Source organism: Streptomyces sp. NPDC006925, from assembly GCF_042869575.1.
Taxonomy (GTDB): Bacteria; Actinomycetota; Actinomycetes; order Streptomycetales; family Streptomycetaceae; genus Streptomyces.
In genome coordinates this window covers 454,349-556,816 of sequence record NZ_JBIAGB010000002.1, presented here as the reverse complement: position 1 = coordinate 556,816, position 102,468 = coordinate 454,349, and the positions used below count along the sequence as shown (strand labels likewise).

Annotated in this window: 89 protein-coding genes (1 of these 89 running past the window's edge); 28 read left to right on the top strand and 61 right to left on the bottom strand. The window is 72.7% G+C overall.

The features are described 5' to 3' along the window. Positions 1-596: 596 nt before the first annotated feature. Entirely contained in the window at positions 597-1,256 is a 660-nt protein-coding gene (locus ACFYNS_RS05120; RefSeq protein WP_360294850.1) for a hypothetical protein, read from the top strand. 44 nt (positions 1,257-1,300) lie between these two features. Beyond that, positions 1,301-2,353 (top strand): hypothetical protein, encoded by a 1,053-nt coding sequence (locus ACFYNS_RS05115; RefSeq protein WP_388600851.1) that lies wholly within the window; start codon positions 1,301-1,303, stop codon positions 2,351-2,353. A 112-nt stretch (positions 2,354-2,465) separates the two neighbouring features. Here ACFYNS_RS05115 and ACFYNS_RS05110 read toward each other — a convergent pair whose 3' ends face one another. From ACFYNS_RS05110 to hisI, 22 genes are all read right to left on the bottom strand, one after another. Next, positions 2,466-3,932 carry a glutamate synthase subunit beta gene (locus tag ACFYNS_RS05110; RefSeq protein ID WP_360294856.1) on the bottom strand — a complete coding sequence of 489 codons (1,467 nt, stop codon included), beginning with the start codon at positions 3,930-3,932 and terminating at the stop codon, positions 2,466-2,468. Then, the gene (gltB, locus tag ACFYNS_RS05105; protein WP_388600848.1) at positions 3,925-8,514 is read right to left on the bottom strand and encodes a glutamate synthase large subunit; all 4,590 of its coding nucleotides are present in this window, start codon (positions 8,512-8,514) and stop codon (positions 3,925-3,927) included. The genes ACFYNS_RS05110 and gltB overlap by 8 nt, the downstream gene beginning before the upstream one ends. Positions 8,515-9,440: 926 nt before the next feature. Then, positions 9,441-10,766 carry a cytochrome P450 gene (locus ACFYNS_RS05100; protein ID WP_388600845.1) on the bottom strand — a complete coding sequence of 442 codons (1,326 nt, stop codon included), beginning with the start codon at positions 10,764-10,766 and terminating at the stop codon, positions 9,441-9,443. After that, entirely contained in the window at positions 10,766-11,965 is a 1,200-nt protein-coding gene (locus ACFYNS_RS05095; protein ID WP_360302189.1) for a cytochrome P450, read from the bottom strand. Before ACFYNS_RS05095 ends, ACFYNS_RS05100 begins: the two co-directional genes overlap by 1 nt. Before the next feature lie 381 nt (positions 11,966-12,346). Then, on the bottom strand, positions 12,347-13,078 hold the full coding sequence (locus ACFYNS_RS05090) for a VIT1/CCC1 transporter family protein (protein WP_360302183.1): 732 nt from the start codon (positions 13,076-13,078) through the stop codon (positions 12,347-12,349). Positions 13,079-13,181: 103 nt separating this feature from the next. Then, complete coding sequence (gene mnhG, locus ACFYNS_RS05085) at positions 13,182-13,568, bottom strand: monovalent cation/H(+) antiporter subunit G (protein ID WP_360302180.1); 387 nt, start codon at positions 13,566-13,568, stop codon at positions 13,182-13,184. A gap of 25 nt (positions 13,569-13,593) precedes the next feature. Continuing rightward, positions 13,594-14,055 carry a monovalent cation/H+ antiporter complex subunit F gene (locus ACFYNS_RS05080; protein WP_360302177.1) on the bottom strand — a complete coding sequence of 154 codons (462 nt, stop codon included), beginning with the start codon at positions 14,053-14,055 and terminating at the stop codon, positions 13,594-13,596. After that, complete coding sequence (locus ACFYNS_RS05075) at positions 14,046-14,630, bottom strand: Na+/H+ antiporter subunit E (protein WP_360302174.1); 585 nt, start codon at positions 14,628-14,630, stop codon at positions 14,046-14,048. The genes ACFYNS_RS05080 and ACFYNS_RS05075 overlap by 10 nt, the downstream gene beginning before the upstream one ends. Then, complete coding sequence (locus ACFYNS_RS05070) at positions 14,627-16,378, bottom strand: Na+/H+ antiporter subunit D (protein WP_360302172.1); 1,752 nt, start codon at positions 16,376-16,378, stop codon at positions 14,627-14,629. The genes ACFYNS_RS05075 and ACFYNS_RS05070 overlap by 4 nt, the downstream gene beginning before the upstream one ends. Positions 16,379-16,532: 154 nt before the next feature. Next, a complete protein-coding gene (locus ACFYNS_RS05065; RefSeq protein WP_360302169.1) occupies positions 16,533-17,168 on the bottom strand; it encodes a Na(+)/H(+) antiporter subunit C in 636 nt (211 codons plus the stop codon). Then, positions 17,165-20,230, bottom strand: coding sequence for a Na+/H+ antiporter subunit A (locus ACFYNS_RS05060; RefSeq protein ID WP_388600840.1), 3,066 nt, complete (start codon positions 20,228-20,230; stop codon positions 17,165-17,167). Before ACFYNS_RS05060 ends, ACFYNS_RS05065 begins: the two co-directional genes overlap by 4 nt. A gap of 83 nt (positions 20,231-20,313) precedes the next feature. Beyond that, positions 20,314-21,408, bottom strand: a complete 1,095-nt coding sequence (lgt, locus tag ACFYNS_RS05055; RefSeq protein ID WP_360301926.1) for a prolipoprotein diacylglyceryl transferase — start codon at positions 21,406-21,408, stop codon at positions 20,314-20,316. Positions 21,409-21,626: 218 nt separating this feature from the next. Beyond that, positions 21,627-22,367, bottom strand: a complete 741-nt coding sequence (locus ACFYNS_RS05050; protein WP_360301928.1) for a thioredoxin domain-containing protein — start codon at positions 22,365-22,367, stop codon at positions 21,627-21,629. A 256-nt stretch (positions 22,368-22,623) separates the two neighbouring features. Continuing rightward, the gene (gene trpA / locus ACFYNS_RS05045) at positions 22,624-23,499 is read right to left on the bottom strand and encodes a tryptophan synthase subunit alpha (protein WP_360301931.1); all 876 of its coding nucleotides are present in this window, start codon (positions 23,497-23,499) and stop codon (positions 22,624-22,626) included. After that, positions 23,496-24,740: a tryptophan synthase subunit beta gene (gene trpB, locus ACFYNS_RS05040; protein ID WP_388600836.1), complete on the bottom strand. Its 1,245-nt coding sequence runs from the start codon at positions 24,738-24,740 to the stop codon at positions 23,496-23,498. The genes trpA and trpB overlap by 4 nt, the downstream gene beginning before the upstream one ends. Positions 24,741-24,891: 151 nt before the next feature. Beyond that, positions 24,892-25,044, bottom strand: coding sequence for a tryptophan biosynthesis modulator TrpM (gene trpM, locus ACFYNS_RS05035; RefSeq protein WP_372446494.1), 153 nt, complete (start codon positions 25,042-25,044; stop codon positions 24,892-24,894). A gap of 6 nt (positions 25,045-25,050) precedes the next feature. Then, positions 25,051-25,872 (bottom strand): indole-3-glycerol phosphate synthase TrpC, encoded by an 822-nt coding sequence (trpC, locus tag ACFYNS_RS05030; RefSeq protein WP_360301936.1) that lies wholly within the window; start codon positions 25,870-25,872, stop codon positions 25,051-25,053. A 219-nt stretch (positions 25,873-26,091) separates the two neighbouring features. Then, positions 26,092-26,472, bottom strand: a complete 381-nt coding sequence (locus tag ACFYNS_RS05025) for a DUF2752 domain-containing protein (protein WP_388600834.1) — start codon at positions 26,470-26,472, stop codon at positions 26,092-26,094. Between the two features lie 62 nt (positions 26,473-26,534). Further along, positions 26,535-26,813, bottom strand: coding sequence for an HGxxPAAW family protein (locus ACFYNS_RS05020; RefSeq protein ID WP_360301942.1), 279 nt, complete (start codon positions 26,811-26,813; stop codon positions 26,535-26,537). 160 nt (positions 26,814-26,973) lie between these two features. Beyond that, positions 26,974-27,687 carry a TIGR02234 family membrane protein gene (locus tag ACFYNS_RS05015; protein ID WP_388600832.1) on the bottom strand — a complete coding sequence of 238 codons (714 nt, stop codon included), beginning with the start codon at positions 27,685-27,687 and terminating at the stop codon, positions 26,974-26,976. Continuing rightward, the gene (locus ACFYNS_RS05010) at positions 27,684-29,201 is read right to left on the bottom strand and encodes an anthranilate synthase component I (protein WP_360301847.1); all 1,518 of its coding nucleotides are present in this window, start codon (positions 29,199-29,201) and stop codon (positions 27,684-27,686) included. Before ACFYNS_RS05010 ends, ACFYNS_RS05015 begins: the two co-directional genes overlap by 4 nt. Before the next feature lie 128 nt (positions 29,202-29,329). Then, positions 29,330-29,689 carry a phosphoribosyl-AMP cyclohydrolase gene (hisI, locus tag ACFYNS_RS05005; RefSeq protein WP_074998255.1) on the bottom strand — a complete coding sequence of 120 codons (360 nt, stop codon included), beginning with the start codon at positions 29,687-29,689 and terminating at the stop codon, positions 29,330-29,332. Positions 29,690-29,848: 159 nt separating this feature from the next. Here hisI and ACFYNS_RS05000 point away from each other — a divergent pair, with 159 nt between their 5' ends. Together ACFYNS_RS05000 and ACFYNS_RS04995 are read left to right on the top strand one after the other, a co-directional pair. Then, positions 29,849-30,481 carry a TIGR03085 family metal-binding protein gene (locus tag ACFYNS_RS05000; protein ID WP_360301844.1) on the top strand — a complete coding sequence of 211 codons (633 nt, stop codon included), beginning with the start codon at positions 29,849-29,851 and terminating at the stop codon, positions 30,479-30,481. 234 nt (positions 30,482-30,715) lie between these two features. After that, complete coding sequence (locus tag ACFYNS_RS04995; protein ID WP_388600829.1) at positions 30,716-31,978, top strand: serine hydrolase domain-containing protein; 1,263 nt, start codon at positions 30,716-30,718, stop codon at positions 31,976-31,978. Here the strand turns inward: ACFYNS_RS04995 and ACFYNS_RS04990 are convergent. Next, positions 31,975-32,892: a LysR substrate-binding domain-containing protein gene (locus ACFYNS_RS04990; protein WP_360301838.1), complete on the bottom strand. Its 918-nt coding sequence runs from the start codon at positions 32,890-32,892 to the stop codon at positions 31,975-31,977. The two genes, ACFYNS_RS04995 and ACFYNS_RS04990, sit on opposite strands and share 4 nt — an antisense overlap. Before the next feature lie 91 nt (positions 32,893-32,983). On the opposite strand from ACFYNS_RS04990, the gene ACFYNS_RS04985 reads away from it, so the two are divergent. The 4 genes from ACFYNS_RS04985 to ACFYNS_RS04970 all read left to right on the top strand — a co-directional run bounded on the left by ACFYNS_RS04985 (position 32,984) and on the right by ACFYNS_RS04970 (position 37,454). Then, a complete protein-coding gene (locus tag ACFYNS_RS04985; protein ID WP_388600826.1) occupies positions 32,984-33,742 on the top strand; it encodes a succinate dehydrogenase cytochrome b subunit in 759 nt (252 codons plus the stop codon). A 1-nt stretch (position 33,743) separates the two neighbouring features. Further along, positions 33,744-35,759, top strand: a complete 2,016-nt coding sequence (locus ACFYNS_RS04980; RefSeq protein WP_360301832.1) for a fumarate reductase/succinate dehydrogenase flavoprotein subunit — start codon at positions 33,744-33,746, stop codon at positions 35,757-35,759. Continuing rightward, on the top strand, positions 35,756-36,496 hold the full coding sequence (locus ACFYNS_RS04975; RefSeq protein WP_388600822.1) for a succinate dehydrogenase/fumarate reductase iron-sulfur subunit: 741 nt from the start codon (positions 35,756-35,758) through the stop codon (positions 36,494-36,496). Before ACFYNS_RS04980 ends, ACFYNS_RS04975 begins: the two co-directional genes overlap by 4 nt. A 217-nt stretch (positions 36,497-36,713) precedes the next feature. Continuing rightward, positions 36,714-37,454, top strand: coding sequence for a class I SAM-dependent methyltransferase (locus ACFYNS_RS04970; RefSeq protein ID WP_388600819.1), 741 nt, complete (start codon positions 36,714-36,716; stop codon positions 37,452-37,454). 4 nt (positions 37,455-37,458) lie between these two features. On the opposite strand, the gene ACFYNS_RS04965 is transcribed toward ACFYNS_RS04970, so the two are convergent. Further along, positions 37,459-37,821, bottom strand: a complete 363-nt coding sequence (locus ACFYNS_RS04965; RefSeq protein ID WP_388600817.1) for a DUF6463 family protein — start codon at positions 37,819-37,821, stop codon at positions 37,459-37,461. An 80-nt stretch (positions 37,822-37,901) separates the two neighbouring features. On the opposite strand from ACFYNS_RS04965, the gene ACFYNS_RS04960 reads away from it, so the two are divergent. Continuing rightward, on the top strand, positions 37,902-38,540 hold the full coding sequence (locus ACFYNS_RS04960; protein ID WP_276474875.1) for an SIMPL domain-containing protein: 639 nt from the start codon (positions 37,902-37,904) through the stop codon (positions 38,538-38,540). 68 nt (positions 38,541-38,608) lie between these two features. On the opposite strand, the gene ACFYNS_RS04955 is transcribed toward ACFYNS_RS04960, so the two are convergent. Both ACFYNS_RS04955 and ACFYNS_RS04950 read right to left on the bottom strand, forming a co-directional pair. Then, positions 38,609-38,782, bottom strand: a complete 174-nt coding sequence (locus tag ACFYNS_RS04955) for a hypothetical protein (RefSeq protein ID WP_360300713.1) — start codon at positions 38,780-38,782, stop codon at positions 38,609-38,611. A 274-nt stretch (positions 38,783-39,056) separates the two neighbouring features. After that, positions 39,057-39,251, bottom strand: coding sequence for a hypothetical protein (locus ACFYNS_RS04950; RefSeq protein ID WP_360300711.1), 195 nt, complete (start codon positions 39,249-39,251; stop codon positions 39,057-39,059). Between the two features lie 107 nt (positions 39,252-39,358). Between ACFYNS_RS04950 and ACFYNS_RS04945 the strand changes: the two genes are divergently transcribed. Both ACFYNS_RS04945 and ACFYNS_RS04940 read left to right on the top strand, forming a co-directional pair. After that, positions 39,359-40,195 (top strand): helix-turn-helix domain-containing protein, encoded by an 837-nt coding sequence (locus ACFYNS_RS04945; protein ID WP_388600814.1) that lies wholly within the window; start codon positions 39,359-39,361, stop codon positions 40,193-40,195. Next, positions 40,192-40,401, top strand: coding sequence for a DUF397 domain-containing protein (locus tag ACFYNS_RS04940; protein ID WP_388600812.1), 210 nt, complete (start codon positions 40,192-40,194; stop codon positions 40,399-40,401). The genes ACFYNS_RS04945 and ACFYNS_RS04940 overlap by 4 nt, the downstream gene beginning before the upstream one ends. Before the next feature lie 81 nt (positions 40,402-40,482). Here ACFYNS_RS04940 and ACFYNS_RS04935 read toward each other — a convergent pair whose 3' ends face one another. The 9 genes from ACFYNS_RS04935 to hisD form a co-directional block, all read right to left on the bottom strand. Beyond that, complete coding sequence (locus ACFYNS_RS04935) at positions 40,483-40,695, bottom strand: hypothetical protein (RefSeq protein WP_074998741.1); 213 nt, start codon at positions 40,693-40,695, stop codon at positions 40,483-40,485. A 103-nt stretch (positions 40,696-40,798) separates the two neighbouring features. Beyond that, on the bottom strand, positions 40,799-41,557 hold the full coding sequence (gene hisF, locus ACFYNS_RS04930; RefSeq protein WP_276474881.1) for an imidazole glycerol phosphate synthase subunit HisF: 759 nt from the start codon (positions 41,555-41,557) through the stop codon (positions 40,799-40,801). Then, on the bottom strand, positions 41,554-42,006 hold the full coding sequence (locus ACFYNS_RS04925; protein ID WP_360300702.1) for a RidA family protein: 453 nt from the start codon (positions 42,004-42,006) through the stop codon (positions 41,554-41,556). Before ACFYNS_RS04925 ends, hisF begins: the two co-directional genes overlap by 4 nt. Then, positions 42,006-42,734: a bifunctional 1-(5-phosphoribosyl)-5-((5-phosphoribosylamino)methylideneamino)imidazole-4-carboxamide isomerase/phosphoribosylanthranilate isomerase PriA gene (priA, locus tag ACFYNS_RS04920; RefSeq protein ID WP_360300725.1), complete on the bottom strand. Its 729-nt coding sequence runs from the start codon at positions 42,732-42,734 to the stop codon at positions 42,006-42,008. The genes ACFYNS_RS04925 and priA overlap by 1 nt, the downstream gene beginning before the upstream one ends. Before the next feature lie 26 nt (positions 42,735-42,760). Then, positions 42,761-43,420 carry an imidazole glycerol phosphate synthase subunit HisH gene (hisH, locus tag ACFYNS_RS04915; RefSeq protein ID WP_360300722.1) on the bottom strand — a complete coding sequence of 220 codons (660 nt, stop codon included), beginning with the start codon at positions 43,418-43,420 and terminating at the stop codon, positions 42,761-42,763. Positions 43,421-43,422: 2 nt separating this feature from the next. Beyond that, entirely contained in the window at positions 43,423-43,587 is a 165-nt protein-coding gene (locus ACFYNS_RS04910) for a hypothetical protein (protein ID WP_019358557.1), read from the bottom strand. After that, on the bottom strand, positions 43,584-44,174 hold the full coding sequence (gene hisB, locus ACFYNS_RS04905) for an imidazoleglycerol-phosphate dehydratase HisB (protein WP_019358558.1): 591 nt from the start codon (positions 44,172-44,174) through the stop codon (positions 43,584-43,586). Before hisB ends, ACFYNS_RS04910 begins: the two co-directional genes overlap by 4 nt. Further along, on the bottom strand, positions 44,174-45,307 hold the full coding sequence (locus ACFYNS_RS04900; protein WP_388600810.1) for a histidinol-phosphate transaminase: 1,134 nt from the start codon (positions 45,305-45,307) through the stop codon (positions 44,174-44,176). Before ACFYNS_RS04900 ends, hisB begins: the two co-directional genes overlap by 1 nt. Beyond that, positions 45,304-46,647, bottom strand: coding sequence for a histidinol dehydrogenase (gene hisD, locus ACFYNS_RS04895; protein WP_388600808.1), 1,344 nt, complete (start codon positions 46,645-46,647; stop codon positions 45,304-45,306). Before hisD ends, ACFYNS_RS04900 begins: the two co-directional genes overlap by 4 nt. Before the next feature lie 264 nt (positions 46,648-46,911). On the opposite strand from hisD, the gene ACFYNS_RS04890 reads away from it, so the two are divergent. The 3 genes from ACFYNS_RS04890 to ybaK all read left to right on the top strand — a co-directional run bounded on the left by ACFYNS_RS04890 (position 46,912) and on the right by ybaK (position 50,145). Next, on the top strand, positions 46,912-48,570 hold the full coding sequence (locus ACFYNS_RS04890) for an oxidoreductase (RefSeq protein WP_360300693.1): 1,659 nt from the start codon (positions 46,912-46,914) through the stop codon (positions 48,568-48,570). 240 nt (positions 48,571-48,810) lie between these two features. Beyond that, positions 48,811-49,626 carry an LON peptidase substrate-binding domain-containing protein gene (locus ACFYNS_RS04885; RefSeq protein ID WP_360303657.1) on the top strand — a complete coding sequence of 272 codons (816 nt, stop codon included), beginning with the start codon at positions 48,811-48,813 and terminating at the stop codon, positions 49,624-49,626. 21 nt (positions 49,627-49,647) lie between these two features. After that, a complete protein-coding gene (gene ybaK / locus ACFYNS_RS04880; protein WP_388600805.1) occupies positions 49,648-50,145 on the top strand; it encodes a Cys-tRNA(Pro) deacylase in 498 nt (165 codons plus the stop codon). A gap of 71 nt (positions 50,146-50,216) precedes the next feature. On the opposite strand, the gene ACFYNS_RS04875 is transcribed toward ybaK, so the two are convergent. The 4 genes from ACFYNS_RS04875 to ACFYNS_RS04860 all read right to left on the bottom strand — a co-directional run bounded on the left by ACFYNS_RS04875 (position 50,217) and on the right by ACFYNS_RS04860 (position 54,603). Then, entirely contained in the window at positions 50,217-50,903 is a 687-nt protein-coding gene (locus ACFYNS_RS04875; protein ID WP_388600803.1) for a hypothetical protein, read from the bottom strand. Positions 50,904-51,014: 111 nt separating this feature from the next. Beyond that, the gene (locus tag ACFYNS_RS04870; protein WP_078565511.1) at positions 51,015-51,767 is read right to left on the bottom strand and encodes an ABC transporter permease; all 753 of its coding nucleotides are present in this window, start codon (positions 51,765-51,767) and stop codon (positions 51,015-51,017) included. 307 nt (positions 51,768-52,074) lie between these two features. Next, on the bottom strand, positions 52,075-53,106 hold the full coding sequence (locus ACFYNS_RS04865; RefSeq protein WP_388600890.1) for an ABC transporter ATP-binding protein: 1,032 nt from the start codon (positions 53,104-53,106) through the stop codon (positions 52,075-52,077). Positions 53,107-53,289: 183 nt separating this feature from the next. Next, entirely contained in the window at positions 53,290-54,603 is a 1,314-nt protein-coding gene (locus ACFYNS_RS04860; protein ID WP_388600889.1) for an NYN domain-containing protein, read from the bottom strand. 235 nt (positions 54,604-54,838) lie between these two features. Between ACFYNS_RS04860 and ACFYNS_RS04855 the strand changes: the two genes are divergently transcribed. Continuing rightward, positions 54,839-54,994 carry a hypothetical protein gene (locus tag ACFYNS_RS04855; RefSeq protein WP_019358568.1) on the top strand — a complete coding sequence of 52 codons (156 nt, stop codon included), beginning with the start codon at positions 54,839-54,841 and terminating at the stop codon, positions 54,992-54,994. 528 nt (positions 54,995-55,522) lie between these two features. Here the strand turns inward: ACFYNS_RS04855 and dnaE are convergent. Then, positions 55,523-59,068, bottom strand: a complete 3,546-nt coding sequence (dnaE, locus tag ACFYNS_RS04850) for a DNA polymerase III subunit alpha (RefSeq protein WP_388600800.1) — start codon at positions 59,066-59,068, stop codon at positions 55,523-55,525. A gap of 255 nt (positions 59,069-59,323) precedes the next feature. Here dnaE and ACFYNS_RS04845 point away from each other — a divergent pair, with 255 nt between their 5' ends. The 6 genes from ACFYNS_RS04845 (at position 59,324) to ACFYNS_RS04820 (ending at position 66,679) form a co-directional block, all read left to right on the top strand. Continuing rightward, complete coding sequence (locus tag ACFYNS_RS04845) at positions 59,324-60,673, top strand: DUF2252 domain-containing protein (protein WP_388600798.1); 1,350 nt, start codon at positions 59,324-59,326, stop codon at positions 60,671-60,673. A 187-nt stretch (positions 60,674-60,860) separates the two neighbouring features. Further along, on the top strand, positions 60,861-61,562 hold the full coding sequence (locus ACFYNS_RS04840; RefSeq protein ID WP_388600796.1) for a hypothetical protein: 702 nt from the start codon (positions 60,861-60,863) through the stop codon (positions 61,560-61,562). A 44-nt stretch (positions 61,563-61,606) separates the two neighbouring features. Next, entirely contained in the window at positions 61,607-62,368 is a 762-nt protein-coding gene (locus ACFYNS_RS04835; RefSeq protein ID WP_388600794.1) for a thioredoxin domain-containing protein, read from the top strand. A gap of 80 nt (positions 62,369-62,448) precedes the next feature. Then, on the top strand, positions 62,449-64,119 hold the full coding sequence (locus ACFYNS_RS04830; RefSeq protein ID WP_388600792.1) for an alkaline phosphatase D family protein: 1,671 nt from the start codon (positions 62,449-62,451) through the stop codon (positions 64,117-64,119). A gap of 24 nt (positions 64,120-64,143) precedes the next feature. Next, positions 64,144-65,769 (top strand): protein kinase, encoded by a 1,626-nt coding sequence (locus ACFYNS_RS04825; RefSeq protein WP_388600790.1) that lies wholly within the window; start codon positions 64,144-64,146, stop codon positions 65,767-65,769. 181 nt (positions 65,770-65,950) lie between these two features. Next, positions 65,951-66,679, top strand: coding sequence for a hypothetical protein (locus ACFYNS_RS04820; protein WP_360297107.1), 729 nt, complete (start codon positions 65,951-65,953; stop codon positions 66,677-66,679). Between the two features lie 101 nt (positions 66,680-66,780). Here ACFYNS_RS04820 and ACFYNS_RS04815 read toward each other — a convergent pair whose 3' ends face one another. Further along, positions 66,781-67,368, bottom strand: coding sequence for a dienelactone hydrolase family protein (locus ACFYNS_RS04815; RefSeq protein WP_360297110.1), 588 nt, complete (start codon positions 67,366-67,368; stop codon positions 66,781-66,783). A 143-nt stretch (positions 67,369-67,511) separates the two neighbouring features. Here ACFYNS_RS04815 and ACFYNS_RS04810 point away from each other — a divergent pair, with 143 nt between their 5' ends. Beyond that, complete coding sequence (locus ACFYNS_RS04810) at positions 67,512-68,549, top strand: mechanosensitive ion channel domain-containing protein (protein ID WP_360297113.1); 1,038 nt, start codon at positions 67,512-67,514, stop codon at positions 68,547-68,549. A gap of 89 nt (positions 68,550-68,638) precedes the next feature. On the opposite strand, the gene ACFYNS_RS04805 is transcribed toward ACFYNS_RS04810, so the two are convergent. Beyond that, positions 68,639-70,243 (bottom strand): Na+/H+ antiporter, encoded by a 1,605-nt coding sequence (locus ACFYNS_RS04805; protein WP_360297117.1) that lies wholly within the window; start codon positions 70,241-70,243, stop codon positions 68,639-68,641. Between the two features lie 4 nt (positions 70,244-70,247). After that, positions 70,248-71,189: an RluA family pseudouridine synthase gene (locus ACFYNS_RS04800; RefSeq protein ID WP_019355496.1), complete on the bottom strand. Its 942-nt coding sequence runs from the start codon at positions 71,187-71,189 to the stop codon at positions 70,248-70,250. Positions 71,190-71,423: 234 nt separating this feature from the next. On the opposite strand from ACFYNS_RS04800, the gene ACFYNS_RS04795 reads away from it, so the two are divergent. After that, positions 71,424-72,689 carry a peptidase M6 gene (locus ACFYNS_RS04795; protein WP_388600786.1) on the top strand — a complete coding sequence of 422 codons (1,266 nt, stop codon included), beginning with the start codon at positions 71,424-71,426 and terminating at the stop codon, positions 72,687-72,689. Between the two features lie 122 nt (positions 72,690-72,811). Here ACFYNS_RS04795 and lspA read toward each other — a convergent pair whose 3' ends face one another. Continuing rightward, on the bottom strand, positions 72,812-73,396 hold the full coding sequence (gene lspA, locus ACFYNS_RS04790; protein ID WP_388600784.1) for a signal peptidase II: 585 nt from the start codon (positions 73,394-73,396) through the stop codon (positions 72,812-72,814). Positions 73,397-73,449: 53 nt separating this feature from the next. Next, positions 73,450-74,349 (bottom strand): TraR/DksA family transcriptional regulator, encoded by a 900-nt coding sequence (locus tag ACFYNS_RS04785; protein WP_388600781.1) that lies wholly within the window; start codon positions 74,347-74,349, stop codon positions 73,450-73,452. A 478-nt stretch (positions 74,350-74,827) separates the two neighbouring features. Here ACFYNS_RS04785 and ileS point away from each other — a divergent pair, with 478 nt between their 5' ends. Then, on the top strand, positions 74,828-77,956 hold the full coding sequence (gene ileS, locus ACFYNS_RS04780) for an isoleucine--tRNA ligase (RefSeq protein WP_360297126.1): 3,129 nt from the start codon (positions 74,828-74,830) through the stop codon (positions 77,954-77,956). Positions 77,957-78,191: 235 nt separating this feature from the next. On the opposite strand, the gene ACFYNS_RS04775 is transcribed toward ileS, so the two are convergent. The 16 genes from ACFYNS_RS04775 to rsmH form a co-directional block, all read right to left on the bottom strand. After that, on the bottom strand, positions 78,192-79,373 hold the full coding sequence (locus ACFYNS_RS04775) for a DivIVA domain-containing protein (RefSeq protein WP_388600778.1): 1,182 nt from the start codon (positions 79,371-79,373) through the stop codon (positions 78,192-78,194). A 52-nt stretch (positions 79,374-79,425) separates the two neighbouring features. Continuing rightward, complete coding sequence (locus ACFYNS_RS04770) at positions 79,426-79,710, bottom strand: YggT family protein (RefSeq protein WP_019355489.1); 285 nt, start codon at positions 79,708-79,710, stop codon at positions 79,426-79,428. Positions 79,711-79,774: 64 nt separating this feature from the next. Further along, positions 79,775-80,413: a cell division protein SepF gene (locus tag ACFYNS_RS04765; RefSeq protein WP_360303593.1), complete on the bottom strand. Its 639-nt coding sequence runs from the start codon at positions 80,411-80,413 to the stop codon at positions 79,775-79,777. Between the two features lie 150 nt (positions 80,414-80,563). Next, complete coding sequence (locus tag ACFYNS_RS04760) at positions 80,564-81,388, bottom strand: YggS family pyridoxal phosphate-dependent enzyme (protein ID WP_388600775.1); 825 nt, start codon at positions 81,386-81,388, stop codon at positions 80,564-80,566. Positions 81,389-81,391: 3 nt separating this feature from the next. Next, positions 81,392-82,123, bottom strand: a complete 732-nt coding sequence (pgeF, locus tag ACFYNS_RS04755; protein WP_388600773.1) for a peptidoglycan editing factor PgeF — start codon at positions 82,121-82,123, stop codon at positions 81,392-81,394. Beyond that, positions 82,120-83,358: a cell division protein FtsZ gene (ftsZ, locus tag ACFYNS_RS04750; RefSeq protein ID WP_360300342.1), complete on the bottom strand. Its 1,239-nt coding sequence runs from the start codon at positions 83,356-83,358 to the stop codon at positions 82,120-82,122. The genes pgeF and ftsZ overlap by 4 nt, the downstream gene beginning before the upstream one ends. A gap of 579 nt (positions 83,359-83,937) precedes the next feature. Continuing rightward, complete coding sequence (locus ACFYNS_RS04745; RefSeq protein WP_388600771.1) at positions 83,938-84,870, bottom strand: cell division protein FtsQ/DivIB; 933 nt, start codon at positions 84,868-84,870, stop codon at positions 83,938-83,940. Between the two features lie 50 nt (positions 84,871-84,920). Next, entirely contained in the window at positions 84,921-86,015 is a 1,095-nt protein-coding gene (gene murG / locus ACFYNS_RS04740) for an undecaprenyldiphospho-muramoylpentapeptide beta-N-acetylglucosaminyltransferase (RefSeq protein ID WP_360300347.1), read from the bottom strand. 6 nt (positions 86,016-86,021) lie between these two features. Beyond that, on the bottom strand, positions 86,022-87,419 hold the full coding sequence (gene ftsW / locus ACFYNS_RS04735) for a putative lipid II flippase FtsW (protein ID WP_360300350.1): 1,398 nt from the start codon (positions 87,417-87,419) through the stop codon (positions 86,022-86,024). A 51-nt stretch (positions 87,420-87,470) separates the two neighbouring features. Beyond that, a complete protein-coding gene (gene murD, locus ACFYNS_RS04730; RefSeq protein ID WP_388600887.1) occupies positions 87,471-88,898 on the bottom strand; it encodes a UDP-N-acetylmuramoyl-L-alanine--D-glutamate ligase in 1,428 nt (475 codons plus the stop codon). A gap of 83 nt (positions 88,899-88,981) precedes the next feature. Further along, positions 88,982-90,046 (bottom strand): phospho-N-acetylmuramoyl-pentapeptide-transferase, encoded by a 1,065-nt coding sequence (gene mraY / locus ACFYNS_RS04725; protein WP_026004439.1) that lies wholly within the window; start codon positions 90,044-90,046, stop codon positions 88,982-88,984. A 2-nt stretch (positions 90,047-90,048) separates the two neighbouring features. Continuing rightward, positions 90,049-91,482 carry a UDP-N-acetylmuramoyl-tripeptide--D-alanyl-D-alanine ligase gene (murF, locus tag ACFYNS_RS04720; protein WP_360300356.1) on the bottom strand — a complete coding sequence of 478 codons (1,434 nt, stop codon included), beginning with the start codon at positions 91,480-91,482 and terminating at the stop codon, positions 90,049-90,051. Continuing rightward, entirely contained in the window at positions 91,479-93,338 is a 1,860-nt protein-coding gene (locus ACFYNS_RS04715) for a UDP-N-acetylmuramoyl-L-alanyl-D-glutamate--2,6-diaminopimelate ligase (protein ID WP_388600767.1), read from the bottom strand. Before ACFYNS_RS04715 ends, murF begins: the two co-directional genes overlap by 4 nt. A gap of 12 nt (positions 93,339-93,350) precedes the next feature. Continuing rightward, positions 93,351-95,420 (bottom strand): peptidoglycan D,D-transpeptidase FtsI family protein, encoded by a 2,070-nt coding sequence (locus ACFYNS_RS04710; RefSeq protein ID WP_388600765.1) that lies wholly within the window; start codon positions 95,418-95,420, stop codon positions 93,351-93,353. Continuing rightward, the gene (locus tag ACFYNS_RS04705; RefSeq protein ID WP_366772329.1) at positions 95,417-95,788 is read right to left on the bottom strand and encodes a septum formation initiator family protein; all 372 of its coding nucleotides are present in this window, start codon (positions 95,786-95,788) and stop codon (positions 95,417-95,419) included. Before ACFYNS_RS04705 ends, ACFYNS_RS04710 begins: the two co-directional genes overlap by 4 nt. A 25-nt stretch (positions 95,789-95,813) precedes the next feature. Beyond that, positions 95,814-96,740: a 16S rRNA (cytosine(1402)-N(4))-methyltransferase RsmH gene (gene rsmH / locus ACFYNS_RS04700; protein WP_388600885.1), complete on the bottom strand. Its 927-nt coding sequence runs from the start codon at positions 96,738-96,740 to the stop codon at positions 95,814-95,816. Positions 96,741-97,203: 463 nt separating this feature from the next. On the opposite strand from rsmH, the gene ACFYNS_RS04695 reads away from it, so the two are divergent. The 4 genes from ACFYNS_RS04695 to ACFYNS_RS04680 all read left to right on the top strand — a co-directional run. Then, complete coding sequence (locus tag ACFYNS_RS04695; RefSeq protein ID WP_360302628.1) at positions 97,204-97,731, top strand: carbonic anhydrase; 528 nt, start codon at positions 97,204-97,206, stop codon at positions 97,729-97,731. 144 nt (positions 97,732-97,875) lie between these two features. Further along, positions 97,876-98,967, top strand: coding sequence for a MoxR family ATPase (locus tag ACFYNS_RS04690; protein WP_360302631.1), 1,092 nt, complete (start codon positions 97,876-97,878; stop codon positions 98,965-98,967). Further along, positions 98,967-100,376, top strand: coding sequence for a DUF58 domain-containing protein (locus tag ACFYNS_RS04685; protein ID WP_360302634.1), 1,410 nt, complete (start codon positions 98,967-98,969; stop codon positions 100,374-100,376). Before ACFYNS_RS04690 ends, ACFYNS_RS04685 begins: the two co-directional genes overlap by 1 nt. After that, positions 100,373-102,468, top strand: partial view of a DUF3488 and DUF4129 domain-containing transglutaminase family protein gene (locus ACFYNS_RS04680; RefSeq protein ID WP_388600762.1) — the 5' portion only. 313 nt of this gene lie beyond the right edge of the window; only the first 2,096 of its 2,409 coding nucleotides appear in the window; the start codon lies at positions 100,373-100,375; its stop codon lies beyond the right edge, outside the window. The genes ACFYNS_RS04685 and ACFYNS_RS04680 overlap by 4 nt, the downstream gene beginning before the upstream one ends.

Here is a 102,468-nt window from a genome sequence, read left to right as displayed (position 1 = left end):
AGCAGCAGCGCCGACCTGCGTAGCTTCGCGCTGCGGCCCGACTCCGGGCTAACCCCGCCCCGAAGGACGGGGCCTGCGCCCTTTACCTCCGGTCACCAGGCCAACTCCTCGGAGATCCAGGAAGCAGGTGTAGCACAGAAATGCTCAGGTCCTTCTCCAAACAGCACGTTCAGTACCACAGAGTGCCGATTCGCCGATCATTTTGTCAGGCGGGTATCGCGTGAGTCCGTCGACCCACGACACCGCCACGGTCGGCAGCTACACAGCGTTGTACGACCCTGACGGCGCATCGAGGTCCCGCTCCCAGCCTGTGACCGGGGCCTGACAGGAAGCCCGGCCGTCACGCAGGTCGAGCTGGTTGCCGGATCTCTGCCCACCTATCCGCCTGGAACGGGAACCCGCCGGACGACCTGCCGCGTGTTCTCCAACATGACGTGCAGCACCAGTTGAATGATCACCAGTTGACACAGACGGAAGAACCGCAGTGACCTCAGGGACTGTCGACACTCCTTTCACTGTAGTAACTTTAAGTGATCAAAACTGCGGGTGATTCGAACCGCCGTCGCCCACGGACAGAGAGCTGAGAGAACGTGCGCATGAACAAGCAGGCCAGCACGGCGATGTGGACCGCAGCGGCCCTCGCCGCGTCCCTCCTCCTGGGCGCGTGCGGGAGCGACGGCGGATCGGACGGCAAGATCGACGGCGCCGACGACGGCACCAAGAAGACGAGCAAGTCCCCCTCCCCGTCTCAGAGTTCGGATACCCCCGGCCACAAGGCACCGGAGGACATCAAACTGGCGAAGGACGCCAAGAACGTCTTCGAGGACACCAAGACGGGTGACCCGAAGAAGGACGAGGTCCTGGCGGACAACCAGGCACGGATCAACGCAATCGACCGGGTCATCACCACGGGCGAAGACACCGAGTTGGTCAAGGTCTACGCCAAGGGAGATTCGTTGCTTGCCGCGAACGAGTACATCCTGGACTTCGTCAAGGATAAGCAGAGCTGGGCAGGCGTAACCCGCTACTACGACCAGAAGGTCAAGATGGCGGGGGACGATCGAGCCCGTGTCACGTTCTGCACCGACGAGAGCAAGGCGAGGAACAAGTACCTCAAGACGGGGAAGCTGGAGCCGAACAACGGGGGTGACCAGAACTACGTGTTCAACTCGGTGAGCGTGCAACGGAATAAGAATGGCGTTTGGCAAGCAGTATCCGGAAATGCCGAGCGGGGAGCCAAGGAATGCATGGAATAAACCGAAAAGGGTCTGTTGCCGTACTGACGGCAGCAGCCCTTCTGGTGGCTTTCCCGGGAACTGCTGAGGCAAAGAAGGGCAAGAACCAAACTTCCACCGAGGGCAGTTCGGGGAACGGCAAGGTGGCCGCCAAGGTCTCGCACATCCGGATCGTCCAGGGCGACAGCAAGGGTGGCGGGAAGACGGTCAAGCTGGACCCGAAGGATCCCGACTGGGAAGCCCCGGCGTGCTGGTACGAGCCGAAGACGACGCCCAAGGAGCTCAAGAAGAAGATCGAGGACGCCAAACCGGAGAAGCGGGACGAGGACGAGAAGGACGAGAAGGACTCCGGCACGATCTTCGACGATCTCGAGAAGAGCAACCAGAAGGCGTCGGACGCACTCTCGGAGCAGGTCGTCCACCTCTACGAGAACTACTACCAGACCGACAAGTACGACGACTACAACATGGACCAGCAGGGCAAAGGCTACTTCTGGGAAGGCGTGCGCAACCCCGACCGGGCGGACGATCCCGAGGCGGACGCGTGCAGCGAACACGCCATCTGGGTGCCGAAGGGGGACCCGCCCGAGGACATGCCGCTGGCCGTCAGTCCGAAGATCCTCGCGCAATACGCCTACGAGCAGCTCCCCATCCCGGAAACGGAACTGTCGTTGAACCCCGACGGCAAGCAGACCGTCAACCTCGACACCTGGGTCTGGCTGGACAGGAGCAGGTTCAAGCCGGTGAAGGCGACCGCCGAACTCGGCCTCATCGACGGGACCAAGCTCTCCGCGACCACCACCGCCACGCCCGAATCGCTGACACTCGACCCCGGCACCGGCGACGCGAAGACCTACCCCGCCTCGGGAAAGTGCGAGTTCAAGAACGGCGCACTCGGCGAGAAGTACTCCGCCGGGAAGAAGGACCGGACACCGCCCTGCGGCATCCGGTACCTGAAGGCCACCGGCGAGAACAGCTCCTACACGCTGAAGGCCACGCTCACCTGGAAGGTGGGGTGGAAGAGCACCGAGGACCCAGGGGGCACTTTCCCGTCGGGCACCTTCAGCACCACGAAGAACCTCACGGTGAAGGAGATCCAGTCCATCGTGCGTGACTGAGCGGTCAGCGACGTGGACACAGTGCGGCGCCTGCCACAAACCCGGTCGGGGACTGGCAGGCGCCGCTTCGTCCGTACGCCCTTGTACGGAAGTTCGGGGGGGGCTCCCCGGGTCAGACCGCCAGGGAGCGGTCCGTGGGGCGGACGGGGGCGTGCAGGGTGCTGTGCTCGCCGGTGAGGTGGCGGTCGACGGCCTTGGCCGCCGAGCGGCCCTCGGCGATGGCCCAGACGATCAGCGACTGGCCCCGGCCGGCGTCCCCGGCGACGTAGACGCCGGGGACGTTGGTGGCGTAGTCGCCGTCCCGCGCGACGTTGCCGCGGGCGTCGAGCTCGACACCGAACTGCTCGACCAGCCCGTTCTCCCGGTCGACACCGGTGAAGCCCATGGCGAGAGTGACCAGCTGGGCGGGGATCTTCCGCTCCGTGCCGGGCTTCTGCTCCAGCTTGCCGTCCACCATCTCGACCTCCACCAGGTGGAGCCACTGGACGTTGCCGTCCTCATCGCCCTCGAAGTGGGTGGTGTTGACGGAGTAGACGCGCTCGCCGCCCTCCTCGTGGGCGCTGGTGACCTTGTAGAGCAGCGGGAACGTCGGCCACGGCTGGCGGCCCGGGTCCCGGTCCTCGCCCGGCTTGGGCATGATCTCCAGCTGGGTGACGGAGGCGGCGCCCTGGCGGTGTGCGGTGCCCACGCAGTCGGCACCGGTGTCGCCGCCGCCGATGACGACGACGTGCTTGCCCTCGGCGCTGATCGGGGAGACGGTCAGGTCGCCCTCCTGCACCTTGTTGGCCAGCGGCAGGTACTCCATCGCCTGGTGCACGCCGTTCAGCTCGCGGCCGGGGACGGGCAGGTCGCGGGCGGTGGTGGCGCCGGCCGCCACGACGACCGCGTCGTAGCGCTTGCGGAGCTTCTGCGCGTCGATGTCGCGGCCGATCTCCGTCTCGGTGCGGAACTTGGTGCCTTCCGCGCGCATCTGCTCGATACGGCGGTTGATGTGCCGCTTCTCCATCTTGAACTCGGGGATGCCGTAGCGCAGCAGTCCGCCGATGCGGTCGGCCCGCTCGTAGACCACGACGGTGTGTCCGGCCCGGGTGAGCTGCTGGGCGGCGGCCAGGCCCGAGGGGCCGGAGCCGATGACGGCGACGGTCTTGCCGGAGAGGCGCTCGGGCGGCTGCGGGGTCACGTCCCCGTTGTCCCACGCCTTGTCGATGATGGAGACCTCGACGTTCTTGATGGTGACGGCCGGCTGGTTGATGCCCAGCACGCACGCCGACTCGCACGGGGCGGGGCAGAGCCGCCCGGTGAACTCGGGGAAGTTGTTGGTCGCGTGCAGCCGCTCGGAGGCGGCTTCCCAGTCGCCGCGGTAGGCGTAGTCGTTCCACTCGGGGATGAGGTTTCCCAGCGGACAGCCGTTGTGGCAGAAGGGAATGCCGCAGTCCATGCAGCGCCCGGCCTGTTTGCTGACGATGGGCAGCAGGGAGCCGGGGACGTAGACCTCGTTCCAGTCCTTGACCCGCTCCTGGACGGGACGCGTCTTGGCGACCTCGCGGTCGGTGTGCAGGAAGCCCTTGGGGTCAGCCATTGGTCGCCGCCTCCATCATCTTCTCGTGGGTCTCGGACTCGCTGAGTCCCGCGCGCTCGGCGGCGTCCTTGGCGGTGAGCACAGCCTTGTACGTGGCGGGCAGCACCCGGCTGAAGCGGCTGAGCGCTCCGTCGGGGCCGTCCCAGTCGGCGAGGAGCTTGGCGGCCACGGTGGAGCCGGTCTCCTCCTGGTGGCGTCGCACGACCTCGTGCAGCCACGTCTTGTCCTCGTCGGTCAGTTCCTCCACGGCGCCGCGCAGTCCTGCGTTCACGTTCGCCAAGTCCAGGTCGATGACGTAGGCGGTGCCGCCGGACATCCCGGCGCCGAAGTTGCGGCCGGTGCCGCCGAGCACGACGGCCGCGCCGCCGGTCATGTACTCGCAGCCGTGGTCGCCCACGCCTTCGGAGACCACCAGGGCACCGGAGTTGCGGACGCAGAAGCGTTCGCCGACGCGGCCGCGCAGGAAGATCTCGCCGCCGGTGGCGCCGTAGGCGAGGGTGTTGCCGGCGATGGTGGAGTACTCGGCGAGGTGGTCGGCGCCCCGGTCGGGGCGGACGATCAGCCGGCCGCCGGAGAGGCCCTTGCCGACGTAGTCGTTGGCGTCGCCCTCCAGCCGCAGTGTGATGCCGCGCGGGACGAAGGCGCCGAAGGACTGGCCGGCGGAGCCGGTGAAGGTGAGGTCCACGGTGTCGTCGGGCAGCCCGGCTCCGCCGAACTTCTTGGTGACCTCGTGGCCGAGCATGGTGCCCACGGTGCGGTTGACGTTGCGGATCGCGACCTGGGCGCGGACCGGCTGGGCCTGCTCGGCGGTGTCGGCCTGCAGCGCGTCGGCCGCCAGCTTGACGAGCTGGTTGTCGAGCGCCTTCTCCAGACCGTGGTCCTGCGCGGTGGCCTGGTGCAGCACGGCGCCCTCGGGGAGCTCGGGGACGTGCAGCAGCGGCGCCAGGTCGAAGCCCTGGGCCTTCCAGTGGGTCACGGCGCGCGAGGTGTCGAGCAGCTCCGCGTGCCCGATGGCCTCGTCCAGGGTGCGGAAGCCCAGCTCGGCGAGGAGTTCGCGGACCTCTTGGGCGATGAACTCGAAGAAGTTGACGACGTACTCGGCCTTGCCGCTGTAGCGGTCGCGCAGCACCGGGTTCTGGGTGGCGATGCCGACCGGGCAGGTGTCCAGGTGGCAGACGCGCATCATCACGCAGCCGGAGACCACCAGCGGTGCGGTGGCGAACCCGAACTCCTCGGCGCCCAGCAGTGCGGCGATGACGACGTCGCGGCCGGTCTTGAGCTGGCCGTCGGTCTGCACGACGATCCGGTCGCGCAGCCCGTTGAGCAGCAGCGTCTGCTGGGTCTCGGCCAGGCCCAGCTCCCAGGGGCCGCCCGCGTGCTTGAGGGAGGTCAGCGGGGAGGCACCGGTGCCGCCGTCGTGGCCGGAGATGAGGACGACGTCGGCGTGGGCCTTGGAGACGCCCGCCGCGACCGTGCCGACGCCGACCTCGGAGACCAGCTTCACGTGCACGCGGGCGCGCGGGTTGGCGTTCTTGAGGTCGTGGATGAGCTGGGCGAGGTCCTCGATCGAGTAGATGTCGTGGTGCGGCGGCGGCGAGATGAGGCCGACGCCCGGGGTGGAGTGCCGGGTCCTGGCCACCCACGGGTAGACCTTGTGGCCGGGGAGCTGGCCGCCCTCGCCGGGCTTGGCGCCCTGGGCCATCTTGATCTGGATGTCGTCGGAGTTGACGAGGTACTCGGAGGTGACGCCGAACCTGCCGGAGGCGACCTGCTTGATCGCGGAGCGCCGGGCCGGGTCGTAGAGCCGCTCGGGGTCCTCGCCGCCCTCGCCGGTGTTGGACTTGCCGCCGAGCTGGTTCATGGCGACGGCCAGCGTCTCGTGGGCCTCCTGCGAGATGGAGCCGTAGGACATGGCGCCGGTGGAGAACCGCTTGACGATCTCACTCGCCGGCTCGACCTCCTCGACGGGAATCGAGGGCCGGTCGCTCTGGAAGCCGAACAGGCCGCGCAGGGTCATCAGCCGCTCGGATTGCTCGTCGACCCGCTGGGTGTACTGCTTGAAGATGTCGTAGCGGCGCTGGCTGGTGGAGTGCTGGAGGCGGAAGACGGTCTCCGGGTCGAACAGGTGCGGTTCGCCCTCGCGGCGCCACTGGTACTCGCCACCGATGTCCAGCAGCCGGTGCGCGGGGGCGATGCCGGAGGAGGGGTAGGCCTTGGCGTGCCGGGCGGCCACCTCCTTGGCGACGACGTCGATGCCGGCCCCGCCGATCTTGGTGGTGGTGCCGTGGAAGTACGCGTCGACGAACGAGCCGTCCAGGCCGACGGCCTCGAAGACCTGCGCGCCGCGGTAGGAGGCGACGGTGGAGATGCCCATCTTGGACATCACCTTCAGCACGCCCTTGCCCAGGGCGTAGATCAGGTTGCGGATGGCCTCCTCGGGCGGCAGCTCCTCGGCGCCGGGCAGGAAGGTGCCGGCCCGGACCAGGTCCTCGACGGACTCCATGGCCAGGTACGGGTTGACCGCGGCGGCACCGTACCCGATGAGCAGCGCGACGTGGTGCACCTCGCGGACGTCCCCGGCCTCGACCAGCAGCCCCACCTGGGTGCGCTGCTTGGTGCGGATGAGGTGGTGGTGCACCGCCGAGGTGAGCAGCAGGGACGGAATCGGCGCGTGCTCGGCGTCCGAGTGCCGGTCGGACAGCACGATGAGCCGGGCGCCGGACTCGATCGCCGTGTCGGCCTCCGCGCAGATCTGCTCGATGCGGGCCGCGAGGCCGTCCCCTCCTTCGGCGACGCGGTAGAGCCCGGAGAGCGTGGCGGACTTGAAGCCCGGCAGGTCGCCGTCGGCGTTGATGTGGATGAGCTTGGCCAGCTCGTCGTTGTCGATGACGGGGAACGGCAGGGTGACGCTGCGGCAGGAGGCGGCCGACGGCTCCAGCAGGTTGCCCTGCGGGCCCAGCGGCGAGTGCAGCGAGGTGACCAGTTCCTCGCGGATCGCGTCCAGCGGCGGGTTGGTGACCTGCGCGAACAGCTGCGTGAAGTAGTCGAAGATCAGCCGGGGCCGGTCCGAGAGCGCCGCGATCGGCGAGTCGGTGCCCATGGAACCGATCGGCTCGGCGCCGCTGCGGGCCATCGGGGCGAGCAGGACGCGCAGCTCCTCCTCGGTGTAGCCGAAGGTCTGCTGCCGGCGGGTGACCGAGGCGTGGGTGTGCACGATGTGCTCGCGCTCGGGCAGGTCGGCGAGTTCGATGAGCCCGGCGTCCAGCCACTCCTGGTAGGGGCGCTCGGCGGCGAGCTGGGCCTTGATCTCGTCGTCCTCGATGATGCGGCGCTCGGCGGTGTCGACCAGGAACATCCGCCCGGGCTGGAGGCGTCCCTTGCGCACGACCTTGCCCGGGTCGATGTCCAGGACACCGACCTCGGAGGCGAGGACGACGAGGCCGTCGTCGGTGACCCAGTACCGGCCCGGACGCAGCCCGTTGCGGTCCAGCACGGCGCCGACCTGGGTGCCGTCGGTGAAGGTGACGCAGGCGGGGCCGTCCCAGGGCTCCATCATCGTGGAGTGGTACTGGTAGAAGGCGCGCCGCGCGGGGTCCATCGAGTCCTGCGACTCGGCGCTCTCCCACGCCTCGGGGACCATCATCAGCACCGAGTGCGGCAGCGAGCGGCCGCCCAGATGCAGCAGCTCCAGCACCTCGTCGAAGGTGGCCGAGTCGGAGGCGCCCGGGGTGTTGATGGGGAAGATCCGCTCCAGGCTCCCCTGGTCCCCGCCGTCCTCACGGCCGACGGAGCCGAACAGCTCGGAACGGAGCTGGGACTCGCGGGCCCGCATCCAGTTGCGGTTGCCCTGCACGGTGTTGATCTCGCCGTTGTGCGCGACGAACCGGTAGGGGTGAGCCAGCGGCCAGCTCGGGAAGGTGTTGGTGGAGAAGCGGGAGTGCACCAGCGCGATGGCGGTGGCGAACCGGCGGTCCGACAGGTCGGGGAAGAACGGTTCGAGCTGCCCGGTGGTCAGCATGCCCTTGTAGACGAGGGTGCGCGAAGAGAGCGAGGGGAAGTAGACGCCCGCCTCGCGCTCGGCGCGCTTGCGCAGCACGAACGCGAGCCGGTCGAGGGCGACGCCGTCGGCCTCGCCCTGCGTGTCGGCGACGAAGAGCTGCCGGAACGTGGGCATCGTGGCGCGTGCACCCGGGCCGAGCAGTTCGGGGGCGACCGGCACCTCGCGCCAGCCGAGGACGGTCAGCCCCTCCTCGGCCGCGAGCGTCTCGATCTGCGAGACGGCCGCCGAGGTGGCCTGCGCCTCGCCGGTCTCCTCCTCGCCGGGCAGGAAGGCGGTGCCCACCGCGTAGCAGCCCTGCTCGGGCAGCGCGAAGGGGACGCTCTCGCGGAGGAAGGCGTCGGGGATCTGCAGCAGGATGCCGGCGCCGTCACCGGTGTCCGGGTCCGACCCGGTGGCGCCCCGGTGCTCGAGATTGCGGAGCACGGTCAGCGCCTGTTCGACCAGCTCATGGCTGGGCTCACCGGTCAGGGTCGCCACGAAGCCGACGCCGCAGGCGTCGTGCTCGTATCGGGGGTCGTACATCCCCTGCTTGGCAGGGTGGTGGGCGGCCCAATCCGCTGTCGGCACAGCACGCATCGGCACTCCCGTCGTCTCGTGGCATTGGTACGTACCGAGGGACGACGTTGGCCCTCATGTGGCAAAAATTTTCGTGCAGGTTACATGGTGGCGCACTTCCCGGAAAGTGGAAGACGCATCTCACCATACGAACGCCGGGCGCGACCGTGTCAGCGCGCCGACGCGGGCGGCCCTTATGGGGCCGGAATAGACCTGCACAGGGGGTTCGGGATAGGTCACCCTGAGTGACGAACAGCTCTCTCTCGCACGCAGGCGTCGTTGCCGGCGGCGTTACGGACTACTGCCCCGCCTCACGCAAGATGAAACCGCCGAGTAACACGTCTCCCTACGCGGGGGGCGTCTCCGCGGGGTCGGTTCCCCTCCACGGGCTGCGTTTGCGTTGTGGGGGCACGCCCCCTGGCTCCATCGGCTGCCGCCGAGAGGTCGTGTCGGGGGGCGCTGCCCCCCAACGGCCCCCCGCCAAGGGGGCTCCGCCCCCTTGGAAACCCCCAGGCACCAACACTTCTCCCTCCCTTTCCCCTGTCCGGCGACCGCCGGGGGACGTTCGTGTGCGGGAGCGCTCTTGTGCTGTGACGGACAGCATCTGGACACTTCCCGCAGACAACGGACCAGGACACAGCCCCGGAGCAAGGTCCGCAAGAGATCACATGGGTGCGGCTGGGGGTTCTAGGGGGCGGAGCCCACTAGCGGGGGGCTGTTGGGGGGCGGAGCCGCCCCAATGCCCGTCCGGCGAGGACAAAAGGGGGCTCGGGGGCGAAGCCCCCGACAACGGCGCCGCACCCGGCAAACAACGGGATGGGGGCCCGGGGCACAGCCCCGACAGGGGCGCGCCCCGCGAAGGGGAGGCGGCGCCCCCGCGAGGGGGGGCGCCGTCAGCGCACGCCCAGCCGCACCGGAAGGGACTCCAGCTCGTTCTGGGTGAGCACCGGCCGATTACGCGTCTCCGCGGCAGCGACCCCGCACAGCCCGGGGAACCGCTCGAAGAGCGCCGGCAGCGCGACGGACGCCTCCAGTCGGGAGAGCCCCGCGCCGGGGCAGATGTGCGGCCCGTGCCCGAAGGCGAGGTGCCGGATGGGTGCGGGGCGCCGCACGTCGAAGCGGTCGGCGTCCTGGCCGTGCTGCGTCCGGTCGCGGCCGATGGCCCGGTAGGACATGGCGACCCCTTCGCCCTCTCGGATGACGGCGCTGCCGGTGCCGACCTCGATGTCCGAGGTCGCGAACCGCAGCAGCAGATGGGTGGAGGGTGACTCCCAGCGCAGCGTCTCCTCGATGACGGCGTCCCATCCGATCTGGCCGTCGAGGACCAGCCGCAGCTGGTCCGGGTGGGTGAGCAGGGCCTGCACCGCGCACAGGATCAGGGTCACCGTGGTCTCGTGCCCGGCGGCGACCATGGCTTCCAGGTTGCCCCGTACCTCTTCGGCGGTGAGCGGCTCGCCGCCCTCGTCGGCGAGGATGAGGGCGCTGGTGAGGTCGTCGCCGGGGGATGCGGTCTTGTGCCGGACCATGTCGTGGTACAGCTCGTCCAGCTCCCGCAGGACGGCGAGCCGCTCCTGCTGCGGGGTCAGGGTGGAGAAGAACGCCTCGTACAGGTGATGCAGCCGCGGCTCCAGCGCGGGGTCGACGCCCATCAGCGAGCAGACCACCGACATGGGCAGCGGCTGTGCGAAGGCGGATTTCAGGTCGATCGGCTCGTCCGGCGCCTCGGCGGCGTGTGCGGCCATCGCGTCCAGCAGTCGGGTCGTGACGCGTTCGACGACGGGACGCAGGTCCTCCAGCCGCCGCGGGGTGAGCGCCTGGGCCGTCTTGACGCGCAGCCGCCGGTGCTCGGCCCCGTCGACGGTGAACATGGAGCGGCCCGCGTCGACCATGCCGATCAGCGGCCAGCTCTCGTCGATCTTCCCGTCGCGCCACAGGTTCCAGTGGGTGATGTCCTTGACGAGCCGGGTGTCGGTGAGGAGCCGGCGGGCTTCGGCGTGGGTGGTGACCGTCCACACCTCGGCGCCCATCAGGTCGATCCGGGCGAGCGGCCCGGCGGTCCGCAGTGCCTCGGTCTCGGCGGCGAGGCTGCCGACCAGCGGGTCGATGGTGAGCGGGCACCCCGGGGTGCCGGGTGCCGCACCTCCGTCCGCCGGGCAGCCGCCGGGGTCCGCACCGCCGGTCCGGGGTTCGCTTGCCAGGGACTGTGCGTCGCCGTTCATCAGCGTCCTCCGTACGGGGGTGTGGGCGCGAAGCGGACGGGCAGCACCGTCATGCCGCGCAGGAAGGGCGAGGGGCGGCGGGCCAGGGTGCGGGGCGCGACCGCCAGGTCGAGGTCGGGCAGCCGGTCGAGCAGCACCTCGATGCCCGTACGGGCGATGATTTCGGCGATCTCCTGGGCCGGGAAGGGGCACTGGTACTCGCCGTGGCTGAAGGCGAAGTGGGCGAAGTTGCGCTCGCGTGGTCGGTCCGCGCCGTGCGGCGCGTGTGCCGCCGGGTCGCGGTTGGCGCCGGCGAGTCCCAGCAGGAGCAGGTCGCCGCGGGCGATGGTGCGGCCCGCCAGCCGGGTGTCGCGCGCGGCCCAGCGGCCGGCCAGGATCTGGGTGGGGGTGTCCTCCCAGAGCACTTCGTTCATGGCTTCGGGGACGGTGTGGCGCCCTCCGGAGAGCGAGGCGGCGAAGCGGTCGTCGGTGAGCATGAGGCGTACCGAGTTGCCGATCCAGTCGGCGGTCGGCAGGAACCCGGCGGAGGTGAGGGCCATGAGGTCGAGGATGTACGCCTCGTCGGGGAATTCCGCGGGGTGGGCCAGCATGGCGGAGAGTACGTCGGCTCCGGGCTCCGCGTGTCTGCGGGCGACGAGCCGCCGCATGAGGGAGAGCGCGTGTTCGAACCCGGCGAGCGCGTCGGGGCCGCCGTCGGCCATGTCGGTGAGGGAGCGGATCAGTTCCGGGCCGTCGGAGTCGGGGAAGCCCAGGATGCGGGCCAGGGCGAGGAGGGGCAGCGGTTTGGCGTAGGCGGAGACGATCTCGGACTCGCCGACGCCGCAGAAGCTGTCGATGAGCCGGTCTGCGATCTCCTCGGTGGTGCGGCGGAGTTCGACGTGGTTCACGCCTTCCAGCGCGTGCTGGATCATGGCCAGGTGGCGGCGGTGCTCCTCGCCGACGGTGAAGTAGACGGAGGGCTGCGGGGTGCCGATCATGGGGCGCAGCGGCCAGTCCTCGGGGAGGTTCTCCCACTGGTTCCACAGGCCCTGGTCCCGGGGGAAGAGCACCGGGTCGCCGGTGACCTGGTGGAGTTCGCGGTAGCCGATGACGAGCCAGGCGGGTACGTCGCCGGGGAGGGTGACGGGGACGACGGGCCCGTGGTCGCGGCGCATGTCCCGGTAGACGGCCTCCAGGTCGGTGTGGAAGCGGGGTCCCATGAGCGGTACGGCGCCGGGTGCGGTCCGGGCGCCCGCCGCGGCGGGGCAGCCGCGGGGCTCCGCTGGAGGGGCGCCGGAGGCCGGTGGGCCGTGCCCGGGATCGTAGGGCTGGGGCTGACTGGTCAAGGGCGCAACTCCCCTGCGGACGGTGGCACTTGGTGGTCTCAGGTGTCACTTCGTGCACAGCCTAGGCAGTTTCCCGATCAGCGGGGACCGTTCCCGTTGATCGGTGACCGTTCGACGCCCTGATGCGCCCCGACACAGGTACGCCCCGACGCGCTGTGCGCCGGGGCGGCAGGGGCGGCACCGGGCCGGGCCCCGCTCGTTCCTGGGGCGCCGCACTCCGCCGCGCCCCGCAGGGTCAGCCCGCGCCCCGCGGGGTCAGCCGACCGCGACTCCGAACAGGGCGCCCAGGCCGTAGGTGACGGCCGCGGCGGCGGCGCCGAGGGTGAGTTGGCGCAGGCCGCTGAACCACCAGCTGCGGGCGGTGACCCGGGAGACGACCGCACCGCAGACGAACAGCCCCAGCAGGGCGCACAGCACCGCGGGCCACAGCATGGTGACCCCGAAGAGGTAGGGCAGCACCGGAAGCACGGCGCCCACCGCGAAGGAGAAGAAGGAGGAGACGGCGGCGACGGTCGGGGAGGGCAGGTCGCCGGGGTCGACGCCCAGTTCCTCCCGGGCGTGGATCTCCAGGGCCTGCTCCGGGTCGCGGTGCAGTTGCTCGGCGACCTTCCCGGCCAGCTCGGGGTCGACTCCGCGGGACTCGTACAGCGCGGCCAGTTCCTTGATCTCCGCGCGCGGGCTGCGCCGCAGCTCGCGCCGCTCGATCTCCAGTTCGGCCTGGACGAGTTCGCGCTGCGAGGCGACGGAGGTGTACTCGCCGGCGGCCATGGAGAAGGCACCGGCCGCCAGCCCGGCGAGGCCCGCGATGACGATGGTCTGGGAGGAGGCGGCACTGCCGGCGACGCCGGTCATCAGACCGAGGTTGGAGACCAGCCCGTCCATCGCTCCGAAGACGGCGGGCCGCAGCCAGCCGCCGTTGACATCGCGGTGGGTGTGGTTGTCGCGGTGCGCGACGTGGGTCGGGTCGGTGACTCCGGCGAGGGACATGGCCGGTACGGCTCCTTCACTTCGAACAGCGGGCGCACGGCGCGCCCTCTTGTTCGAAGCGTAGGCACGAAGCGCCGTCCGCTGCCAGCAAGGAAGGCCGTACTTACCCCGTTGACCTGGGGTTTTCCTCCGGGCCCTGGTCGGCTGCCGCGCGCAGCGCCGCCGCCAGCTCGTCGCGGACCAGGTCCTCGCGGTCCAGCCGCCCGGTCCGGTAGGCGGCCCGGCCCACCATGTGCGCGGCCACCGGGGAGGTCAGCAGTTGGAAGAGGCCGACGAGCAGCAGGGTGCACAGGTCGATGAGGCTGCGCAGCCACAGTCCGGCGCCGAGCAGGACCAGCAGCAGGCCGAAGGACTGCGGCTTGGTCGCGGCGTGCATCCGGGCCAGCACGTCCGGCAGCCGCACCATGCCGATCCCGGCCAGCAGGCAGAGCAGCCCGCCCGCCAGCATGCACACGGCGCCCGCCACGTCCGCCAAGACCGTCCAGCTCATCGGTGCTCCTCCCGGGTCCGGTCCCTCACGGCGTCCCCCGGTGCGGGCCGGGCTCCTCAAGGCCGCCGCCGGGCGGGGGCGCCGAGGGGTCGGCAGGGGGTTCACCGGTGCCCTCGCTCTCGTCCACGTCCTCGGTTCCGGCCTCGTCCCGCAGCGCCATGAAGCGCGCGACCCCGACCGAGCCGGTGAAGCCGAGGAAGGAGAGAACCAGCAGGACGGGCAGGTAGAAGGCGTTCCCGCGGATCGCCGACTGCAGGCCGATCCCGGCCATCACGACGGCCACCAGCACATCGAGCGCGACGGCGCGGTCCAGGGTCGAGGGCCCCCGCACCAGCCGCAGGGTGACCAGCAGCCCGGCGGCCAGCAGCAGCCCGGCGATCACCGCGGCCGTGATCTCGAAGGCCGGGGCGTCGTGCGCGGCGGCGGTCAGCACCCGCGCCGGTTCCGCGGGGAGCGCAGCGGGCGTCTGCCGTACCGTCACCGCCATCGGCCGAACACCTCCTCGGCGGCCTCGGAGGCACGGATCGCGGCGACGTCGGCGTGGGTGCCGAACGCCTCCACGACCCGGGTCTCCAGGCGGAGCGCGTCCCGCCGGGCCCGTGCCTGCTCTTCCTCGCTCTCGCCGCCGAGCACATGCAGATAGAGGGTTCCCGAGCGGCGGTCGACCTCCAGGACGGTGCTGCCGGGTACGGCCGTGACCGCGACCGCCGTGACGGTCAGCATCAGATCGCCGGGGCAGCGCATCTTCACCGCCAGCACGGCGCAGCGCGGGCGGCCGAGCGCGAGCATGTAGCGGTTGATCCGCCAACTGGAGACGACCAGGTCCAGTACGAACCGGACGGCGAAGCGCAGGATGCCGAGCGGATGGGCCCGGGCCTGCTTCTCCACGGGGGGCAGCGGGAAGACGAGCACCACCAGGAGCGCGACGAGCACTCCGGTCACGACGTTGGCCGGGGTGGGGGTGCCCCACAGGAGCAGCCACAGCAGGGTGAGGCCGCACACCATGGGCCACTGGGTGGCACGCAGCCGGCTGGCTTCGGGCAGCCGCTGAGGGGCCGTCATCTCCGCATCACCGCCTCGACGTAGGGGCTGCGGGCGAGCATTTCGTCCGCCGCGCGGCCGGTGAGTCCGAACAGGGGGCCCGCGAGCACGGTGAAGGCGAGCCCGAACAGGACGAGGGCCGCGGTGGCTCCGGCCATGCTGGCGGGGAGCGAACTGGTGGTGGTGATCTCCTGGCCGCCGAAGGTGGTGGTCACCCGGCGCCGCATCAGCACCGAGAGGCCGCCGGTCGGCCACCCTCCGGCGGCACCGGGCTGCCGCTCCGGTGGTCCGGCGCCGGAGCCGGCGCCGCCGGTCGGCGCACCGGAGCCGGCGGCGTCGTCCCCGGTGCCCTCTTCGGGGGTGTCCTCCTCCCGGGACTCCAGCACGGTGCCCGCCGCGCACATCTCCGGTGTCGCGGCGCGCCAGAAGGCCACGTTCCACGCCTTGGTCAGCGCGTACAGGGTGAGGAGGCTGGTGACCGTTCCGCCCGCCACCAGCAGGTAGGCCAGCGCCCCGCCGTCGTCCACCCCGGCCCGCAGCAGGCCGAGCTTGCCGAGGAATCCGGAGAGCGGCGGGATCCCGGCGAGGTTCATCGCGGGGACGAAGAACAGCACGGCCAGCAGCGGGGAGAGGCGGGCGAGACCGCCGAGGCTCTGCAGGTCCGTGGTACCGGTGCGGCGCTCGATCAGTCCGGCGACGAGGAAGAGGGTGGTCTGGACGGTGATGTGGTGGGCGACGTAGAACACCGCGCCGGAGATCCCGGCGGGGCTGCCCAGCCCGATCCCGAAGACCATGTACCCCATGTGGCTGACCAGGGTGAAGGAGAGCAGCCGTTTGAGGTCGGTCTGCGCGACCGCGCCCAGGATGCCGACGAGCAGCGAGAGCAGGGCCAGGACCATCAGGACGTCGCCGATGCCGTCACCGGGGAAGAGCAACGTCCGGGTGCGCAGTATGGCGTAGATGCCGACCTTGGTGAGCAGTCCCGCGAACACGGCGGTGACCGGCGCCGGGGCGGTGGGGTAGGAGTCGGGCAGCCAGGCGGCCAGCGGGAAGACGGCCGCCTTGATGGCGAACACGCCCAGCAGCGCGATCTGCAGGATCATGGCCACGCTGTCGGGCAGGGCGTCCAGCCGGGAGGGCAGTTGGGCCATGGTGACGGTGCCCGCCGCCGCGTACACCATGGCGACGGCGGCCAGGAAGAGCATGGAGGACAGCAGCGAGACGATCGCGTACGTGGCACCGGCGCGGATGCGCGCCAGGGTGCCGCCGATTGTCATCAGCACATAGCTGGCTGTCAGCATCAACTCGAAGCCGACGTAGAGGTTGAACAGGTCCCCGGCCAGGAAGGTGTCCGAGACCCCGGCCACCAGCACCAGGTAGGAGGGGTGGAAGACGGACAGCGGGGTGGCCTCGTCGTTGTCGGCCAGGCCCTGGCCCACCGAGTAGACCAGGACGGCCAGCGTCACCGACGAGGAGATCACCAGCATCAGCGCCGCGAGCCGGTCGGCGACCAGCACGATCCCGACCGGCGGCGCCCAGCCGCCCGCGAACATCACCTGCGGACCGTGCCGGTCGGCGGCCACCAGCAGCAGCAGTGCGACGACGAGGACGGCGAGCAGCACGGCGGCGCTGATGAACCGCTGCACCCGCTCCAGCCGGGCTCCGATGGCCAGTTTCAGTCCGGCCGCGCACAGCGGCAGGATGACCGGCAGCGGCACCAGGAGTCCGGCGGTGGCCGCCCCGCCGACCGGCCCGGCTCCCCCGCTCACCGTGCGCCCCCGCCCCCGGTGCGGCCCCTGCCGGGTGCGGGGCGCGGGACGGATGCGGGCCCCAGAGGACCGGATGCGGGGCACACTGCGGGCCCCGGACCGGACGCGGGCCCCTGGCCTGGAGCGGAGCGCCGCCCCGCCGGGTGCGGGCCGGTCACCGGTCGGCTCCCAGGATGGTCTGCCACGGGTCGTCCTCCCCTACGATCTCGTCCGCCGTCTCCTCCGCGCGGGCCTGCCGGACGCGGAAGGCGCGCGCGTCGGCGCGGGCGCGCCTGCGCAGTGCCCGGTAGCGGTCGCGGGCCGTGCCCAGGCGCTCGTAGGCGCTGTGCTCCCGCGCCTCGCGCTCCTCCTCGCTGCGGGCCAGCGCCCGGTACTCCAGGCGCCGCTTGTGGTAGGCGGCGCGCAGCCGTTCGCGTTCCTCCGCGTAGGTGGCGCGGCGCACGATGCGGATGTCCTCGGTGTCGTCGGGGACGTCGTCGTTGCCGGAGTGCTGCCAGGCGCGGTAGGCCATCGTCGCCAGGAACGCGGTCAGCGCGAGGGTGATGACGATGGCGGTCAGGATGAACGCCTGGGGCAGCGGGTCGGACATCGTCCGCGGCGAGGTGCCCGGGTAGAGCAGCGCGGCGTCGCCGTCCGGTCCGGAGGTGGCCAGCACCAGCAGGTTGATGCCGTTGCCGATGAGGACCGCGCCCAGCACGATGCGGGTCAGCGGCCGGGCCAGCAGCAGCGCCGTACCGCAGGCGAACAGCACGCCGCCGCAGCCCACCAGGGCGATCGACCCGGTCGTCATGGGCGGCCCTCCCCGCCACCGGCCGGGCCGGTCCCCCGCTCGCGCTCCAGGCGGCGGTCGATCTCCGAGCCCAGGCTGCGCAGCACGTCCAGGACGACGCCGAGGACCAGCACATAGACCCCGGTGTCGAAGAGCACCGGGCTTGCCGCGTGGAAGGGGCCGACCAGCCAGAAGTCGCCGGTCACCTTGCCGGAGGCCAGCACGCTGCCGCCCAGCCACAGGCCCGCCAGGCCGGTGCCGGTGATGATCAGCAGTCCGAGGCCGAGCAGGAAGCCCGCGTCCACGGGGGCGGCGGCGGCCAGCTCCAGGCGGCCCCCGGCCAGATAGCGCACGGCCAGCGCGAGCCCGGCCACCAGTCCCGCGGTGAAGCCGCCGCCGGGCTGGTTCTCGGCGGAGAAGAGCAGGTAGAGGGAGAGCACCACGATGGGGTGGAAGACCAGCCGGGCCATCACCTCGAACATCACCGAGCGGCCCTCGGGCGCGAGCGTGGAGCTGGCCGCCAGCCAGGTGCGGCGGGGCGCGACCGGCGAGCCGCGGTGCGGCCGGGCACCGGGGCGGCCGGGCAGCTTCCACGCGTCCCGGCGCCCGGCGCGCGGTCCGGTGTCCCCGCCGGTGCCGGGCGCCTCGGCGGAGCGGTCCAGGGCGATGCTCGCGGAGCCGGGGACGGCCCCGGTGGGCGCTCCGGGGCCGGCGACGGGCGCGGTCGGCGGCGGGCCGCCGGTCTCCTCGGTGCCCGGTACGGGCTGCGCGACGGGCACCCGGACGCGACGGCGCAGATAGACGAGGCTGGTGACGCCGACGGCGGCGGCGGCCAGCACGGCCGACTCGCCCATGGTGTCCCAGGCGCGCAGGTCCACCAGGGTGGTGGCCACCACGTTGCGGACGCCTTCGTGCGCCGTCGCCGGGAACAGCCCGGGGCCGGAGGGCAGGCCGGTGCGTGCCGCGAGGCAGAGGTGCAGCAGCGCGGCGAGCAGCCCTCCGGCGGCGACGGAGAGGACCAGCTGCACGCCCCGGCGTGTGCGCCACTTGCGGCTGCCGTCGGGGAAACGGGCGGGCAGTCTGCGCAGGACGAGGACGAAGACGGTCAGCGAGACGGTCTCGACGGCGAACTGGGTCAGCGCCAGGTCTGGCGCGCCGTGCAGCACGTAGAGGAGTCCGGCGCCGTATCCGGTGACCCCGGCCAGGACGGCCGCCTTCATCCGCTGCCGCGCCAGGACGCACAGTACCGCGACCCCGGCGACGCCGATCGCGACGACGAGCTGCGGGACCGAGTCGTACCAGCGCAGCGTGTCCGCGTCCGGCCAGGGGGCGCCCGCCACCAGCCGGGCGGTCTGGAAGCCGAACAGGACGACCAGGGCGGTGCCGAGGTAGACGGGCAGCGAGCCGCGCTGAACGACTCCGGTGACCTGGAGCGAGAGCCGCTCCAGAGCCCACAGGGAACGGGCGAACACCTGGTCGCCGTCGACCTGCGAGAGCCATCCGCCCAGTGCGGCCAGCGGCCGTCCGGCGAGGAAGAGCGCCGCGCCCAGCGCCCAGGCGACCGCCGAGAGGCCCAGCGCGGGGCCCCAGCCGTGCCAGAGGGCGAGGTGGTAGGGGGCGGCGCCGCTGGGGAAGGTGTCGGCGTAGCGGGCGAGCAGCGGGTCGAGCCACTGGGAGCCGGGGCCGAGCAGGAGTCCGGCCAGCGCACACAGCAGGGGAGGGCCCAGCAGCAGCGGCGCGACGCGGGTGCCGGGGGCCACGGTGACGGGTGCCAGCGGCGGGGCGCCGCTCTTGCGCGCGAAGGCGCCCCACAGGAAGCGCAGCGTGTAGGCGGTGGTGAGTGCCGAGCCCAGGACGACGGCCGCCAGGGCCCATGCCTCGCCGGGTCCGGCCGCCAGCAGTGCCGAGACGGCCGCTTCCTTGCCGACGAACCCGAGGAGCGGCGGCAGCCCCGCCATCGAGAGTCCGGCGAGCGCCGCGACGGCGGCCAGTGCGGGCAGCGCGCGGCCGACCCCGGAGAGCCTGGTGAGGTCGCGGGTGCCGGTGAGGTGGTCGATGGCGCCGACGGTGAGGAAGAGCGGCGCTTTGAACAGGGCGTGCGCCAGGATCACATCGGCGCCCGCCAGTGCGGCGTCCCGGGTGCCGTCGCCGACCAGCACGGTGAGGAAACCGAGCTGGCTGACGGTGCCGAAGGCCAGCAGCAGCTTCAGGTCCGTCTCCCGCAGCGCCCGCCAGCCGCCCAGCAGCATGGTCGCGCTGCCGAGCACGAGCACCAGGGGCCGCCAGGGCGGTACGTCGGCGAAGCCGGGGGCGAGCCGCGCGATCAGATAGACACCGGCCTTGACCATGGCGGCGGCGTGCAGATATGCGGAGACCGGGGTGGCCGCGGCCATCGCTCCGGGCAGCCAGAAGCTGAACGGCCAGACGGCGGACTTGGACAGGGCCCCCACCAGCACCAGCACCAGGCCACCCGCGACCAGTGCTCCCCCTGCGGGCGGGTCGGCGAGCATGCGGGAGATCCGGTAGGTGTGCGCGGCGTGCCCCAGCATCAGGAAACCGACCAGCATCACCAGTCCGCCCAGCGTGGTGACCAGCAGGGCCTGGAGGGCTGCGCGGCGGTTGGTGCGGTACTGGGAGCTGTGCCCGATGAGCAGGAAGGAGAAGACCGTGGTGAGTTCCCACAGCACGTACAGCACGATCAGGTCGTCGGCCAGCACCAGGCCGAGCATGGCCCCGGCGAAGGCGGTGAGTGCTCCGGCGAAGGAGCCGAGCTGCGGTGTGCCGGGCGCGAAGTAGGCCGCGCAGTAGAGCATCACCAGGGCGCCGATGCCTCCGGCGATCAGCACCATCACCAGGGCGAGCGCGTCACATCGCAGTGCGAGGTCGACCCCGAGCGCCGGGATCCACGTTGTGTGCTCGCTGAGCGCACCGCCGTCCGCCACCTGGTCGTAGTGCGCGGCCGCCCACCCCGCCGCGGCGGCGGGTGCCGCCGCGAGCAGCAGGAACGCGCGCGGGCCGAGCCGCCGCACCAGCGGCGCGGCACAGCACGCGGCCACGACGTGGACGACGATCAACCACAGCACTCACCGAGAATTGCATACATAGTCGCCCAATTCGGACAGGCGGCTCGCCCCCTGCCTCGTCGGGGGCCCGGTGGGCCGGTGTGTCAGGAAGCCGGTCCGTCGGCCGTCTTCCGGGACGACCGCGACTTCTCCGCCGAGGACCGCGCCTCCCGGCCGCCCTCCTCGGACTCCGAGGACTCCTCGGACGGCTCTGCCGCGGCGGCCTCGTCCTCCGACGCCCCACCGGCCGCGGCGTCCCGGCCGTCGGCGTCCGAGGGCGTCTTGGCGTCCGAGGGCCTCTTGGCGTCCGGTTCCGACGCGGCCCCCGCCTCCGAAGCCGGATCCCGGTCCCCGTCCGGCGCGTCCGGCTCCGGCTCCGGCTCGACGACCTCCTCGCGGCCGGGCCGCTTCTTCGCGGAGACGACGATGTAGAGGACGGCCAGCAGGAAGACGACGATCGCCGTCCAGTTGTTCAGCCGCATCCCGAACACGTGGTGCGCGTCGTCCACCCGCATGTACTCGATCCAGAACCGTCCCACCGTGTAGGCCGCGACGTAGAGCGCGAACGCCCGGCCGTGCCCCAGCTTGAAGCGGCGGTCCGCCCAGATCACCAGGAGGGCGACCCCGACGCACCACAGCGACTCGTACAGGAAGGTGGGGTGATAGGTCGCCAGATCGGGCGTGTCGACCGGCCGGTGCGCCGGGTCGATCTCCAGGGCCCACGGCAGATCGGTCGGCCGCCCGTACAGCTCCTGGTTGAACCAGTTGCCCCAGCGCCCCAGCGCCTGGGCCAGCACGATCCCCGGCGCCACGGCGTCCGCGTACGCGGGCAGCGGGATGCCGCGGCGGCGGCAGCCGATCCAGGCGCCGAGCGCGCCCAGCGCGATGGCACCCCAGATGCCCAGCCCGCCGTCCCAGATGCGGAAGGCGTCGACGGGGTTGCGGCCCTCGCCGAAGTAGAGCTGGTAGTCGGTGATGACGTGGTACAGCCGACCGCCGAGGAGGCCGAACGGAACGGCCCAGACGGCGATGTCGGCGACCGTGCCCGGCTGCCCGCCCCGAGCGACCCACCGGCGCCCGCCGAGCCAGACCGCGGCGAAGACGCCGAGGATGATGCAGAGCGCGTAGCCGCGCAGCGGGAGCGGCCCGAGGTGAATCTCACCGGCCGACGGACTGGGGATAAAGGCAAGGGTCTCCATGGCGCCCCTGACGGTACCGTGCCCGGCCGCACGCCGGACAATCAGCCCGCACAACGGCTGGATAACACCGCGGGGCGCCTGCCGGACCCCGCGGGCACGCCCAGGGCCGCACCCGCGGCCGCCGCCGGCCCGACCGGCGAAGGCACCCGCGGCCGCCACCGACCGGACCGGCGAAGGCACGCGCTGCCACCACCGGCCGCGATCAGGGGGGAGGTGCGCTAGCTCTTCCGCTCCACCAGGTTCCGCAGCCCGTCCGGGGTCAGCGGGTCCGAGGAGTCGCTGAAGACGTCCTTGCCGTTCAGCAGGACGGTGGGGGTGCCCTGGTGGCCGGACTTGCGGAAGTCCTCGTCGGAGCGCTTCACCCAGTCGTCGTGCCGGCCGCTGGTCACGCACGAGCGGAACTCGGGGTCGACCAGCCCCTCCACCTTGCCGGCCAGCTGGATCAGCCGCTCGGTGCGGGCGAAGGCGTCCTCCTGCTCGCGGGGCTGGTTGCGGTAGAGCACGTCGTGGTAGGGGCCGAACTTCCCCTTGTCGCGGGCGCAGGCCACCGCGTTGGCCGCTTCGTGCGAGCCCCGGCCGCCCATGTTGCCGTCGATGAGCGTCACCAGGTGGTACTCGGTCCTGAGCTTGCCCGCCCGCTCCAGGCTCTTGATGGTGTCCCGGAAGGAGTTCTCGAACTGGGCGCACGCCGGACAGCGGAAGTCCTCGTAGACCGTGAGCCGGGCCGGGGCGCCGCGCTCCCCCACGGTGACGGGCTTCGCCGACTGCGAGCCCTGGTCGTCGCCGCCCCGGGCGGCGACGGTGATCCCGACCCCGGCGGCGACGGCCAGCACCCCGGCGACCACCGCGCCCACCTTGAGCGAGCGCCACCGGCGCTCGGCTGCCCTGTCCCGCTCCCGCTCGGCCCGCAGGCGTTCGCGGGCCGAGCGCTTGCCGCCGTCATTGCTGTTCTGGCTCATCACGCCCGACCCAACGAGAGGGGCCGGTCGCCGACGAACGCGCTGCGCCCTTTTTCACCCGAAAGAGCCGTTCGGTGGGGCGGGGACAGGATGCCCCCGGCGGTCCTCCGGCTCCTCCCGCCTCCGGGAGGCGGGAGTACCGCCGGGGTGGGACCGAGGCCGGTGGCCGGGGGCCTGCCGAGAGCCGCCTCCCGGGGCCGGAGCCCCGGGAGGCGTGGCCTCCGGCACCCGGGGCGGCCCGCGTCTCAGCCGCGCCTCAGCGCCGGACGCCCTCCGCGAGGGCGGCGGCGAGCTGCCGCACCTCGTCCAGCCCGGCCGCCAGGGTGTCGGCCTCCAGCAGCCGCTTGACGAAAGCGGAGCCCACGATGACTCCGTCGGCGAACGCGGCGACCTCGGCCGCCTGCGCGGGGTTGGACACCCCGAGACCCACACAGACGGGCAGGTCGGTGGTGGAGCGGACCCGCTCGACCAGTTCGCGGGCCTCCTCGCCCACCGATTCCCGCGTCCCGGTGACTCCCATCAGCGAGGCGGCGTAGACGAAGCCGCTGCCCGCCGCGGTGATCCGGGCGAGGCGCGCGTCCTGGCTGCTGGGCGCGACGACGAAGACCGTGCCGAGCCCGGCGTGCTCGGCCGCCTTCCGCCATCCTTCGGACTCCTCGACCGGCAGGTCGGGCAGGATGCATCCGGCCCCGCCCGCCGCCGCCAGCTCCTCGGCGAAGCGCTCGGCGCCGTACCGGTCGACGGGGTTCCAGTACGTCATGACCAGCACCGGCTTCCCGGTCGCCGCGTGCGCCTCGCGGACCGTGCGCAGCACGTCGGCGATCCGCACCCCGCCCTCCAGCGCGATGGTGTCCGCGGTCTGGATGACGGGCCCGTCCATCACCGGGTCGCTGTGCGGCAGCCCCACCTCGACCACGTCGCAGCCGCTCTCCAGCAGCGCCGTGCAGGCGGCGATACCGCCGTCGACGGTGGGGAAGCCGGCCGGGAGGTAGCCGACGAGCGCGGCCCGGTTCTCGGCCCTGGCCTGTGCGAGCGTCTCGTCCAGCAGCCGGACGTTGCCGCCCGCTGCGCCGGAGTTGCCGGTGCTTCCCGGTCCGCCGGTGGCTCCCGTTTCCTCGGTGTGCCCGCTCATGCCCGCTCCCCTTCCGCGCCGTCCAGCAGGCCGAAGTACCGCGCGGCCGTGTCCATGTCCTTGTCGCCGCGACCCGAGAGGTTCACCAGGACGATTCCCTCGGGGCCCAGCTCCCTGCCCAGGTCCAGGGCGCCCGCCAGCGCGTGCGCGCTCTCGATGGCCGGGATGATGCCCTCGGTCTCGGAGAGCAGCCGCAGCGCCCGCATCGCCTGGTCGTCGGTGACCGGCCGGTACTCGCCCCGGCCGCTGTCCTTGAGATGGGCGTGCTCGGGGCCGATGCCCGGGTAGTCGAGCCCGGCCGAGATCGAGTAGGGCTCGGTGATCTGCCCCTCGTCGTCCTGCAGGACGTAGGAGCGCGAGCCGTGCAGGATGCCGGGCTCGCCCGCGGTCAGCGTGGCCGCGTGCTCGCCGGATTCGACGCCGTGCCCCGCCGCCTCGAAACCGACCAGTCGCACGCCGGTGTCCGGCAGGAAGGCGTGGAAGAGCCCGATCGCGTTGGAGCCGCCGCCCACGCAGGCGGCGACGGCGTCCGGCAGCCGTCCGGTGCGCTCCAGCACCTGCCGCCGCGCCTCGACGCCGATCACGCGGTGGAAGTCGCGCACGATCTGCGGGAAGGGGTGCGGTCCGGCGACCGTGCCGAAGAGGTAGTGGGTGCGGTCGACGTTGGCGACCCAGTCGCGGAACGCCTCGTTGATGGCGTCCTTGAGGGTGCGGCTGCCCGAGGTGACGGGGACGACCTCGGCGCCGAGCATCCGCATCCGGGCGACGTTCAGGGCCTGCCGCTCGGTGTCGATCTCGCCCATGTAGATGGTGCATTCGAGTCCGAAGAGGGCGCAGGCGGTGGCCGTGGCCACGCCGTGCTGGCCCGCGCCGGTCTCGGCGATGACCCGGGGCTTGCCCATCCGCTTGGTGAGCAGGGCCTGCCCCAGCACGTTGTTGATCTTGTGCGAGCCGGTGTGGTTGAGGTCCTCGCGCTTGAGGAGGATCCGGGCGCCGCCCGCGTGCTCGGCGAACCGCGTGACCTCGGTCAGCGCGCTGGGCCGGCCGGTGTAGTTGACCAGCAGGTCGTCGAGTTCGGCGGCGAAGGCGGGGTCCGCCTTCGCCTTCTCGTACTCCGCGGCCACCTCGTCGACGGCGGCGACCAGGGCCTCGGGGATGAACTTGCCGCCGAACGTGCCGAAGTAACCGGCGACGCTGGGGCTCTGACCCTCGGGATCGGGAATGAAGTAGTCGGACGGCATACCGAACGCTGCTCCTTGCGAGTGGGCTGATGTGACGGCTCCGGGCCCCGGCCTCTCCCCCGGGCTCCGGCCGACAGCCGGAGTCGCGCCCGCGCGGCGGCGGGCGGGCAGGGGCGCTCCCCTCAGCGGGGTGCGGGCGGGCAGGGGCGGGTCAGCGCCATCGGCGGCCGCGGATCACGCCCGGCTCGCACCCGATGTGGTACCGGACGGACCGGCCGCGCACCCGGCGCGCGGGCGCCCGGCACCCGCGCGGACGGCACCCGCGCGCCAGCGCGAGGGAGCACAGGGAGACCACAGCCGTCATCGCGCGTCAGTCCCTCCCGCCGTGGCGGAGCGCGGGGTGGGCACCCGCGGCCACCAGGTCGGAGACCGCGGTGCGCGGGTCCTTGCCCGTCACCAGCGACTCCCCCACCAGGACGGCGTCGGCCCCCTCGTTCGCGTACGCGATCAGGTCGTGCGGACCGCGGACTCCGGACTCGGCGATCTTGACGACGTGGTCGGGGATCTCGGGGGCGATCCGGGTGAAGTTGCCGCGGTCCACTTCCAGGGTCCTCAGGTTCCGCGCGTTGACGCCGACGATCTTCGCCCCGGCGGCCAGTGCCCGCTCGGCCTCGTCCTCGTCGTGCACCTCGACCAGCGGGGTGAGCCCGATGGACTCGGCGCGCTCGATCAGCGAGACCAGGGCCTCCTGCTCCAGCGCGGCGACGATCAGCAGCACCAGGTCGGCGCCGTGCGCGCGGGCCTCCCACAGCTGGTAGGAGGAGAAGACGAAGTCCTTGCGCAGCACGGGGATGTCGACGCGGGCCCGGACCGCCTCCAGGTCCGCCAGCGAGCCGCCGAACCGGCGGCGCTCGGTGAGGACGGAGATGACGGCGGCGCCGCCCGCCTCGTAGTCGGCGGCGAGCCCGGCCGGGTCGGCGATGGCCGCCAGCGCGCCCTTGGACGGGCTGGAGCGCTTCACCTCGCAGATCACCCGCACCCCGGCGGTGCTGTCGCCCTTGAGGGCCGCGAGCCCGTCCCTGGCCCGAGGTGCCCGGGCGACGCGCTCCTTGAGCTCCTCGAGGCTGACGCGCGCCTGCCGCTCGGCGAGGTCTTCCCGCACGCCTTCGATGATCTCGTCGAGCACACTCACCGAGCGGCCTCCTTGCTGGCTGGGGTTCGGGCTGGATACGGGTCGGCACCGCGCTGGCGGCGGAAAAGGTTCCGGGGCGCTCCTCGGAGGCGGAACAGGGGATGGTCGGGTGGGCCACTGTGATGGTATCCGCCCCGGCACGGAGGTCCCGCATCCGGTTGATCACAGTCCCATATAGCGGACAAATCACCGCCCCGGTGGGCGTGCGGACGCGGCTGCTCAGGGAGCCAGGCCGACTCCGAGGGGCGTGTTCCGGACAACCGTGAACGCGACCGCCAGCGCCCCGAGGGCCCACCAGTGCCAGGCCCGCAGCCGCACCGGGAAGGAGTAGCGGCGGCCCCGGACCGCGCCGACGGCCCAGTGCAGCCAGCCCAGCGCGAAGCCCGCGAAGAGCAGCACGGCGAGGACGTTCGCGCCCAGCGCGGTGCCCAGGTCGCCCTGGGTGACGGCGTGCGCGCTGCGCAGCCCGCCGCAGCCGGGGCAGTACAGGCCGGCGACGGTCAGGAAGGGGCAGGCCGGGTAGTGGCCGGGCTCGTTGGGGTCGACGACGGCCACAACGGCGAAGGCCGCGCCCACCGCGGCGAGACTGCCGAGGGGCACGGCCAGCCGCGGCACCGCTCCGGTGAGGCGGTGCCGGACGGTCGCGGCGTCCTGCCGGTCGTTCAGGAGTGCGCCTTGCCGGCGACCGGCCGGTGCGCCTGCTCGTGCGCCAGCTTGTGGGCCTGCGCCTGCTCGGCCGTCAGACCGGGGGACTTCGACTGGCCCATCCCCGCCGCCCGCATGATGCCGCCGATCACAGCGCCCGCCCCGATGACGACCAGCCCTGCGATCACACCGGCGGGCTGCGCCAGCACCGTGAAGGCGGAGGCGACGCAGAAGCCGACGAAGGCGGTGATCGAGCCGGTCCAGGCGGCCGGGGTGTGTCCGTGGCTGTGCGCCATGAATGCTCCTTGAGTCACAACATGAGGTGGGGCCACCCGGCCCGTTCGCCGCCCATTCTCCCCCTTCCGCGCCCGCGCGGGGGCACGGGGGTCGACCGTACGGCCGCGGCGGACCGCGCGCCGGTGCCGGACGCGGGCGCGGACGCCGCGGAGCCGCGGCTCAGGCGGTGCCGTGCGTGGGGTCCTCGCCGCGGTCCAGGGCCTTCCACAGGTCCTCGGGCCGGTCGGGGTCGACACGGCGCGTCCGGGCGGCGCGCTGCCGCAGCGGGGTGCGCTCGTAGCGGGCGCTGCCGGACATCGAGGGCCAGCCCGCGCCGTACCGCAGCGCCAGCAGCCCGGCGACCAGGAGCAGCGCGCCGCCTACCGCCGACACATACGGCCAGGCACTGACGTCCACGGCGCCGATGCCGCTGTCGGTCAGGCCGCTGGTCTTGGCGGCCTCGGCGGAGAGCGCACCGGTGTCATCGGCCCCCAGCAGCGCCGAGGCCAGGACGGCGGCGCCGCACAGCGTGAGCAGCCCGGAGACGATCCGACGGCCGGCGCGGCGTACGGCGAAGACGGCGACGAGCGCGGCGAGGCCGACCAGCGCCAGCGCGCTGGGCAGGCCGGTGACGTCGCCGCCCTCGGCACTGACCGGCACCTGGCCCTGGGCGAACTCGGCCGTTGAGGTGCTCCAGGTCTGGCCTGCGGAGATCAGCGCGAGGGCCGCACCCACCGCGCCGCACAGCAGGGCCGCCGCCAGCGCGGTGCGGGCCGCGCGGGAGCGCGACGTGCCCGGTCGTCCGGCGTCCGGGGCGGGCTCCGCTTCCGGTCGGGCGGGGTGCGGGCCCCCCTCGGTACCGTCCGGGTCCTGCGCGGGGGTCGAAGAAGTCACGCCTCCACGCTACCCCCGAGGCGTTCGGCCGTCCGGACCGCCCTCAGCACGGCCGCGGCCTTGTTGGCGCACTCGGTGTCCTCGGCCTCGGGGTCGGAGTCGGCGACGACTCCGGCGCCCGCCTGGACGTACGCGGTCCCGTCCCGCAGCAGTGCGGTGCGGATGGCGATGGCGGTGTCGGAGTCGCCCGCGAAGTCGAGATATCCGACACATCCGCCGTAGACACCGCGCCTGGTGGGCTCCAGCTCCTCGATGATCTGCAGCGCGCGTGGCTTGGGTGCCCCGGACAGCGTCCCGGCCGGGAAGCAGGAGGTGAGCGCGTCGAACGCGGTACGGTCCTGGGCCAGTTGCCCGGTGACGGTCGAGACGATGTGCATCACGTGGCTGTAGCGCTCGATCGACATGAAGTCGACCACCTCGACGCTGCCCGGTTCGCAGACCCGCCCCAGGTCGTTGCGGCCCAGGTCCACCAGCATCAGGTGCTCGGCCCGCTCCTTGGGGTCGGCCAGCAGCTCCTCGGCCAGCGCGGTGTCCTCGCCCGGGGTGGCACCCCGCGGCCGGGTCCCGGCGATGGGGTGCATCATCGCGCGGCCGTCCTCCACCTTGACCAGCGCCTCGGGGCTGGAGCCGACGATGTCGAAGCCCTCGAAGCGCAGCAGGTACATGTACGGGCTCGGGTTGGTGGCCCGCAGCACCCGGTAGACGTCCAGGGCGCTCGCCTCGCAGCGGGCCTCGAACCGCTGCGAGGGCACCACCTGGAACGCCTCCCCGCCGCGGATCCGCTCCTTGATGTCCTCGACCCAGCCCTGGTAGGTCGCCCCGCCCGACCGGGCCTCGACGGGCGGGAGTTCGGAGGCGGGCAGCGCCACCGGGTCGACGGGGGCGGGGCGTGCGAGGTCGGCGGCCATCGCGTCCAGCCGCCGCACGGCGTCCGCGTACGCCTCGTCGACGCCGGTGTCCAGGTCGTTGTGGTTGATCGCGTTGGCGATCAACAGCACCGTGCCGTCGCGGTGGTCGAGGACGGCCAGGTCGGAGGTGAGCAGCATCGTCAGTTCCGGCAGCCCGAGGTCGTCCGCGGTGCCGGGGTGGTGGCCGACCTTCTCCAGCCGCTGGACGATGTCGTAGCCGAGGTAGCCGACCATGCCTCCGGTGAACGGCGGCAGCTCGCCGCCCCGGTGCAGGTCGCGCGGGGTGTGCAGAGCCTCGACGGTCTCGCGGAGCGCGACGAGCGGGTCGCCGCCGGTGGGGACGCCGACCGGCGGGGTGCCCTGCCAGTGCGCTTCGCCGCCGCGCACGGTCAGCGCCGCGTCGCTGCGCACCCCGACGAAGGAGTACCGCGACCAGGTGCGGCCGTTCTCCGCGGACTCCAGCAGGAAGGTGCCGGGGCGTTCCGCGGCGAGTTTGCGGTACAGGGCGATGGGGGTGTCGCCGTCCGCCAGCAGGCGGCGGGTCACCGGGATGACCCGCCGGTTCTTGGCGAGCGTCCGGAAGGTTGCGAGGTCAGGCGCCGTCATGGCGCCTCACCCTACTGGTCCGGCGGCGGCACGGCGTCGAGGTCACCGGCCGCGGGGGCCGTGGGGCGTCGGTGCCGTCGGTGCCGGGTCGGCGGGCCACCGGTTCCGGGGCGGCGGACCGTCGGGCGTCACCGCTCCCGGGGCAGCAGCACGTCGGCGTCGAAGCAGGTGCGGCTGCCGGTGTGGCAGGCGGCCCCGGTCTGGTCGACCTGCACCAGCACGGTGTCCGCGTCGCAGTCCAACGCCACGGACTTGACCCGCTGCACATGCCCGGAGGTGTCGCCCTTGACCCAGTACTCGCCGCGGCTGCGGCTCCAGTACGTGGCGCGTCCGGTGGTGAGGGTGCGGTGCAGGGCCTCGTCGTCCATCCACCCCAGCATCAGCACCTCCCCGGTGTCGTACTGCTGGGCGACGGCGGGCAGCAGCCCGTCCGGGTTGCGCTTGAGCCGGGCGGCGACGGCGGGGTCGAGGGTGCTCTCCTGGGACATGGCTCCATTGTCCCGCACTGCGCGTACCGCTCGGCGCCGAGCGGGGCCGGGACCCCGCGTGCGGCGCGCGGCGGCACCCGGCAGCGCGCCGGACACGCCGCGCACACGCCCGGGCACCGACAGCTCCCCGTCCGCGCCCGCGCGCCGTACGCTTGCGGTATGTCGACCCATGCCAAGCGTGAACGTCTGCTGCTCGCCGATCTCTTGGAGGCCAACGGACCCGACGCGCCCACCCTGTGCGAGGGGTGGCGCACCCGGGACCTGGCCGCGCACGTCGTCGTGCGCGAACGCCGCGGGGACGCGGCCGGCGGCCTGCTGATCAAGCAGCTCGCGCCCCGACTGGAGCGGGTGCAGGCCGAGTTCACCGCCAAACCGTACGACGAGCTGATCCACCTCATCCGCACCGGGCCGCCCCGGATGTCGCCCTTCGCGCTGAAGCAGGTGGACGAGGCGGCCAACACGGTCGAGTTCTTCATCCACGGCGAGGACGTACGGCGTGCGCAGCCCGACTGGGCCCGGCGCGAGCTGGACCCCGTCTTCGAGGACGCGCTGTGGCGCCGGCTGGAGACGGCCGCCCGGATGTACGGGCGCAAGGCGCCGGTCGGCCTGGTGCTGCGCCGCCCCGACGGCCAGACGGCGGTCGCCCGGCGCGGCACCCCGGTCGTGACCGCCGTCGGCGCCCCCTCGGAGCTGCTGCTGTTCGTCTCCGGCCGCACCGAGCAGGCGGACGTGGAACTGGACGGCGACAAGGAGGCGCTCGCCCGCCTCGCCGAGGCCGGCCTCGGTATGTAGCCGGTGGCGCGCCGGTAAGGCCCTGCGAACACTCCGGCGACCGGAACCCTCCGGCCCGGCCCGCCGCGCCTGCGTCCGCGTGGGACGCCGTCCCGGAGCCGAACCGAGCAGCGCACCGGTGTGCGCCCCTGGTCCGCGCCGGGCGCCGCCCCCAAGGCGGGGCAGGGGCGGGTACGGGGACGGCTCAGGGTGTTCCCGGATGGAGCGCGGGAACGGCGCCGCGAGGGTGGAGTCATGACCTTCTCGCCGCTCTCCCGCAACCGCGCCTACCCCGCCGTCCCTCCCACCGGCCGTCCCGCCGGCCGCCCCTCCCGCCGGAACCTGCTCGCCGGGGTGGCCTCCGGTGCGGCGCTGGCCGCCGTCGGCACCCCGGTACCGGTGGCCGCCGCGGACACCCCGAAGGCCGGCCCCCGGGACGCGGGCGGCGGCCGGAGGCTCCCGCCGCCCGACGCCCGCGCGCTGCGGGCCGCCCTGGACGACCTGGCGCACCCGCGCGCCTCCGGGGCGCAGTTGCGGGTCAGCGGCTCGGCCGGGCGGTGGTACGGCACCTCGGGGGTCTCGGACCCGTCGACCGGGCGGCCGGTCGGGCTCAACGACAAGGTGCGCGCGGGCAGCGTCACCAAGGCGTTCGTGGCCACCGCGGCGCTGCAGCTCGCCGACGAGGGGCGGCTGCGCCTGGCGGCACCCGTCCGGCACTACCTGCCCGACCTGCTGCCGGAGCGCTTCGGCGGCATCACCGTGGCACAGCTCCTCGACCACACCAGCGGCCTGCCCGACCACGTCGGACTGCCCGATCTGAGCACGGCGGAGGCCGTGCTGCGGCACCGCTTCGACCGGTGGACCCCGCAGCGGATCGTGGCGACCGCCACCGGCGGCGAACCGAAGTTCCGGCCGGGCACCAGGCAGGAGTACCGCGGCGTCAACTACGTACTGGCGGCGCTGGTCATCGAGCAGGTGACGGGACGTCCGTACGGGATCGAGCTGCGCGACCGGCTGCTGCGGCCGCTGCGGCTGGGGCACACCTCCTTCCCCTCGGCGGAGGGCTACCCGCGGCGGATCCGCGGCCCGCACATGCACGGCTGCCTGGAGAGGGAGGACGGCACACTCGCGGACGTCACCGAGTTCGACATGTCCGCCTCGTACGCGGACGGCGAGATCGTGACCAGCACCGGCGATCTGCACCGCTTCCTGTCCGCGCTGTTCTCCGGAGCGCTGCTGCCGCAGCGGCAGTTGCGCAGGATGTTCACGCTGCCGCCGAAGCATGTGCGGATGCTCGACGGGAGTCCGGCGCGCTACAGCACCGGGCTGCAGACGGTCACCGTCGAGGGAGTGGAGCTGTGGGGCAAGACGGGCGAGCACGACGGCTATGCGACCGGCATGTTCGCCACCCGTGACCAGCAGCGGCGGCTGGTGTGGACGTTCACCCCGGTCGAGCCGGGCGCGGACCCCTCGCCGATGAGCCGGCGGATCGCCGAGGCGGCCACGGCCCGGCGCTAGGGCCGGCTGTCGGGGCCGGGGCCGCCGTCTTCGAGGGCGACCCGTTCGGTCAGGATCCGCTGGAGTTCCCGGGCCGCGCGGGTCGGGGAGACGTCGCCGCGGTGCGCGACCGCGACGGTGCGGTGCAGCCCGGGCGGTGCGAAGCGGGTGACCCGCAGGCCGGAGCGGGCCGCGACCATCCGGGGGACGACGGCCACTCCGAGGCCCGCGCGGACGAAGCCGAGCACGGCGTCCATCTCACCGCCCTCCACGCCGAAGACGGGTTCGAAGCCCGCGTCCCGGCAGGCGGCCACGGTCAGCTCCCGCAGGTCGTAGCCGCGCCGGAACATCGCCAGCGGACGGCCGCACAGGTCCTCGACGCGGATGCGGTCGCGGCGCGGGAGCGGGGGCGAGTCCGGGGCCGCGACGACGACCAGTTCCTCGCGCAGCAGCTCGGCCGCGGCCAGCACCGGCCCCTGGCCGGGCAGCGGCGTGATGATCAGCGCCAGGTCCAGCTCCCCCGCGGCCAGCGCCCGCACCAGGTCCTGGGAGCCGTCCTCGTGGACCATCAGCTCCACACCGGGGTAGCGGTCGTGGAAGGCGCGCAGCACGTCCGGTACGAGTCCGGCGCACAGGCTCGGCGGTGCCCCCAGCCGGATCCGCCCGCGGCGCAGCTGCGCGACCTCCTGCACCTCGCGGCGGGCCGTCTCGGTGTCGGCCAGGATCCGCCGGGCCAGCGGCAGCAGGGCCTCGCCCGCGTCGGTGAGCGAGATGTGCCCCCGCGCCCGGTGGAAGAGCTCGGCGCCCAGCTCCCGTTCCAGGGAGCGGATCTGTTGGGAGAGGGAGGGCTGGGCGACGTGCTCGCGCTGCGCCGCCCGGGTGAAGTGACGGGTGTCGGCGACGGCGACGACGTAGCGGAGCTGCTGGAGCTGCATACGGCAAGCATACGGCGCCACGATAGGCACACCCTATCGTCCGCAGCTGTTCTATGTCTTGGACTGATACCGAAAGCCATACCTACCGTGCATGGCCATGGCGACGGATATCCGCACCCCCACTCCGCAGCGGCCCCGGACCGGCTCGGCGGCCCCGCCGGGCCCGGGCCCCCGGCGGGGCCGGCTGCGCACCCTGTGGGGGTCGACGATCGGCAAGAAGGCGGTGATGGCGGTCACCGGACTGCTGATGCTGGCCTATCTGCTCGTCCACATGTTCGCGAACCTGAAGGTCTTCTTCGGCCCCGAGGACATGAACGGCTACGCGCACTGGCTGCGCACCCTGGGTGAACCGCTGCTGCGGCACGGCTGGTTCCTGTGGATCGCACGGGCCGTCCTGCTGGCGGCCGTCGTTCTGCACGGAGTGAGCGCGTACCAGCTCAGCCGGCGCGACCTCGCCGCCCGGCCGGTCGGGTACCGGCACCGCAGGCGCGGCAGCAGCTACGCGACGCGGACCATGCGCTGGGGCGGGATCATCCTGGCGCTGTTCCTCGTCTGGCACGTGCTCGACCTGACGACCGGCACCGTCAATCCGCGCGGCCAGGAAGGCCACCCGTACGAGAACATCGTGGCCGGGTTCCGCACCTGGTACGCGAACGTCATCTACCTCGTCGCCATGCTCGCCGTCGGGCTGCACATCCGGCACGGCTTCTGGAGCGCGGCGCAGACCCTCGGGGTGACCCGGCCCGGCACCGGGCGCCTGCTCAAAGCCGGAGCAACCGTGCTCGCGGCGGCCATCACCGCCGGATTCGTCTCCGTACCCATCGGCGTCATGACCGGAGTGGTGAACTGACATGAGCACCCCCAGTACCCCCTACCAGGACTACCGGACCGGGGAACCGGCCGTCGACACCAAGGCGCCCGACGGGCCGGTGGCCGAGCGGTGGAACCGGCGGCGCTTCGAGGCGAAGCTCGTCAACCCGGCCAACCGCCGCAAGCACACCGTCATCGTCGTCGGCACCGGCCTGGCGGGCGGCTCGGCCGGCGCGACCCTGGCCGAGGCGGGCTACCGCGTCGTGCAGTTCTGCTACCAGGACTCCCCGCGCCGCGCCCACTCCGTCGCCGCGCAGGGCGGCATCAACGCGGCGAAGAACTACCGCAACGACGGCGACTCGGTGCAGCGCCTCTTCTACGACACCGTCAAGGGCGGCGACTTCCGCTCCCGCGAGTCGAACGTGTACCGGCTGGCGGAGATCTCCGCCGAGATCATCGACCAGTGCGTCGCCCAGGGCGTCCCGTTCGCGCGCGAGTACGGCGGACTGCTGGACACCCGCTCCTTCGGCGGCGTCCAGGTCTCCCGCACCTTCTACGCCCGCGGCCAGACCGGGCAGCAACTGCTGCTCGGCGCCTACCAGGCACTCTCCCGGCAGATCGCCCTCGGCGCCGTCGAGATGCACCCGCGCACCGAGATGCTGGACCTGATCGTCATCGACGGCCGGGCCCGCGGCATCGTCGCCCGCGACCTGCTGACCGGGCGGATCGAGAGCCACTTCGCCGACGCGGTGGTGCTGGCCACCGGCGGCTACGGCAACGTCTTCCACCTGTCCACCAACGCGAAGAACTCCAACGCGACCGCCGTCTGGCGCGCCCACCGCAGGGGCGCCCACTTCGCCAACCCCTGCTTCACCCAGATCCACCCCACCTGCATCCCGCGCTCCGGCGACCACCAGTCCAAACTCACCCTGATGAGCGAGTCGCTGCGCAACGACGGCCGCATCTGGGTGCCCGCGGAACCCGGCGACGACCGCGCCCCGCAGGACATCCCCGAGCACGAGCGGGACTACTACCTGGAGCGGCTCTACCCCTCCTTCGGCAACCTCGTCCCCCGCGACATCGCCTCCCGCGCCGCGAAGAACGTCTGCGACGAGGGCCGCGGCGTGGGCCCCGGCGGCCACGGACACAGGGGCGGAGCCGAAGGCTCCTCGGTTGAGGGCGGTGGCGGGCGACGGGAGGGCGTGTACCTCGACTTCGCCGACACGCTCGCCAGGATGGGCCGGAAGGCCGTCGAGGAGCGGTACGGCAACCTCTTCGAGATGTACGCGCGGATCACCGCCGAGGACCCCTACACCCGCCCGATGCGCATCTACCCGGCCATCCACTACACGATGGGCGGACTGTGGGTGGACTACGACCTGATGACCACCGTGCCGGGCCTCTTCGCCATCGGCGAGGCCAACTTCTCCGACCACGGCGCCAACCGGCTCGGCGCCTCCGCGCTGATGCAGGGCCTGGCCGACGGCTACTTCGTCCTCCCCGTCACGCTCGGCGACTACCTGGCCCGCACCCCGCACCAGCCCGCCGACCCGGACCATCCGGCCGTGCACGAGGCGGTCCGCGCGGTCTCCGACCGGCTGGACGCGCTGCTGTCCGCGGACGGCGACCGCTCGTCCGAGTCCTTCCACCGCGAACTGGGCGCCCTCCTGTGGGACGAGTGCGGCATGTCCCGCACCGAGGAGGGGCTGCGCAAGGCGCTGGAGCGGATCCCCGAACTCCGCGCCGAGTTCTGGCGGCGGGTGCGGGTGCCCGGCAGCGGCGCCGCGCTCAACCAGTCGCTGGAGCAGGCCAACCGGGTCGCCGACCACCTGGAGCTGGCCGAACTGATGTGCCTGGACGCGCTGCACCGCGCCGAGTCCTGCGGCGGCCACTTCCGCGAGGAGCACCGCACGGCGGACGGCGAGGCGGCCCGCGAGGACGAGACGTTCTGCTACGCCGCCGCCTGGGAGTTCACCGGCACCGGCACGGCCCCCGTGCTGCACAAGGAAGCCCTGCACTTCGAGCACGTACACCCCACCCAGCGGAGCTACACATGAACCTCACCCTCCGGATCTGGCGGCAGCCGGACGCCGAGTCGCCCGGCGAGATGCGCACGTACGAGGTCGAGGACATCTCCCCCGACATGTCCTTCCTGGAGATGCTCGACACCCTCAACGAGACACTGCTGACCCGCGGCGAGGAACCCGTCGCCTTCGACCACGACTGCCGCGAGGGCATCTGCGGCGCCTGCGGCATGGTCATCAACGGAGCCGCCCACGGCCCCGAACGCACCACCACCTGCCAGCTGCACATGCGGCACTTCGCCGACGGCGACACCGTCGACATCGAACCCTGGCGCGCCGCGGCCTTCCCCGTCGTACGGGACCTGGTCGTCGACCGGTCCGCGTTCGACCGGGTGATCGGCGCGGGCGGCTACATCACCGCACCCACCGGCGCGGCGCCCGAGGCCCACGCGACGGCGGTGCCCAAGCCCGCCGCCGACGCGGCGTTCACCCACGCCGAGTGCATCGGCTGCGGCGCCTGCGTGGCCGCCTGCCCGAACGGGTCGGCCATGCTGTTCACCTCCGCCAAGGTCAACCACCTCGCCGCGCTGCCGCAGGGGGCGCCCGAGCGGGAGACCCGGGTGCTCGACATGGTCGCGCAGATGGACGCCGAGGGCTTCGGCGGCTGCACCCTGACCGGCGAATGCGCCACGGCCTGCCCCAAGGGCATCCCGATGCCGTCCATCGCCGCGATGAACCGGGAGTATTTGCGCGCGACGGCGAAGAGGTAGCCCGCGGGGGCGCCGCGGCGGGCGGTGCCGGGCGCCTCGGGTCGCCGGGCCGGGCGGTCGGGTGCCGGGGCCGGGCGCCCTCGCCGATGCCGGGAACGGTGCCCGCGCGGATGCCGGGCCCGGCGCCCGCGCGGATGCCGGGGAGCCGGGCGGATGCCGGGGAGCCGGGCGGATGCCGGGGAGCCGGGCGGCCCGCCGCACCCTCTACAGTGACCCGATGTCCCCCAACCGGCTCCTCGACCAGCGCCCCACCCTGCCCGAACTGGCCCGGCAGGCCCTCTCGTCCGTCCAGCGCGGCTACGACCTGCTGGCCCCGAAGTTCGACCACACCGCCTACCGGACACCGGAGAAGGTGCTGGATACGACTGCCCGGGCCCTCGGTGGCCACGGTCCCTTCGCCGACGGGCTCGACCTGTGCTGCGGCACCGGTGCCGGCCTGCGGGTGCTGGAGGAGGTGTGCACCGGCCGCGCGGTGGGCGCCGACTTCAGCACGGGCATGCTGGCGGAGGCCAGGTTCGCGTACGCGACCGCCGCGCACCCCGCCCCGCACTGGGTGCGGGGCGACGCACAGGCGCTGCCGTTCCGTGACGGCACCTTCGATCTGGTGGCCAGCTTCGGCGCGTTCGGCCACTTCCTGCCCGCCGAGCGCCCGCACCTGTTCGGCCAGGTGCACCGCGTGCTGCGGGAAGGCGGCACCTTCGCGTTCCCGATGGCGGCGCCGCCGCGCCCCGGAACCGCCGCGTACTGGTCCCTGCTCGGGTTCGACGCGGCGATGCGGGTGCGCAACACCGTGTGGCGGCCGCCCTTCGTCATGTACTACCGCACCTGGCCGCTGGGCGACGTCCGGCGGGACCTGGCCGCGGCGGGCTTCGACGTGACGCTGGAGCCGCTCGCCGAACTGGGCCGCCGCGACGACGGCTCCCCGCGCTGCCGGCTGGTCCTCGCCAGGAAGCGCTGAGCGCCTACCCGCGCCGCTTCGGCCTGCGCAGCAGCATGCCGCCGATCCCGACCAGCGCCGGGAAGCCACCCTTGGGCATCGCCGCAGCCCCCAGCGCACCGACGCCGGCCAGCACAGCGCCCGCGGCACGCTGTGCGGCGACATCGCCGTGCTCCTCCGCCGAGCGGAGCAACCGGCCGCCCATCCACAGGGCCGGCGCGGCGGCCAGGAACCAGAAGGCCGCCGCCCGGTCACCGCGCTCGGGCACGGAGTTGACCACACCCTCGCGTGCGAACTGTGCCAATACGTCGCGGTAGAGCACGACGCCGATCGCCCCGTGCCCCAGCGCGGTGGCCTGGAGGCACCATCCTGCTGACCGTCGCTTCATGCGCCGATCGTAGCCACCGGAGCACCGGAGTTGAACGGGACGCCCCGCCCGCCCCCACGTACGCGTGTTTGACTGGCCGCATGCAAACGAAGATCGACAACCCGTGGGGTATCAGCGTCTACGGTGCCGCGAGTGTGAACGCCACGCCCGACCTGGTGCGGCTGCGGATCGCCGTGGACCGCACCGAGCAGACGGCAGCGGCGGCGTTCGGCTCGGCACGTGAGGGGGTGGCGGCGCTGCGGCGGACCTTCCGGGAACACGGCGTTCCGGACGCGGCGGTCTCGTCGTCGCAACTGGGGCTGCGCACCGAGTGGGAGGGGTACAACGCGAACCGGAAGTTCTTGGGGTACCGCTGCCAGGCCGACTTCTCGGTGACGCTGACGGAGATGGACGCGTTGGAGCCGCTGCTGGTGGCTGCCGTGGAGGCGGGCGCCAATCGGGTGGACGGGGTGGACTTCGACGTCCGGGACAAGCCGGGACTGCGCGCCCGTGCCCGTACGGAGGCGGTGACCGCCGCGCGCCGCAAGGCCGAGCTCTACGCGGAGGCGGCCGGAGTCTCGCTCGGCGCGGTGGTGCACATAGAGGACGTCGATCCCGAAGGCCCCCTCGCCTCGCGGTACCGCAGTCACGCCGTCGACGCGGCACCCGGCGAGGGGGACCTGTCGCCGGGCCAGATCACCGTCCAGGGCGCCGTCCTGCTGGGCTTCGCCCTGACGTGAGCCGGGGCGGCCGGGGGCCCGCGGAACCGGCATGTTGTCCGCACGCCCTCTGCTGGAGATCCGTCGCTTCATGTCCGCACCCCGCGTACATCGGGGGGCTGCTTCCGGCCGTGGTCCGGGTGCCGCCGCAGCAGTACGGCGCAGTCGGTGGCCCGGCTGAAGTCCCCCGCCCTGCGGGCGGCGTCCCGCACGCGTTCCAGGCGGGCGCACTCCGCGCAATCCTTCGCAGCGTCAACTGTCATGGTGCCGCCCCCTCCTCTGCGTGGCGCCCAGCTCGACGCAGCCTTCTGCGGGCTTCCCGGTGCGCTGCCTCCAGTCGCCGCGCCAGCGGGCATGACCGCTCCTCCGTGCAGGACCGGCACTCCTGGCGGTGCATGGCGGAGGCTGCCTGGAGTTGCGCGATGTCGGCCCAGCGGGGAGAGGCGGAGACCTCGGCACTCGGCGGACCGTCGCCCGCGGGGACTGGCGCGCCGGCCGCCGGCTGACGTGCTCCGCCGGTCGCATCCGTCCGGCCGGTCACGCCTGCGACCTCCGCCGCAGCCCGGCCGCGACGTCCCGCAGCAGTTCCGGGGTCGGCTCCGCGAATCCGGTGCGCGGCACCCACTCGGGTACGAGTCGCCAGAAGGCTCCGGCCTCCATGAACGCGGTGAGTTCCGCCGCGGCTTCCGGCCGGTCCGGACCTGGGCCCGCCGTGTCGTCGTTTCCGGACACGATCCACTCCTCTCCGTAGTTCGGTGACTACCAAGGGGATTCAGCGTGGCCGCGAGCGGGGAGGCATTCAACGTGTCAGACCGGAACGAAAGGTCGGTGACAGCCCGTTGAACCGCAAAGAGTTGGATCCGGACAGCTCTCCCCAAGCGGCGTTCGGAGCGCGGCTGCGCAGCATGCGGGAGGCGCGCGGCTGGAAGCAGGAGGAGCTGGGAGACCGGACGGGATATTCCAGTACGCATGTGTCAGCCGTCGAAACCGGTCGCAAGATGCCGACCTTGCGCTTCTCGCGCAGTGCGGACCTCGCCTTCGGCATCGCGGACACCACGGACACGTTCGAGCAGCAGCACCGCGAGATCCGGCACGGCAGCCTGCTGGAGGGCTTCCCCCAGTACGTGGAGTGCGAGGTGCGGGCGGCGGAGATCCGCGCGTTCGAGATCGGGATCATCCCCGGGCTGCTCCAGACCCGGGAGTACGCGACGGTGCTGGCCGAGAGCGCGGTGAACCGGGGGGCGATCACCACCGACCAGGCCGAGGAGCGGATCGCTCTGATCGCGGAGCGGCAGGCCGCACTCGCGCGTACGCCTCCACCGCTGATCTCCGTCGTGCTGGACGAGAGCTGTATCCGCCGGCCGATCGGCGCACCAGGCGTCATGGAGGCGCAGTTGGACCGCGTCGTCGAGTTCGCCGAGCGGCCGAACACCCTGCTCCAGGTCGCCCCGTTCACCATGGGAACCCGACGGACCTTCGACCTGCCGCTCTATATCCTGACGATGGCCGACCGCTCGCTGCTGTCGTACGCCGAGTCCGCGCAGCGGGGCCATCTGGAGCGGGACAACCGGTTCGTGCTGCCCATGCTGACGGCCTACCATCAACTACAGGCCGCAGCACCCTCCCAGACGGAATCCGTCGCCATGATCGATCAGTTACGAAAGGGCTCGCCGTGACGACCGAAACCCCTCGCTGGCTCACGTCCTCCTACAGCAACAACGGTGGCGCCTGCGTGGAGGTCGCCGCCAACCTCGCCGCCAGCCACGGCACCGTCCCCGTCCGGGACTCCAAGAACCCCGCGGGTCCGGTTCTGGACCTGACCACCGAGGCGTTCTCCACCTTCGTGACGGGCATCAAGAGCGGAGACCTCGGCACCGCCTGACCGACGGGGCGGGTACCGGTTCGGAGACGCCCCCGTCGCGCTCACCGACGGAACCCCGACACGGGCCAAGATTCGGGGGCGTCACAGGATCTCCGCGCCGAAGAGATCGGCAAGCTCCTCCGCGTCGTCCCCAGCCCGCGTGCGCCAGGCCCGGAGAGCTGGCGCCGCGTCGCGCAGTTGCTGGGCTCTGAGCACGTACTCGACATAGCCCGAGAGGTCGCCGCCCGAGGCGGCTCGTGCGTGGGCGAGGACATCGGCAGGCAGGCTGACGGTGATGCGCGTACGGAGGCTCATAGGCCTGTGAGCGTACTTCTGTATGACGCCGTGACGCATGGAACCGCCGCCGTGCCCCGGACCGGCGCCCCCGTCCGGGCACGGCGGCCCCACCGGCCAGGTGTCAGCGCACGGGGTGGCCCGCGTCGCGCAGGGTCTGCTTGACCTCGCCGATCCGCAGGTCGCCGAAGTGGAAGACGGAGGCGGCCAGTACGGCGTCGGCACCGGCGCCGATGGCGGGCGGGAAGTGGTCGAGCCGTCCGGCGCCGCCGGAGGCGATCACGGGGATGGTGACGTGCTTGCGGACGGCGGCGATCATCTCGGTGTCGTAGCCGTCCTTGGTGCCGTCCGCGTCCATCGAGTTGAGCAGGATCTCCCCGGCGCCCAGTTCGGCCGCCCGGTGGGCCCATTCGACGGCGTCGACGTCGGCGCCGCGGCGGCCGCCGTGCGTGGTGACCTCGAAGCCCTCGCCTCCGGCGCGGCGGCGCGCGTCCACGGAGAGCACCAGGACCTGGCTGCCGAACCGCTCGGCGATCTCGCGGATCAGCTCCGGGCGGGCGAGGGCCGCGGTGTTGACGCCGACCTTGTCGGCCCCGGCCCGCAGCAGCTTGTCCACGTCCTCCGGGGTGCGCACCCCGCCGCCGACCGTGAGCGGGATGAAGACCTGCTCGGCGGTGCGGCGCACCACGTCGTAGGTGGTCTCGCGGTCGCCGGAGGAGGCGGTGATGTCCAGGAAGGTCAGCTCGTCGGCGCCCTCGGCGTCGTAGACCTTGGCCATCTCGACCGGGTCGCCGGCGTCGCGCAGGTTCTGGAAGTTGACGCCCTTGACGACCCGGCCGGCGTCCACGTCCAGGCAGGGGATGACTCGGACCGCGAGGGTCATGCTCCGTGTGCTCCTTGTGCTCCGGGGGCTCCGGGGGCTCCGGGTGCTCCTGGGGTCTCTTGCGGGTCCCGGTACGCCTCGACCTCCACCTCGACCACCAGACTCGGGTCGGCGAAACCGGACACGATGACCATGGAGGAGACGGGCCGGACCTCGCCGAACAGCTCCTTGTGCGCGCGTCCCACCTCCTCGACGTCCCGCGCGTGCGTCAGATACATCCGGGTGCGCACCACGCTGTCGGCGCCCAGGCCGAGGGACTTGAGGGCGTCCAGCGCCACCCCGAAGGCGGTGACGGTCTGGTCGTAGGGGCCGCCCTCGGCGATCACGCCGTCCACCACGGAGGTGCAGCCGGCCACCAGTACCAGGCCGTTGGGCAGTTCGACGGCGCGCGCGTAGCCGAACGGCTCCTCCCAGGGGGCACCGGACCCGATCCGCCGTATCGAAGCCATCAGGAAACCGCCTCCAACGCCTCTTCCAGGGTGAACGCCTTGGCGTAGAGGGCCTTCCCCACGATCGCACCCTCGACGCCCTCGGGTACCAGCTTCGCGAGGGCCCGCAGGTCGTCGAGCGAGGAGACGCCGCCGCTGGCGACCACGGGCCGGTCGGTGGCGGCGCACACCGTGTGCAGCAGCTCCAGGTTGGGGCCCTTGAGGGTGCCGTCCTTGGCGATGTCGGTGACGACGTAGCGGGCGCAGCCCTCGGAGTCGAGGCGGGCCAGCGTCTCGTAGAGGTCACCGCCGTCGCGGGTCCAGCCCCGGCCGCGCAGCGTGGTGCCGCGCACGTCGAGGCCGACGGCGATCCGGTCGCCGTACTCGGCGATGACCCCGGCGACCCACTCGGGGGCCTCCAGCGCCGCCGTGCCCAGGTTGACGCGGCGGCAGCCGGTGGCCAGCGCCGCCGCCAGCGAGGCGTCGTCGCGGATGCCGCCGGACAGCTCGACCTTGATCTCCATGGACTGCGCGACCTCGGCGATCCGCTCCCGGTTGTCGCCGGTGCCGAAGGCGGCATCCAGGTCGACCAGGTGCAGCCACTCGGCTCCGGCGCGCTGCCAGGCCAGCGCCGCCTCCAGTGGGTCGCCGTAGGAGGTCTCGGAGCCGGACTCGCCGTGCACCAGGCGGACGGCCTGCCCGTCCCGGACGTCGACGGCGGGCAGCAGTTCCAGCCGGTTGCTCGCCACGTTCACGGCTTCCTCGCTCTTTCGGCTCACAGGGACTCGATCCAGTTCTTCAGTAGCTGTGCTCCGGCGTCGCCGGACTTCTCGGGGTGGAACTGGGTGGCCCACAACGGGCCGTTCTCCACGGCAGAGACGAACCGGTCGGCGTGCGCGGTCCAGCTCACCACCGGGGGCTTGAGAGCCGGGTTGGCGGTCTCCAGTTCCCAGTCGTGCACGGCGTAGGAGTGGACGAAGTAGTACCGCTCGTCGGCGGGCAGCCCGGCGAACAGCCGCGAGTCGGCGGGCGCCTCGACGGTGTTCCAGCCCATGTGCGGGACCGGGTGCGCGGCGTCGTTGGCGAGCGGGCCGACGGTGCCGGGCCACTCGTCCAGGCCCTCGGCCTCCCGGCCGTGCTCGATCCCGCGGGAGAAGAGGATCTGCATACCGACGCAGATCCCCATGACGGGCCGTCCGCCCGCCAGCCGGCGCCCGATGACCCAGTGGCCGCGCGCCCGGACCAGCCCCTCCATGCAGGCGGCGAAGGCGCCCACGCCGGGCACCAGCAGGCCGTCGGCGGCCATCGCCTTGTCGTAGTCGCCGGTGATCTCGACGTCGGCACCGGCCCGCTCCAGGGCGCGCTCCGCGGAGCGCACGTTGCCGAAGCCGTAGTCGAAGACCACGACGCTCTTCCTGCCGTTCACCGCGCTCATCGTCATGCCCACCAGTCCACTCGCAGGATCCCCGCCGCCAGGCACATCACCGAGGCCACGGCGAGCAACACGATCACCCCTTTGGGGAGCTGCTGCTTCCAGAACGAGATCGCCCCGCCGGCCAGGAACAGCCCGACGAAGATCAGCAGCGCCGCGAGGCCGGTCACAGAGCACCCTTCGTGGACGGGATGCCGGTCTGCCGCGGGTCGCGTTCGCTCGCGTAGCGCAGAGCCCGGGCCAGCGCCTTGAACTGGCACTCCACGATGTGGTGCGCGTTGCGTCCGTAGGGCACGTGGACGTGCAGCGCGATCTGCGCCTGGGCGACGAAGGACTCCAGGATGTGGCGGGTCATCGTGGTGTCGTAGCTGCCGATCATCGGCGCCATGCCCTCGGGCTCGGTGTGCACGAGGTAGGGGCGACCGGACAGGTCGACGGTCACCTGGGCGAGCGACTCGTCCAGCGGCACCGAGGCGTTCGCGAACCGCACGATGCCGCGCTTGTCGCCGAGCGCCTGCTTGAAGGCCGCCCCCAGCGCCAGCGAGGTGTCCTCGATGGTGTGGTGGCTGTCGATGTGCAGATCGCCCTCGGTCTTGACGGTGAGGTCGAACAGGCCGTGCCGGCCGAGCTGGTCGAGCATGTGGTCGTAGAAGCCCACCCCGGTGGAGACGTCCACCTCGCCGGTGCCGTCGAGGTCGATCTCCACCACGACAGAGGTCTCCTTGGTGGTGCGCTCCACCCGGCCCTTGCGCGTCATCAGTCGCTCTTCTCCTTCAGTTCCTTCAGCACGGCTCGCACCGCGTCGAGGAATGCGTCGTTCTCCTCCGGCGTGCCCGCCGTGACCCGCAGTCGGCCGGGGACGCCGTTGTCCCGGACCAGTACGCCGTGCTCCAGCAGCGCCTTCCACACGGCGTGCGACCCGGCCGCGCCGTCGAAGCGGCCGAACTGCACGAAGTTGGCGTCCGAGTCGGTGACCTCGCAGCCGAGGGCGCGCAGCTCGCTCACCAGCCGGTCGCGCTCGGCCTTCAGCCGCGCGACGTAGCCCAGCAGGGTGTCGGTGTGCTCCAGCGCGGCCAGCGCCGTGGCCTGGGTGACGGCCGACAGGTGGTAGGGCAGCCGCACCAGTTGCACGGCGTCCACCACGGCGGGCGCGGCGGCCAGATAGCCCAGCCGCAGCCCGGCGGCGCCGAACGCCTTGGACATGGTCCGCGAGAGCACCAGCCGCGGCCGGCCCTCGATCAGCGGAAGCAGCGAGGGGTGGTGCGAGAACTCGCCGTATGCCTCGTCCACCACGACCAGCGCCCCGTGCTCGGGGCGGGCCGCCTGCGCGGCGTCGTGCAGGGCCAGCACCGTCTCCTCCGAGACGGCGGTGCCGGTGGGGTTGTTGGGCGAGCAGACGAAGACGACGTCGGGCCGGTGCTCGGCGATGGCGTGGACGGCGGCCTCGGTGTCGATGGTGAAGTCGCCGTCGCGGGGGCCGGACAGCCAGCCGGTGCCGGTGCCGCGGGCGAGCAGCGCGTGCATCGAGTACGACGGCTCGAAGCCCAGCGCCGTCCGGCCCGGTCCGCCGAACGCCTGGAGGAGCTGCTGGAGCACCTCGTTGGAGCCGTTGGCCGCCCACACCTGCCGGTGGTCGACGGAGTGCCCGGCGGTGCGGGAGAGGTAGTCGGCCAGCCGGGTGCGCAGCTCGACCGCGTCCCGGTCCGGGTAGCGGTTGAGGTGCCGCGCGGCCTCGGTGACCCGCTCGGCGATCCGCGCCACGAGCGCGTCGGGCAGCGGGTAGGGGTTCTCGTTGGTGTTCAGCCGGACGGGTACGTCGAGCTGGGGCGCGCCGTAGGGGGACTTGCCGCGCAGCTCGTCCCGGATGGGGAGGTCGTCAATGCCGGTCACGGGGCCTCGGGCACCTTCCAGTCGAACCGTGCCTTCAGCGCCGCGCCGTGCGCGGGCAGGTCCTCCGCCTCCGCCAGGGCGACGACATGGTGGGTGACCTCGGCGAGCGCGTCCCGGGTGTAGTCCACGACGTGGATGCCGCGCAGGAAGGACTGGACGGACAGGCCCGAGGAGTGGCAGGCGCAGCCGCCGGTGGGCAGCACGTGGTTGGAGCCGGCGGCGTAGTCGCCGAGCGAGACGGGCGCGTACGGGCCGACGAAGACGGCGCCCGCGTTGCGCACCCGCGCGGCCCAGGACGCCGCGTCGGCGGTCTGGATCTCCAGGTGCTCGGCGGCGTAGCCGTTGACCACGGCCAGCCCGGCCTCGAGGGAGTCGACGAGCACGATGCCCGACTGCCGTCCGGACAGCGCCTCGGCGATGCGCTCGCTGTGCCTGGTGGCGGGCACCTGCGTCTTCAGCTCCCGCTCGACGGCCTCGGCCAGCTCCTCGGAGGGGGTGACGAGCACCGCTGCGGCGACGACGTCGTGCTCGGCCTGGCTGATCAGGTCGGAGGCGACGTGGGCCGGGTCGGCGGTGTCGTCGGCGAGGATCGCGATCTCGGTCGGGCCCGCCTCGGAGTCGATGCCGATGACGCCCTTGAGCAGCCGCTTGGCCGCCGCCACGTAGATGTTGCCGGGGCCGGTCACCAACTGGACCGGGGCGCACTCGGCGGTGCCGTGGGCGAACATCGCCACGGCCTGGGCGCCGCCCACCGCGTACACCTCGTCGACGTCCAGCAGCGCGCAAGCGGCGAGGATGGTGGGGTGCGGCAGGCCGCCGAACCCGGCCTGCGCGGGTGAGGCCACGGCCAGCGAGCCCACGCCGGCCTCCTGCGCGGGGACCACGTTCATCACGACGGAGGACGGGTAGACGGCGCGCCCGCCCGGGACGTACAGCCCCACCCGCTCCACCGGGACCCAGCGCTCGGTGACGGTGCCGCCGGGCACCACCTGCACGGTGGAGTCGGTGCGCCGCTGGTCGCGGTGGACGGTCCGGGCGCGCCTGATGGACTCCTCCAGAGCCGCGCGCACGGCCGGATCCAGCTCCCGGAGAGCCGTGCGCAGTGCCTCGGCGGGCACCCGGGTCTGCTCCAGGCGCACTCCGTCGAACCGCTCGGTGTACTCGATCACCGCCGCCGCGCCGCGATGCCGCACGTCGTCGCAGATGGGCCGCACCTTCTCCAGGGCGGCTTCGACGTCGAGCTCGGCACGGGGCAGCAGGTCGCGGTCGAGCGCGCCGTTCGCCGGGCCGGAGGCCGCGGTGGCGAGGGCGGCGCCGCGCAGATCGATTCGGGAGATCACGTACTCAAGTCTCTCAGACCCGCGACGCGCCCCGGCCGCCCGTATCAGAGGCTGATACAGGTCACACGCGACGAACGTCGCCTCCCGCGTTCATCCGGTCACGGAGCGGGAAAGGGACCGGTACGACCAGTTGGTTCGAACGTGTCGCGGCCAGGCCGCCGGTTCGGACACCGGGAGACCGGGCGACGGAGGGCCGGGACCGAGAGGCCGGGCCGGGACACGTGGCGGGCTGCCGGGGACACGAGGAATCGAGGGGGAGGAAGCGTGAGCGAGCCGGTGGACTCGGGCGAGCCGCCGCCGGGGCTGCGGCTGACGACTGCCGAGTGGGGGCTGTGGCAGGCGTTCCGCAACGGTACCGAGCACGATCTGCGGCACGGCGAGGCCGAGCTGGACGATCCGAACGGCGATCACGTCTGGGGCCCGGAGCGCACGGTCCGCGCCCGGGTGATAGCGCTGCTGCTGCTGCACGGGCCGCCGCCGCTGCTGGGCCGGGTGGCGTCGCTGCACCTGACCGGAGCGCTGGTGACCGGCTGCCTGGATCTGGCGGGCGGCATCGTGGAGACATACTTCGAGCTGCGGCAGTGCCGCTTCGAGAAGGAGGTGCGGATGCCGGAGGCGCGCGTCAACACGGCGCGCTTCATCGACTGCTACCTCCCGCGGCTGGAGGCGGCCCGGCTGACCACCGAGGGGGATCTGCACCTGCCCCGGTGCAGCATCCCCGAAGGCGTGCGGCTGACGGACGCCTCGATCGGCACCGACCTGCTGCTCAACGCGGCCACCGTGGGCAGCGGCCCGCGCAACCGCGCGATCGCCGCCGACGGGGTCAGCGTCTCCCAGGAGCTCCAGGCCAGCCTGCTGGTCACCGACGGGCAGGTGAGCCTGCGCGGCGCCTCGGTGGGCAGCTCGCTGCACATGTTCGGCTCGGTGCTGCGCAATCCGCGCGGGCGCTTCGCGCTGTACGCGCCCCAGATGACCGTCGAGCAGGTGGCCAGCTTCGGCGACGCCGGGCGGGGCAGCGCTCCGCACATCTACGGCACCACACCGCCGACCGGCACCCGCTACGACTTCGGCGGCCAGGGCGGCGCCCACTCCTGGGCCCCGGGCCTCCCCCGCACGGGGTGGGACCCCCACCGCACCAAGCACTTCCAGTGCACCGGAGGCATGGTGCTGGACGACGGGCGGTTCGGCTCCTCGCTGGTGATCGAGAACGCCCGGCTGCAGATGCAGCGCGACCAGGAGCTGTCGCTGCGCCGCATCACCACCCCGGAGCTGACCTTCACCCCGCAACTGCCCGAGCGGGGGCTGGTGGTGCTCTCCGGCGCTTCGGTGGAGAAGCTGATGGACCGGGCCTCCAGCTGGCCGGGCGACCACCGGCTGTGGATGGCCGGATTCACCTACCAGCATGCGATCCCCAAGGAGGGCCACTTCAACGTCCGCGAACGGCTCCAGTGGATCAACGCCGCGACCGCGGAGTACGCGCCGGAGCCCTACGAGCAGCTCGCGGCGATGTACCGGAACAGCGGCGAGGACACCAACGCGCGCCAGGTGCTGCTGGCCAAGCAGCGCCGACGGCGGGAGACCCTGCCGCTGCCCGGCAAGCTGTGGGGGGTGCTGCAGGACTGGACGGTGGCCTACGGCTACCGGCCGGCCCAGGCCGCACTGTGGATGGCGCTGCTGTGGCTGACCGGCGCGGTGCTGTTCCAGGCGCACCGGCCACCCGCGCTCAAGGGCGACGAGTCGCCGCACTGGAACGCGACGCTGTACGCGCTGGACCTGCTGCTGCCGGTGATCTCCTTCGGCCAGGACACGGCCTGGGACCCGGGGGGCGGCTACCAGTGGCTGGCCGCCGCGATGATCCTGGCGGGCTGGGTGCTGGCGACCACGGTGGCGGCGGGCGCCACCCGGCTGCTGCGGCGGCAGTAGCCCGCCGCGGAGCGGTCCGCGGTCCCCGCCGCGGAGCGGTCCGCGGTCCGGCGGGACGGCCGGCGGGCCCGCCCGTCTCCGGTCCCCCGCCGCGGGACGCGGGGGCCGTCCCGGGAGAGTCCCGGCGCCGGGGGCCGGGCCGCCCCGCGAGTCCCCGGGGAGGCCCGGGGGTACCTCGGGGGTGTCCGTACGGCGCACCGGCACCCGCGCCGGGGGCCGGAGGCTTTAGGCTTACCGGTTGTGACAACCGCGCTTCCGCTCTTCCCCCTCAACTCGGTGCTGTTCCCGGGGCTGGTGCTGCCGCTGAACATCTTCGAGCCGCGGTACCGCGCGCTGATGCGGGACCTGCTCGCGCTGCCCGAGGACGCGCCCCGCCGCTTCGGTGTCGTCGCCATCCGGGACGGCCGCGAGGTCGCCCCCGCCGCCACCGGGATGCCCGATTCCGCACCACCGCAGGGCACCGACCCGACGGCCGGCTTCGGTCCGGACCCGATCACCTCGTTCTACACGGTCGGCTGCATCGCCGACGCCTCCACCATCCGCGAACGCGTCACGGGCTCGGGCGCGGCGGACTCCGCGGAGGAGCCGGAGGAGGCGGCCCCGGACACCGATCCGCGCGGCGGCACGACCGGCTACGAGGTGCTGGCGACCGGGACCACCCGGTTCCGGCTGCTGTCGGTCGACGCCTCCGGCCCCTATCTGACCGGCGAGATCGAGGAGTTGCCGGAGGAGGAGGGCGACGAGGCCGGCGCGCTCGCCTCCGGCGTGCTGCGGGCCTTCCGCGCGTACCAGAAGCGGCTGGCCAGCGCCCGGGAGCGGACCCTGGCCGCCGGGCAGGAGCAGGACCTGCCGGACGACCCCTCGGTGGTCTCCTACCTGGTCGCGGCGGCCACCGTGCTGGACACCCCCGCCAAGCAGCGGCTGCTCCAGGCCCCGGACACCGCGACCCGGCTGGCGGACGAGCTGAAGCTGCTGCGCAGGGAGGCGGCCGTCATCGGCAAGCTGCCGTCGCTGCCCGCGGCCGACCTGACGCGGAACCCGACCAGCAGGAACTGATCTCCCCCCGGAGCGGAGCACATGGCGAGGAAGAGCAAGCGGCAGGGGTCGGCGACCCCGGCCATCGTCGCGGCCACCGAGGCGGGCATCACGTTCGAGACGCACGCCTACACCCACGATCCGGCAGCCCCCTCCTACGGCGAGGAGGCCGCCGAGGCGATGGGCGTGCCGGCGGAGCAGGTCTTCAAGACACTGGTGGCCGAGGTGGACGGTGCGCTGACGGTCGCCGTCGTCCCGGTGTCGGCCTCGCTGGACCTGAAGGCGCTGGCGGCGGCGGTGGGCGGCAAGCGGGCCGTGATGGCCGACCCGGCCGCGGCCGAGCGCTCCTCCGGTTACGTCCGCGGCGGCATCTCCCCGCTCGGGCAGCGCAAGCAGCTCCCCACGGTGCTGGACGCCTCCGCGCAGGAGCATCCGGCGATCTGCGTCTCGGCGGGCCGCCGCGGCCTGGAGATCGAACTGGCGCCCGCGGACCTGGCCGCGCTGACCGGCGCCGTCCTCGCCCCGGTCGCCCGCGGCTGACTCGTCCTCGCCCCGGTCGCCCGCGACGGAATCCCCGGCGCCGGTCGGCGCGCCGTCCCCGCGGGCGTGGGTCAGCTCTCCCAGCGCTGCGGCGCCGGGGGGAACTGGGCGACGGGCTCGTCGCGGGGACCGAAGAGCGCGGTCACCAGCAGGTGGACGAGCACGGCGGCGAGCGGCCAGGCCAGCAGCACCGCGTACGCGTGCAGCTCCAGCGGGGCGTCGAAGGTGGCGCCCTGGCCGGCCGCCCGCGCCGCCGCCGACAGGTCCGTCTCGGGGCCCAGCCACACGCCGGTCCGCCAGGCCAGTACGGAGCCCAGCGCCCCGCCCAGGCACAGGCCGACCACGAGGCCCACGCCGCCGCTCCGGCGGGCCAGGAAGACGGCGAGCCCCGTCACCACCCCGAATCCCAGCCCGAGCAGGGTGAAGACACCTTCGGCGCCGACGGCCTCCTCGCCCTCCGGGTGCCGGAAGAGGACCAGCTTGCCGCTGGTGTACAGCGGCACCCGGGGCGCCAGCCACAGCCACAGCAGTCCCATCAGGACGCCGAGGACGGCGACGGCCACCGCGCAGACGGCCGCGTGCAGCAGCTCGCGCGACAGGACAGGACCGGCCTGCCCCCCGTAGCCGGTGTGCACCGCGTACGACTGCGCGAGCGGCGGCCCGGAGGCACCGCCGCCGGGCTGGTCCTCCGCTCCCGCCGCGGGCGCGGAGGGGTGGGAGGAGTCCGGATCGGGAGAGGAGGGCGTCGGTACGGTCACCCCGCCATCGTGCCAGGCCCGCGCCGTGCGGGAGGCCCCGGCCCGCCCCCGGACGCGCCCACCGGCGGCAGCGGGTGCCCGCCCGGGTGTCAGCGGGTGGCCGCCCGGGTGTCAGCGGGTGGCCGCCCAGCGGTACGCACGGGTGGCGAGCGCGAGCGAGAGCACCCCGACCGCCGCGCACACCCCCAGGTCCAGTACGACACGCGCCCAGTCCGGGTGCGGTGCGAAGGTGCGCGCGAAGGCCTCCACCCCGTAGGTGGACGGCAGCAGGTCCCGGACCCAACCGACCGCCGGCGGCAGCCCGCCCGCGGGCAGGACGCCCAGCAGCAGCGCCGCCGACATCCCCAGCTGGCCGCCCAGGGTGGCCAGCTCGGGGCGCGGGGCGAGCAGCCCCAGTGCCGCACCCAGCCCGGCGAGCGCGGCACCGGCGAGCGGGACGACTGCCGCCAGCACCCACAGCCCGCCCAGCGGGAGCTGGAAGAGCACACTGCCCGCCACCGCCGTCACCAGCACCCCGGGGACGGTGAAGGACGCGTAGGCGGCCGCCGCGCCCAGCACGACGGAGGCGGCCGGTACCGGCAGGGTCGCGTAGTGGTCGAGACCGCCGCCCGCACGCAGCTGGCCGAAGTACTGGGCCAGCAGGTTCAGCGCCACGAAGGCCACCACCAGCACGCTGGATCCGGCGACCACGGCCCGCGCCTCGGCGCCGCCGTCCACCACTCCGCGCATCAGGACCATGATCCCCAGCGACTGGAAGGTCGCCACGAACAGGAGCGGGATCCGCGCGACCCGGGCCCGGGAGAGCTGGGCCCGGTAGACGGCGCCCAGCGCGGGCCACAGCCGGGCGCGCGGCGCCAGCGGCATCCGGGCCGTGCCGTCGCCCGCCCCGGCACCGGCGCCCGGCTCCGCCGCGAGGAGCCCCCCGCCCCCGGCTGCGGTGTCCGTCGCGGAGGCCGCGACCGCAGCGGCGCCCGCGGCTCCGCGCCCACCGGCCGCGCCGTCCGCCGCGCCGTGCTCCGCGGCGCCGCCGCCGGTCCGCGTACGGCTGCCCACCGTCGTCCTCACCCGAGCCTGCCCCTCACGTCCCGCACCGTCGGCGCATGGTCCGATGCCGTCTCATTCCGCCTCGTCGGCTGCGCCGGGCGCCTGCCCCGGCATCCCGTCCGCGCGCTCATGCCTTGACCAGGCCCTCGGCGCCGTCCTGGCCCGCCGCGCGGCCGCCGAGGGCCACATACACGTCCTCCAGGCTCGGGGTGGCGAGCCGGAAGTCGTCCAGGGCCGCGAACGCCTCGCCCGTGGTGACCAGCGCGACCGCCTCCCGCGCGGCCGCGGGCGGCAGCCGCAGCGTCCAGCGGCGGCCGGTGACGGCGGCGCCGGCGGCGAGCGCGGCCACCTCCGGGATCTCCACCGGAGCCCGCTCCCGCCACACCAGTTCCAGCCGCACCTCGTCGCCGACCGTCGCCTTCAGTCCGCCGGGGGTGTCGCAGGCGATCACCCGGCCCCGGTCCAGCACGGCCACCCGGTCCAGCACGGTCTCGGCCTCGATCACGTTGTGCGTCACCAGCAGCACGGTGACCCCGCGCTCGGCGCGCCGCCGGTCGACGGCCGCCCACACCGCGCGCCGCGCGTGCGGGTCCATGCCGGTGGTCGGCTCGTCCAGCACCAGCAGCGGCCGGTCCCCCACCAGCGCGGCGGCCACGCACGCCAGCCGCCGCTGCCCGCCGGAGAGCCGTTTCAGCGGCCGCGCGGCGAGCTGCGTCAGCTCCAGCTCGGCCAGCACCTCGTCGCGCGCGGTACGGGCCGCCGCGGTGTCCATCCCGCGCAGCCGCGCGGTGGTCTCGGCGGCGAGGGCGACACTCAGCTCGTCCAGCGCGGTGGACTCCTGCCCGAGGTAGGCCAGCAGCCGGGCCGCCCGCTCGGGGTGGCGCACCAGATCGTGGCCGAGCACCTCGACCGCTCCGGAGTCGGGCCGCAGCAGCCCGGTGAGCTGCCGGACCAGGGTGGACTTCCCGGCTCCGTTGGGGCCCAGCAGTCCGAAGATCTCGCCCTGCCGCACCCGCAGGCAGACGCCGTCGGTCGCCCGGACGGCGGGCGCCGCCGGTGCGCCGCGCCGGGCCCGCACCGGCGCGTAGGTCTTGACCAGGTTCTCGACACGCACAGCCGTGCGGACCGGTGCCGTCGCGCTTGCCACCGAGCTGTCCACCGCCTGCCGAGTGCCCGTTCTCACGACCTATGAGGGTACGCGTCCGGGTTCCGCCGGCCCGCTCCGACCCCTGCGGGCTCCCGGCGCGGCCGGTGGCGGCGGCACGGTGCGGGTGCGGAGCCGGTGGCGTGCCGCGGCGGGTACGCGGCCGACCCGGCCGGCGGAACGCGCTGCGCCGGGAGGTCAGTCACCGGCCGGTGCGTGCTCGGCCGAGGCGCCGGAGCGGGCGTCGACCTCGCGCCAGAAGCCCGCCCGGATCGCGTAGCGGTCGTGCTCGTCGATCTGGTCGTCCTTGTGCGCGAGCAGGCCGAACCGGGCCGCGTAGCGGAGCAGCTCGCCGTCGATCCGGTGCGGGATGCGGGGGTATTCGCCGGAGAGCTGGTTCAGATGCTGCTCGCTGCTCAGCCGCTCGGTCCAGCGCCGCGCGAAGACCTGACCGACCTCGAAGGGATCGCCGCTGACGGCGGTGATGTCCTCCTCGCGGTCGGCCCAGCGCTGCTCGGCGGTGGTGAGCTGGGCGAGCATCGGCAGGACCGCGGTCTCGGGCGGTTCGCCGGGTGCCGACCGCTCGACCCAGCCGCGGTCGGACGACCAGCGCAGCGTGGCCCCCGGCGGCCCGGCGGGCGGATGCGCCTGCTGCCCCTGGCGGCCGAGGCCGGCCAGGTCCTTGGGGGTGGGCACGCCTTCGCTCCGCTGCGGGGGTTGCCCGGAAGCGGGCCGCTCGGCATCCTCGCCGCCGTCCTCGGCCGCAGGCTGCGGCTCGGCTCCCTCGTCCTCCTCGGGCGGCCGGTCGGACGGCGCAGGGGCCGGACCGGAGGGGGCAGGGCCGGACGGGGCGGCGCCGCGGTGGCCCACGGAACCGTTCTTCCCGGTCTCCGGCAGCGGTGCGGAGAGGATCGCGGCGATCTCCGGGCGGGGTGCGGGCTGGGGCGCACAGGGCGCGGAGAGGTCCTTGGCCCGGACCACGGGGGTGATCCAGGTCCGGTCCAGCACGCGTCGCTCGTCGGCCTCGGCCACCAGGTCCTCGGACTGGTTGTAGTCCCCGTCGGCGGCCTGGACCGCCCACAGATGGACGGCCACTCCGTGCTCCTTCGCGGACATCAGCCCCGGCAGCAGATCGCCGTCGCCGGTCACCAGCACGATGTCGGAGCAGGCCCGATTGCGGGCGAGTTCGGTCAGCTCCGCGTGCATGGCGGCGTCCACACCCTTCTGCGCCCAGCGGCCGTCGCTGCGGGTGAGGGCCCCCAGCCGCACGGTCACCCGGGGCATCACGCGCAGCCTGCGGTGCTCGGGCTGCGGCACCCGGTCCGGGGCGCCGTCGAACCAGTAGATGCGCAGCAGCGCGCACTGGGTGTCGGCCTCCGCCTGCCGCCGGAGGGAGCGGATGAGACCTGCGTGGTCGACGGTGATCCGCGAGCGGGTGGGTTCCCCGGCCAGCAGGCTGGCGGCGGCGCCCAGCAGATATCCGGCGTCCACCAGGACGACGCAGCGGTCCACGACGTTCCACCCACTCTCGGTCATGACATCCAGCCGAGGCTGTGCCTTCGCGTGCCGGCCGTTCCCCGGGTCCTTCGAGTCTGCCCGACCGCGCGGGGGTTATCAGCCGGAACTCGATCATCGGCGTGGCGCCCACTCGCGGTAATTGTCCGACATGCACGGTATTTCAGGTCATGCGAATCTGAACGGGAGGACCCTCTCGTCCGGAGACGGACCTCCGTCGCAGGAGGCGAACATGGCGAAGAACAAGAACCGTCAACCGGCCCGGGAATCGCGCACCGCGGAGGAGCAGCAGCGGGAGCGGGAGCGCGCGAAGTCGGCTGCCGCGGAGCGGACGCCGCCCACCGGCGCCGCTCGCAAGGGCCGGGAACGCCGCTTCGGCCACAACTGAGCACACCTGGCCCACCGGGCCCGTCCCGTCGCACTCTCGTGCCCTGGCCGCAGTCGATGCTGCGGCCAGGGCACGAGGGCGACCACGACCGGGGCCCGGGGCCCGACCGGTGCCCGCGGCCGCCTGACGACCGGCCGACCGGCGAACCGCGGATCGGCAGGTCGGCGACCGTCGGACCGGCGACCGTCGCGGCGCTCGGCGCCGGGCCGCGACCCCCTTCGGTTCCGGGACCGGCAGCTGCGCGTCTCCGGGGCCGGAACCCGGATGCGGCCTCCCGGTCCGGGAGCCGGACCGGGAGGCACCGAGTCCGGACCCGGAGGCGGGGCCGGCCCGGAGGCGGGGCCGGGCCCGGAGGCGGGGCCGGCCCGGAGGCGGGGCCGGGCCCGGAGGCGGGGCCGGGCCCGGAGGCGGGGCCGGGCCCGGAGGCGGGGCCGGGCCCGGGGGCACCCGGAGTCCGGGGCCTCCCGGCTCGGCCGCTGCCCCGGAGGGACCGGAGGTCCGGGGCTCATCCGGTGCGTCCGGCGGGCCTCAGCCCGCCAGGCAGGCGGGGCCCAGCAGTTCCTTCAGGTCGCCGAAGAGCGCGGGGTCGGGGGTGACCCGGTGCCGGTCCAGCCGCAGCACCGTGGTCTTGCGCGCCCCCTCCAGCCGGACGCGCACCTCGCTGGCGCCGCGGTGCTGGGTCAGCACATAGCCCAGCTTCTCCACCAGCGGGGGCGTCACCTTGACGGTGGGGATGGTGATGGTGACCGGCGCGGTGGCGGACGCCTCGCTCAGGTCGGGGACCTGCAGCTCCATGGCGACGAGCCGGGGCACGTCCTCCCGCTTGTCCAGCCGCCCCTTGACGAACACGACGGCGTCCTCCACGAGCTGGGTGGAGACCAGCTGATAGGTGGCGGGGAAGAACATGCAGTCGATGGACCCGGCCAGGTCCTCGACGGTGGCGATGGCCCAGGCGTTGCCCTGCTTGGTCATCTTGCGCTGGAGGCCGGAGATGATGCCGCCGATGGTGACGATGGAGCCGTCGGAGTAGTCGCCGCCGGTCAGCTGGGCGATGGCCGCGTCGGCCTTCTCGTTGAGGACGTGCTCCAGGCCGAAGAGCGGGTGGTCGGAGACGTAGAGGCCGAGCATCTCCCGCTCCTGGGCGAGCAGATAGGTCTTGTCCCACTCCTCCTCGGAGAACTGCACGTCCAGGCCGAAGCCGGGGCCGGAGTCCGCGGTGTCGTCCCCGCCGAGGTCGCCGAAGAGGTCGAACTGGCCCTCGGCCTCCTTCCGCTTGACCTGCACCACGTTGTCGATCATCGGCTCGAACTGCGCGGTGAGGCCCTTGCGGGTGTGCCCCATCTCGTCGAACGCGCCGGCCTTGATCAGCGACTCCACCGTGCGCTTGTTGCAGACGACGGCCTCGACCTTGTCCAGGAAGTCCGGGAAGGAGGAGTACTTGCCCTTCGCCTTGCGGCACTTGACGATCGAGTCGACGACGTTCTGGCCCACGTTCCGCACGGCGGTGAGGCCGAAGACGATCGTGGTGTCGTCCCTGGAGGTGAAGTTCGCCTCCGACTCATTGACGTTGGGCGGCAGCACCTTGATGCCCATCTTGCGGCACTCGTTGAGGTAGACGGCCGACTTGTCCTTGTCGTCACGCACCGAGGTGAGCAGTGCGGACATGTACTCCGCGGGGTAGTTGGCCTTGAGGTAGGCCGTCCAGTAGGTGACCAGCCCGTAGGCGGAGGAGTGCGCTTTGTTGAAGGCGTACCCGGCGAAGGGGACCAGCACGTCCCAGACGGCCTGGATGGCGCCGTCCGAGTAGCCGTTGTCCCGCATGCCCTTCTGGAAGTTCACGAACTCCTTGTCGAGAACCTCCTTCTTCTTCTTGCCCATCGCCCGGCGCAGCAGGTCGGCCTGGCCCAGTGAGTAGCCGGCCAGCACCTGGGCGGCCTTCTGCACCTGCTCCTGGTAGACGATCAGGCCGTGCGTGATGTCGAGGACGTCCCTGAGCGGCTCCTCCAGCTCCGGGTGGATCGGCGTGATCTCCTGCTGGCCGTTCTTCCGCAGCGCGTAGTTGATGTGGGAGTTCATCCCCATCGGGCCGGGGCGGTAGAGGGCCGAGACCGCGGAGATGTCCTCGAAGTGGTCGGGCTTCATCATGCGCAGCAGGGAGCGCATCGGGCCGCCGTCGAACTGGAAGACGCCGAGGGTGTCGCCGCGGCACAGCAGCTCGAACGCCTTGGGGTCGTCCAGCGGCAGGTCGAGGAGCTTGAGGTCGACGCCCTTGTTCTTGCGGATCATCTTGACCGCGTCGTCCATGATGGTGAGGTTGCGCAGCCCCAGGAAGTCCATCTTCAGCAGGCCGAGCGACTCGCAGCTGGGATAGTCCCACTGGGTGACGACGGTGCCGTCGTTCTTCGGCGAGAAGATCGGCGCGTGGTCGATGACCGGCTCGCTGGACATGATGACGCCCGCCGCGTGCATGCCCATCTGGCGCACCAGGCCCTCGATGCCCATGGCGGAGTCGATGACCTTCTTGACGTCCGGCTCGTTCTCGTACATCCCGCGCACCTCGCCCGCCTCGCTGTAGCGGGGGTGGTTCGGGTCGGTGATGCCGGAGAGCGGGATGCCCTTGCCGAGCACGTCGGCGGGCATCGCCTTGGTGATGCGGTCGCCCATCGCGTAGGGGTAGCCCAGCACGCGGGAGGCGTCCTTGATGGCGGCCTTCGCCTTGATCGTGCCGTAGGTGCCGATCATGGCGACCTTGTCGGCGCCGTACTTCTCCGTGACGTAGCGGATCACGTCACCGCGCCGGCGCTCGTCGAAGTCGATGTCGACGTCGGGCATGGTGACGCGCTCGGGGTTGAGGAACCGCTCGAAGATCAGCCCGTGGGTGACGGGGTCGAGGTCGGTGATGCCCATGGCGTAACTGACGATCGAGCCCGCCGCCGAGCCGCGGCCCGGACCGACCGCGATGCCGTTGTCCTTGGCCCAGTTGATGAAGTCGGCGACCACCAGGAAGTACCCGGGGAAGCCCATGTCGATGATGACCTTCATCTCGTAGTCCGCCAGCTCCTGGCGGTCCTGGGGCACACCCCCCGGGAAGCGGCGGGCCATTCCGCGCCGGACCTCCTCGCGGAACCAGGAGATCTCGTCGTACCCCTCGGGCACGTCGAACTTCGGCATCAGGTTCTTGGGCTCGAACATGCCCTCGGTCTCGATGCGCTCGGCGATCAGGAGCTGCGTGTTGCGGCAGCCCGACTGCCAGGCCTCCGAGGAGTCGATGCCGTACATCTCCTCGGCGGTCTTGAGGTAATAGCCGGAACCGTCGAAGCTGAAGCGGTCCGGGTCCGAGAGATTGCTGCCGGTCTGGATGCACAGCAGGGTGTCGTGCGCCGCCGACTCACGCGCATAGGTGTAGTGCGAGTCGTTGGTGACGACGAAGGGCGCGTCGAGCTTCCGCGCGATGCGCTCCAGGCCGTCCCGCGCCCGCTTGTCGATCTCGATGTCGTGGTCCATCAGCTCGACGAAGAAGTTCTCCTTGCCGAAGATGTCCTGGTACTCCCCGGCGGCCTGGAGCGCCTCGTCCTCCATCCCCAGCCGGATCTTGGTGCTCACCTCCCCGGAGGGGCAGCCGGTGGTCGCCATCAGACCCTCGGCGTACTCGGCGAGCAGCTCGCGGTCCATCCTGGGCTTGCGGAAGAAGCCCTCCAGACTGGCCCGCGACTGGGCGCGGAAGAGGTTGTGCAGCCCCGTGGCGTTCCTGGCCCACATCGTCATGTGGGTGTAGGCGCCGTTGCCGGACACGTCGTCCCGCTTCTGGTGCGGGGTGCCCCACTTGACCGGGCGGGTGTTCCTGCGGTGGTCGGGGGCCAGGTACGCCTCGATGCCGATGATCGGCGTCACCCCGGCGTCCTTTGCGGAGTGGAAGAAGTCGTAGGCCCCGTGCAGATTGCCGTGGTCGGTCATCGCGATATGCGACATGCCCATCTCATTGCAGGCGTTGAACATGTCCTTGAGCCGGGCCGCACCGTCGAGGAGCGAGTACTGCGTGTGCACATGCAGATGAGTGAAGGGGTTGTCACTCACGACGAGGCCACCTCCGGGCGCGGGTCTTCAGGGGCGAAGGGGAAGTCTACGGCCCGCCACCGACAGTCCCCGACGAGCCGTCCGGGGCCGCGCGGAGCGCTGTTCCGTATCCGGCCCGCGGCTGTTCGGCGTCCGGTCCACGACCGTTCCGCACCCGCGCAGAACCATCCTGGCCCCCGGCGGCGTCGGCGTAGGTTGGACACTCGATTCGTCATACACCGGTTTCGGTCCCCTACCGCCCCACGGAGCGCACCCATGACCACGGCAGGCCAGGCAGCAGAACGCGGCGAGACCATACTGGAGGTCTTCGACACGGCCTTCGGCGACCTCCTCGCCGCCGACCCGGCGGCCTTCCGGACCAAGTTCCGCAAGATGGCGGCCTCCGCCTTCGCCTTCTACCGGGGCACCGCCTGCCTCTTCTACGCCGACCTGACGGCACCCGGCAGCGCCTACGGACCGGGCGCCGGCAGCGGCCCGTTCCTCGACGAGCGCACCAGCCGGGTGTGGATACACGGCGACCTGCACGCCGAGAACTTCGGCACCTACATGAACGCCCACGGCCGGGTGCTCTTCAACGTCAACGACTTCGACGAGGCCTACGTGGGCCCCTTCACCTGGGACCTCAAGCGCTTCGCGGCCTCCGTGGCGCTGCTGGGCTACAGCAAGGCGCTCAGCGACGAGCAGATCACCGCGCTGGTGACCACCTACGCCGACGCCTACCGCGACCGCATCCGGGACCTGGTCGAGGGCGTCTCGGAGAACGAGCCGCCCGCCCTCACCCTGGACACCGCGCGCGGCCCGGTGCTGGACGCGCTCCGCGCGGCACGCGCCAACACCCGCTTCGGACTGCTGGGCACCATGACCGAGATCCGCGACTGGGAGCGCCGCTTCACCCCGGGCGGCGGCTCCATCGAGCTGGACGCGGAGACCCGGGCCGCGGTGCTGGCGTCCTTCGACTCCTACCTGGCGACACTCCCGCACAGCGCGGACCGCGAGCAGCACGGCGCGCACCGCGTCAAGGACGTGGTGGGCCGCCGCGGCATCGGGATAGGCAGCGCGGGCCTGCCCTCGTACAACATCCTGCTGGAGGGGCACAGCGACGCCCTGGAGAACGACCTGGTCATCTACATGAAGCAGGCGCAGACCCCGGCCGTCTCGCGGCACATCACCGACCCGGCGGTGCGCGACTACTTCCGGCACGAGGGCCACCGCACCGTCATCTCGCAGCGCGCGCTCCAGGCGCACGCCGACCCCTGGCTGGGCTGGACGGAGCTGAACGGCGCGGGCCAGCTGGTCGCGGAGGTCTCGCCCTACGCGGTGGACCTGGACTGGTCGGAGCTGTCGGACCCGGAGGAGATGTCGCAGGTCACAGCGGACCTCGCCCGGGCGACGGCGACGATGCACGCAGCGGCCGACGAGGCGGAGAGCGGGCACAGCCTGGTGCCCTTCTCCACCGAGCGCGCCATCCACGAGGCGATCTCCTCCGACGAGGGGGGCTTCCGCGCGCTGCTGGTGGACTTCGCCCACACCTACGGCGCCCGGGCCCGGCACGACCACCAGATCTTCGTCGACCTCTTCCGCAACGGCCGCATCGCCGGGATGTGAGGCTCCCGGGGACGTCCGGGAACCCCTGGGGCCGCTGCGGCGCCCCGGGGCCCGGGCAGGCCCGGCAGCGGCCCCCGCGGGCTCCGCCCGCCGGCCCGCGGAGGCGGGCGGGGCAGCCCGCTGCGCCCGTGACCGGTTCCGGCCCTTCGCAGACTGCCCGCCTGCTCCCATGGCACACTCGGACCCCATGGGAACAGCGGGAGTACGGACGGTGCGGGCGGGGATCTTCACCGCCCTCTGCGTCGCCCTGTCCTCCGGAGCCCACGTGCTGCTCTCCGGCTCCCCCGTTCCGCTGCGCCCCTTCCTGCTCGTCTCGGCGGCGGTCTTCGCGGCGGCGTTCGCGCTGGCCGGCCGGGAGCGGGGCTTCGCCCGGATAGCGGCGCTCCTGGTCCCGCTGGAGCTGGCCGCCGACACCGTCTTCACCACCGGCCGGCACGCCTGCTACGGGCAGGCGGGCGGGCCGGTCACCGGGCCGCTGCGCTCGGTGGGCGTCGATCTGCTGTGCGGCGGCGGCAGCGTGGGCACGCCGCTGGCGCGGATGACCGCGCACGGCGGCCAGGCCACCGCCTACCCGGCGGGCGTGCACGGGGTGCCGGGCACGGCACTCCCCTGGCTGCTGCTGGCGGCGCACGTCGCTGCGGGCCTGCTGGCCGCCCTGTGGCTGCGCCGCGGCGAGGCGGCCGCGGCGAGGCTGCTGCGCGCAGCAGCCACCGGTGCGTTCCGTCCGCTGCGGATCGCGGTCGCCGCCGTCGGTGCCGTCCGCGACCCCGGCCCGGTGCTGCCGCCGCGGGCTTCCGCGCCCGGTGCCCCGCCCGCGCTGCCGCTGCTGACCCACTCCGTACACCGTCGCGGGCCGCCTGCCCGGACCGCCGTGGCACCGGCGGTCTGAGGCAAGGATTCCCCCGCGTACGGACATCGGAGAAGAAGACAGCCATGAGCAAGCGCAACAGCCAGGAAGCCAAGCGCGCGGCCCGCGAGCGGCTGCGCATCGAGCGCGAGAAGCAGGCGAAGAAGGAGCGGACCCGGCGGCAGCTGCTGGTCGCCCTCTCGGTCGTCGGGGTGCTGGCCGTGGTGGCCGGTATCGGGATCTTCGTCGCCAAGCTGAACAGCCAGGACGCCAGCGACGACGGCATGTCCGTCACGACCGCGGGCACCAAGGCGGAGAAGACCGTGGACGTCTACGAGGACCTGCGCTGCCCGGCGTGCGCCAGCTTCGAGCAGGCGATGGGCGCGCCGCTGCAGAAGGGCGCCGAGGAGGGCAAGTACAAGCTGCGCGTCCACCTCGGCGCCATCATCGACGGCAACATGGGCGGCTCCGGCTCCCGCAACGCCGCCCGCGCGCTGGGCGCCGCCAAGGCCGTGAGCGTCCAGGCGTTCGCGGACTACAAGGCGAAGCTGTACTCGGCCAAGTGGCACCCGGAGGAGCAGGAGGACAAGTTCGCCGACAACGACTACCTGCTCAAGGTCTCGGACACGGTCCCGGAGCTGAAGGACAACAAGGCGTTCGAGAAGGCCGTCAAGGGCAAGAAGTACACCAAGTGGGCCAAGGACATGATCGCCGGCTTCAACGGCGCCGACGTCCAGAGCACCCCCACCGTCAAGATCGACGGTGAGCAGGTGCAGCCCCAGGACGTGCCCGCCAAGCTCAAGGAGCTGGGTGTGGACCTGAAGTCGGGCAAGGACGAGAAGAAGTAGCCCGCGGCGGCCGGGAACGGCGAGGGGCGGACTGTACGAGGTCTGCCCCTCGTTCGTACTCGTGCGTAACATGACCGCTCGTGACTTCTCCTCACTCGAGAACCGAACAGTCCCTGTCCGGCGGCGTGCTGCCCGCGCCGCGGCGCCGCTCCGTGGTCGCCGCCGGTGCGGCCGGTGCCGCGCTGCTGCCGCTCGCGGGCGCGGCGAGCGCGGCCGACGCCGGCCCCTCCTTCGTGCACGGTGTCGCCTCGGGCGATCCGCTGCCCGACGGGGTGCTGCTGTGGACCCGGGTCACCCCGGAGCCCGGCGCCGTCCCCGGCTCGGGCCGGGGTGCCGCGGTCGAGGTGGCCTGGGAGGTGGCCGCGGACCGCGGGTTCACCGACCGCGTGGCGCATGGCACCGTGCGGGCCCAGGCCGCCTCCGACCACACCGTCAAGGCCGATGTGCGCGGGCTGCGCCCGGCCACCACCTACTTCTTCCGCTTCACCGCCGGCGGCGTGCACTCGCCCACCGGCCGCACCCGTACCGCCCCCGCCGAGGGCGCGGAGGTCTCCGGGCTCCGCTTCGGGGTGGTCTCGTGCGCCAACTACGAGGGCGGCTGGTTCGCCTCCTACCGGCATCTGGCGGCCCGCTCCGACCTGGACGCGGTGCTGCACCTGGGCGACTACATCTACGAGTACGGGCACGGCGAGTACCCCACCGGGGACGACGTCGTGCGGACCGTCCAGCCCGAGCACGAGATCGTCTCGCTCGCCGACTACCGGATCCGGCACGGCCACTACAAGGCGGACCCCGACCTGCGGGCGATGCACGCGGCACACCCCCTCGTCGCAATCTGGGACGACCACGAGTTCGCCGACAACGCCTGGTCGGGCGGGGCCGTCAACCACGACCCGGGGACGGAGGGCGGCTGGGCGCAGCGGGTCGCGGCGGCGAAGCAGGCGTACTTCGAGTGGCTCCCGGTACGGCCCTCCACCGCGGGCACCACCTTCCGGCGGCTGCGGTTCGGGCAGTTGGCCGAGCTGCATCTGCTGGATCTGCGCTCGTTCCGCGACGCGCAGGCCGAGGTGGGGCACGGCCGGGACATCGACGACCCGGACCGCACCCTGACCGGGCGCAAGCAGCTGGACTGGCTGAAGAAGGGGCTGGCGAGCTCGCAGGCCCGCTGGAAGCTCGTCGGCAACCCGGTGATGATCTCCCAGGTGGCCTTCGGCTCCGTCCCGGCCAAGTTCCTCGGGCCGCTGGGCGAGTTGCTCGGCGTCCCCAAGGAGGGGCTGGCCGTCAACACCGACCAGTGGGACGGCTACACGGACGACCGCCGGGAACTCCTCACCCATCTGCGGGACAACCGGATCACCGACACCGTCTTCCTCACCGGTGACATCCATATGAACTGGGCCAACGAGGTTCCGCTGCACGCGGCCGACTACCCCCGCGAAGCCCCGCTGGCAACGGAGTTCGTCATCACCTCCGTCACTTCCGACAACCTGGACGACACCCTGCACGTGGCGCCCGACACCCTCTCGGGCCTCGCCGAGGCGGCCGTCCGCGCCGCCAACCGGCACGTGCGCTGGGTCGACATGGACTCGCACGGCTTCGGGGTGCTGGACGTGGACACACACCGGGCGCAGATGGACTATTTCGTACTGTCCGACAAGGCGGACAAGAACGCGACCGCCGCCCTGCGCCGCTCGTACCGCACCGATTCCGGCTCGCAGCGGATCGAACGGACGTATCGCCCCCTGAGCTGAGCCGCACCGCCGTAGGCTGGCCCCATGGCAGGGGGCGAGCAGGGGGAGCAGGGGCACCTCGTCGATCAGCGTTTCGAACTGCTGGAGACGCTGGGGGCCGGGGGCATGGGAACGGTGTGGCGGGCGCGGGACGTCGCGCTGCACCGCGAGGTGGCGCTGAAGGAGGTCCGGCCCCCGTCGGCCGGCCCCGGCGGTCCCGAGGCGGCCCTGGAGGGGTCGGAGGGGTCCCGGGCACTGCGGGAGCGTGTGCTGCGGGAGGCCCGGGCCCTGGCCCGGCTCAGCCATCCGCACGTGGTGACGATCCACCACATCGTGGACGAGGGGCCCTACCCCTGGCTCGTGATGGAGCTGGTGGACGGCCCCTCGCTGGAGCAGCGGCTGGCGGAGGGGCCGCTGGAGCCGCGCACGGCCGCCCGGCTGGGCCGCGAGGTGCTCTCGGCGCTGCGCACGGCGCACGCCGCGGGTATCCAGCACCGCGATGTGAAGCCCGGCAACGTGCTGCTGCGCGCGGACGGTTCGGCGGTGCTCACCGACTTCGGCATCGCCGCGCTCCAGGACTCCGCCGCGGTGACGGCCACGGGCGAGTTCCTGGGGTCGCCGGAGTTCGTCGCGCCGGAGCGGGTCCGCGGGGTGGACGACGACCCGGCCGGTGATCTGTGGTCACTGGCGCTGACGTTGTACGTGTGCACGGAGGGCCGCAGTCCGCTGCGCCGCGCCACCACGCTGGCCACCATCGCGGCGGTGCTCGACGATCCGGTACCGCCACCGGTGCGCAGCGGGGCGCTGGCGCCGGTGCTGGCCGCGGTGCTCGTCAAGGATCCGGCGGCCCGGCCCGACGGGGCGGAGCTGGAGCGGATGCTGGGGGACGTCGCGGAGGGCCGGGCGGCGACGCCGTACCTGCCGACGGAGACGTCGATCCCGGTCCGCTCCCCGGGGACACCTCAGGTGCCGCCGCCCGTACCGGAACCGGGGGCACTCGCCGCGGCGCCCGCCGGCGCGGGCGGGGCGGCGCCGTGGAGGCGGGCCGGGTGGGCGGCTGCGGGCGGCGTGCTGGCGGCCGCGCTCGTCGCCGGGGGCCTGTTCCTGCTGGTCCGGCCGGGCGACTCCGACGGCGCGGCGGCCGGGGCCGACGACGGCAGGCGCGGCGCGCGCCCGGCACCGACGGCGTCCGACGCGCAGGACGCCTCCTCCGCGCCGGAGACCAGCACCTCCGCGGAGGAGCGGGAACCGGAGACGACCCCGAGCCGGGAACCGGAACCCAGCACGTCCTCGGCCCGGTCCGGCCCTCCGCCCGACTCCCCGACCGCCTCCCCCGCCGACACCTGGGTGGCGCAACTCGGTTCGGTCGCGAAGGCGGACGGCACCGGCGCACGCGAGAAGATGCGCGCCGCTTTGAGCCGCAAGGCCGACGGGGTGCGCTATCTCGACAGCGACAGCTTCGCCTCGCTGCGCGGGGGCTACTGGATGTTCTACAGCTCCGGACCCGCGGACGGCTTCCCCGACGGGACGGCGGCGGCCTCCTGGTGCAGCGCGCGGGGCCTCACCTCGTCGAACCAGTGCGTGGGCCGCTATGTCAGCGACGATGCCGCGGACCGCCCCTACATCTGCGCGCCCGGCGCCGCCCAGGGCACGGGGCGCTGCGAGCGCTGAGCCGTCCGGCCGCAGCGCACTGCGGCCGCGTTGGGCCGACCGGCGGCCGAGCGCCCTCCCTTCCGGCGGCGGTGCGCCTGTCGCCGCCGCGGTCCGACTCTCCTGTGCGTACGTTTTGTGGGCATTCGACGCGTTGGACCCTGCGCCCCGAGGGCGCGTGATGCGGAGGTCGAGGGAGACCATGGGCTGGACACGCGCACGGAGGACGGCAGCCGCGGCCGCGATCTCCGGACTGCTCGCGCTCGTTCCGGCGGCGCCGGCGGCACCGGCCGCCGGCAGCGCCGGGGAACGGGCGGGACGCACGCTCTCGTCCGGGGTCGCGGAGGCGGAACCGGCCACCGCACGGACCCCGCCGCCGCCCCGGCTGCCGCGGAACTTCAACGGCAGGGGCAAGTGGATCGTCCGGGACCTGGGGATCGAGGTCCCCTTCCGTTGGGATGGTCGCGACGGCGACAGCCAGATGGTGGCGGGCGGCCCGCAGTATCCGATCTGGTTCACGAACCTGATCTACCGCGGGACGCTCTACACACTCACCTACAAGTGGCCCGGGCTGACCGAGCACACCTGCTCGAAGATCCCCGGCTTCGACCGGGAACGGCTGAACGCGCTGCTCGCCAAGGCGCGGTTCGTCGGACGCGAGACCCTGGAGCGCACCCCGCGGCGGCGGGTGAACCACTGGCGGGTCGGGGTCGTCCTGCCGCAGCGGCCGCCGGGCAACCACCTGCGGTTCCCGCTCGCCCTCGGGGACGTCTACGTCGACCAGCGGGATCCCGGCACCTTCTGGCAGGTGCTCCAGTTCGGGGTCCAGAATCTCTTTGATCCCGAGCTGGACGAGTGGCTGGTGATGAACACCTTCGCGCATCGTCCGGGAGAGGTGAAGCTGCCGCGACGGTGCCGCACCGCCTCCTGAGCCTCCCCGGGCGGCGGGGCGCCTGAGCGCCCGCGGCGCCCCGGCCTGAGTACCGCCGCGGGGTCACCGGCTCCGCCGGGCCGGGCGGGCCCGGCGTGCGCCTACAGCGTCTCCAGGAACCCCAGCACCGTGCGCCAGGTGCGCTCGGCGGCCTCCTCGTCGTAGTCCTCCAGCCCGGCGTGCGTGTACAGATGCCCGGCCGCCGGATAGCGGTGCACCTCCACGTCGGCACCGGCCTGCTGCATCCGCAGATACCAGGAGGTCAGCCAGTCGTGCGGCTCGAAGGCGTCGGGATCGCCGACATGGAGCTGCACGGGCAGGTCGTCGACCGCCGCGTCCTCCGGAATGTCCGAGGTGCCGGAGAAGAGCACCAGGCCGCGGGCCTTCTCGTCGGCCAGCGCGAGGGTCTGGGCGATGGAGCCGCCCATCGAGAAGCCCGCGTAGACCAGCCCCTTGCCCGAGTGCGGCGCCGCGGCGGCCACGGCCCTGCGCAGCAGCTCGTCGCGGTCGGGGCTGCCCTCCTCCTCGCGCATCCGCATCCCCTCCTCCACCGAGGCGGCGGTCCGGCCGTCGAACAGGTCGGGGGTCACCACCTCGTGCCCCGCGGCGCGGAGCCGCTCCGCCGCGGCGCGCACGTCCGGAGTGAGCCCGCACACGGAGTGCAGGAGAACGAGCGATACGGGTGCCACAGATGTCACTTCCTTCACAAAGAACCCCTGGTGCGGCTCCTGGAGCCGGGTACTCCACATGGTGCCAGGTACGGTCGTCGGTGGTCCCAGAGCGGCCCGTCCCGGCACCGAGCCCGGGAACCCCCGTCAGGAGAAAGGCGACCATGGAGAACGTGCTCCGGCCCGTCATCGTCTTCGGTGGCGCGATCGTGCTCTCGTACGTGCTCGCCTGGGCCGTCGACCGGCTGATGGTACGCCTGGACACCCGCCACCCGGAGACCCCGATGTGGGGGCTGCTGCGCAGCGGGCGCTTCCCCTTCCAGGCGGTCCTCTTCGTGCTGCTGGTCAGCAGCTTCTTCGACAGCACACACCTGGCCAAGGACCACCGGGCCGGTGTCGACCGGTGGCTGACCATCGTGCTGATCGCCGCCTCGGCCTGGCTGATCCTGCGCATCGTCGCCGCCATAACGGAGACGCTGGCCAACCGGTACGCCGGCGCCGCCCTGGACCCGGCGCGCGGACGGCGGGTACGCACCCAGCTCACCCTCATCCGGCGGCTGATCACCGCCGTGGTGACGGTGATCGCGGTGGCCGCGGTGCTGCTCCAGTTCCCGGGCATGAAGACGTTCGGCACCTCGATGCTCGCCTCGGCCGGTGTGCTGGGCATCGTCGCCGGTATCGCGGCCCAGTCGACGCTGGGCAACCTGTTCGCCGGGCTGTCGATCGCCTTCGGCGACATGGTGCGGATCGGCGACGAGGTCGTGGTCGAGGGGGAACTCGGCACGGTCGAGGAGATCACCGTCTCCTACCTGGTGATCCTCACCTGGGACGAGCGCCGGATCACGATGCCGGTCTCCTACTTCACCAACAAGCCGTTCGAGAACTGGTCCCGCGGCGGCCCGCAGATGACCGGCACCGTCTACCTCCACCTCGACCACTCGACCCCCGTCGCCGAGCTGCGCGCCAAGACGGAGGAGCTGGTCCGGGCCAGCGACGAGTGGGACGGGCGGAACTGGAACGTGGTGGTCACCGGGACCACGCCGACCACCGTCGAGGTACGGGTGGCCGTCACGGCGCGCACCTCCGGCGACCTGTGGGCGCTGCGCTGCTCGCTGCGCGAGGACCTGATCGCCTGGCTGCGGGCTTACCACCCCGACTCGCTGCCGGGAATCCGGTACATCCCGCAGGAGAAGTCGATCTGACCCGCGGGCCCCGGCCCTGCTGTCCGGTGCCGCGGGGCCGGACAGCCCCGCGCGGCGTGCTCACCGCGGCGGCTCAGCGCGGGGACGGCTCAGCTGCCCCGGAAGCTGCGCACGTCGAGCTGGTGCAGCACCCGGTCGACGGCCTCGGGATCCACCCCGGCCTCGTTCCGCGCCGCGATCACCTCGTGCCGGGCCGCCGACAGCAGCTCGTTCTGCAGCCGCCGCAGCTTCTGCGCGCGGGCCACCCGCTTGCTGTGCGCGGCCCGGCGCTCCTCGCCGACGATCTCGGGCGAGATCCGCGCACCCACGTCCCAGGCACGCCGCAGCAGCGCCTCGGAGACCTCCTCGGGCAGCTCCTCCACCTCTTCGATCTCCCGCAGCCGCCGCCGGGCCGCCTTGGCGACCCGCAGCGCGAGCTGCCGCTCCAGCTCCCGTTCGGCGGCGCTGTCGGACTGCACGTTCAGCCTGCGGACCAGCCGGGGCAGGGTCAGGCCCTGGAAGACCAGGGTCACGAGCACCACCGCGAAGGCGATGAAGAGGATCGCCTCCCGCCCGGGAAACGCTCCGCCCCCGGCATCGGGCTCCACGGACAGCGGGACGGCCAGCGCCAGCGCGACCGAGGCCACCCCGCGCATTCCCGCCCACCACACGACGACCGTCTCCCGCCAGTTGCGCGGGATGTCCTCGTCCAGGTCCTTGCGCTGATGCAGCCGCTGCGCCAGCCAGGCGGAGGGCAGCAGCCACAGCAGCCGCAGGGCGACCACCACGCCGACCACCGCGAGAGCCGCGGGCAGCAGCCGGCGCCAGTCCTGCTGGACGGTCCCGAAGACGGTGTGCAGTTCCAGCCCGATCAGCCCGAAGGCGATCCCGGTCACCAGCGTGTCCACGATCTGCCAGAACGTCTGCCCGGCCAGCCGGCCCTGCACGTCGTCCGCGTCCACCGCGTGCCCGGAGGCCAGATAGAGCGCGGTCGTCAGGACGGCCAGCACGCCGGAGCCCATCAGCTCCTCGGCGAGCACATAGGAGGCGAAGGGCACCAGCAGGCTCAGCCCGGTCTGCAGGGTGGCGTCCCCGAGGTAGCCCATGAGCTTGTTCGCGAGCCAGCCCAGCCCCAGTCCGACCGCGACCGCCACCACACCGGAGAGCACCAGCTCGCCCGCGGCCACCGGCAGCGAGAAGGTGCCGGTGACGGCGGCGGCGATGGCGACGTGGTAGAGGGTGATGGCGGTCACGTCGTTGAAGAGGCCCTCCCCCTCCAGCGCCGAGACCAGCCGCCTGGGCAGTCCGACGTTGCCGGCCACCGCGGTGGCCGCGACCGGGTCGGGCGGTGCGACCAATGCGCCCAGTGCCACCGCCCCGGCCAGGCCGAGCCCGGGCACCAGCAGGTTGGCGACCGCGGCCACCGCCGCCGTGGTGACGAACACCAGTGCGACCGCCATCAGGAAGATCGGCCGCTTGTTCGCCGCGAACTGCCGCCAGGACGTGCGCTGGGCCGCGGCGTAGATCAGCGGCGGCAGCACCAGCGGCAGGATGAAATCGGGCGGCAGCGAGACGTTCGGGATGGAGGGGATCAGCGCCAGCACACCGCCGAAGAGCGTCATCAGCACAGGTGAGGGCAGCCCGAGCTTGTCCCCGAGGGGGACCACCAGGACGGCGGCGAGCAGGAGGGCGAAGAAGAGGGCGAGCTGATCCATTCGGTCAGGAACTCTCGGCCCGCACCTTGTCCAGTGCGGCCTGCAGGTCGGCCGGGTAGCCGCTCTCGTACTCGACCCGGCTCCCGTCGCCCGGGTGCTCGAAGCCGAGCCGCACCGCGTGCAGCCACTGGCGCTCCAGCCGCAGCCGCTTGGCCAGGGTGGGGTCGGCGCCATAGGTCAGATCGCCCACGCAGGGATGCCGGTGTGCCGCCATGTGCACGCGGATCTGGTGGGTGCGCCCGGTCTCCAGCTTGATGTCCAGCAGGCTCGCCGCCCGGAACGCCTCGACCAGGTCGTAGTGGGTCACCGACGGCTTGCCGTCGGAGGTGACCGCCCACTTGTAGTCGTGCTGCGGATGGCGGCCGATGGGCGCGTCGATGGTGCCGCTGAGCGGGTCGGGATGGCCCTGGACCAGCGCGTGGTAGCGCTTGTCGACGGTGCGCTCCTTGAACTGCCGCTTGAGCAGCGTGTAGGCCCGCTCGGACTTGGCGACCACCATCAGCCCGGAGGTGCCCACGTCCAGCCGGTGCACGATGCCCTGCCGCTCCGCCGCGCCGGAGGTGGCGATCGTGTACCCGGCGGCCGCCAGCCCGCCGATCACGGTGGGTCCGCTCCAGCCCGGACTGGGGTGGGCCGCGACCCCGACCGGCTTGACGATCACCACGATGTCGTCGTCGTCATGGACGATCTCCATGCCCTCCACGGGCTCGGCGACGATCCGCACCGGCTGCGCCTGCCGGGGCATCTCCACCTCGATCCAGGCGCCGCCCTGCACCCGGTCGGACTTGCCCGCCGGCGAACCGTCCAGCAGGACCTTGCCGTCCGCGGCCAGCTCCGCCGCCTTGGTCCGCGAGAAGCCGAACATCCGGGCGAGGGCGGCATCGACGCGCTCGCCTTCGAGGCCGTCGGGTACGGGCAGGGTGCGGGTCTCAGGAAGCGTGCTCACCTGATCGAGTATGCCGGACGCGGCGGTACGGCCCGCACGCCCTCGCCTCCGGCGGCACCCCGGCCGCCGTGCTCCGGCCGCACTCCGGGGAGGGCGGCAGACGCGGCTTCCGGCACCGGCACCCCCGCTCACCCGCTCACCCGCGCGGACCACCCCGGGGTGCGGCGCCCGCCGCCGGCGCCGACGGTGTGACAGAAGCCTCGGGACCAGCAGCGACACCGGAGGGAATCGCCGATGACGCCGCGCAGCACGCCTCAGCACCCCGCGCCGGACTCCGGTCCGGACGGCGGTGTACGCCGCCGTCCCGGCCAGGGCCGCCGGCGCGTACTGGCGGTGGCCACCGCACTGGCCACCGCCTGCCTCACGCTGGCCCCGGTGCGGGTGGCGGCGGCCGAGGGCATCGCGGGCCCCTGCGCCATAGCACCCGGCAGCGGCACCGACGAGGGTCCGCTCGGACCCGGCTACGTCCGCCCGCAGGGCAGCAAGCGGGCGCTGATGCTGATGGTCGACTTCAGCGACCACCCCGCGGCCACCCCGGCCCGGACCCGCGCGCGCTTCTTCTCCCGGTACGGCGACCGCTTCTGGAACCGCGCCTCCTTCGGCAAGTACCGGCTGGAGACCGAGACCAACTCCGACTGGATACGCATGCCGCGGCCGTGGTCCTCCTACGGGATCACCCGCGGCATCCCCACCGGCCTGATGCGCGGCTACGTGCAGGACGCGCTGGAGGCCGCGCACCGCCAGGGCACCGACGTGCACGGTGCCGACCTCGTCTTCGTGGTGGCCGACAGCAATCTGCCCGCCGCGCCCACCGTCTCCCAGGCCCACACCTTCGACGGGCTCCGCGCCGCGGGCACCCGGGTGCACGGAGCGGCCCTCATCTTCGGCCGGGCCTCCGACTCGGCGCTGTGGCAGCGCGGGAACTTCGTCCACGAGGCCCACCACCTCTACGGTCTGCCCGACCTCTACAACGTCGCGGAGAACGCCTCCGTCGAGTACGCGGGGGGCTGGGACACCATGAGCATGGCGGGCATCTCCGACCTGCTGGGCTGGCACAAGTGGAAGTTCGGCTGGCTCTCCCGCTCCCGGGTCGGCTGCGTCACCTCGGCGGGCACCTCCGAGCACACCCTGAACCCGGTCAGCTCCCCGGACGCGGGACTGACCGTGATACGGACCGGACGGCATCGGGCGATAGTGGCCGAGGCGCGCACCCGCTCCGGACTGGACCGGGGCATCTGCGCGGAGGGCGTGCTCCTCTACACCGTCGACTCGGCGCGGCCCACCGGCGAGGGCCCGGTACGTGTCGTCGACTCCCGCCCCCGCAGCGGCGGCGGCGCCGCCTGCACCGACCGACTGCCCAGCGAGCTGGCCGAGATGTCGGACGCGCCCTTCGCCCCTGGCGAGAGCCACACCTTCCCCGGCGGGATACGCATCACCGTCACCGGCGCCACCGACGAGGGCGGCTACCGCGTCCGGGTGCACGTCCCGCACCGCGGCTGAGCGCCCCGGCCGAGCGCTCCGGCCGAGCGCCCCGGCCGAACAGCGGCGGGCGGGCGGCGCTCCGCACCGGCGGCCACCGCCGCACGGAGTCCGGCGCCGATGACGGGTCCGCGCGGCCGGGTTCAGTCCCGGTGGACGGTGCCGTCCGGGTCCAGGCCGCGGAAGGAGAGCAGCACGATCAGGACGCCCCCGCACACGATGGCCGAGTCGGCCAGGTTGAAGACCGCGAAGTGCTTGGGCGCGATGAAGTCCACGACGGCCCCCTGGAAGACCCCCGGGGCACGGAAGATCCGGTCGGCCAGATTGCCGCACGCACCGCCCAGCAGCAGGCCCAGCGCGATCGCCCAGGGGAGGCTGTAGAGCTTGCGGGCAATCCGCGCGATCACCACCACGACGGCCACCGCGATCGCGCTCAGCACGAGCGTCAGCGCCTCTCCCAGGCCGAAGGCGGCACCGGGGTTGCGGATGACGCTCAACTGGAGCCAGGAGCCGAGCAGCTCGATCGGGGCGTGGTTTTCCAGCTCCGCGACCACCACCAGCTTGCTGACCAGGTCCAGCGCGAACGCGAACCCGGCCACCGCGGCCAGCACACCGATCCGCCGCCTGCGCCGCGGGGGTGCGGAGGACTCCCCTTCCGCGTGCTCCTCTTCACCACCGCCGGCCGCGCCTTCGTCGGGGCCGTCGACAGTCCGCTCCACCTCAGTCACGCCTTGAGGGTACGACACGCGCGGACGGCGGTGTTCACGGCGTTCTCCCGGGCTCAGCGGCGCTCCTGCTTCTGCTTGCACTCCACGCAGAGCGTGGCCCGCGGGAACGCCTGCATCCGGGCCTTCCCGATCGGCTTGCCGCAGTTCTCGCACTGCCCGTACGTCCCCGCGTCCAGCCGCTCCAGCGCGCGCTCGCTCTGGTAGAGCATCTCGCGCGCGTTGGCGGCCAGCGCCATCTCGTGCTCGCGGGTGATGTTCTTGGTCCCGGTGTCCGCGTCGTCGTCACCGGCGCCGTCGCCCGAGTCCCGCATCAGGCCGCTGAGCGCCTCCTCCGCGGAGGCGATCTCCTGCCGGAGCCCGTCGGCCTCCTCGCGCAGACCCGAGCGGGCCTCCTCGACCTCTTCCGGGGACCATGGTTCCTCGTCGGGGCGTACCAGCAGTTCGCCGGGGGCCACCGGGCCCGCCTCGCTCCGCGCCGTGGGCACCGCCTCGGTCTCCGTCACCGGAGTCTTCTTCGCAGCCACCGTCCCAGCTCCCGTCGTCGTCCGCGCGTCCTGTCCGGTGGGCGCCTCGGCAGCGCCTTCCTGCCGGCCCCCCGCCGTTCCGGCCGCTGTCGTCGCCGCGGCCCCGTCGGCCGCCGCCCGTTCCCCCGCGCCTGTCCTCGCCGCGGCCTTCTTCGCCGGCGCCGTTGCGGCGGCCGTCTTCTTCGCGGCCGTCTTCTTCGCGGCCGGAGCCTTCTTGGCCGCCGTCTTCTTGGCCGCCGTCTTCTTGGCGGATGCCTTCTTGGCCGCCGTCTTCTTGGCCGCCGTCTTCTTGGCGGATGCCTTCTTCGCCGATGCCTTCTCGGCCGGCGCCTTCCCGGCCGCCTTCTTCGCCGCCGCGGTCCGGTCCCCGTCGTCTGTGGCCTTCTTCGATGCTGCCGTCTTCTTCGCGGCGCTCTCCTCCGCCACCATGACCGCGGCCCCTTCACATTTTGTGATCTTGCTCGCGAAACGTGACCGGAACGATAAATCGACTTCAACCGCGCAGCAACGGGGCACGCCGGTCTGCCACCTTTGTGCCCCGCCCGGCCGCGCGAAAACCGCTCCGTACCCGGGGCGGAATCCCCGTACACTGAGGACGGCGAAAGGCGAGGACGGGGACGAGTAGCGTCTGTGAGCGGCCCAGAGCGATCCGGGGACGGTGGAAGCCCGGAGGCGAGCGCAGCGTGAAGATCACCCCCGAGCCGCCGGAAGAAAGCCCGGAGCATCCCGCTCCCGGACGAGTAGAACCGGCAGCGCTACCCCAACGAGGGGGCGGCGGGCACAGCCCGCCGTCAAGGAGGGTGGTACCGCGGGTCCGCCGCCGGCCAGGCAGGCGAGCTCGTCCCTCCGACGGAAGTGAAGAAGCACAGCATCTTCCCGATGTCCGCCGGAGGAAGAAGACCCGCCGATGCAATACAACCAGGTGCCCGCGCAGGTCGACCTGCCCGCGCTGGAGCGCGCAGTGCTCGATTTCTGGCACGAGAACAAGGTGTTCGCCCGCACCCTCGAACAGTCCGAGGGCCGCCCGGAGTGGGTCTTCTACGAGGGCCCGCCCACCGCGAACGGCATGCCCGGAGCGCACCACATCGAGGCCCGCGTCTTCAAGGACGTCTTCCCCCGCTTCCGCACCATGCGCGGCTACCACGTGGCACGCAAGGCCGGCTGGGACTGCCACGGCCTGCCGGTCGAGCTCGCCGTGGAGAAGGAGCTGGGCTTCAACGGCAAGCAGGACATCGAGGACTACGGCATCGCCGAGTTCAACGCCCGGTGCCGGGAGTCGGTGACCCGGCACACCGACGCGTTCGCCGAGCTGACCACCCGGATGGGCTACTGGGTCGACCTGGACGACGCCTACCGGACGATGAACCCCGAGTACATCGAGTCGGTGTGGTGGTCGCTCAAGCAGATCTTCGAGAAGGGCCTGCTGGCCCAGGACCACCGGGTCGCCCCCTGGTGCCCCCGCTGCGGCACCGGGCTGTCCGACCACGAGCTGGCGCAGGGCTACGAGACGGTGGTGGACCCCTCCGTCTACGTCCGGATGCCGCTCACCTCCGGCCCGCTGGCCGGCGAGGCGTCGCTCATGGTCTGGACGACCACGCCATGGACGCTGGTCGCCAACCTGGCCGTGGCCACCCACCCCGATGTCACCTACGTCGTCGCCTCCGACGGCACCGACAAGATCATCGTGGCCGAACCGCTGCTGGACAGCGCCCTCGGCGAGGACTGGCACATCACCGGCGAGCGCTACACGGGCCGGGAGATGAACGGCTGGAGCTACCGGCGCCCGTTCGAGCTGGTGGACATCCCCGGGGCGCACTTCGTCGTCAACGACACCTACGTCACCACCGAGGACGGCACCGGCATGGTGCACCTGGCCCCCTTCGGCGAGGACGACTTCCGGGTCGCCCGCGCCAACGGCATCAGTCCGGTCGTGCCCGTCCGCTCCGACGGCACGTTCGAGCCCGGCTTGGACCTGATCGGCGGCCAGTTCTTCAAGAAGGCCGACGAGGCCCTGGTCGCCGACCTGGACGCCCGCGGTCTCCTCTTCCGGCACGTGGCCTACGAGCACAGCTACCCCCATTGCTGGCGCTGCCACACGGCCCTCATCTACTACCCACAGCCGTCCTGGTACATCCGCACGACCCGGGTCAAGGAGGCCCTGCTCCGGGAGAACGAGGCCACCAACTGGTTCCCGGACTCCGTCAAGCACGGCCGCTTCGGCGACTGGCTGGACAACAACGTGGACTGGGCGCTGTCGCGCAACCGCTACTGGGGCACCCCGCTGCCCGTCTGGCGGTGCGAGGAGGGGCACCTCACCTGTGTCGGCTCGCTGGCCGAGCTGAGCGAACTGTCCGGCACCGATCAGTCGGGGCTCGACCCGCACCGCCCCTACATCGACGCCGTCACCTTCGGCTGCCCGGCCGAGGGCTGCGCGCTGGAGGCGGAACGCGTCCCGGAGGTCATCGACGCCTGGTACGACTCCGGCTCCATGCCCTTCGCGCAGTGGGGCTACCCGTACAAGAACAAGGAGCTGTTCGAGAAGCGCTACCCGGCCCAGTTCATCTCGGAGGCCATCGACCAGACCCGCGGCTGGTTCTACACCCTGATGGCGGTCGGCACCCTGGTATTCGACAAGTCCTCCTACGAGAACGTGGTCTGCCTGGGCCACATCCTGGCCGAGGACGGCCGCAAGATGTCCAAGCACCTGGGCAACACCCTGGAGCCGATCCCCCTCATGGAGCAGCACGGCGCCGACGCGGTGCGCTGGTTCATGGCCGCGGGAGGCTCGCCCTGGGCGGCCCGTCGGGTCGGCCACGGCACCATCCAGGAAGTCGTCCGCAAGACGCTGCTGACCTACTGGAACACCGTCGCCTTCCAGGCCCTGTACGCGCGGACGAGCGGCTGGGCGCCCTCCGGGGCCGACCCGGAGCCGCACCTGCGCCCGCTGCTGGACCGCTGGCTGCTGAGCGAGCTGCACGCGCTGGTCGACCAGGTCACCATCGCCATGGACGGCTACGACACCCAGCGCGCGGGCAAGCTGCTGTCCACTTTCGTCGACGACCTGTCCAACTGGTACGTCCGCCGCTCCCGGCGCCGCTTCTGGCAGGGCGACGCCGCCGCGCTGCGCACCCTGCACGACGTGATCGAGACCGTCACCAAGCTGATGGCGCCGATCACCCCGTTCCTGGCCGAACGGGTCTGGCAGGACCTGGTCGTCCCGGTCACCCCCGACGCACCCGACTCGGTGCACCTGTCCACCTGGCCGCAGGCCGACCTCAGCCGCATCGACCCCGAGCTGTCCCAGGACATGCTGCTGGTGCGGCGTCTGGTGGAGCTGGGCCGTGCCTCGCGCGCCGAGTCCGGCGTCAAGACCCGCCAGCCGCTGTCCCGCGCGCTCATCGCCGCACAGGGCTTCGAGACCCTCTCCCCCGAGATGCGCAACCAGATCACCGAGGAGCTGAACGTCGAGCAGCTCGCCTCCCTCGCGGATGTCGGCGGCTCGCTCGTCGACACCACGGCCAAGGCCAACTTCCGGGCGCTGGGCCGCCGCTTCGGCAAGGACACGCAGGCGGTCGCCAAGGCCATCGCCGGGGCCGATGCCGCGGCACTGTCGGTGGCCCTGCGCGAGGGCACCGGCACCGTGGAGGTGGACGGCGAGACCGTGGCGCTGAGCCCCGAGGAGGTCATCATCACCGAGACGCCCCGCGAGGGCTGGTCGGTGGCCTCCGACCCCGGCGCCACCGTCGCGCTCGACCTGGAGATCTCCCCCGAGCTGCGGCGCACCGGACTGGCCCGGGACGCCATCCGGCTCATCCAGGAGGCCCGGAAGAACTCCGGCCTGGACGTCGCCGACCGGATCGAGCTGCGTTGGCAGTCCGACGACGACGAGGTGGCCCGCGCGCTGGCCGAGCACACCTTCCTCATCGCGGAAGAGGTCCTGGCCGAGGAGTTCGCCCAGGGCGACCCGGAGGAAATCGAGGGCCCCACCTTCGAGGACGAGGCGCTGTCCCTGGCGTTCCGGCTCCGCAAGGGCTGAGCCGCACGCAGTACCGCAGTACCGCACCGCCCCCGTCCGCCGACCGCGGCCGGGGGCGGTGCCGCGCGGAGCCGCGGTGGCTCCGCGCGGCTGCGATCGCTCCGCGGTGCTGCGGGCCGAGCCCTGGGGGAACGGCGGAGCGGTCCGAGGGCCGGCAGCACGAACGGGCCGGGCCCGGGAGCGGAAGGTGCTCCCGGGCCCGGCCCGTCGACGGTGGGCGCTCAGCGCGCCCGGGTCAGCTCTCGTCCTCGTCGATGAGGAAGCCCCGCATCGGGGACGGCGCCTGCTGGCCCTGCGGTCCGCCCTGCGGCCGGACCGGTGCCATCGGCTGGGTCATGGCCGGCGACATCTGCTGCTGGCCGCCGTAGGACTGGCCGGCACCGCCCTGGGTGTGCGGACCGCCGCCGGGGCCGCCCATGGAGTGGCCGTTGCTGCCCATGGACTGGTGTCCACCCATGGTGCCGCCGCCGTTGTTGGGTGCACCGGCGGGAGCACCGGCCCCGGCCGGGGCCATCGACGGCGAGGGTGCGGGCAGCGACGCGGTCGCGGGCGTCCGCGGCGGCGCGAGCGAGTCGTCGGCCTGGTTCTCCAACTGCCGCAGCTGGCTCTCCAGGTACGACTTCAGCCGCGTGCGGTACTCGCGTTCGAAGCCGCGCAGGTCCTCGACCTTGCGCTCCAGGGTGGCGCGGGCGGACTCCAGAGAGCCCATCGCGACCCGGTGCTTCTCCTGCGCGTCCCGCTCCAGCGCGTCGGCCTTGGCGCGGGCGTCCCGCTCCAGACCCTCGGCGCGGCTGCGGGCCTCACCGACGATCTTGTTGGCCTCGGAACGGGCCTCCGCGATCGCGTGGTCGGCCGTCTGCTGCGCCAGCGACAGCACGCGGGCCGCGCTGTCGTTGTTCTGGCCGCCGCCGGGCATCTGCGGACCACCCTGCGGGCCGCCCTGCGGACCGCCGGGGCCCATCGGACCGCCCTGCTGCGGGCCGGGGCCGCCGGGACCCATCGGACCGCCCTGCTGCGGACCGGGGCCGCCGGGACCACCCGGACCACCGGGGCCCGCGGGAAGCTGCGCCTGACCGCCGGGAAGCTGCGGCGGGCCGCCCATACCCTGCTGCTGCTGGGGCGGGACGGGCTGCGGTCCGGATATGGCGGCGGGCACAGGGGCCCCGCCTTGCTGCTGCTGCCTGTCCTGGGGTTCAGGAGGCTTGCGCATGCCGCCCTGTTGCTGTTGCTGGTTCTGGGCCGCCGCGCGCGTGGCCGCAGCCAGCTTGGCGCGCAGGTCCTCGTTCTCGCGCAGCAGCCGGGTCAGCTCGGCTTCGACCTCGTCGAGGAAGGCATCGACCTCGTCCTCGTCATAGCCTTCGCGCAGACGGACGGTCGTGAACTGCTTGTTCCGCACGTCCTCGGGGGACAGGGGCATCTCTTCACCTCAACGTAAGTCGTCGGCATATCGGCAAGACCATTCCGATCGTTCACAGCCTGGCCACGACGTTGATCAGGATGTAGACGATGATCATGAGTACGAAGAAGGACAGGTCAAGCGCCACGCCCCCGAAGCGCAGCGGTGGGATGAACCGCCGCAGAAGCTTGAGTGGCGGATCGGTGACAGTGTAGGTCGCCTCGAGAACGACCACCATCGCCTTGCCGGGTTGCCATGAGCGGGCGAACTGGAAGACATAGTCCATCACCAGCCGGAAGATCAGCACGAGCAGGAAGCAGTACAGCGCGATTTGGACCACGTCCAGTGCGGTTCTCATCTGCGCGTCCCTCTCCCCTGGGGCTCTCGTGCCGCCTTGGCGGCCTGTTCCTGGACCCTGCGTCTCAGCTCTGGTTGAAGAACCCGCCCTCTGCGATGCGGGCCTTGTCCTCCGCCGTGACATCGACGTTAGCAGGAGACAGCAGGAACACCTTCTGCGTCACTCGCTCGATACTGCCGTGCAGACCGAAGACCAGACCAGCCGCAAAGTCGACAAGTCGCTTCGCATCGGTGTCGTCCATCTCCGTCAGATTCATGATCACCGGAGTGCCCTCACGGAAGTGTTCCCCGATGGTACGGGCTTCGTTGTAGGTCCGGGGGTGCAACGTGGTGATCCGGTACGGCTCACGTTCGGACACGACCTTGGGCATGATCACCGGGGCGCTCTTCTCGACATTCTGGCGTTCAGGTGTGATGGATGACACGGGAGCAATTCTCCCGGCTCGTCCGCTTTCGGCGGCAACCGCCGGAGGGGTCTCCGGCTCCCGCTCCCGCTGTGCCGGAGGGTGAGCAACCCTCACCGGCTCCTCGGAATCGGTCTTTTGGAGCGAATGGTGTGATTGTTCCGACTCGTACCGCCGATGATCCCGTTCGGGCTCGGGCTCGGGCTCGAACTCGTCATCAGGGTCGAATCCCCGGCCGTCGTACCCATCGTCCTCCACGAGGCCGAGGTAGACCGCCATCTTGCGCATCGCGCCGGCCATTCTCTGCGTCCTCCGCTCTGTGGTGGATCGACTCCATCGACGCAGCCCCCGTCACCGGTGGCCCTGGGATGATCCACGCAGCCTCTCCGACCGGCCTTTTCCGGCGGAAATGACCATATATTCTGCTGTGGTCCCACTCGCTTCGCGACGTTACCGGAGCCGAGGTCGGTCTCCGAGTACCGCACTGCCGACGCGCACATGTGTCGCACCCGCGAGCACCGCCTCTTCGAGATCCGAACTCATTCCCGCCGACACCATCGTCGCAGCAGGATGCGCCACCCGCAGGGCGGTTGAGACTTCCCACAGCCGGTCGAAAGCCGCCCGGGGCCGCCCCGCCAGCGGCCCTGCCAGCGGCGCGACGGTCATCACTCCGTCGAGCCGCAGCCCTTGGGCGGCCGCCACCGCCTCCGCGAGATCCGCCACACCGTCGGGCGCGACACCGCCCCGCTCCCCCACCGAACCGGACGGGGCGTCGAGGGCGACCTGGACCAGACATCCGATCTCCCGCTCCGCGCGGACGGCGGCGGCCGAGAGGGCGGTCACCAGTCGCGTCCGGTCCACGGAGTGGACATGCTGCGCATAACCGGCAACCGACCGCGCCTTGTTGGTCTGCAACTGCCCGACGAAGTGCCAGTCGAGCCCCGCGCCCGCACAGGCGGCCGCCTTCTGCGCCGCCTCCTGGTCGCGGTTCTCCGCCACATTCCGCACGCCCAGCTCGGCCAGCAGCCGGACATCGGAGGCGGGGTGGGTCTTGGTCACGACGATGAGCGTGACCTCGTCGCGCCGGCGCCCCGCCATGCGGCAGGCGCCCTCGATGCGCTCCTCCACCCGGGCGAGACCGGCGGCCAGCTCCGCCTTGCGCGCCGCCTCGGCGGACGCGGGCTCCGCGGAGCCCGCGAAGGCCGCAGTCCGCCCGTCCGCGGATTCTGCAGGCATGTCCGACTCGGCGCGCTCATAGGGCATATCGTCCGTCATCTCTCAGTCCGCCTCGATCCAGACATACCCCGCAAGCCTTCCCGTGGTCCGGTCCCGGCGGTAGGAGAAATGATCAGCGGACTCCAAGGTGCACACGGAGGAGTGACCGCGGTCGACGACCCCCGCACGGGTGAGCTGGGCCCGCACCCCGGCGGCCATGTCGACGGCGGGGGTTCCCGCCCGGGTCGTCGCGTACGCCTCGGGGACGGCAGCCGCCACGTCGGCGCGCATCCGCTCCGGAACTTCGTAGCAGCCGCCGCAGACCGCGGGTCCGGTACGCGCGACGATGCGCTCCGGGACGGCGCCGAGCCCGGTCATCGCCTCGACCGTCGCGCCGACCACTCCGGCCTGCACGCCCGGCCGCCCGGCGTGCGCGGCGCCGGCGACCCCGGCGACGGGGTCGGCGAGCAGCACCGGAGTGCAGTCGGCGGTGAGCACGGCGAGTGCGAGCCCCCGACGCGCCGTCACCACGCCGTCGACGGGCGGCGCCTCGGCTCCGAAGGGGCGATCGACGACAGCGACGTCGCGTCCGTGCACCTGGTGCATCCAGACCACCGCCTCGGGCGACAGCCCGAGCGCCTGCGCGACCCGCTCCCGGTTGGCACGCACCGCCTCGGGGTCGTCGCCGACCGCGCCGCCGAGATTGAGCTCCTCATACGGAGCGGCGCTCACCCCGCCCCACCTGTCGGTGAAGGCGAAATGCGCGCCGCTGACCGTCTCTTGTTCCGCTATCACTTCAGGAAGTCCGGCACATCCAGCTCTTCCGCCTGACTGTCGTGGTACGGGCGGGCCGGCGGCACCTGCGGGGTGGCGGACGGCGGCGGGACCTCGCTCACCGGAGCGGGCTCCGGGCGCGGCGGGGCCTCCTCCTCGCGCGGCGGGGCGACGGCGCCCAGGCCGCCGAACGAGGGGCGCTCGGGCTCCGGGTCGGCGGCGGGCGCCGGCTCGTCCTGGTAGGCGGGGGCCGAGGAAGCCGCCGCGGACGACTGGCCGAGCGCCTTCTCCCCCTTCTTGGCGGGCGGCTGGCCGCCGTCGAACCCGGCCGCGATGACGGTGACCCGCACCTCGTCGCCGAGCGCGTCGTCGATGACGGCACCGAAGATGATGTTCGCCTCGGGGTGGGCGGCCTCGCTGACCAGTTGGGCGGCCTCGTTGATCTCGAACAGACCGAGGTCCGACCCACCGGAGATGGAGAGCAGGACACCGCGCGCCCCGTCGATGGACGCCTCCAGGAGCGGCGAGGAGATGGCCATCTCGGCGGCGGCGACCGCGCGGTCGTCGCCACGGGCCGAGCCGATCCCCATCAGGGCCGATCCCGCCTCGGACATCACGGACTTGACGTCCGCGAAGTCGAGGTTGATCAGACCGGGGGTGGTGATGAGGTCGGTGATGCCCTGCACACCCGAGAGCAGGACCTGGTCGGCGGACTTGAAGGCGTCCAGCACGCTGACCTGGCGGTCCGAGATGGACAGCAGCCGGTCGTTGGGAATGACGATCAGCGTGTCGACCTCGTCGCGCAGTCCCGCGATGCCGTCCTCGGCCTGGTTGGCCCGGCGGCGGCCCTCGAAGGTGAAGGGACGGGTGACGACACCGATGGTGAGGGCACCGAGCGAGCGGGCGATGTTCGCCACGACGGGCGCGCCGCCGGTGCCGGTGCCGCCGCCCTCGCCGGCCGTCACGAAGACCATGTCGGCCCCCTTGAGGACCTCTTCGATCTCCTCGCGGTGGTCCTCAGCCGCCTTGCGGCCGACGTCCGGGTTGGCGCCGGCGCCGAGGCCGCGAGTCAGCTCGCGGCCCACATCGAGCTTGACATCGGCGTCGCTCATCAACAGGGCTTGCGCGTCAGTGTTGATCGCGATGAACTCGACGCCCTTGAGACCGACCTCGATCATCCGGTTGATGGCGTTCACGCCACCGCCGCCGATACCGACGACCTTGATGACTGCGAGGTAGTTCTGCGGTGCTGCCACGTCGAAGGCCTCTCGCCTCGAGTTACGTATCCCTGTGGGGCGGTTCGAACGCCGACCCGAACCCTAAGTGTGAAGTTTAGGGTTACCAGTGCCTGTCTTACTCGGACTCTTCGCAACGGACACTAAGTCGACAAGTGCTGGGTGTTCAACGAACACGCCGAACCTCCCGTTTTTCTTTTCACCCTATGTGATCAGACCGAGCAGTAGCCATCCAGGGTGCTCACCAGCGGCGATGCGCGTCAACTGACACGCTCCCGACCGACGGTGGCCCCGGCGCCCGCACCGATCCGCGGCCGCAACCCGTCCGGGGCCCGGGATACTCCGCTCCCGTTGCCGATCGCGGCCGGGGACCGGGGGTTTGCCCCCGGCGGAACGAGGTACCTGTGCGGGCAGGCCGGGCAGCGGCCGTCCGAGGTGCCCGCCGGCAGCGGGGACCGCCCATGGGGACGGACCGCTCCCGGCGAGAACATCAGCCTGATCATGCGGGGCAGTCCGGGTCAACTGACGCGGCCACGGAACGGCGGACTCCAGCCGTTCGCCGAACCCGGCTGGGGGTACGGCGGTTAGCGCGGAGTCCGGCTAACTGTCCGACGCGGCCGGGGCACTGGGGGCCGTGACATCGAAGTGGGTGGCGTCCTCGGCGGCTTTCATCAGCGCCGTCAGCGCCGCGGCTTTCGCCCGGCCGCGTTCGGCACTTCCCCACCGGACGGTGCGGTCCCCCGTCAGTTCCAGGGTGATGTCGTCGAAGGAGCGGACCCGGACGGTCCGGGTGGCGTGGTGGACGGATTCCGGAAGTGCGGCGGCGGCCCGGGCAGCTGCCCGGCGCAGCCGCCCTGACGAGAAGTACCGCTCGTCCGCCGCCCGCCGCGGCGCGAGCACCAGAACCGGAACGCCTTTCGGCGGCTTGCCGACTGTGGCGAATCGCACGCCTTCGGAGTCGACTTCCACATAGTCGCCCGCTTTCTCCATCACCAGCGCCGGGCGCCGTTCGGTGACGGTGAGCGTCAGACCGTGCGGCCAGGAGCGCTCGGCCGCCACCTCGCGGACTCTCGGGAGCGCCCGGCGCACCCGGTCCTGGAGCGCCGCCTTGTCGACGGTGATGAGCGGTGCGCCCTCGGGAGCCGCGGCGGCGCGGCTGACGTCGGCCTCGCTCAGCACCCGGGTGCCGGTCACCGAGACGTTCCGCAGCCGCAGCCACGGCGAGCCGTAGAACACCCAGGTGCCGAAGCCGCTCAGCGGGACGGCGAGGAGCAGCAGCAGGGCGAGGGCGCGCCGACGGCGCAGGCGCGGCCCGAACCGGCCGGGGCGCGCCCGTTCCTCATCTCCGCCCCCGGAACCGGAGTCCGGATCGGCGCCGGCCGCGGCGTCGACGGTGCGGCTCCGGTAGGCGGCCCGGCCGCGCGGCGGCGCTTCGCCGGCACCGCCGGACGTCCGGCCGCCGCCCGGCCTTCCGGCCGCTCCGGTTGCCTTGCCGGCTCCGGCAGCTCGGGCTGCTTTCACCACGAGGACCACCACCCTGCTCTCTGCGTGCTCGGCGAGGCGCCGGCCCGCGCCGCGCCGGGTCAGTCCCGGCGGTTGGCGGCGATCGCCTCGTACACCATGCCGACAAGCAGTTCATCGGCGTCCGGACGGCCGAACTCGGCTGCCGCCCGGGACATCGCGGTGAGCTGCTGCGGATCGGCGAGGACCGGGAGCACATTGCCCTGGATCCACTCCGGCGTCAGTTCCGCGTCGTCGACCAGGAGTCCGCCGCCCGCCTTGACGACCGGCTGCGCGTTGAGCCGCTGTTCGCCGTTGCCGATCGGCAGCGGAACGTAGGCGGCGGGCAGCCCGACAGCCGACAGCTCCGCGACGGTCATCGCGCCCGCGCGGCAGAGCATCATGTCGGCCGCGGCGTACGCGAGGTCCATCCGGTCCACATACGGTACCGGCACATAGGGCGGCATTCCGGGCATGTGGTCCACGTGGGGGATCTCGTTCTTGGGCCCGACCGCGTGCAGGATCTGGATACCCGCGCGCTGCAGATGCGGAACGACCTGCTGGACGACCTCGTTGAGCCGGCGCGCGCCCTGCGAGCCGCCGGAGACCAGCAGCGTCGGCAGGTTGGGGGCCAGCCCGAAGGCGGCACGGGCCTCGGGCCGCACAGCGGAGCGGTTGAGGGTCGCGACGGAGCGGCGCAGCGGGATCCCGACGTAGCGGGCGTCCCGCAGTTTGCTGTCCGGCGTGGAGACCGCGACCCCGTGCGCGTAGCGCGAGCCGATCTTGTTGGCGAGCCCCGGCCGGGCGTTGGCCTCGTGCACCACGATGGGCACCCTGGCGCGCTTGGCGGCCAGGTAGCCGGGCAGCGCCACATAGCCGCCGAAGCCGACGACGCAGTCGGCCTTCGTGCGCTCCAGGATCTGCTCGGTTGCCTTGATGGTGCCGCGCAGCCGACCGGGAACCGTGATCAGCTCGGGCGTGGGTTTGCGCGGCAGCGGGACGGCCGGGATCAGTTCGAGCTGGTAGCCGCGCTCCGGCACCAGCCGCGTCTCCAGGCCGCGCTCGGTACCGAGCGCCGTGATCCCCACGGTCGGGTCCTGCCTGCGCAGGGCGTCCGCGAGGGCGAGCGCGGGCTCGATATGGCCGGCGGTCCCCCCACCGGCGAGTACGACGTGCACGCTGTTTCACCGCTCTCCGGACGGCGGCCTTCCGGCGCGCCGTCTCATCGTCTTCTCTCTCTTCCGGCCGGGGGCGCTCCCCGTTCGCAGCGCCCCTGCCAGCCCTCCCCGGGACGTGCGCTGCCACAGGAGGGGCTGCCGCACGGCCAGGGCAGCGCGCGCCGCCGGATCGCTGCGCGCGAAGGCGATCAGCAGTCCGACCGCGAACATCGCCGGCAGCAGAGCGGACCCACCGTAGGAGAACAGCGGGAGGGGGACACCGGCGATCGGCAGCAGACCGAGCACCGCGCCCACGTTGATCACCGCCTGAGCGATGATCCACGTCGTCACGCCTCCCGCGGCATACCTGACGAAGGGTTCCTCCGTGCGTCCGGCCACGCGGATACCCGCATAGCCTAGAGCCGCGAAGAGGGCGAGCACCGACAGCGTCCCCGCCAGTCCGAGTTCCTCCCCGGTCACGGCGAAGATGAAGTCGGTATGGGGTTCGGGCAGTTGACCCCATTTTTCCACACTCGCGCCGAGTCCGGAACCGAACCAGCCGCCGGAGGCCAGCGCGTAGATGCCGTGCACGGCCTGCCAGCACCGGTCGTCGGGGCCGGGATCGGTGGCTCCGATGCAGGCCAGCCGGGACATCCGGTTCGTGCTGGAGGTGACCAGCAGCACGGCGGCGGTGAGCGCCACCGCGAGCACCCCCGTGAACAGCCGGGTGGGTGCGCCCGCCAGCCACAGCAGCCCGAACAGCACCGCGGCGAGGATGATGGCGGTACCCATGTCGCCGCCGAGCATGATGAGCGCGAGCAGCAGGAAGGCGACCGGGACCAGCGGCACCAGCAGATGCTTCCACTGGGTGAGCATCCTCTTCTCGCCCTTGCGCGCGAGCAGGTCGGCGCCCCACAGGACCAGGGCCAGTTTCGCGAACTCGCTGGGCTGGAGCTGGAACGGGCCGCCCAGGTGGATCCAGTTCTGATTCCCGTTCACCTCCTGCCCTATACCGGGGACCTGCACCAGGCACATCAGGAAGACGGAGGCGACGAGCAGCGGATAGGCCAGCGCCCGGTGCACGCGCACCGGCATCCGGCAGGCGGCCAGCAGCAGCACCGCGCCGATCGCGGCGGCCACCATCTGCTTGCGGAAGTAGTAGGTGGAGGGCAGTCCGGACTGGAGGGCCTGGATCTGCGAGGCGGAGAAGACCATCACCAGGCCCAGGACGATGATGAGCAGACTGCCGCCGAGAATCAGATAGTAGGCGGTCAGCGGACGGTCCCAGGCGCGCTTGGCCCGCGCGAAGGCACGCTGCGGCGCCGAGGTGCCCTGCGGTACGCGCGGGTGCCGCGGCGGGCGCACGGGCGCGGGCTGACTGCGCGCACGCCGGGGTGTGGGCGGTTTCGCCGATCGCGCCGTCATCCGTATCCCCTCCGTCTCACCCCCGTCCTCGGTCGGCGGGGAGCGGGGTCACTACTGCTCGCTCGGGCCCGCGGCGGCGAGGGCTCCGACCGCATCGGCGAACGCGTCGCCGCGTGCGTTGTAGTTGACGAACATGTCCATCGAGGCGCACGCGGGTGCCAGGAGTACGGTATCGCCGGGTCGCGCCAGGGACGCCGCCCGGCGGACGGCCTCCGCCATCGCCCCAGTGTCGGTGCGGGCGACGTCGGCCACGGGCACATCGGGCGCGTGTCGCAGCAGCGCTTCGCGGATCAGCTCCCGGTCGGCGCCCAGCAGCACCACGCCGCGCAGCCGCGGTGCGGCCCCGGCGACCAGTTCGCCGAACGTCGCCCCCTTGGCCAGTCCGCCCGCGATCCACACCACCGAGGGGTAGGCGGCCAGGGACGCCGCCGCGGCGTGCGTGTTGGTGGCCTTGGAGTCGTCGACGTAGGCGACACCCTCCACCTCGGCGACCCGGGTGATGCGGTGCGCGTCCGGGGTGAAGGCGCGCAGTCCGTCCCGTACCGCGGCCGCCGGTACGCCGAAGGCGCGGGCCAGCGCCGCGGCGGCGAGCGCGTTGGCGACGTTGTGCGGTGCCGGGGGGACCGCGGGGGTGGCGTCCGGCGCCGGGCTCAGGTCGTCGAACTCGGCCAGTTCCTGCGCCTGCTCCCGGCGGTCGGCGACGAAGGCGCGGTCCACCAGGACACCCTCGACGACGCCGAGTTGGGAGGGCGCCGGGGTGCCGAGGGTGAAGCCGATGGCGCGCGCACCCTCGACCACGTCGGCGGCCCGCACCAGGTCCTCGGTGCGGGGCGCCGCGGCGTCCGGGCCGGCGGGCTCGTCGGCGTTGTAGACGCAGGCGACCTGGTTGCCCTCGTAGATGCGGCCCTTGGCGGCGGCGTACGCCTCCATGGAGCCGTGCCAGTCGAGGTGGTCGGGGGCGAGGTTGAGGACGGCGGCGGAGTGCGCGCGCAGGCTGGGCGCCCAGTGGAGCTGGTAGCTGGACAGCTCGACTGCGAGCACGTCCAGGTCGCCGTAGGGCTCCTGCCCCAGGACGACGTCGATGAGCGAGACGCCGATGTTGCCGACCGCGGCCGTGCGCAGCCCGGCCGCACGCAGGATGCAGGCCAGCATCCGGACCGTGGTCGTCTTGCCGTTGGTGCCGGTGACCGCGAGCCACGGCGGGCTGCCGGGGCCGCGCAGCCGCCAGGCCAGCTCCACGTCGCCCCACACCGCTACCCCGGCCTCGGCCGCCGCCGCGAAGAGCGGGCTGGTGGGCTTGAAGCCGGGCGTGGTCACGACCAGCTCGGTGCCCTCGGGGAGGGTGCGGTCGTCGCCGAGCCGCACGGTGATCCCGAGCGCCTCCAGTTCGGCGGCCTGCCGGCGCGGACCCTCGCCGTCGCCGCCGTTGACGGCGGTGACCCGGGCCCCGAGCCGGTGCAGCACCTTGGCCGCGGGCATGCCGCTGACGCCCAGCCCGGCGACGGTGACGTGCTTGCCGGACAGCTCGGCGCCCAGCTCCGCCAGGTTCGTCCGGTCCTCGCTCACTTGCTCGCCGCCCAGCCCGCGTAGAAGATGCCGACACCGACGATGGCGCACATGCCCTGGATGATCCAGAACCGCACCACCACAAGGACCTCGGACCACCCCTTGAGTTCGAAGTGGTGCTGGAGCGGGGCCATCTTGAAGACCCGCTTCCCGGTGAGCCGGAAGGATCCGACCTGGATCACCACGGACATGGTGATCAGCACGAACAGGCCGCCGAGGATCGCCAGCAGCAGCTCGGTGCGCGAGCAGATCGCGAGCCCGGCCAGCGCGCCGCCCAGGGCCAGCGAGCCGGTGTCGCCCATGAAGATCTTCGCCGGGGAGGTGTTCCACCACAGGAAGCCGAAGCAGGCGCCCATCAGCGCGGCCGCGACCACGGCCAGGTCGAGTGGATCGCGTACCTCGTAGCAGCCGGGCCCGGCCGTGGCGATGTGCGCGCAGGACTCCTGGTACTCCCAGACGCAGATGAACACGTAGGCGCCGAAGACCATCACCGAGGCGCCGGTCGCCAGGCCGTCGAGGCCGTCGGTGAGGTTCACGCCGTTGGACATGGCCAGGATCATGAACAGGGCCCAGACCACGAACAGCACCGGTGGCAGTGCCCAGCCGAAGTCCTGGGTGAAGGAGAGCTTGGTGGAGGCCGGGGTGAGCTGCCGGGCGTCCTCGAAACTGAGTGCGAGGAGGGCGAAGGCGATGCCGACGATGAGCTGGCCGGCCATCTTCGCCTTCGCGCGCAGCCCGAGGCTCCGCTGCTTGACGATCTTGATGTAGTCGTCGAGGAAGCCGACCAGGCCCATCCCCGCGAACAGGAAGAGCACCAGCACACCGGAGAAGCTGGGCTGCTCCCCCGTGATGAGCTTGGTCAGCACGTAGGCGAGCACCGTCGCCAGGATGAAGGCGATACCGCCCATCGTGGGGGTGCCGCGCTTGCTGTGGTGGTTGCGCGGGCCGTCGTCGCGGATGAACTGGCCGTAGCCCCGTCTGGCGAGCAGCTTGATCAGCAGCGGGGTCCCGATCAGGGACAGGAAGAGGCCGATGACCCCGGAGAAGAGGATCTGCTTCATCGTCATCGGGCGGCGCCCTCACCCTCCCTGGACCCGTCCGCGAGGAGAGCCGCGGCCACCTTCTCCAGCCCCACCGACCGGGAGGCCTTCACCAGTACGACATCTCCCGCGCGCAGTTCCCCGCGCAGCAGGCCGACGGCCGCCTCAGTGCCGGACACATGCACCGACTCCTCACCCCACGAACCCTCGTTCTTGGCACCCATGTCGAGCCAGGCGGCCTCCCGGCCTCCGACTGCCACGAGTTTGCTGACGTTGAGCCGGACGGCGAGCCGTCCGATCGCGTCGTGCTCGGCGAGCGCGTCGTCGCCGAGCTCGGCCATCTCGCCCAGCACCGCCCAGGTCCGGCCCCCCCGGGCCTTCGCCGCCTCCCCCATGGCGGAGAGCGCGCGGAGCGCTGCCCTCATGGAGTCGGGATTGGCGTTGTAGGCGTCGTTGACGACCGTGACACCGTCGGCGCGCTCGGTGACCTCCATCCGCCAACGGGAGAGCGTGTCCGCGGAGGAGAGCGCATCGGCGATGTCCCCAGCGGGCATGCCCAGTTGGTGGGCGACGGCCGCCGCGGCGAGCGCGTTCGACACGTGGTGCTCACCGTACAGGCGCATGGTCACATCGCCGCACCCGGTAGGTGTGTGAAGGGTGAAAGCTGGTGTGCCGCGTTCCGACAACCGCACGTTTTCAGCCCGAACGTCCGCTTCCGGAGCCTCGCCGAAGAGCAGGACCCGGGCGCTCGTCCGTGCGGCCATGGCGCGGACGAAGGGATCGTCGGCGTTGAGCACCGCCACTCCCCCCTCCTCGGCCGCGGGCAGGTTCTCCACCAGTTCGCCCTTGGCCTGGGCGATCTGCTCCCGCCCGCCGAACTCGCCGATGTGGGCCGTGCCGACGTTGAGCACCACCCCGATCCGCGGCGGCGTCAACTCGGTGAGGTAGCGGATGTGGCCGATGCCGCGGGCGCCCATCTCCAGCACCAGGTGCCGGGTGGTCTCGTCGGCGCGCAGGGCCGTCAGCGGCAGACCGATCTCGTTGTTCTGCGAGCCTTCCGGCCACACCGTGGGCCCGAGCCGCCCCAGCAACTGGGCGATCAGGTCCTTGGTGCTGGTCTTGCCGCTGGACCCGGTCAGCGCGACGACCTGGGTGCCGAGCGTGCGCACGGCATGCCGGGCCAGCGCGCCCAGGGCGCGGGTGACGTCGTCGACGACGACGGCCGGGACACCGACCGGGCGGGTGGCGAGCACGGCGACGGCACCGGAGGCCACGGCGCCGACGGCGAAGTCGTGACCGTCGGCCCGCTCACCGGCGAACGCCGCGAAGAGCGTGCCGGGGCCCGCTTCCCGGGAGTCGATCACCACCGGCCCGGTGATCCGCGCGTCCGGGTCCGTTATGTCGTGCTGCCGTCCGCCGGTGAGGGCGGCGATCTCTGCGAGGGAGAGGGGGATCATCGCTTCTGGTTGTCTGTCCGGTGGTGCTCGACGGAAGGGGACGAAGAAGACAAGGGGTCGGAGGCGGACACAGGGGACGGGGACGGCGGTGCCGCCGGGGCGGCCGCGGCCTGCTCGGCCGCCCGGGCGCGGATGGCGTCGTGCAGCACCTGGACGTCGTCGAAGGGGCGCACCACTCCGGCGATGTCCTGACCCTGCTCGTGGCCCTTGCCCAGGACGAGGACGGTGTCACCCGGACCGGCGCGGCCGACGGCGGCCCGGATCGCGGCGGCGCGGTCCTCCTCCAGGAGCACGGTGCCGCGCTCGTAGGCCGGCACCTCGGAGGCGCCGCGGAGCATGGTGGCCAGGATCGCGAGCGGATCCTCCGAGCGGGGGTTGTCGGAGGTGAGCACCGCCGTGTCGGACAGCCGGGCGAGCGCCGCGCCCATGCCCGGCCGCTTGTGCGGATCGCGGTCGCCGCCGCAGCCCAGGACGGCGTGCACGGCGCCCTCGGTGACCTTGCGGACGGCGTAGAGCACCGACTCCACGGCGTCCGGCTTGTGTGCGTAGTCGACGATGGCCAGGTAGTCCTGTCCGGCGTCCACCCGCTGCAGCCGGCCGGGGACACCCGGGACGGTGCCGATGCCCTCGGCGGCCGTGCTCGGGTCGATCCCGGCGACGACCAGCGCGGTGAGCGCGGCCAGCGCGTTGGCCACGTTGAAGGGCCCCGCGAGCGGCGCGGCGGCCAGCACTTCCCGTCCGTCGGGTCCCACCGCGGTGAACGTCGAGCCGAGCGGGCCGACCTCCACGTCCCGGGCCCGCCAGTCCGCGTCCGGGTGGCCCTCGGCGGAGAAGGTGGTGACGGGGAAGCCCTCGCCGCGCAGTTCGGTCAGCAGCCGGAAGCCGTACTCGTCGTCGAAGTTGACCACCGCCGCCCGCGAGCGCTCCGGGGTGAAGAGCTGCCGCTTGGCCTGGAAGTAGTCCTCCATGTCCGGGTGGAAGTCGAGGTGTTCGGGGCTGAGGTTGTTGAATACCGCGACGTCGAAGACACAGCCGTCGACCCGGCCGAGGACCAGCGCGTGGCTGGAGACCTCCATCGTCACCGAGCCGACCCCGCGCTCGCGCATCACTCCGAACAGCGCCTGCAGGTCGGTGGCTTCGGGCGTGGTGCGCTCCGACTTGATCCGCTCGTCGCCGATCCGCGACTCGACCGTGCCGATCAGTCCGGTCAGCCCGCCGCCGTCCGCGGCGCCCGCGGCGCGCGGCTCGCCCTTCTCGGCGGCCTTGCGCAGCCCGCCGTCCACCAGGTAGGCGGTCGTCGTCTTGCCGGAGGTGCCGGTGATGCCGATCTGGAGCAGATCGTCGCCGGGAGTGCCGTAGATGGTGGCGGCCAGCTCCCCCATCCGGCCGCGCGGGTCGGGCACCGTCAGCACCGGCAGCCCGGTGGCCTCGCCCCGCGCCGTACCCCCGGGATCGGTCAGCACCGCGGCGGCGCCCAGGCTCTGGGCCTGCTCGACGAAGTCGGCGCCGTGCAGCCGGGCGCCGGGCAGCGCGGCGTAGATGTCGCCGGGGCGCACGGCGCGCGAGTCGTGGGTGATGCCGGTGACGGACACGCCGGGGTCCGCCGCTTCGCCCCCTTGCGGCGCAGCGCCGGAACCGGTCGCGGACGCGTCGGCGTCCAGCAGCCGGGCCAGCTCCGCGAGCGGAACGGGTACGACCCGTGCGGGGCGGGGCGGCCCGGGGAAGGACTCGGGGGAGGTCTGATCAGCTTGTGGCACGGCGGTGAGCGTACCGGGCGGGGAGCCCGCGCCGCGAAGCGAGGGGCGCGGCGGTGCCGACCCCCGGGGGTTGCACTCGCTCTCAGTGATCGTTCTCACGTCGCGCATGACTCAGTCGTCCCGGCTCTTGCCCGCGAGCACAGGCAGCTTCGCGGGCTTGGCCCCGGTCGGGGGGATCTGCAGGGTCTTGAGGGAGAACTTCATGACCTTCTTGTAGACGGGTCCGCACACGTCGCTGCCGAAGTAGCTGCCCTTCTTGGGGTTCTGGACGGCGCAGTAGACGGTGATCCGGGGCTTGTCGGCGGGCGCGAATCCGGCGAAGGAGGAGGTGTAGCCGTGGTAGCGGCCGGTCTCGGGATCCACCCGGTTGGCCGTACCGGTCTTCCCCGCGACGCGGTAGCCGGGGATCTTGGCGGTGGTTCCGGTGCCCTCCATGTCGGAGACCACGGATTCCAGCATCCGGGCGAGCGTCTTGGCCGTCTTCTCGCTGACCACCCGGCGCTTGTCCGGTGCGTCGGCGGGCCGGTAGTGGCCGTCCGGGCCGGTGGTGCCGCGGACGAGCGTGGGGGCGATCCGCTCCCCGCCGTTGGCGATCGTGGAGTAGATGGAGGCGGCCTGCACGGCGTTCAGGGACAGGCCCTGGCCGAAGGGGATCGTGTACTGCTGGGAGGCGCTCCACTTGCCGGGCTCGGCCAGCAGGCCGTCGGTCTCGCCGGGGAAGCCGAGCCCGGTGGGCCGGCCGATGCCGAACTTGCGCAGATAGCGGTACAGCACCTTGTCGGCCTGCTGCTGCGTGCTGCCCAGCTGCTCGGTGGCGAGGATGGTGCCGATGTTGCTGGATTTGGCCAGGACGCCGTTGAGGGTCAGGTGCCAGGTGGGGTGGTCGATGTCGTCGGCGAAGGAGCGGTCGGCGCGCTTGAGCCGGTTGGGCACCGTGACCGCCGTCCGGGGAGTGGCCTTGCCCTCCTCCAGGACGGCGGCCATCGACATCACCTTGCTGGTGGAACCGGGCTCGTAGGCGTCCTGGACCGCAGGACTGCCGAAGGAGTCGACCTTCGCGCCGCGGATGTCGTTCGGGTCGAAGCCCGGCGCGCTGGCCATGGCGAGCAACTGGCCGGTCCTGGTGTCCTGGACGACCACGTAACCGCTGTCCGCGTGCGACGCGGCCACCTGGTCGGAGATCGCCTGCTGCGCGGACCACTGGATGTCGCGGTCCAGGGTGAGCTCCACGTCCGAGCCCGGCTCGGCCGCCTGCTCGCGGACGCCCGCGGTGGGGACCTGGCGGCCGCCGGACTGAGCGTAGGTGACCTTGCCGTCCTCCCCCGCCAGCGTGCCGTTCAGCTTCGCCTCCAGACCGGCGCCGCCCTTGCCCGCGGAGTTGACGAAGCCGAGCACGGTGGCGGCCAGCTCCTTGTTCGGGTAGACCCGTTTGGCGTGCTTCTCCTGGTAGATCCCGGCCAGCACGTCGGGCTTCCCGCCCCCGGGCGCCGCCGCGGCCTCGTCGGCGAGCCGGGCCTTGAGCTTCTTGATCTTGCGCCAGGTCTGCGGGGTCTGCTGCCGGGCGAGCAGCACATAGCGGGTGCCCTGCCGCGAGAGCTTCTCGGCCAGCTCGGCGGGCTTCCTGTCGAGCAGCGGCGCCAGCAGTTCGGCGGCCCGCTCGGGGGCGTCCTCGATCTTCGTCTGCTCCGGGCTGAACAGATACGGGTCGGCGGTGATGTCGTGGGCGTCCACGGTGCTCGCCAGCGCGGAGCCGTCCCGGGCGCTGATGGTGCCCCGCTCGGCCGCGAGGGGGACGGTGATGTAGCGGTTGACGGCGGCCTTGTCCGCGTAGGCGTTCGCGTCCACGGCCTGGACCTGCAGCAGCCGCACCGTGAAGACCAGCATGACCAGCGTCAGCCCCACGGCGACCAGCCGCAGCCGAGGCCGCGGGTTCACCAGCCGCAGCCGGGCCGCGCCGCCGCCCCGCGGGGGGCGTGTGCCGCCGCCCGGGCGGGCCGCGGGGGGCCGTGCGCCGCGGGACGCCGCGGCCGGGGCGGGCCGGCCCGGTCCGGGGACCCGGCGCGGCTTCGCGGTGCGCTTCCGGTCGCCGGTGCGGTTCCGGTCGCCGCTGCGGTCCTGCCCGGACGCCTGCCGGGGGCTCCGGCGGGCGCCGCGGCCCGACTCGCGGGGACGCTCGCTCACGGGTCCTCCTGCCCGCCGCGTGCCGGGCGGGGATCGCCGCGCACGGAGCCGTCGGGGTCCAGGAAAACGGGGGTGTCGCCGGGGACCAGGCCCTGTTCCCGGGCCCGCTCCTCCAGCCGGTCCGGCGCGGAGTAGCCGTCCACCTCCTGCTGGAGGGCCTGCTGCTGGTCGGTCAGCTCCTCGGTCTGCTTCTCCAGTCTGCTGAGCTGGAAGGAGCCCTTGTTCAGGGAGGCGTTCAGCAGCAGCAGGGCCAGCAGGCCGCTGCCCAGCAGCAGGACGATCAGCAGGACGAACGGGGCGCGGGCTGCCGGCGAGCCCCCGACGGGGACCAGCCGGGCCAGCCGCGCGAGGCGCTGCTGCGCTGTCATGTCCCCTCCCGGATGCGGCGGCCGGTCATGTCGCCTCCCTGATCCGCTGGGCGGCGCGCAGCCGCGCCGGCGCCGCCCGCCGGTTCTCGGCGATCTCCTCGTCGGTGGGCAGCTCGGCGCCGCGGGTCAGCAGCCGCAGCCGGGGCTGGTACTGCTCGGGCACGACGGGCAACCCGGGCGGCGCCGTGTTGCGGGAGCCGGTGGCGAACAGCTGTTTGGCCAGCCGGTCCTCCAGCGAGTGGTAGGCGAGGACGACCATCCTGCCGCCGACCGCGAGCGCCTCCAGCGCGGCGGGCAGGGCCCGCTCCAGCACCGTCAGCTCCCCGTTGACCTCGATGCGCAGCGCCTGGAAGGTGCGCTTGGCCGGATTGCCACCGGTGCGCTTGACGGCCTGCGGCAGCGCCTCCCGGATCACCTCGACCAGTCGGCCGCTGCGGGTGAACGGCTCCTTCTCGCGCTCCCGCACGACAGCCTCGACGATCCGGCGGGCCTGCTTCTCCTCGCCGTAGGAGCGCAGGATGCGCACCAGGTCGCCCGGCGGGTAGGTGTTGAGCACCTCGGCCGCGCCGGGCCCGCTCGACTGGTCCATGCGCATGTCCAGCGGCGCGTCCTGGGCGTAGGCGAAGCCCCGGTCGGCCTCGTCCAGCTGGAGCGAGGAGACCCCCAGGTCGAACAGGACCCCCTGGACGCGCGGCACCTCCAGCCGGGAGAGCACCTGCGGCAGCTCGTCGTAGACGGCGTGCACCAGAGTGGCCCGGTCGGCGTAGGGGGCCAGTCGTTCGCCCGCGAGTTCGAGTGCGGCCGGGTCCCGGTCCAGGCCGATGAGGCGGGCCGCCGGGAAGGTGGACAGCAGCGCCTCGCTGTGGCCGCCCAGGCCCAAGGTGCAGTCGACGACGGTCGCACCGGGCTCCGCCAGCGCGGGAGCGAGCAGGTCCAGGGTGCGCCGGAGCATCACCGGATTGTGGCGTTCGCCGATGGGCCGCTCGTTGGTGGTCACTGTGCCCTCTCAGATCTGGCGGGCACCGTGCACATGCTCCTTGGTCCCCGCCCGCTCGAAGGGGAGCGGCCGCCCGCGCCGAACGGGCGCCGGAGGCCGGGAGCGGGAGGAGGCCGAGCCGCACGTGCGCGCCCGCGCACGCGAGGGGATTCGGGGGTCCTTGGGGAGAGTGTTCGCCTCCCACTTCGCGTCACTTTAGTCCACTCGTCCCCTCGGTCAACTACGGGACCAGGCGCGTCCCGACAACGAGTGACACCCGCGCGCGCAGTCGACGGCGCCCGCGCACGCGACTGCGGTGTACACCCGGACGGAGGAGGCGACAATAGGCCGTGTGGGTTACCTCACACCCTCGCGCGCCGTCCGATTTCACCACTCTCCGGGCAGGCCGTCCGCTCGGGGAACGTCTAACGTCGTACACATGTCGATACCCACACCTGACCCGCAGTCCGCACCGTCCGTGACCGACGAGCTCGTCACCGCGAACCAGCAGTACGCGGACGGCTTCACCGACCCGGGCATGGACGCCCGCCCGGTCCGCTCGGTCGCCGTCGTCGCCTGCATGGACGCCCGCCTGGACCTGCACGCCGCGCTGGGGCTGGAGCTGGGCGACTGCCACACCATCCGGAACGCCGGCGGCGTGGTCACCGACGACGTCATCCGCTCCCTCACCATCAGCCAGCGCGCCCTGGGCACCCGTTCCGTGGTCCTCATCCACCACACCAACTGCGGACTGCTCAACCTCACCGAGGATTTCCGCCACGAGCTGGAACTGGAAGTGGGCCAGCGGCCGTCCTGGGCAGTCGAGTCCTTCAAGGATCTGGACCAGGACGTGCGCCAGTCCGTCGAACGGGTACGGACCTCGCCCTTCCTGCTGCACCGGGACGACGTCCGCGGCTTCGTCTTCGACGTCACGACGGGCCTGCTGCGCGAGATCGCCCCGGCCTGACCCGGCAGGACCGCGGCCCGGAGCCACCCGGAAGAGTGACGGGAGGGCCCGTCGCCGTGAAGAATACGCAACGACGCACACTGCAGGGCCCGGTGGAACGCACGCGGCGGGCACATACAACGGGGATGGGGCCGAGGAGGGCCGGTGACGACCTATGACGAGCGGGCGGACCTGAGCGAACTGAGCGCCACGGCGGGCGAGGTGCGCCGCTGTGTCGAATCGGTGATCGAAGGGAAGCCCGACGTCGTCCGGCTCTCGCTCACAGTGCTGCTGGCCGAGGGGCATCTGCTGATCGAGGACGTGCCCGGCGTCGGCAAGACGATGCTGGCCAAGGCGCTGGCCAGAACGATCGACTGCTCGGTGCGGCGGATCCAGTTCACCCCCGATCTGCTGCCCTCCGACATCACCGGGGTCAGCGTCTACGACCAGCAGCGCAAGGACTTCGAGTTCAAGCCCGGGGCCATCTTCGCGCAGATCGTGATCGGCGACGAGATCAACCGCGCCTCCCCCAAGACCCAGTCGGCGCTGCTGGAGTCGATGGAGGAGCGCCAGGTCACCATCGACGGGCAGACCTACGAGCTGCCCGACCCGTTCATGGTCGTCGCCACTCAGAACCCGGTGGAGATGGAGGGCACCTATCCGCTGCCCGAGGCGCAGCGCGACCGGTTCATGGTGCGGGTCTCCATCGGCTATCCGAGCCCCGCGGCCGAGTTGGAGATGCTCGACGTGCACGGCGGCGCCTCCCCGCTGGAGGACCTCCAGCCGGTGGCGCACGCGCACGACATCGCCAAGCTGATCGGGATGGTGCGCGGCGTACACGTCTCGGACGCGGTGCGGCGGTACGCGGTCGAGTTGGTGGCCGCCACCCGCTCGCACTCCGAGCTGCGGCTGGGCGCCTCGCCCCGCGCGACGCTGCACCTGCTGCGGGCCGCCAAGGCGTCGGCCGCGCTCGGCGGGCGCGAGTTCGCGCTCCCCGACGACGTGCAGTCGCTCGCGGTCCCCGTCCTGGCACACCGGCTGCTGCCCACCGCGCAGGCCCAGTTGAACCGTCGTACCGCCGAGCAGGTGGTGTCCGAGATCGTGCAGCAGGTGCCGGTGCCCGCCGTCGGCCCCGGTCCCGGCCCCGCCGCGCCCAGAACGGCACCGCCCGGTCCGGCTCCCTACGGGCCGCCGCCGACTGCCGGACAGCAGGCACCCCTGAATCGGCCGCAGACCGGGCAGCCCCGGGGCTACTGATGGCCTACGGAGCGGCCCCGGGCCCCCCGTCCGCTTCCGGACCGGCCTCCGGCGCGGCAGCGCCCGGTGACGGGTCCGGTCCGCAGGAGCGGAGCGGCTCGCTGCGCCGCGCATTCGGCGGCCTGACCACGCGCGGCCGCTCCTTCCTGGCGGCCGGGCTGGCGGCGGTGCTGTGCGCGTACCTGCTGGGCCAGGACGAACTCCTGCGGGTGGGCGTGCTGCTGGGGGTGCTGCCCCTGGTGTGCGTGCTGGTGCTGCACCGCACCCGCTACCGTGTGGCGGGCTACCGCAGGCTGTCGCCCTCGCGGGTACCGGCGCGCTCGGAGGCCCGTGTGCACCTGCGGGTGGACAACGTCTCGCGGCTGCCCACCGGGCTGCTGATGCTGCAGGACCGGGTGCCCTACGTGCTGGGGCCGCGGCCCCGGTTCGTCCTGGACCGGGTGGAGCCGGGCGGTCGCCGCGAGGTCTCCTACCGGGTCCGCTCCGACCTGCGCGGACGCTATCCGCTGGGCCCGCTCCAACTGCGGCTGACGGACCCGTTCGGGATGTGCGAGCTGACGCGCTCGTTCAGCACCTGGGACACCCTCACCGTCGTACCGCCCGTCGAGGCGCTGCCGCCGACCCGGTCGGCCGGGCGGACCGGCGGCTACGGGGAAGGGCGGCAGCGCGCGCTCGCCCTGGCCGGGGACGACGACGTGATCCCGCGCGGCTACCGGCACGGCGACGACCTGCGCCGGGTGCACTGGCGTTCGACAGCACGCTACGGCGAACTGATGGTGCGCCGCGAGGAACAGCCGCAACAGGCCCGCTGCACCGTCCTGCTGGACACCCGCCGGGCCGGCTACCCCGGCTCGGGGCCCGACTCCCCGTTCGAGTGGGCGGTCGCGGGCGCCGCTTCGGTGTGCGTGCACCTGCTGGAGCGCGGCTGCTCGGTCCGGCTGCTGACCGACACCGGAGCCGCCGCGCCCGGACCGGAGAACGGGGGCTTCCTCGCGGAGAACCCGGACACGGCCGGACTGCTGCTCGATACCCTCGCCATCGTCGAACACTCGAACGAGCAGGGGCTGGCCGGGGCCTACGACGCGCTGCGCGGCGGGGACGCCGGACAGCCGGGGCTGCTGATCGCTTTCCTGGGAGCGCTGGACGAGGAGCAAGCACTCACCGTCGGCCGCCTGCGGCAGCGCTCCGACCGCGCGGTGGCCTTCGTGGCCACCCCCGCCCAGCTCCCGCAAGGCGGCACCGGGCAGCCGGCAGCGGACGCCGCCGAGCCGCCCGGAACCGAGGCCGCGGCCGCGCTGCGCGTCCTGCACGAGGCGGGGTGGACAGCGCTGACCGGCGGGCCCGGGACGCCGCTGGCCGCACTGTGGCAGGAAGCCGAGCACGCGAGCGCGAAGGGAGCGGAACGATGAGCGGACGGGGGCGGCTCGCATTCTGCGCCGCGCTGGCGACCCTGGCCGCGGCCTGCGCGCTGCTGCCGCTGGTCGAGCCGGCGGCCTGGCTGATCCAGGCGGCGGTGCTGATCGGCGTGCAGGCCGGAGTGGGTGCCGCCGCCCGCCGGGTCCCGCTCGCCCGCCCGCTGACCGTGCTGGCGCAGGCGCTCACCTCGCTGCTGCTGCTCACCGTCGTCTTCGCACGCTCCGCCGCGCCGGCCGGATTCCTGCCGGTACCCGGGGTCTTCACCCACTTCGCCGCCCTGTTCGAGCAGGGCGTCCAGGACGTGAGCCGGTATGCGATACCCGCGCCGCTCACCGACGGCATACGGCTGATGCTGATCGGCGGAGTGCTGCTGATCGGCCTGCTGGTGGACACGGTCGCCGTGACCTACCGCAGCGCCGCCCCGGCCGGGCTGCCACTGCTCGCCCTGTACTCGGTGGCGGCCGGGCTCTCCGAAGGCGGCGCACGCTGGCTGTGGTTCCTGTGCGCCGCGGGCGGCTATCTGCTGCTCCTGCTGGCCGAGGGGCGGGAGCGGCTCTCCCAGTGGGGCCGGGTCTTCGCCGACCGCAGCCGGCCCGGTGCGGCGCCGCACCAGCCGGGCAGCGTCGGAGGCCCCGCGGCGGCACCCGTGCGCACCGGGCGCCGGATCGGAGTGCTGGCCCTGGGCGTCTCGCTGCTGGTACCCGCCGCGCTGCCCTCGCTCAGCGGCGGCCTGCTCGACGAGGTGGGGACCGGCGGCGGAGGGGTGCGCGGACAGGGCGGCGGCACGGTCTCGGCGGTGAACCCGGTGGTCGCGCTCAAGAACAGCCTCGACCAGCCGCAGGACCGCACCGCGCTGGTCTACCGGACAGACGGGGGCGACAACGACGACAACGGGCTCTACCTGCGCATCGTCGCGCTGGACAGGTTCGACGGCGCCCAGTGGAAGCCCTCCGAGCGGCGGATCGGCGAGATCCCGGACCAGCTGCCCGCCCCGCGCGGGCTGGGGTCGGACGTGCGGACCAGCCCGGTGCGCACCACCATCCAGGCCAGCGACGCCTACGCGCAGGACTGGCTGCCCATGCCCTTCCCCGCCGACCGGGTGCGCCTTGAGGGCAAGTGGCGCTTCGAGCCCGAAGGCCGCACCCTGGTCGGCTACGACAAGCAGACCACCCGCGGGCTGCGCTACACGGTCGAGAGCCTGCAGGTGCGGCCCACCGCCGAGCAGCTGCGCAACGCGCCCGACCCGCCGCCCGCGCTGGAGCGCGAGTACACCGCCGTTCCCGGCACGCTGCCGGACGTCGTCCCCAGGACCGCACGCCAGGTCACCCGCGGTGCGGCGAACGACTACGAGCGCGCGGTACGGCTCCAGGACTGGTTCGCGACCGAGGGGGGCTTCGCCTACGACACCGAGGTGGAGGCGGGCACCGGCGTCAACGCCATCGCCGACTTCCTGCAGCAGAAGGAGGGCTTCTGCGTCCACTTCTCCTTCGCCATGGCCTCGATGGCCCGCACCCTGGGCATCCCGGCCCGGGTCGCGGTCGGATTCACCCCCGGCACGGCGCGCGGCGACGGCGCGATGGAGGTCGGCTTCCAGGACGCGCACGCCTGGCCGGAGCTGTACTTCGAAGGTGTGGGCTGGACCCGCTTCGAACCCACCCCCACCCGCGGCAGCACCCCGCCCTACGCCCGGCCGGACGCACCGGATCCCGACCGCGACTCCGGCGAGGTGCTGCCCGACCGCCGCGGGAACGACGAGCCCACGGTCGCCCCGTCGCCGTCGCAGGAGTGCACCGCCCAGCAGAAGCGCTCCGACCCCGAGTGCGGGCTGGCGGCTCCGCTGCCCGGCTCCGGGGGCTCCGAGGAGGGGCCGTCCGCGGCCGCCGTCGCCGGTATCGGCGGCGCGTCACTGCTCCTGCTGGCGCTGTTGCTGCTGCCGATGCTGCTGCGGATGAGGAGACGCTCCCGGCGGCTCCGGAGCCGGCCCGGGGGTACCGGTCCGGAGAGCGCCGAGGGGGTGCTCGCCGCCTGGCAGGAACTCCTGGACACCGGATGGGACTACGGGATCGTGCCGGAGGAGTCCGCGAC

Coding starts and splice junctions, on each gene's coding strand:
- lgt (WP_360301926.1), bottom strand. CDS start 21,408: ATGGAGACCCTTGCCTTTATCCCCAGTCCGTCGGCCGGTGAGATTCAC.
- ACFYNS_RS05000 (WP_360301844.1), top strand. CDS start 29,849: ATGTCGACCCATGCCAAGCGTGAACGTCTGCTGCTCGCCGATCTCTTG.
- ACFYNS_RS04820 (WP_360297107.1), top strand. CDS start 65,951: ATGGGCTGGACACGCGCACGGAGGACGGCAGCCGCGGCCGCGATCTCC.
- ACFYNS_RS04935 (WP_074998741.1), bottom strand. CDS start 40,695: ATGAGCCTCCGTACGCGCATCACCGTCAGCCTGCCTGCCGATGTCCTC.
- hisB (WP_019358558.1), bottom strand. CDS start 44,174: ATGACGCGCAAGGGCCGGGTGGAGCGCACCACCAAGGAGACCTCTGTC.
- ACFYNS_RS04995 (WP_388600829.1), top strand. CDS start 30,716: ATGACCTTCTCGCCGCTCTCCCGCAACCGCGCCTACCCCGCCGTCCCT.
- ACFYNS_RS05065 (WP_360302169.1), bottom strand. CDS start 17,168: ATGACGACCGGGTCGATCGCCCTGGTGGGCTGCGGCGGCGTGCTGTTC.
- ACFYNS_RS04855 (WP_019358568.1), top strand. CDS start 54,839: ATGGCGAAGAACAAGAACCGTCAACCGGCCCGGGAATCGCGCACCGCG.
- ACFYNS_RS04955 (WP_360300713.1), bottom strand. CDS start 38,782: ATGACAGTTGACGCTGCGAAGGATTGCGCGGAGTGCGCCCGCCTGGAA.
- hisI (WP_074998255.1), bottom strand. CDS start 29,689: ATGTCCCAGGAGAGCACCCTCGACCCCGCCGTCGCCGCCCGGCTCAAG.
- ACFYNS_RS04870 (WP_078565511.1), bottom strand. CDS start 51,767: ATGCCGCTGGCGCCGCGCGCCCGGCTGTGGCCCGCGCTGGGCGCCGTC.
- ACFYNS_RS04990 (WP_360301838.1), bottom strand. CDS start 32,892: ATGCAGCTCCAGCAGCTCCGCTACGTCGTCGCCGTCGCCGACACCCGT.
- gltB (WP_388600848.1), bottom strand. CDS start 8,514: ATGTACGACCCCCGATACGAGCACGACGCCTGCGGCGTCGGCTTCGTG.
- ACFYNS_RS05100 (WP_388600845.1), bottom strand. CDS start 10,766: ATGAACGGCGACGCACAGTCCCTGGCAAGCGAACCCCGGACCGGCGGT.
- ACFYNS_RS04825 (WP_388600790.1), top strand. CDS start 64,144: ATGGCAGGGGGCGAGCAGGGGGAGCAGGGGCACCTCGTCGATCAGCGT.
- hisH (WP_360300722.1), bottom strand. CDS start 43,420: ATGAGCGCGGTGAACGGCAGGAAGAGCGTCGTGGTCTTCGACTACGGC.
- trpA (WP_360301931.1), bottom strand. CDS start 23,499: ATGAGCGGGCACACCGAGGAAACGGGAGCCACCGGCGGACCGGGAAGC.
- ACFYNS_RS05050 (WP_360301928.1), bottom strand. CDS start 22,367: ATGAGCCAGAACAGCAATGACGGCGGCAAGCGCTCGGCCCGCGAACGC.
- ACFYNS_RS04925 (WP_360300702.1), bottom strand. CDS start 42,006: ATGGCTTCGATACGGCGGATCGGGTCCGGTGCCCCCTGGGAGGAGCCG.
- ACFYNS_RS04805 (WP_360297117.1), bottom strand. CDS start 70,243: ATGGATCAGCTCGCCCTCTTCTTCGCCCTCCTGCTCGCCGCCGTCCTG.
- ACFYNS_RS04845 (WP_388600798.1), top strand. CDS start 59,324: ATGACCACGGCAGGCCAGGCAGCAGAACGCGGCGAGACCATACTGGAG.
- ACFYNS_RS05075 (WP_360302174.1), bottom strand. CDS start 14,630: ATGACGGCCCCTCAGCGGCTGCCCGAAGCCAGCCGGCTGCGTGCCACC.
- ACFYNS_RS04760 (WP_388600775.1), bottom strand. CDS start 81,388: ATGACGGACGATATGCCCTATGAGCGCGCCGAGTCGGACATGCCTGCA.
- ACFYNS_RS04970 (WP_388600819.1), top strand. CDS start 36,714: ATGTCCCCCAACCGGCTCCTCGACCAGCGCCCCACCCTGCCCGAACTG.
- ACFYNS_RS05110 (WP_360294856.1), bottom strand. CDS start 3,932: ATGGCTGACCCCAAGGGCTTCCTGCACACCGACCGCGAGGTCGCCAAG.
- trpB (WP_388600836.1), bottom strand. CDS start 24,740: ATGCCGTCCGACTACTTCATTCCCGATCCCGAGGGTCAGAGCCCCAGC.
- trpM (WP_372446494.1), bottom strand. CDS start 25,044: ATGACGGCTGTGGTCTCCCTGTGCTCCCTCGCGCTGGCGCGCGGGTGC.
- ACFYNS_RS04985 (WP_388600826.1), top strand. CDS start 32,984: ATGGCCATGGCGACGGATATCCGCACCCCCACTCCGCAGCGGCCCCGG.
- ACFYNS_RS04980 (WP_360301832.1), top strand. CDS start 33,744: ATGAGCACCCCCAGTACCCCCTACCAGGACTACCGGACCGGGGAACCG.
- ACFYNS_RS04695 (WP_360302628.1), top strand. CDS start 97,204: ATGTCGATACCCACACCTGACCCGCAGTCCGCACCGTCCGTGACCGAC.
- murD (WP_388600887.1), bottom strand. CDS start 88,898: ATGCCCGCGGCCAAGGTGCTGCACCGGCTCGGGGCCCGGGTCACCGCC.
- ileS (WP_360297126.1), top strand. CDS start 74,828: ATGCAATACAACCAGGTGCCCGCGCAGGTCGACCTGCCCGCGCTGGAG.
- ACFYNS_RS04765 (WP_360303593.1), bottom strand. CDS start 80,413: ATGGCCGGCGCGATGCGCAAGATGGCGGTCTACCTCGGCCTCGTGGAG.
- ACFYNS_RS04795 (WP_388600786.1), top strand. CDS start 71,424: ATGACGCCGCGCAGCACGCCTCAGCACCCCGCGCCGGACTCCGGTCCG.
- mraY (WP_026004439.1), bottom strand. CDS start 90,046: ATGAAGCAGATCCTCTTCTCCGGGGTCATCGGCCTCTTCCTGTCCCTG.
- ACFYNS_RS04840 (WP_388600796.1), top strand. CDS start 60,861: ATGGGAACAGCGGGAGTACGGACGGTGCGGGCGGGGATCTTCACCGCC.
- ACFYNS_RS05095 (WP_360302189.1), bottom strand. CDS start 11,965: ATGGGACCCCGCTTCCACACCGACCTGGAGGCCGTCTACCGGGACATG.
- mnhG (WP_360302180.1), bottom strand. CDS start 13,568: ATGAGCTGGACGGTCTTGGCGGACGTGGCGGGCGCCGTGTGCATGCTG.
- ACFYNS_RS04775 (WP_388600778.1), bottom strand. CDS start 79,373: ATGCCCCTGTCCCCCGAGGACGTGCGGAACAAGCAGTTCACGACCGTC.
- ftsW (WP_360300350.1), bottom strand. CDS start 87,419: ATGACGGCGCGATCGGCGAAACCGCCCACACCCCGGCGTGCGCGCAGT.
- ACFYNS_RS05080 (WP_360302177.1), bottom strand. CDS start 14,055: ATGGCGGTGACGGTACGGCAGACGCCCGCTGCGCTCCCCGCGGAACCG.
- ACFYNS_RS04960 (WP_276474875.1), top strand. CDS start 37,902: ATGCAAACGAAGATCGACAACCCGTGGGGTATCAGCGTCTACGGTGCC.
- hisF (WP_276474881.1), bottom strand. CDS start 41,557: ATGACCCTCGCGGTCCGAGTCATCCCCTGCCTGGACGTGGACGCCGGC.
- ACFYNS_RS04685 (WP_360302634.1), top strand. CDS start 98,967: ATGGCCTACGGAGCGGCCCCGGGCCCCCCGTCCGCTTCCGGACCGGCC.
- ACFYNS_RS04810 (WP_360297113.1), top strand. CDS start 67,512: ATGGAGAACGTGCTCCGGCCCGTCATCGTCTTCGGTGGCGCGATCGTG.
- ACFYNS_RS04835 (WP_388600794.1), top strand. CDS start 61,607: ATGAGCAAGCGCAACAGCCAGGAAGCCAAGCGCGCGGCCCGCGAGCGG.
- ybaK (WP_388600805.1), top strand. CDS start 49,648: ATGGCGAGGAAGAGCAAGCGGCAGGGGTCGGCGACCCCGGCCATCGTC.
- ACFYNS_RS04965 (WP_388600817.1), bottom strand. CDS start 37,821: ATGAAGCGACGGTCAGCAGGATGGTGCCTCCAGGCCACCGCGCTGGGG.
- murF (WP_360300356.1), bottom strand. CDS start 91,482: ATGATCCCCCTCTCCCTCGCAGAGATCGCCGCCCTCACCGGCGGACGG.
- ACFYNS_RS05010 (WP_360301847.1), bottom strand. CDS start 29,201: ATGACGGCGCCTGACCTCGCAACCTTCCGGACGCTCGCCAAGAACCGG.
- ACFYNS_RS05020 (WP_360301942.1), bottom strand. CDS start 26,813: ATGGCGCACAGCCACGGACACACCCCGGCCGCCTGGACCGGCTCGATC.
- ACFYNS_RS04705 (WP_366772329.1), bottom strand. CDS start 95,788: ATGACAGCGCAGCAGCGCCTCGCGCGGCTGGCCCGGCTGGTCCCCGTC.
- ACFYNS_RS04975 (WP_388600822.1), top strand. CDS start 35,756: ATGAACCTCACCCTCCGGATCTGGCGGCAGCCGGACGCCGAGTCGCCC.
- ACFYNS_RS05120 (WP_360294850.1), top strand. CDS start 597: ATGAACAAGCAGGCCAGCACGGCGATGTGGACCGCAGCGGCCCTCGCC.
- rsmH (WP_388600885.1), bottom strand. CDS start 96,740: ATGCTCCGGCGCACCCTGGACCTGCTCGCTCCCGCGCTGGCGGAGCCC.
- ACFYNS_RS05090 (WP_360302183.1), bottom strand. CDS start 13,078: ATGTCCCTCGCCGGAGTCACCGACCCGACCCACGTCGCGCACCGCGAC.
- ACFYNS_RS04770 (WP_019355489.1), bottom strand. CDS start 79,710: ATGAGAACCGCACTGGACGTGGTCCAAATCGCGCTGTACTGCTTCCTG.
- ACFYNS_RS04785 (WP_388600781.1), bottom strand. CDS start 74,349: ATGGTGGCGGAGGAGAGCGCCGCGAAGAAGACGGCAGCATCGAAGAAG.